This is a genomic window from Geodermatophilus bullaregiensis (assembly GCF_016907675.1).
GTDB lineage: Bacteria > Actinomycetota > Actinomycetes > Mycobacteriales > Geodermatophilaceae > Geodermatophilus > Geodermatophilus bullaregiensis.
In genome coordinates this window covers 287,079-400,441 of sequence record NZ_JAFBCJ010000001.1, presented here as the reverse complement: position 1 = coordinate 400,441, position 113,363 = coordinate 287,079, and the positions used below count along the sequence as shown (strand labels likewise).

General features: G+C 73.2%; 105 protein-coding genes, 1 tRNA gene and 4 pseudogenes (2 of these 110 cut by a window edge). 61 read left to right on the top strand and 49 right to left on the bottom strand.

The genetic code is table 11. The features are described from left to right. The 15 genes and pseudogenes from JOD57_RS01790 to JOD57_RS01720 all read left to right on the top strand — a co-directional run. Positions 1-961, top strand: partial view of an endo-1,4-beta-xylanase gene (locus JOD57_RS01790; protein ID WP_204690341.1) — the 3' portion only. Its footprint begins 311 nt before the window's first position; 961 of the gene's 1,272 nt are visible here — the last part of the coding sequence; the start codon falls outside the window, past its left edge; it ends in the stop codon at positions 959-961. Between the two features lie 81 nt (positions 962-1,042). Beyond that, on the top strand, positions 1,043-3,397 hold the full coding sequence (locus tag JOD57_RS01785; RefSeq protein WP_204690340.1) for a beta-xylosidase/alpha-l-arabinosidase: 2,355 nt from the start codon (positions 1,043-1,045) through the stop codon (positions 3,395-3,397). Next, entirely contained in the window at positions 3,397-4,431 is a 1,035-nt protein-coding gene (locus JOD57_RS01780; RefSeq protein WP_204690339.1) for an acetylxylan esterase, read from the top strand. Before JOD57_RS01785 ends, JOD57_RS01780 begins: the two co-directional genes overlap by 1 nt. Continuing rightward, entirely contained in the window at positions 4,431-5,933 is a 1,503-nt protein-coding gene (gene arfA / locus JOD57_RS01775) for an arabinosylfuranosidase ArfA (protein ID WP_204690338.1), read from the top strand. Before JOD57_RS01780 ends, arfA begins: the two co-directional genes overlap by 1 nt. A 50-nt stretch (positions 5,934-5,983) precedes the next feature. After that, positions 5,984-7,174: a xylose isomerase gene (xylA, locus tag JOD57_RS01770; protein ID WP_204690337.1), complete on the top strand. Its 1,191-nt coding sequence runs from the start codon at positions 5,984-5,986 to the stop codon at positions 7,172-7,174. Position 7,175: 1 nt separating this feature from the next. After that, on the top strand, positions 7,176-8,603 hold the full coding sequence (gene xylB / locus JOD57_RS01765) for a xylulokinase (RefSeq protein ID WP_204690336.1): 1,428 nt from the start codon (positions 7,176-7,178) through the stop codon (positions 8,601-8,603). A gap of 42 nt (positions 8,604-8,645) precedes the next feature. Continuing rightward, positions 8,646-9,716: an ABC transporter ATP-binding protein gene (locus tag JOD57_RS01760; RefSeq protein WP_204690335.1), complete on the top strand. Its 1,071-nt coding sequence runs from the start codon at positions 8,646-8,648 to the stop codon at positions 9,714-9,716. After that, on the top strand, positions 9,713-10,627 hold the full coding sequence (locus JOD57_RS01755; RefSeq protein WP_204690334.1) for an aldose 1-epimerase family protein: 915 nt from the start codon (positions 9,713-9,715) through the stop codon (positions 10,625-10,627). Before JOD57_RS01760 ends, JOD57_RS01755 begins: the two co-directional genes overlap by 4 nt. A 234-nt stretch (positions 10,628-10,861) precedes the next feature. Next, on the top strand, positions 10,862-11,224 hold the full coding sequence (gene aroH, locus JOD57_RS01750; protein WP_204690333.1) for a chorismate mutase: 363 nt from the start codon (positions 10,862-10,864) through the stop codon (positions 11,222-11,224). After that, positions 11,221-11,916, top strand: coding sequence for a (d)CMP kinase (gene cmk, locus JOD57_RS01745; RefSeq protein ID WP_204690332.1), 696 nt, complete (start codon positions 11,221-11,223; stop codon positions 11,914-11,916). The genes aroH and cmk overlap by 4 nt, the downstream gene beginning before the upstream one ends. Beyond that, positions 11,913-13,262, top strand: a complete 1,350-nt coding sequence (gene der, locus JOD57_RS01740; protein ID WP_204690331.1) for a ribosome biogenesis GTPase Der — start codon at positions 11,913-11,915, stop codon at positions 13,260-13,262. Before cmk ends, der begins: the two co-directional genes overlap by 4 nt. Positions 13,263-13,440: 178 nt before the next feature. Next, positions 13,441-14,457, top strand: a complete 1,017-nt coding sequence (locus JOD57_RS01735) for a M1 family metallopeptidase (protein WP_204690330.1) — start codon at positions 13,441-13,443, stop codon at positions 14,455-14,457. A gap of 12 nt (positions 14,458-14,469) precedes the next feature. Beyond that, positions 14,470-14,910, top strand: a pseudogene (locus JOD57_RS01730) (M1 family aminopeptidase); the annotation flags it as partial. Between the two features lie 127 nt (positions 14,911-15,037). Further along, positions 15,038-15,913, top strand: a complete 876-nt coding sequence (locus JOD57_RS01725; protein ID WP_204690329.1) for an alpha/beta fold hydrolase — start codon at positions 15,038-15,040, stop codon at positions 15,911-15,913. A gap of 75 nt (positions 15,914-15,988) precedes the next feature. After that, positions 15,989-16,062, top strand: a tRNA-Pro gene (locus JOD57_RS01720). Between the two features lie 102 nt (positions 16,063-16,164). Here the strand turns inward: JOD57_RS01720 and JOD57_RS25025 are convergent. From JOD57_RS25025 to JOD57_RS01705, 4 genes are all read right to left on the bottom strand, one after another. Further along, complete coding sequence (locus JOD57_RS25025) at positions 16,165-16,770, bottom strand: site-specific integrase (RefSeq protein WP_275582164.1); 606 nt, start codon at positions 16,768-16,770, stop codon at positions 16,165-16,167. Between the two features lie 61 nt (positions 16,771-16,831). Next, positions 16,832-17,491 carry a class I SAM-dependent methyltransferase gene (locus JOD57_RS25020; RefSeq protein WP_239568050.1) on the bottom strand — a complete coding sequence of 220 codons (660 nt, stop codon included), beginning with the start codon at positions 17,489-17,491 and terminating at the stop codon, positions 16,832-16,834. Next, positions 17,488-17,880 (bottom strand): hypothetical protein, encoded by a 393-nt coding sequence (locus JOD57_RS01710; RefSeq protein WP_204690327.1) that lies wholly within the window; start codon positions 17,878-17,880, stop codon positions 17,488-17,490. The genes JOD57_RS25020 and JOD57_RS01710 overlap by 4 nt, the downstream gene beginning before the upstream one ends. A gap of 5 nt (positions 17,881-17,885) precedes the next feature. Next, positions 17,886-18,863 (bottom strand): SDR family oxidoreductase, encoded by a 978-nt coding sequence (locus JOD57_RS01705; RefSeq protein WP_204690326.1) that lies wholly within the window; start codon positions 18,861-18,863, stop codon positions 17,886-17,888. 194 nt (positions 18,864-19,057) lie between these two features. On the opposite strand from JOD57_RS01705, the gene JOD57_RS01700 reads away from it, so the two are divergent. The 4 genes from JOD57_RS01700 to JOD57_RS01685 all read left to right on the top strand — a co-directional run bounded on the left by JOD57_RS01700 (position 19,058) and on the right by JOD57_RS01685 (position 22,285). Continuing rightward, positions 19,058-19,891: a helix-turn-helix transcriptional regulator gene (locus tag JOD57_RS01700; protein WP_307824370.1), complete on the top strand. Its 834-nt coding sequence runs from the start codon at positions 19,058-19,060 to the stop codon at positions 19,889-19,891. Positions 19,892-20,350: 459 nt separating this feature from the next. Then, complete coding sequence (locus tag JOD57_RS01695; protein WP_204690325.1) at positions 20,351-20,758, top strand: hypothetical protein; 408 nt, start codon at positions 20,351-20,353, stop codon at positions 20,756-20,758. 13 nt (positions 20,759-20,771) lie between these two features. Continuing rightward, the gene (locus JOD57_RS01690) at positions 20,772-21,632 is read left to right on the top strand and encodes an alpha/beta fold hydrolase (protein ID WP_204690324.1); all 861 of its coding nucleotides are present in this window, start codon (positions 20,772-20,774) and stop codon (positions 21,630-21,632) included. Positions 21,633-22,051: 419 nt separating this feature from the next. Next, the gene (locus JOD57_RS01685; RefSeq protein WP_012948692.1) at positions 22,052-22,285 is read left to right on the top strand and encodes a dodecin family protein; all 234 of its coding nucleotides are present in this window, start codon (positions 22,052-22,054) and stop codon (positions 22,283-22,285) included. A gap of 540 nt (positions 22,286-22,825) precedes the next feature. Here the strand turns inward: JOD57_RS01685 and JOD57_RS01680 are convergent. The 5 genes from JOD57_RS01680 to JOD57_RS01660 all read right to left on the bottom strand — a co-directional run bounded on the left by JOD57_RS01680 (position 22,826) and on the right by JOD57_RS01660 (position 25,878). Continuing rightward, on the bottom strand, positions 22,826-23,365 hold the full coding sequence (locus JOD57_RS01680) for a transposase (RefSeq protein WP_239568048.1): 540 nt from the start codon (positions 23,363-23,365) through the stop codon (positions 22,826-22,828). Next, positions 23,362-23,634 carry a hypothetical protein gene (locus JOD57_RS01675; RefSeq protein WP_204695054.1) on the bottom strand — a complete coding sequence of 91 codons (273 nt, stop codon included), beginning with the start codon at positions 23,632-23,634 and terminating at the stop codon, positions 23,362-23,364. Before JOD57_RS01675 ends, JOD57_RS01680 begins: the two co-directional genes overlap by 4 nt. Continuing rightward, complete coding sequence (locus tag JOD57_RS27175; RefSeq protein ID WP_204690323.1) at positions 23,534-23,803, bottom strand: helix-turn-helix domain-containing protein; 270 nt, start codon at positions 23,801-23,803, stop codon at positions 23,534-23,536. The genes JOD57_RS01675 and JOD57_RS27175 overlap by 101 nt, the downstream gene beginning before the upstream one ends. Before the next feature lie 271 nt (positions 23,804-24,074). Next, positions 24,075-25,076 carry an alpha/beta hydrolase fold domain-containing protein gene (locus JOD57_RS01665; protein WP_204690322.1) on the bottom strand — a complete coding sequence of 334 codons (1,002 nt, stop codon included), beginning with the start codon at positions 25,074-25,076 and terminating at the stop codon, positions 24,075-24,077. A 481-nt stretch (positions 25,077-25,557) separates the two neighbouring features. Next, entirely contained in the window at positions 25,558-25,878 is a 321-nt protein-coding gene (locus JOD57_RS01660) for a GYD domain-containing protein (protein ID WP_204690321.1), read from the bottom strand. Between the two features lie 1,337 nt (positions 25,879-27,215). Here JOD57_RS01660 and JOD57_RS01655 point away from each other — a divergent pair. Both JOD57_RS01655 and JOD57_RS01650 read left to right on the top strand, forming a co-directional pair. Then, positions 27,216-28,559, top strand: a complete 1,344-nt coding sequence (locus JOD57_RS01655) for an NAD(P)/FAD-dependent oxidoreductase (protein ID WP_307824368.1) — start codon at positions 27,216-27,218, stop codon at positions 28,557-28,559. A 677-nt stretch (positions 28,560-29,236) separates the two neighbouring features. After that, positions 29,237-30,283, top strand: a complete 1,047-nt coding sequence (locus JOD57_RS01650) for a S66 family peptidase (RefSeq protein WP_204690319.1) — start codon at positions 29,237-29,239, stop codon at positions 30,281-30,283. Positions 30,284-30,397: 114 nt separating this feature from the next. Here JOD57_RS01650 and JOD57_RS01645 read toward each other — a convergent pair whose 3' ends face one another. Both JOD57_RS01645 and JOD57_RS01640 read right to left on the bottom strand, forming a co-directional pair. Then, positions 30,398-30,661, bottom strand: a complete 264-nt coding sequence (locus JOD57_RS01645; RefSeq protein WP_204690318.1) for an integrase core domain-containing protein — start codon at positions 30,659-30,661, stop codon at positions 30,398-30,400. Between the two features lie 105 nt (positions 30,662-30,766). Further along, a complete protein-coding gene (locus tag JOD57_RS01640; RefSeq protein ID WP_204690317.1) occupies positions 30,767-30,916 on the bottom strand; it encodes an Ltp family lipoprotein in 150 nt (49 codons plus the stop codon). 1,150 nt (positions 30,917-32,066) lie between these two features. Between JOD57_RS01640 and JOD57_RS26010 the strand changes: the two genes are divergently transcribed. Continuing rightward, entirely contained in the window at positions 32,067-32,606 is a 540-nt protein-coding gene (locus JOD57_RS26010) for an HU family DNA-binding protein (protein ID WP_204690316.1), read from the top strand. Positions 32,607-33,290: 684 nt separating this feature from the next. Here the strand turns inward: JOD57_RS26010 and JOD57_RS01630 are convergent. Further along, positions 33,291-33,536, bottom strand: coding sequence for a hypothetical protein (locus tag JOD57_RS01630; protein WP_204690315.1), 246 nt, complete (start codon positions 33,534-33,536; stop codon positions 33,291-33,293). Between the two features lie 884 nt (positions 33,537-34,420). On the opposite strand from JOD57_RS01630, the gene JOD57_RS01625 reads away from it, so the two are divergent. The 8 genes from JOD57_RS01625 to JOD57_RS26620 all read left to right on the top strand — a co-directional run bounded on the left by JOD57_RS01625 (position 34,421) and on the right by JOD57_RS26620 (position 40,889). Next, positions 34,421-35,941 carry an MFS transporter gene (locus JOD57_RS01625; RefSeq protein WP_204690314.1) on the top strand — a complete coding sequence of 507 codons (1,521 nt, stop codon included), beginning with the start codon at positions 34,421-34,423 and terminating at the stop codon, positions 35,939-35,941. Between the two features lie 212 nt (positions 35,942-36,153). Next, positions 36,154-37,047 carry a LysR family transcriptional regulator gene (locus JOD57_RS01620; protein ID WP_204690313.1) on the top strand — a complete coding sequence of 298 codons (894 nt, stop codon included), beginning with the start codon at positions 36,154-36,156 and terminating at the stop codon, positions 37,045-37,047. Positions 37,048-37,118: 71 nt separating this feature from the next. Beyond that, positions 37,119-37,637: an isocitrate/isopropylmalate family dehydrogenase gene (locus JOD57_RS01615; protein WP_204690312.1), complete on the top strand. Its 519-nt coding sequence runs from the start codon at positions 37,119-37,121 to the stop codon at positions 37,635-37,637. Further along, positions 37,634-37,954 carry an isocitrate/isopropylmalate family dehydrogenase gene (locus JOD57_RS01610; RefSeq protein WP_204690311.1) on the top strand — a complete coding sequence of 107 codons (321 nt, stop codon included), beginning with the start codon at positions 37,634-37,636 and terminating at the stop codon, positions 37,952-37,954. Before JOD57_RS01615 ends, JOD57_RS01610 begins: the two co-directional genes overlap by 4 nt. Before the next feature lie 56 nt (positions 37,955-38,010). Then, positions 38,011-38,232 carry a hypothetical protein gene (locus tag JOD57_RS01605; RefSeq protein ID WP_204690310.1) on the top strand — a complete coding sequence of 74 codons (222 nt, stop codon included), beginning with the start codon at positions 38,011-38,013 and terminating at the stop codon, positions 38,230-38,232. After that, positions 38,229-39,395 carry a mandelate racemase/muconate lactonizing enzyme family protein gene (locus JOD57_RS26625; protein ID WP_204690309.1) on the top strand — a complete coding sequence of 389 codons (1,167 nt, stop codon included), beginning with the start codon at positions 38,229-38,231 and terminating at the stop codon, positions 39,393-39,395. Before JOD57_RS01605 ends, JOD57_RS26625 begins: the two co-directional genes overlap by 4 nt. A gap of 487 nt (positions 39,396-39,882) precedes the next feature. Next, positions 39,883-40,599 (top strand): ANTAR domain-containing protein, encoded by a 717-nt coding sequence (locus JOD57_RS01595; protein ID WP_307824367.1) that lies wholly within the window; start codon positions 39,883-39,885, stop codon positions 40,597-40,599. 134 nt (positions 40,600-40,733) lie between these two features. Continuing rightward, on the top strand, positions 40,734-40,889 hold the full coding sequence (locus tag JOD57_RS26620) for a hypothetical protein (protein ID WP_307824366.1): 156 nt from the start codon (positions 40,734-40,736) through the stop codon (positions 40,887-40,889). A 43-nt stretch (positions 40,890-40,932) separates the two neighbouring features. Here the strand turns inward: JOD57_RS26620 and JOD57_RS26615 are convergent, their stop codons facing one another. Beyond that, on the bottom strand, positions 40,933-41,172 hold the full coding sequence (locus JOD57_RS26615; protein ID WP_307824365.1) for a hypothetical protein: 240 nt from the start codon (positions 41,170-41,172) through the stop codon (positions 40,933-40,935). Positions 41,173-41,262: 90 nt separating this feature from the next. On the opposite strand from JOD57_RS26615, the gene JOD57_RS26610 reads away from it, so the two are divergent. After that, positions 41,263-41,340, top strand: coding sequence for an ANTAR domain-containing protein (locus tag JOD57_RS26610; RefSeq protein WP_307824933.1), 78 nt, complete (start codon positions 41,263-41,265; stop codon positions 41,338-41,340). A 1,076-nt stretch (positions 41,341-42,416) separates the two neighbouring features. On the opposite strand, the gene JOD57_RS01585 is transcribed toward JOD57_RS26610, so the two are convergent. Both JOD57_RS01585 and JOD57_RS01580 read right to left on the bottom strand, forming a co-directional pair. Continuing rightward, positions 42,417-45,047, bottom strand: coding sequence for a M48 family metalloprotease (locus JOD57_RS01585; RefSeq protein ID WP_204690307.1), 2,631 nt, complete (start codon positions 45,045-45,047; stop codon positions 42,417-42,419). 18 nt (positions 45,048-45,065) lie between these two features. Then, on the bottom strand, positions 45,066-45,575 hold the full coding sequence (locus tag JOD57_RS01580; RefSeq protein WP_204690306.1) for a hypothetical protein: 510 nt from the start codon (positions 45,573-45,575) through the stop codon (positions 45,066-45,068). A gap of 348 nt (positions 45,576-45,923) precedes the next feature. Here JOD57_RS01580 and JOD57_RS01575 point away from each other — a divergent pair, with 348 nt between their 5' ends. After that, positions 45,924-46,865: a patatin-like phospholipase family protein gene (locus JOD57_RS01575; RefSeq protein ID WP_204690305.1), complete on the top strand. Its 942-nt coding sequence runs from the start codon at positions 45,924-45,926 to the stop codon at positions 46,863-46,865. Positions 46,866-47,251: 386 nt separating this feature from the next. On the opposite strand, the gene JOD57_RS01570 is transcribed toward JOD57_RS01575, so the two are convergent. Continuing rightward, positions 47,252-48,871, bottom strand: coding sequence for an IclR family transcriptional regulator (locus JOD57_RS01570; RefSeq protein ID WP_204690304.1), 1,620 nt, complete (start codon positions 48,869-48,871; stop codon positions 47,252-47,254). Positions 48,872-48,993: 122 nt separating this feature from the next. On the opposite strand from JOD57_RS01570, the gene JOD57_RS01565 reads away from it, so the two are divergent. The 4 genes from JOD57_RS01565 to JOD57_RS01550 all read left to right on the top strand — a co-directional run bounded on the left by JOD57_RS01565 (position 48,994) and on the right by JOD57_RS01550 (position 52,770). Beyond that, positions 48,994-50,319: an MFS transporter gene (locus JOD57_RS01565; RefSeq protein ID WP_204690303.1), complete on the top strand. Its 1,326-nt coding sequence runs from the start codon at positions 48,994-48,996 to the stop codon at positions 50,317-50,319. A 12-nt stretch (positions 50,320-50,331) separates the two neighbouring features. Next, entirely contained in the window at positions 50,332-51,315 is a 984-nt protein-coding gene (locus JOD57_RS01560; RefSeq protein WP_204690302.1) for an NAD(P)-dependent oxidoreductase, read from the top strand. A 42-nt stretch (positions 51,316-51,357) separates the two neighbouring features. After that, on the top strand, positions 51,358-52,002 hold the full coding sequence (locus JOD57_RS01555) for an RraA family protein (protein WP_204690301.1): 645 nt from the start codon (positions 51,358-51,360) through the stop codon (positions 52,000-52,002). Positions 52,003-52,500: 498 nt separating this feature from the next. Further along, the gene (locus JOD57_RS01550) at positions 52,501-52,770 is read left to right on the top strand and encodes a hypothetical protein (RefSeq protein ID WP_204690300.1); all 270 of its coding nucleotides are present in this window, start codon (positions 52,501-52,503) and stop codon (positions 52,768-52,770) included. A 582-nt stretch (positions 52,771-53,352) separates the two neighbouring features. On the opposite strand, the gene JOD57_RS01545 is transcribed toward JOD57_RS01550, so the two are convergent. Further along, positions 53,353-53,889 carry an alpha/beta hydrolase gene (locus JOD57_RS01545; RefSeq protein ID WP_204690299.1) on the bottom strand — a complete coding sequence of 179 codons (537 nt, stop codon included), beginning with the start codon at positions 53,887-53,889 and terminating at the stop codon, positions 53,353-53,355. 19 nt (positions 53,890-53,908) lie between these two features. After that, on the bottom strand, positions 53,909-54,205 hold the full coding sequence (locus JOD57_RS01540; RefSeq protein ID WP_204690298.1) for a DUF4287 domain-containing protein: 297 nt from the start codon (positions 54,203-54,205) through the stop codon (positions 53,909-53,911). A 99-nt stretch (positions 54,206-54,304) separates the two neighbouring features. Here JOD57_RS01540 and JOD57_RS01535 point away from each other — a divergent pair, with 99 nt between their 5' ends. Further along, entirely contained in the window at positions 54,305-54,445 is a 141-nt protein-coding gene (locus tag JOD57_RS01535) for a hypothetical protein (RefSeq protein WP_204690297.1), read from the top strand. 307 nt (positions 54,446-54,752) lie between these two features. Here JOD57_RS01535 and JOD57_RS01530 read toward each other — a convergent pair whose 3' ends face one another. From JOD57_RS01530 to JOD57_RS01515, 4 genes are all read right to left on the bottom strand, one after another. Continuing rightward, on the bottom strand, positions 54,753-55,694 hold the full coding sequence (locus JOD57_RS01530; RefSeq protein WP_204690296.1) for a quinone oxidoreductase family protein: 942 nt from the start codon (positions 55,692-55,694) through the stop codon (positions 54,753-54,755). 296 nt (positions 55,695-55,990) lie between these two features. Continuing rightward, complete coding sequence (locus JOD57_RS26000; protein WP_204690295.1) at positions 55,991-56,482, bottom strand: isocitrate lyase/phosphoenolpyruvate mutase family protein; 492 nt, start codon at positions 56,480-56,482, stop codon at positions 55,991-55,993. 14 nt (positions 56,483-56,496) lie between these two features. After that, positions 56,497-56,742 carry an isocitrate lyase/phosphoenolpyruvate mutase family protein gene (locus JOD57_RS25995; protein ID WP_204690294.1) on the bottom strand — a complete coding sequence of 82 codons (246 nt, stop codon included), beginning with the start codon at positions 56,740-56,742 and terminating at the stop codon, positions 56,497-56,499. A 197-nt stretch (positions 56,743-56,939) separates the two neighbouring features. Further along, positions 56,940-57,434: a GNAT family N-acetyltransferase gene (locus tag JOD57_RS01515; protein WP_204690293.1), complete on the bottom strand. Its 495-nt coding sequence runs from the start codon at positions 57,432-57,434 to the stop codon at positions 56,940-56,942. 348 nt (positions 57,435-57,782) lie between these two features. Between JOD57_RS01515 and JOD57_RS01510 the strand changes: the two genes are divergently transcribed. Next, positions 57,783-59,501: an NAD-dependent malic enzyme gene (locus JOD57_RS01510; protein ID WP_204690292.1), complete on the top strand. Its 1,719-nt coding sequence runs from the start codon at positions 57,783-57,785 to the stop codon at positions 59,499-59,501. A 63-nt stretch (positions 59,502-59,564) separates the two neighbouring features. Here JOD57_RS01510 and lpdA read toward each other — a convergent pair whose 3' ends face one another. Genes lpdA through aceE form a run of 3 tightly spaced genes read right to left on the bottom strand, consistent with a single transcriptional unit; the run spans position 59,565 to position 65,713 of the window. Further along, complete coding sequence (gene lpdA, locus JOD57_RS01505) at positions 59,565-61,613, bottom strand: dihydrolipoyl dehydrogenase (RefSeq protein ID WP_372440292.1); 2,049 nt, start codon at positions 61,611-61,613, stop codon at positions 59,565-59,567. 43 nt (positions 61,614-61,656) lie between these two features. After that, positions 61,657-62,988, bottom strand: a complete 1,332-nt coding sequence (aceF, locus tag JOD57_RS01500; RefSeq protein ID WP_204690290.1) for a dihydrolipoyllysine-residue acetyltransferase — start codon at positions 62,986-62,988, stop codon at positions 61,657-61,659. A gap of 28 nt (positions 62,989-63,016) precedes the next feature. Beyond that, on the bottom strand, positions 63,017-65,713 hold the full coding sequence (gene aceE / locus JOD57_RS01495) for a pyruvate dehydrogenase (acetyl-transferring), homodimeric type (protein ID WP_204690289.1): 2,697 nt from the start codon (positions 65,711-65,713) through the stop codon (positions 63,017-63,019). 161 nt (positions 65,714-65,874) lie between these two features. Here aceE and JOD57_RS25000 point away from each other — a divergent pair. Both JOD57_RS25000 and JOD57_RS01490 read left to right on the top strand, forming a co-directional pair. Then, a pseudogene (locus JOD57_RS25000) lies at positions 65,875-65,973 on the top strand (IS5-like element ISMra2 family transposase); the annotation flags it as partial. Between the two features lie 285 nt (positions 65,974-66,258). Then, positions 66,259-67,602, top strand: a complete 1,344-nt coding sequence (locus JOD57_RS01490) for a GntP family permease (protein WP_204690288.1) — start codon at positions 66,259-66,261, stop codon at positions 67,600-67,602. 160 nt (positions 67,603-67,762) lie between these two features. Here the strand turns inward: JOD57_RS01490 and JOD57_RS01485 are convergent, their stop codons facing one another. Continuing rightward, positions 67,763-68,239, bottom strand: coding sequence for a nitroreductase/quinone reductase family protein (locus tag JOD57_RS01485; protein WP_204690287.1), 477 nt, complete (start codon positions 68,237-68,239; stop codon positions 67,763-67,765). 791 nt (positions 68,240-69,030) lie between these two features. Here JOD57_RS01485 and JOD57_RS26605 point away from each other — a divergent pair. Together JOD57_RS26605 and JOD57_RS26600 are read left to right on the top strand one after the other, a co-directional pair. Then, positions 69,031-69,141, top strand: coding sequence for a hypothetical protein (locus JOD57_RS26605; protein ID WP_307824364.1), 111 nt, complete (start codon positions 69,031-69,033; stop codon positions 69,139-69,141). Continuing rightward, positions 69,138-69,266, top strand: coding sequence for a type II toxin-antitoxin system PemK/MazF family toxin (locus tag JOD57_RS26600; RefSeq protein WP_307824363.1), 129 nt, complete (start codon positions 69,138-69,140; stop codon positions 69,264-69,266). The genes JOD57_RS26605 and JOD57_RS26600 overlap by 4 nt, the downstream gene beginning before the upstream one ends. A gap of 90 nt (positions 69,267-69,356) precedes the next feature. On the opposite strand, the gene JOD57_RS01475 is transcribed toward JOD57_RS26600, so the two are convergent. The 9 genes and pseudogenes from JOD57_RS01475 to JOD57_RS01440 form a co-directional block, all read right to left on the bottom strand. Then, the gene (locus tag JOD57_RS01475) at positions 69,357-70,049 is read right to left on the bottom strand and encodes an IclR family transcriptional regulator (protein WP_204690286.1); all 693 of its coding nucleotides are present in this window, start codon (positions 70,047-70,049) and stop codon (positions 69,357-69,359) included. An 87-nt stretch (positions 70,050-70,136) separates the two neighbouring features. Next, a pseudogene (locus JOD57_RS24990) lies at positions 70,137-70,274 on the bottom strand (hypothetical protein); the annotation flags it as partial. Between the two features lie 30 nt (positions 70,275-70,304). Further along, positions 70,305-71,504: a fumarylacetoacetase gene (fahA, locus tag JOD57_RS01465; protein WP_204690285.1), complete on the bottom strand. Its 1,200-nt coding sequence runs from the start codon at positions 71,502-71,504 to the stop codon at positions 70,305-70,307. Then, positions 71,501-72,340 carry a hypothetical protein gene (locus JOD57_RS01460; protein WP_204690284.1) on the bottom strand — a complete coding sequence of 280 codons (840 nt, stop codon included), beginning with the start codon at positions 72,338-72,340 and terminating at the stop codon, positions 71,501-71,503. Before JOD57_RS01460 ends, fahA begins: the two co-directional genes overlap by 4 nt. Further along, a complete protein-coding gene (locus JOD57_RS01455) occupies positions 72,337-73,557 on the bottom strand; it encodes a homogentisate 1,2-dioxygenase (protein ID WP_204690283.1) in 1,221 nt (406 codons plus the stop codon). Before JOD57_RS01455 ends, JOD57_RS01460 begins: the two co-directional genes overlap by 4 nt. A 14-nt stretch (positions 73,558-73,571) precedes the next feature. Further along, the gene (locus JOD57_RS01450) at positions 73,572-75,242 is read right to left on the bottom strand and encodes an FAD-dependent monooxygenase (RefSeq protein WP_204690282.1); all 1,671 of its coding nucleotides are present in this window, start codon (positions 75,240-75,242) and stop codon (positions 73,572-73,574) included. A gap of 9 nt (positions 75,243-75,251) precedes the next feature. Beyond that, complete coding sequence (locus JOD57_RS01445) at positions 75,252-76,214, bottom strand: MBL fold metallo-hydrolase (RefSeq protein WP_204690281.1); 963 nt, start codon at positions 76,212-76,214, stop codon at positions 75,252-75,254. 265 nt (positions 76,215-76,479) lie between these two features. Continuing rightward, a complete protein-coding gene (locus JOD57_RS24985) occupies positions 76,480-76,686 on the bottom strand; it encodes a tetratricopeptide repeat protein (protein WP_239568032.1) in 207 nt (68 codons plus the stop codon). Between the two features lie 55 nt (positions 76,687-76,741). Then, entirely contained in the window at positions 76,742-78,427 is a 1,686-nt protein-coding gene (locus JOD57_RS01440; RefSeq protein ID WP_204690280.1) for an MFS transporter, read from the bottom strand. On the opposite strand from JOD57_RS01440, the pseudogene JOD57_RS27170 reads away from it, so the two are divergent. Continuing rightward, positions 78,386-78,850: pseudogene (locus tag JOD57_RS27170) on the top strand (cyclic nucleotide-binding domain-containing protein); the annotation flags it as partial. The gene JOD57_RS01440 and the pseudogene JOD57_RS27170 overlap by 42 nt on opposite strands. A 58-nt stretch (positions 78,851-78,908) precedes the next feature. Here JOD57_RS27170 and JOD57_RS01430 read toward each other — a convergent pair. After that, positions 78,909-79,628, bottom strand: a complete 720-nt coding sequence (locus JOD57_RS01430; RefSeq protein WP_204690279.1) for a DUF2652 domain-containing protein — start codon at positions 79,626-79,628, stop codon at positions 78,909-78,911. A 232-nt stretch (positions 79,629-79,860) separates the two neighbouring features. Further along, entirely contained in the window at positions 79,861-81,654 is a 1,794-nt protein-coding gene (locus JOD57_RS01425) for an alkaline phosphatase (RefSeq protein ID WP_204690278.1), read from the bottom strand. A 421-nt stretch (positions 81,655-82,075) separates the two neighbouring features. Between JOD57_RS01425 and JOD57_RS01420 the strand changes: the two genes are divergently transcribed. Further along, positions 82,076-82,465 carry a hypothetical protein gene (locus JOD57_RS01420; protein WP_204690277.1) on the top strand — a complete coding sequence of 130 codons (390 nt, stop codon included), beginning with the start codon at positions 82,076-82,078 and terminating at the stop codon, positions 82,463-82,465. Positions 82,466-82,646: 181 nt separating this feature from the next. Here the strand turns inward: JOD57_RS01420 and JOD57_RS01415 are convergent, their stop codons facing one another. Further along, positions 82,647-83,075, bottom strand: a complete 429-nt coding sequence (locus tag JOD57_RS01415) for a GlcG/HbpS family heme-binding protein (protein ID WP_204690276.1) — start codon at positions 83,073-83,075, stop codon at positions 82,647-82,649. A 52-nt stretch (positions 83,076-83,127) separates the two neighbouring features. Then, the gene (locus JOD57_RS01410) at positions 83,128-85,356 is read right to left on the bottom strand and encodes a malate synthase G (RefSeq protein WP_204690274.1); all 2,229 of its coding nucleotides are present in this window, start codon (positions 85,354-85,356) and stop codon (positions 83,128-83,130) included. Positions 85,357-85,745: 389 nt separating this feature from the next. On the opposite strand from JOD57_RS01410, the gene JOD57_RS01405 reads away from it, so the two are divergent. Then, entirely contained in the window at positions 85,746-85,958 is a 213-nt protein-coding gene (locus JOD57_RS01405; protein WP_204690272.1) for a hypothetical protein, read from the top strand. Positions 85,959-86,081: 123 nt separating this feature from the next. Here JOD57_RS01405 and JOD57_RS01400 read toward each other — a convergent pair whose 3' ends face one another. Next, a complete protein-coding gene (locus tag JOD57_RS01400; protein WP_204690271.1) occupies positions 86,082-86,402 on the bottom strand; it encodes a GYD domain-containing protein in 321 nt (106 codons plus the stop codon). Between the two features lie 242 nt (positions 86,403-86,644). Further along, positions 86,645-87,271 carry an antibiotic biosynthesis monooxygenase gene (locus JOD57_RS01395; protein ID WP_204690270.1) on the bottom strand — a complete coding sequence of 209 codons (627 nt, stop codon included), beginning with the start codon at positions 87,269-87,271 and terminating at the stop codon, positions 86,645-86,647. 240 nt (positions 87,272-87,511) lie between these two features. On the opposite strand from JOD57_RS01395, the gene JOD57_RS01390 reads away from it, so the two are divergent. Beyond that, positions 87,512-88,084, top strand: a complete 573-nt coding sequence (locus JOD57_RS01390) for a DoxX family protein (protein ID WP_204690269.1) — start codon at positions 87,512-87,514, stop codon at positions 88,082-88,084. Positions 88,085-88,100: 16 nt separating this feature from the next. Here the strand turns inward: JOD57_RS01390 and JOD57_RS01385 are convergent, their stop codons facing one another. Together JOD57_RS01385 and JOD57_RS01380 are read right to left on the bottom strand one after the other, a co-directional pair. Beyond that, positions 88,101-88,793, bottom strand: a complete 693-nt coding sequence (locus JOD57_RS01385) for an IclR family transcriptional regulator (protein ID WP_204690268.1) — start codon at positions 88,791-88,793, stop codon at positions 88,101-88,103. 123 nt (positions 88,794-88,916) lie between these two features. Continuing rightward, positions 88,917-89,894, bottom strand: a complete 978-nt coding sequence (locus JOD57_RS01380; protein WP_204690267.1) for a phosphotransferase family protein — start codon at positions 89,892-89,894, stop codon at positions 88,917-88,919. A 198-nt stretch (positions 89,895-90,092) separates the two neighbouring features. Between JOD57_RS01380 and JOD57_RS01375 the strand changes: the two genes are divergently transcribed. The 5 genes from JOD57_RS01375 (at position 90,093) to JOD57_RS01355 (ending at position 95,388) form a co-directional block, all read left to right on the top strand. Beyond that, a complete protein-coding gene (locus tag JOD57_RS01375; protein WP_204690266.1) occupies positions 90,093-90,980 on the top strand; it encodes an alpha/beta fold hydrolase in 888 nt (295 codons plus the stop codon). Between the two features lie 122 nt (positions 90,981-91,102). Further along, the gene (locus JOD57_RS01370; RefSeq protein WP_307824361.1) at positions 91,103-92,248 is read left to right on the top strand and encodes a Gfo/Idh/MocA family protein; all 1,146 of its coding nucleotides are present in this window, start codon (positions 91,103-91,105) and stop codon (positions 92,246-92,248) included. A gap of 198 nt (positions 92,249-92,446) precedes the next feature. Beyond that, a complete protein-coding gene (locus tag JOD57_RS01365; RefSeq protein ID WP_204690265.1) occupies positions 92,447-93,427 on the top strand; it encodes a substrate-binding domain-containing protein in 981 nt (326 codons plus the stop codon). 70 nt (positions 93,428-93,497) lie between these two features. Then, on the top strand, positions 93,498-94,571 hold the full coding sequence (locus JOD57_RS01360; RefSeq protein ID WP_204690264.1) for an ABC transporter permease: 1,074 nt from the start codon (positions 93,498-93,500) through the stop codon (positions 94,569-94,571). Between the two features lies 1 nt (position 94,572). Continuing rightward, a complete protein-coding gene (locus tag JOD57_RS01355; RefSeq protein WP_204690262.1) occupies positions 94,573-95,388 on the top strand; it encodes an ATP-binding cassette domain-containing protein in 816 nt (271 codons plus the stop codon). A gap of 239 nt (positions 95,389-95,627) precedes the next feature. Here the strand turns inward: JOD57_RS01355 and JOD57_RS01350 are convergent, their stop codons facing one another. Together JOD57_RS01350 and JOD57_RS01345 are read right to left on the bottom strand one after the other, a co-directional pair. Further along, on the bottom strand, positions 95,628-96,827 hold the full coding sequence (locus JOD57_RS01350; protein ID WP_204690260.1) for a phytanoyl-CoA dioxygenase family protein: 1,200 nt from the start codon (positions 96,825-96,827) through the stop codon (positions 95,628-95,630). A gap of 104 nt (positions 96,828-96,931) precedes the next feature. Continuing rightward, positions 96,932-97,768, bottom strand: a complete 837-nt coding sequence (locus JOD57_RS01345) for an aldo/keto reductase (protein WP_204690254.1) — start codon at positions 97,766-97,768, stop codon at positions 96,932-96,934. Positions 97,769-97,840: 72 nt separating this feature from the next. Here JOD57_RS01345 and JOD57_RS01340 point away from each other — a divergent pair, with 72 nt between their 5' ends. The 3 genes from JOD57_RS01340 to JOD57_RS01330 all read left to right on the top strand — a co-directional run bounded on the left by JOD57_RS01340 (position 97,841) and on the right by JOD57_RS01330 (position 101,030). Continuing rightward, on the top strand, positions 97,841-98,881 hold the full coding sequence (locus JOD57_RS01340; protein WP_204690252.1) for a LacI family DNA-binding transcriptional regulator: 1,041 nt from the start codon (positions 97,841-97,843) through the stop codon (positions 98,879-98,881). A 107-nt stretch (positions 98,882-98,988) separates the two neighbouring features. Beyond that, positions 98,989-99,996 (top strand): Gfo/Idh/MocA family protein, encoded by a 1,008-nt coding sequence (locus tag JOD57_RS01335; protein WP_204690251.1) that lies wholly within the window; start codon positions 98,989-98,991, stop codon positions 99,994-99,996. After that, the gene (locus JOD57_RS01330; protein WP_204690249.1) at positions 99,993-101,030 is read left to right on the top strand and encodes a Gfo/Idh/MocA family protein; all 1,038 of its coding nucleotides are present in this window, start codon (positions 99,993-99,995) and stop codon (positions 101,028-101,030) included. Before JOD57_RS01335 ends, JOD57_RS01330 begins: the two co-directional genes overlap by 4 nt. Before the next feature lie 10 nt (positions 101,031-101,040). Here JOD57_RS01330 and JOD57_RS01325 read toward each other — a convergent pair whose 3' ends face one another. Both JOD57_RS01325 and JOD57_RS01320 read right to left on the bottom strand, forming a co-directional pair. Next, complete coding sequence (locus JOD57_RS01325) at positions 101,041-102,039, bottom strand: sugar phosphate isomerase/epimerase family protein (RefSeq protein ID WP_204690247.1); 999 nt, start codon at positions 102,037-102,039, stop codon at positions 101,041-101,043. Between the two features lie 17 nt (positions 102,040-102,056). Then, entirely contained in the window at positions 102,057-103,244 is a 1,188-nt protein-coding gene (locus JOD57_RS01320) for a Gfo/Idh/MocA family protein (protein WP_204690245.1), read from the bottom strand. 139 nt (positions 103,245-103,383) lie between these two features. Here JOD57_RS01320 and JOD57_RS01315 point away from each other — a divergent pair, with 139 nt between their 5' ends. Together JOD57_RS01315 and JOD57_RS01310 are read left to right on the top strand one after the other, a co-directional pair. Further along, positions 103,384-104,427, top strand: coding sequence for a LacI family DNA-binding transcriptional regulator (locus JOD57_RS01315; RefSeq protein ID WP_307824360.1), 1,044 nt, complete (start codon positions 103,384-103,386; stop codon positions 104,425-104,427). A gap of 125 nt (positions 104,428-104,552) precedes the next feature. Further along, positions 104,553-106,826 (top strand): cytochrome P450, encoded by a 2,274-nt coding sequence (locus JOD57_RS01310; protein ID WP_204690243.1) that lies wholly within the window; start codon positions 104,553-104,555, stop codon positions 106,824-106,826. A gap of 120 nt (positions 106,827-106,946) precedes the next feature. On the opposite strand, the gene JOD57_RS01305 is transcribed toward JOD57_RS01310, so the two are convergent. Next, complete coding sequence (locus JOD57_RS01305; RefSeq protein WP_204690242.1) at positions 106,947-107,948, bottom strand: LacI family DNA-binding transcriptional regulator; 1,002 nt, start codon at positions 107,946-107,948, stop codon at positions 106,947-106,949. 110 nt (positions 107,949-108,058) lie between these two features. On the opposite strand from JOD57_RS01305, the gene JOD57_RS01300 reads away from it, so the two are divergent. The 3 genes from JOD57_RS01300 (at position 108,059) to JOD57_RS01290 (ending at position 110,377) form a co-directional block, all read left to right on the top strand. Next, positions 108,059-109,069 (top strand): Gfo/Idh/MocA family oxidoreductase, encoded by a 1,011-nt coding sequence (locus JOD57_RS01300; RefSeq protein ID WP_204690240.1) that lies wholly within the window; start codon positions 108,059-108,061, stop codon positions 109,067-109,069. Then, positions 109,066-109,839 carry a TIM barrel protein gene (locus tag JOD57_RS01295; protein ID WP_307824359.1) on the top strand — a complete coding sequence of 258 codons (774 nt, stop codon included), beginning with the start codon at positions 109,066-109,068 and terminating at the stop codon, positions 109,837-109,839. Before JOD57_RS01300 ends, JOD57_RS01295 begins: the two co-directional genes overlap by 4 nt. Before the next feature lie 112 nt (positions 109,840-109,951). Then, the gene (locus JOD57_RS01290; protein ID WP_307824358.1) at positions 109,952-110,377 is read left to right on the top strand and encodes a tautomerase family protein; all 426 of its coding nucleotides are present in this window, start codon (positions 109,952-109,954) and stop codon (positions 110,375-110,377) included. 77 nt (positions 110,378-110,454) lie between these two features. On the opposite strand, the gene JOD57_RS01285 is transcribed toward JOD57_RS01290, so the two are convergent. Continuing rightward, positions 110,455-111,738 carry an FUSC family protein gene (locus tag JOD57_RS01285; RefSeq protein WP_204690239.1) on the bottom strand — a complete coding sequence of 428 codons (1,284 nt, stop codon included), beginning with the start codon at positions 111,736-111,738 and terminating at the stop codon, positions 110,455-110,457. An 86-nt stretch (positions 111,739-111,824) separates the two neighbouring features. On the opposite strand from JOD57_RS01285, the gene JOD57_RS01280 reads away from it, so the two are divergent. Continuing rightward, a complete protein-coding gene (locus JOD57_RS01280; RefSeq protein ID WP_204690237.1) occupies positions 111,825-112,628 on the top strand; it encodes a DeoR/GlpR family DNA-binding transcription regulator in 804 nt (267 codons plus the stop codon). Positions 112,629-112,881: 253 nt separating this feature from the next. After that, a protein-coding gene (locus JOD57_RS01275) for a sugar porter family MFS transporter (protein ID WP_239568026.1) crosses the window boundary here: on the top strand, positions 112,882-113,363 show its 5' end (the start). It continues 985 nt past the right edge of the window; the window shows 482 of its 1,467 coding nt (coding positions 1-482); it begins with the start codon at positions 112,882-112,884; its stop codon lies beyond the right edge, outside the window.

Sequence of the window (113,363 nt, the reverse complement as noted above, 5' to 3'; positions counted from 1 at the left end):
CGACACCCGCCGCCTGCAGGCCGCGGCAGCGTGGTTCCGCGACCGGGGCGTGTCCGTCAAGGGTCACCCGCTGGTCTGGCACACGCTGGCCCCGGACTGGCTGCGGGAGCACCCCGACGCCGACGTCGAGGAGATCGTGCGGGCGCGGGTCCGGCGGGAGGTCGCGTCCTTCGCGGGGCTGGTCGACACCTGGGACGCGATCAACGAGGTCGTGATCATGCCGGTCTTCGCCAACGAGGACGAGCAGAACGCGATCACCCGGCTGTGCCGCCACATCGGTCGCATCCCGACCGTCCGCCTGGCCTTCGAGGAGGCGCGCGCGGCGAACCCCGCGACCACGCTGGTCCTGAACGACTTCAACCTGTCGACGGCCTACGAGTGCCTCGTCGAGGGCGTCCTCGAGGCCGGGGTGCAGGTCGACGCGATCGGTCTGCAGAGCCACATGCACCAGGGTTACTGGGGCGAGGAGCGGACGGTGGAGGTCCTGGAGCGGTTCGCCCGCTACGGCCTCCCGCTGCACTGGACCGAGACGACCCTGGTGTCCGGGGACCTGATGCCGCCGGAGATCGTGGACCTCAACGACCACCGGGTCGACGAGTGGCCCTCGACGCCCGAGGGCGAGGAGCGGCAGGCCGACGACGTCGTCCGCCACTACCGGACGCTGCTGTCGCACCTCGCGGTGCAGGCCGTGACGTACTGGGGCATCACCGACCGGGGGGCCTGGCTCGGCGCCCCCTCGGGCCTGGTGCGCGCCGACGGCAGTCCCAAGCCGGCCTACGACGCCCTCCGGGGCCTGGTCAAGGGGGAGTGGTGGCTCGCGCCGACCCGGCTGCGGACCGACGGCGAGGGCCGGGTGTCGGTGCGCGGATGGGCCGGCGACTACCTGGTGTCGGCGGGGGACGGCTCCGGGTCCTGGGCGCTGCGGCGCGACCAGCCGCTGCCGGAGGTCACCCTGGCCTGACCGCTGCACCGACTCCCCAGCACCGCCGGCGACGCCGGCCACCGCGATCGCGACGACGAGATGGGACGGACTCCCGAGGGCATGAGCACCAACGACGAGACCGGCAGGGACACCGGACAGGCGCCGTGGCGGGACCCCGCCGTCCCCGCGGAGGACCGGGTCGCAGACCTCGTCTCCCGCATGACGCTGGAGGAGAAGATCGCCCAGCTGTACGGCGTGTGGGTGGGCATCGACGAGACCGAGGGCGAGGTGGCCCCGCACCAGCACGACATGGCCGCGGCGCCGGTGGACTGGGACGAGCTGATCCGCCGCGGGCTGGGGCAGCTGACCCGGCCGTTCGGGACCGCGCCCGTCGACCCGTTCGTGGGAGCCAAGGGCCTGGCGGAGAGCCAGCGGCAGATCGTGGCCGCGGGCCGCTTCGGGATCCCCGCGCTGGTGCACGAGGAGTGCCTCACGGGTCTCGCGGCGTGGACGGCGACCGTCTTCCCCTCGCCCCTGTGCTGGGCGGCCAGCTTCGACCCGGACCTGGTGGAGCGGATGGGCGCGCTCATCGGGGAGGGCATGCGCCGGCTCGGCGTCCACCAGGGGCTCGCCCCGGTCCTCGACGTCGCCCGCGACCTGCGCTGGGGACGGGTCGAGGAGACCATGGGCGAGGACCCGCACCTCGTGGGCACGATCGGCAGCGCCTACGTCCGCGGCCTGGAGTCCAGCGGCGTCGTGGCGACCCTCAAGCACTTCGTCGGCTACTCCGGCTCCCGGGCGGGGCGCAACCTCGCGCCGGTCTCCGCCGGCCCCCGGGAGATCGCCGACGTGTTCCTCCCGCCGTTCGAGATGGCCCTGCGGGCAGGCGCCCGGTCGGTGATGAACTCCTACACCGACGTCGACGGCGTGCCCGCCGCGGCGGACCCGGCGCTGCTCACGTCCCTGCTGCGGGAGACCTACGGGTTCACCGGCACCGTCGTCGCCGACTACTTCTCGATCGCCTTCCTCCAGACCCTGCACGGCGTGGCGGCCTCGCCGGCGGAGGCGGCCGCGCGTGCCCTGCAGGCGGGGATCGACGTGGAGCTGCCGACCGTGAACTGCTACGGCCGGCCGCTGGTCGAGGCGGTGCGCGACGGAGCCGTGGACGAGGGCCTGGTGGACCGGGCGCTGCGCCGGGTCCTGCTGCAGAAGTGCGAGCTCGGCCTGCTCGACCCGGACTGGTCGCCGGACCCGCCGGCGGTCCTCGACGGCGCGGTGAGCCTGGACTCCGAGGAGTCCCGCGCCGTCGCCGGGGAGCTCGCCCGCCGCTCGGTCGTGCTGCTCGCCAACGACGGGACGCTGCCGCTGCGGCCCGGGCTGCGCCTGGCGGTGGTCGGTCCCCGCGCCGACACCGCCCAGGCGATGCTCGGCTGCTACTCGTTCCCGATGCACGTCGGCGTGCACCACCCGGACGTGCCCGTGGGCGTCGACATCCCGACGCTCGCCGACGCGCTCAGGGGAGCCCCGGAGGCGTTCGACGTCGTCGTCGCGGAGGGCTGCCCGGTGCTGGGCGGCGACGACGAGGGGATCGCGGCCGCCGCGCGAGCCGCGGCCGACGCCGACGTGTGCGTCGCCGTCCTCGGCGACATGGCGGGCCTGTTCGGCAACGGCACCTCGGGGGAGGGCTGCGACGCCGTGGACCTCCGGCTCCCCGGCCGCCAGGAGGAGCTGCTCGAGGCCCTGCTCGCGACGGGCACCCCGGTCGTGCTCGTGCTGCTCGCCGGCCGCCCGTACGAGCTCTCCCGGCAGGTCGACCGGCTCGCCGCGGTGGTGTGCGGCTTCTTCCCCGGGGAGGAGGGCGGTCCCGCGATCGCCGACGTCCTCAGCGGGCGGGTGAGCCCGTCGGGCCGGCTGCCGGTGAGCTTCCCCCGCGCGGACAGCAGCCAGCCCGGGACCTACCTCGCGGCGACCCTGGGCCGGCGCAGCGACGTCAGCGTGGTGGACCCGACCCCGCTGTTCCCGTTCGGTCACGGGCTGGGGTACGGCTCGGCGACCTGGGCGGGCGTCCGGTCGGTCAGCGGACCCGAGTGGGGCACCGACGGGACCACCGAGCTGGAGGTCGAGCTCCGCAACGACACCGACCGCGAGGTCACCGAGGTCGTGCAGGTCTACCTGCACGACGTCGCGGCCGAGGTGGTCCGGCCGGTGCAGGCGCTCGTCGCCGCCCGGCGGGTCGACCTCGCGGCGGGGTCCGCCGCCACCGTGCGGTTCACCCTGCACGCCGACCTCACGTCCTTCCCCGGGCGCGACGGCAGGCGGGTCGTCGAGCCGGGTGAGGTGGAGCTGCGGGTGGGTGCCTCCAGCGCCGACGTGCGGGAGGTGCTGCGGTCCACCCTCACGGGCAGCCGCCGCACGGTCGGGTTCGAGCGGGTGCTGCACTCCGGGACCGTCGTCGAGCCGGGGGCCCCCGCCTGATGCCGCAGACCGACCTCCCGCTGGAGGAGCTCCGGCGCTACCGCCCGGAGCTCCCGGCCCCGGACGACCTCTGGGACTTCTGGGCGGCGACCCTGGCCGAGGCGGCCGAGCGGCCGCTGGACGTGTCGTGCGCACCGGTCGACACCGGCCTGGTGACCGTCGAGACCCAGGACGTGTCCTTCGCCGGCTTCGGCGGCTCCCCGGTGCGGGCCTGGCTGCACCTGCCTGCCCGCGCACTGCGGGGCGAGGGCCCGCTGCCCGGGGTCGTCCAGTACCAGGGCTACAACGGCGGACGGGGCCTGCCCCACGAGCACGTCCTCTGGGCGTCGGCGGGCTTCGCGCACCTCGTCGTCGACACCCGCGGGCAGGGCAGCGGCTGGACCGTGGGGGACACCGGCGACCCGGTGGGCTCCGCAGCCGCCCAGCCGGGGTTCCTGACCCGCGGCGTGCTGTCCCCGCAGGAGTACTACTACCGGCGGGTCTACACCGACGCCACGAGAGCCCTCGAGGTGCTGCGCGGCCACCCGGAGGTCGACGGCGACCGGGTCGCGGTGACCGGCGTCAGCCAGGGCGGCGGCATCGCGCTGGCCGTCTCGGCGCTCGCCCCCGGGGTGCGGGCGGTCCTGCCCGACGTGCCGTTCCTGTGCGACTTCCCCCGGGCCACGCGCATCGCCGGCGGCGACCCGTACGCCGAGGTCGTGCGGTACCTCAAGGCGCACCGCGACCGCGTGGACCGCGTCTTCCGGACGCTCGCCTACTTCGACGGCGCGGTCCTCGGCCGCCGGTCGTCCGCGCCGGCGCTGTTCTCCGTCGCCCTCATGGACGAGACCTGCCCGCCGTCGACCGTCTTCGCGGCGTACCACGCGTACGGCGGACCCAAGGAGATCGAGGTCTACCCGTTCAACGACCACGAGGGCGGGGAGGCGCACCAGCAGCGCGCGCAGCTGGCCTGGCTCCGCAGCCGGCTCGGGGCGCCTCCTGCCCTCCCGACCGCGTCCGCCGAGCGGTCCGGACCGCCGGTGCAGGAGGTCTGATGCTGCACGCTTCCCTCACCGTCGACCCGGCACGACCGGTGGGTCCGGTGTCCCGCCGGCTCTTCGGCGCCTTCGTCGAGCACATGGGACGCGGCGTGTACGGCGGCATCTACGAGCCGGGGCATCCCGCGGCGGACGAGGACGGCTTCCGCCGGGACGTCATCGACCTCGTCAGGGAGCTGGGGGTGACGACGGTCCGGTACCCCGGCGGGAACTTCGTCTCCGGCTTCCGGTGGGAGGACGGCGTCGGGCCGCGCGAGGACCGCCCCGTCCGGCTCGACCTCGCCTGGCACAGCACGGAGACCAACGAGGTCGGGCTGCACGAGTTCGCCTCGTGGCTGGAGAAGGTCGGCGCCGAGCTCATGCTGGCGGTGAACCTCGGCACCCGCGGCACGCCGGAAGCGCTCGACCTGCTCGAGTACGCGAACGTGCCCTCCGGCACGACGCTCGCGGACCAGCGGATCCGCAACGGACGGCCGCAGCCGTTCGACGTGCGGATGTGGTGCCTCGGCAACGAGATGGACGGCCCGTGGCAGCTCGGGCAGCTGTCCGCCGAGGACTACGGGAAGCTCGCCGCCCGGACCGCGAAGGCCATGCGCCGGCTCGATCCGGACCTCGAGCTCGTCGCCTGCGGCTCGTCGGGCGCGGCCATGCCGACCTTCGGTGAGTGGGAGCGGGCCGTCCTCACCCACGCCTACGACGACGTCGACTTCATCTCCTGCCACGCCTACTACGAGGAGAAGGACGGCGACCTCGGCTCCTTCCTCGCCTCCGCGACGGACATGGACCGCTCCATCGAGACGGTCGTCGCCACCGCCGACCACGTGAAGGCCGTGCGCAGGAGCCCGAAGACGATCGACGTCTCCTTCGACGAGTGGAACGTCTGGTACGTGTCCCGGGTACCGGCGGGCCTCGCGAAGCGCATCGACGACTGGCCCCTCGCGCCACCCATCAGCGAGGAGCCCTACACCGTGGCGGACGGCGTCGTCGTGGGGAACCTCCTGATGTCGCTGATCCGCCACGCGGACCGGGTGACGAGCGCCTCGATGGCCCAGCTCGTCAACGTGATCGCCCCGATCGCGGCCGAGCCGCAGGGACCGGCGTGGCGCAGGTCGACGTTCTTCCCGTTCGCGACCACCGCCCGCCTGGCGCGCGGCGTCGCCCTCCACGTGGGCGTCGACTGCCCCGGCTACGACACCGCCGAGCACGGCGAGGTGCCCGTCGTCGACGCCGCGGCCACGGTCGACGCCGGCGCGGCCGCGCTGTTCCTCGTGAACCGCTCGCAGACGGAGGAGGCGGAGGTCACCGTCGACGTCGCAGCGCTCGGGATGAGCACCATCGAGGAGGCACTGACACTCTCCGACCCGGACCCGCACGCGGCGAACACGACCGACCGGCCGGACCGGGTCCGGCTGCGGCCGACCACCCGAGCGGCTTTGATCGGGGGCAGGCTCCGGGTCGGCCTGCCCCCGGTCTCCTGGACGGCCGTCTCCCTCCACTGACCCCAGGCTCCCGCTCCACCCGCACCACACCACCCACGAGAGGAACCCCCGTGTCGACACCTCAGCCCACCCGCGAGGACAAGTTCACCTTTGGTCTCTGGACGGTCGGCTGGCCGGGCCGCGACCCGTTCGGCGAGGCGAGCCGCTCGGCCGTCGACGTCGTCGAGTCGGTGCACCGGCTGGCCGAGATGGGCGCCTACGGCGTCACCTTCCACGACGACGACGTGATCCCCTTCGGCAGCGACACCCCCGCGCGGGACGAGCACATCAAGCGCTTCCGCACCGCGCTGGACGAGACCGGCCTGGTCGTGCCGATGGTGACCACCAACCTGTTCACCCACCCGGTGTTCAAGGAGGGCGGGCTCACCGCCAACGACCGCGAGGTCCGCCGGTACGCGATGCGCAAGGTCATGCGCAACATGGACCTCGCCGCGGAGCTCGGCGCGCAGACCTACGTGCTGTGGGGCGGCCGCGAGGGCACCGAGGTCGACACCGCCAAGGACCTCATCGCCGCCCTGGACCGCTACGCCGAGGCGATCGACACCCTGGCCGCCTACTCCGAGGCCCGCGGCTACGGCCTGCGCTTCGCGCTCGAGCCCAAGCCCAACGAGCCCCGCGGCGACATCTTCCTGCCCACCGTCGGGCACGCCATCGCCTTCATCTCCAAGCTCGAGCACGCGCACCTCGTCGGTATCAACCCCGAGGTCGGCCACGAGCAGATGTCGAACCTCAACTTCACCCACGGCATCGCCGAGGCGATCTGGCTGGGCAAGCTGTTCCACATCGACCTCAACGGCCAGCACGGGCCCAAGTTCGACCAGGACCTGGTGTTCGGCCACGGCGACCTGCTGCAGGCCTTCAGCACCGTCGACCTGCTGGAGAACGGCGGCCCGCAGGGCGGCCCGGCCTACGACGGCCCCCGCCACTTCGACTACAAGCCGCTGCGCACCGAGGACATGGACGGCGTGTGGCGCTCAGCGGCGGCGAACATGCGCACCTACCTGCTGCTCAAGGAGCGGGCCGCGGCCTTCCGCGCCGACCCCGAGGTGCAGGAGGCGCTGGCCGCCGCGCGGGTGCCCGAGCTCCGCCAGCCGACCCTGGCCGAGGGCGAGACCTTCGAGGACCTGCTGGCCGACCGCTCGGCGTTCGAGGACTTCGACGCCGAGACCGTCGCCCGGCGCGGCGCCGGCGTCGTGCGCGTCGACCAGCTGGTGCTCGAGCACCTGCTCGGCGCGCGCTGACATGACGCTGGTGGCCGGGGTCGACTCGTCGACCCAGTCGTGCAAGGTCGTGGTGCGGGACGCCGAGACCGGCGCCCTGGTCCGCGAGGGCCGGGCGCCGCACCCCGACGGCACCGAGGTCGACCCGGCCGCCTGGGAGGCGGCGCTGCGGACGGCGGTCGAGGAGGCCGGTGGCCTCGCCGACGTCGCCGCGGTCGCCGTCGGCGGGCAGCAGCACGGGATGGTCTGCCTCGACGAGGACGGCCGCGTCGTGCGCGACGCGCTGCTGTGGAACGACACCCGTTCCGCGCAGGCGGCGACGGACCTGACCGCCGAGCTCGGCGAGGGCGGGGCCGGCCGGCGGGCGTGGGCCGAGGCGGTCGGGCTGGTGCCGGTCGCGTCGTTCACCGTCACCAAGCTGCGCTGGCTGGCCGAGCACGAGCCGGCCAACGCGGAGCGGACGGCGGCGGTCTGCCTCCCGCACGACTGGCTGACCTGGGTGCTGGCCGGGAGTCCCGGCCTCGACGCCCTGGTCACCGACCGCGGCGACGCCAGCGGCACCGGCTACTGGTCGCCGGCGGAGGAGGCCTACCGGCCCGACCTGCTCGAGCGGGCCTTCGGCCGCACCCCGGTCCTGCCCCGCGTGCTCGGCCCCGCGGAGCAGGCCGGGGTGGCCGCCGACGGCGGCGCCGTGCTCGGGCCCGGCACCGGCGACAACGCCGCGGCCGCGCTGGGCATCAACGCCGAGCCCGGCGACGTCGTCCTGTCCATCGGCACCTCCGGGGTGGTGTCCACCGTCTCCACCACACCGAGTGCCGACCCGTCGGGCACCGTCGCCGGGTTCGCCGACGCCACCGGCAACTTCCTGCCGCTGGTCGTCACCCTCAACGCCGCACGCGTCCTCGACGCGACCGCGCGGCTGCTCGGGGTCGACCACGCGGACCTGTCCCGGCTGGCGCTCACCGCGCCGGCCGGGGCCGGCGGCCTGGTGCTGGTGCCCTACCTGGAGGGCGAGCGCACCCCGGACCGGCCGACGTCGACCGGCGCGGTGCACGGGCTGACCCTGGCCACGAGCGACCCCGCGCACCTGGCCCGCGCCGCCGTCGAGGGGCTGCTGTGCGGGCTGGCCGACGGGCTGGAGGCGATCGCCGCCCAGGGCAACCCGGTGCGCCGGGTCCTCCTGGTCGGCGGCGGCGCCCGCTCGGAGGCCGTGCGCCGGCTGGCGCCGGCGGTCCTCGGCGTCCCCGTGCTGGTGCCGCCGCCGGGGGAGTACGTCGCCGACGGCGCGGCCCGGCAGGCCGCGTGGGTGCTCGCCGGCGGTGACACCCCGCCGGTGTGGCCGGCCACCAGCACCGAGACCTACGAGGCCGACCCGACGCCGGCCGTCCGTGAGCGCTACGCCGAGGTCCGCGACCTCACCGCCGGCCGCCTCCGGGCGTCCGGCACCTGACCACCTGCCGGCACCGCCGCCGACACCCCTGAGGAGAAGTCCATGGCCACCGTCACCTACGACTCGGCGACCCGCGTCTACCCCGGCGCCGAGCGGCCCGCCGTCGACGCGCTGGACCTGCAGGTCGAGGACGGCGAGTTCCTCGTCCTCGTCGGCCCGTCCGGGTGCGGCAAGTCCACGTCGCTGCGGATGCTCGCCGGCCTGGAGGACGTCGACGGCGGCCGCATCCTCATCGGCGACCGCGACGTCACCGACGTGGCGGCCAAGGACCGCGACATCGCGATGGTCTTCCAGAACTACGCGCTCTACCCGCACATGACCGTCGCGGACAACATGGGCTTCGCGCTGCGGATGGCCAAGGTCGGCAAGGCCGAGGCCGCCGAGCGGGTGCGCGAGGCCGCCCGGCTGCTCGACCTCGAGCAGTACCTCGACCGCAAGCCGAAGGCGCTCTCGGGCGGTCAGCGGCAGCGGGTGGCGATGGGCCGGGCGATCGTCCGCCAGCCGCAGGTGTTCCTCATGGACGAGCCGCTGTCCAACCTCGACGCCAAGCTGCGCGTGCAGACCCGCACCCAGATCGCCGCCCTGCAGCGCCGGTTGGGCATCACCACCGTCTACGTCACCCACGACCAGGTCGAGGCCATGACCATGGGCGACCGGGTCGCGGTGCTCAAGGACGGGCTGCTCATGCAGGCGGGCCGGCCGCGCGAGCTCTACGACCGGCCGCGCAACGTGTTCGTCGCGGGTTTCATCGGGTCGCCGGCGATGAACCTCGTCGAGCTGCCCGTCGTCGACGGCGGGGTGCGCCTCGGCGACGCCGTCCACCCGGTGGAGCGGGAGCTGCTCGGCCGCGCCGGCGACCGGGTGGTGCTCGGCGTCCGCCCCGAGGACCTGCAGCTCGCCGAGCACGGCCTGCCCGTGGAGGTCGACGTCGTCGAGGAGCTCGGCGCCGACGCCTACGTGTACGGGCACGCCGACCTCGACAGGCAGCGGCACACGGTGACGGTGCGGGTCGACGGCCGCCGTCCGCCGATGAAGGGCGACTCGCTGCACGTCCGCCCGGTGACCGGTCACGTGCACCTGTTCTCCACCGCCGACGGGGAGCGGCTCGGGTGAGCCTGCCGCCCACGGGCGAGCAGCACGTCCTGCGCGCGGGGGACGCCGAGGCCGTCGTCGTCGAGGTCGGCGGCGGGCTGCGCACCTACCGGGCCGGCGGCCGCGACGTGGTCGACGGCTTCGGTCCCGGCGAGATGGCGGCCGACTGCCGCGGGCAGGTGCTCGCCCCCTGGCCGAACCGGCTGCGCGACGGCGTGTGGTCCTGGGACGGCACCGGGCACGTCACACCGGTGACCGAGCCGGAGCGGGGCGCGGCGCTGCACGGGCTGGTCCGGTACGCCGCCTGGCGGGTGCTCGGCCGCAGCGACGACGCCGTCGTCCTCGAGCACCTGCTGCACCCGCAGCCGGGGTACCCGTTCAGCCTGCGGCTGCAGGTCGGGTACGAGCTCTCGACCGGCGGGCTGCGGGTGAGCACGACGGCCACCAACGAGGGCGACGCCGACCTGCCCTACGGCGAGGGCCACCACCCCTACCTGGCCTCGCCCAGCGGGCTGCTCGACGGCGACGAGCTCACCGTGCCGGCGGCCACCCGCATCGTCCCCGACGAGCGGCTGCTGCCCGTGGGCACCGAGCCGGTCGAGGGGACGCCGTACGACCTGCGGGCGGGCCGGCGCCTCGGGGACCTGCGGCTCGACGACTGCTTCACCGACCTGGCGCGCGACGCCGACGGCGTCGCCGAGGTCCGGCTGACCGGCCCGGACGGGCACGGCGCCGCCGTCTGGATGGACGCCTCCTACCGCTACCTGCAGCTGTTCAGCGCCGACGTCGTCGAGCCGGCGTCCCGCCGGCGGCAGGGGCTGGCGGTCGAGCCCATGACCTGCCCGCCGGACGCGTTCCGCAGCGGCGAGGCGGTGCGCCGGCTGGCGCCGGGGGAGTCGACGACGTCCACCTGGGGCATCCGCCCGCTGTGAGCCGGGGCGGTGCCGAGCCGCCACGCCGTGCCGTTATCCCCAAGTTCCTGGATTTCCGGCGGCGCGGTCGTCGTCCTCCGTCCGCGAGGAGCAGTGAGGGGAGACCCGGCCGGCGGCCGTGCAGCGCTCGGGCACCCGGGTGGGCGTCGCGGGCGGCGGAGGGCGGTGGCGGGTGGAACCTAGACTCGACCGGGCGCCCCGATCCGGGAGCCGGGACCGACCGAGGAGGGGTGCATGGCCGTACGGGCCATCCGGGGCGCGACACAGGTGGACGCCGACGACCGCGACCAGGTGCTCGAGGCCACGCGCGAGCTGGTGAACACGGTGGTCGAGCGCAACGGCCTCGACCACGACCACATCATCAGCATCCTGTTCACCGCGACCCCCGACCTCGTCTCGGAGTTCCCGGCGCTCGCCGCGCGCGAGCTGGGCATGGGCGACGTGCCGCTGATGTGCGCGACCGAGATCTCGGTGCCGCACGCGCTGCCCCGGGTCCTGCGGCTGATGGCGCACGTGGAGACCGAGAAGCCGCGGGCGGAGATCCAGCACGTCTACCTGCGGGGTGCCGTGGCGCTGCGACGGGACATCGCGCAGTGAGCGGCTTCGTGGGTCAGGTGACGCTCGACGGGCCGTCGGGGACGGGCAAGTCCAGCGTCGCGCGCGCGGTGGCGACCCGCCTCGGCGCGGCCTACCTCGACACCGGCGCCATGTACCGCGCGGCCACGGTCGCGGTGCTCGACGCCGGGGTCGACCCCGAGGACGCCGAGGCGGTGGCCCGGGTGGTGGCCGGCGCGCGCATCGAGGTGGGGACGGCGGCCGACACCGAGCGGGTGGAGGTCGACGGCACCGACGTCGCGGTGCGCATCCGCGGCGCCGAGGTCACCCGCAACGTCTCCTCGGTGTCGGCGGTACCCGCGGTGCGCCGGCAGCTGGTCGACCAGCAGCGGTCGCTGGTGGCCGCGGCCGACGCCGTCGTCGTCGAGGGCCGTGACATCGGCACCGTGGTGCTGCCCGACGCGACCGTGAAGGTCTACCTGACCGCCGCGCCCGAGGCGCGCGCCGAGCGCCGGGCGGCGCAGCTCGGCCTCACCACCCCCGACGAGGTGGCCGAGCTGGCCGCCGACCTGCGCCGCCGGGACGAGTACGACAGCAGCCGCGCGGACAGCCCGCTGCGGCCGGCCGCGGACGCGGTGATCGTGGACAGCACCGACCTGGACCGGGAGGGCGTCGTCGACCGGGTGGTCGAGCTGGCGCTCACGGCGACCGGGGCGCGAGGGGTGGACGCATGAGCGAGGAGGGCACCGGCGGTCCGCTGCCGGTGGTGGCGGTCGTCGGGCGGCCCAACGTGGGCAAGTCGACGCTGGTCAACCGGGTGCTGGGCCGGCGGGCGGCGGTGGTGCAGGACGTCCCGGGCGTCACCCGCGACCGCATCTCCTACGAGGCGCTGTGGAACGGCCGGCGGTTCACCGTCACCGACACCGGCGGGTGGGACCCCAAGGCCGAGGGCCTGGGCGCGTCGATCAGCCGGCAGGCCGAGTACGCGATGCGCACGGCCGACGTCATCGTGCTGGTCGTCGACAGCCAGGTCGGGGCCACCGACACCGACCTGGCCGCCGCGCGCATCCTGCGCCGCAGCGACCGGCCGGTGATCGTCGTCGCCAACAAGGTCGACGACGAGCGCAGCGAGTCCAACGCCGCCGAGCTGTGGTCGCTGGGCCTGGGGGAGCCGCAGCCGGTCAGCGCGCTGCACGGCCGGGGCTCCGGCGACCTGCTCGACCTCGTCCTGGACGCGCTTCCCGAGGCGCCGCGCGGGGAGCCGGAGGAGGTCGGCCCGCGCCGGGTGGCGCTGGTCGGCCGGCCCAACGTGGGCAAGTCGAGCCTGCTCAACCGGCTGGCCAAGGAAGAGCGCTCCGTCGTCGACTCCGTCGCCGGCACCACCGTCGACCCGGTCGACTCGATCATCACCCTCGGCGGCGAGGAGTGGCGGTTCGTCGACACCGCGGGCCTGCGCCGCAAGGTGAACACCGCCAGCGGCACGGAGTACTACGCCAGCCTGCGCACCGAGGCCGCGATCCAGGCCGCCGAGGTCGCCGTCGTCCTGCTGGCCGCCGACGAGGTGATCAGCGAGCAGGACCAGCGGGTGATCACCCAGGTGATCGAGGCCGGCCGCGCGCTGGTCATCGCGTTCAACAAGTGGGACGCGATCGACGAGGACCGGCACGCCCAGCTGGAGCGGGAGATCGAGCGCGACCTCGCCCGGGTGAGGTGGGCGAGCCGGGTGAACATCTCGGCGACCAGCGGCCGCGGCGTCGGCAAGCTCGCCGACCACCTGCGGGCCGCGCTGGCCTCCTGGGAGACCCGGGTGCCGACGGCGGAGCTCAACGCCTACGTCCGCCAGCTGGTCATGGAGACCCCGCCGCCGGCCCGCGGCGGGCGCGCGCCGAAGATCAAGTACGTGACGCAGGCGGACGTCCGGCCGCCGCGGTTCGTCGTCTTCTCCACCGGCTTCCTCGAGGCCGGCTACCGGCGGTTCCTCGAGCGCAAGCTCCGCGAGCGGTGGGGCTTCGGCGGGACGCCGCTCGACATCTCGGTGAAGGTCCGCGAGGGCCGGGGGAGCGAGCGCAAGCGGGGCTGACGAGCGGCTCCCGGACCGGGCGTAGCCGCCCGCGGCGACTGGCCGGGAGCGGCGGCCGCCGACCCGACCGGTGCTCACAGCAACTTCCCAGCGTGCTCACAGCACCGCTTGACTGCCCGGGTTCTGAAACGGTTCCGACCCACGGACGGGGGCAGCGATGCGCCGAAGGCTGGTAGTGGTGACGACGGCAGGGGTGCTGGTGGCGATGAGCGCCGGCACCGCCGTGGCGGAGGGCGGAGGGCGGGCCGACCCGCAACCGGGGGCGCCGGGCATCGGGGACCCGTACTACCCGCTCGACGGCAACGGCGGCTACGACGTCCGCCACTACCGGCTGGACCTGCGCTACGACCCGGCCACCGACGTCCTCGACGGCACGGCGACCATCACGGCGCAGGCGACCCAGGCCCTGTCGCGCTTCGACCTCGACTTCCAGGGCCTGGAGGTCCGGTCGGTCACCGTGGGCGGGCGCGCGGCGACCTGGACGTGGGAGGGCCAGGAGCTGGTCGTCACGCCGGCCCACCCCCTGCGCGAGGGCCGGCGGTTCACCGTCGAGGTGGTCTACGACGGGGTGCCCCAGACGCTGACGGACGAGCTGGGCGGCTCGGGCTTCTTCCACACCGACGACGGCGCCGTGGTGGCCGGGCAGCCGCACGGCGCGGCGACCTGGTTCCCCGCCAACGACCACCCGAGGGACGCCGCGTCGATCGACGTCTCGGTGACCGTCCCCGAGGGTCTGGAGGGCGTCTCCAACGGGGTGCTGTCCGGCTCGTGGACCGCGGACGGGTGGACGACGTGGTCGTGGTCGGCCGAGGAGCCCATGGCCACCTACCTGGTCACGCTGGCGGTCGGCGAGTTCGACCTGCGCGAGTACGAGGCCGGCGGCATCGCCTTCTGGGACGCCGTCGACCCCGACCTCGCCACCCTCGACCTCGACCCGGAGACGGAGGGACCGTCGGCCGGTGCGGTGGCCGACGCGGCGCTCGCCCGGCAGCCGGAGGTCATCGAGGCGGCCTCGGGCTGGTTCGGGCCGTACCCGTTCACGGCCGCCGGCGCGATCGTCGACGACGCGCCCGACCTGGGGTTCGCCCTGGAGACGCAGACCCGGCCGGTGTACGCGTCGAGCTTCTTCACCGACGCGGTCACCGCGGAGAGCGTCGTCGTCCACGAGCTGGCCCACCAGTGGTACGGCGACTAGGTCCGGCTCGACGCCTGGCGGGACATCTGGCTCAACGAGGGCCTCGCCACCTACGCCGAGTGGTTGTGGCTGGAGCGCGAGGGCCTCAGCACCCCGCAGGAGGTCTTCGACTCCCTCGCCTCGCTGCCCGAGGAGGACCTGGGGGCGGACTTCTGGGAGGTCACCATCGGGGACCCGGGCCCGGCCGCCGACCAGCTGTTCCACCCGGCGGTCTACCAACGCGGCGCGATGACGCTGCAGGCGCTGCGCAACCAGGTGGGCGACGACTCCTTCTTCCGGGTCCTGCGTGCGTGGGCCGCCTCCCAGGCCGGTCAGACGGGCACCACCGAGGAGTTCATCGCGCTCGCCGAGGGGGTGTCCGGCCAGCAGCTCGACGACCTGTTCACCGCCTGGCTGTTCACCCCGGGCCGGCCGGCCGGGCTGCCCGAGCCCGCAGCGGTGCCGGTTCCCTGACGGGAGCCGGTCGCGAGGTCGTCCGCGGGCACCGGTGCGCGTGCACCGGTGCCCGCGGCGGCCCCGATGAGTCCGGGCTGCGGGACCGGTCTGCACCCGTGAGACCCACGACCCCCTGGAGGCCGAGATGACCGCACCGCGGACGCACACCCTGGAGACGGCGGGCGCCGTCGTCACCTACGACGTCCGGCCGGGTGACGGGCCGCCGCTGCTGCTCGTCGGCTCGCCGATGGGCGCCTCGGGCTTCGCCTCGCTGGCCGCGCACTTCCCCGACCGCACGGTGGTCACCTACGACCCGCGCGGCGCCGACCGCAGCCGCCGCACCGACGGTGCTGCCGAGTCGACGCCGGAGGAGCACGCCGACGACCTGTCCCGGCTGATCACGGCGCTGGGCGCCGGGCCGGTCGACGTCTTCGCCAGCAGCGGGGGAGCGGTGAACGCGCTGGTGCTCGTGGCACGGCACCCGGAGCAGGTGCGCACGCTGGTGGCCCACGAGCCGCCGGCGGCCGCGCTGGTGCCCGACCGGGAGACGGCGCTGGCCGCCTCCCGGCGCGTGCGCGAGACCTACCAGCGCTCGGGCTTCGGGGCCGGCATGGCCGAGTTCATCCGGCTCGTGATGCACCGGGGCCCGGTGCCCGCGGACCTCGGGCCGACCCCGGACCCCGCGGCGTTCGGACTGCCCGCCGACGACGACGGCTCCCGCGACGACGTGCTGCTCGCGCAGAACATCGTCTCCTGCACCCACCACGAGCACGACGTCGACGCACTGCGGGCGGCGTCCAGCCGGATCGTGATCGCGGTCGGAGAAGGGTCCGCCGGGGAGCTGGCCCACCGCGGGGGCGAGGCGGTCGCCGAGCGGCTGGGGACGACGCCGGTCGTGTTCCCCGGCGACCACGGCAGCTTCCTCGACTCGGAGTACGGCCAGCCCGCGGACGTGGACGCGGTGGCCCGGAAGCTCCGCGAGGTGCTGGCGGCCGAGGACCGGGTCCCGGCGGGCGGTTGACCACCGGGCGGAGCCGGCAGGCGGGTGCGGTAGCCTGCTCCTGCAGCGATCGGGCGGTGGGAGCCGCCCGGCGCTCGGGCTGTAGCGCAGCTTGGTAGCGCACTTGACTGGGGGTCAAGGGGTCGCAGGTTCAAATCCTGTCAGCCCGACAGTGGAACCGCAGGTCAGAGGCGGGTCGGCCGTGAGGGCCGGCCCGCCTCTTGCACGACTACAGCAACGCGTACAGCAACGCGGCCTGGGGACAGCAACGGTCACCAGCGGAGCGCTTGGTCGAGCCGGTCGGCGGCCTCGCGCTGCTGGGCGGGGCCGACGTGGCTGTAGATGTCCGCCGTGATGGCGTACGACGAGTGGCCCAGGTGTTCCTGGACGACCTTGGTGTAGGTGCCGGCCGCCAGCAGGAAGCTCGCTGCGGAATGCCGAAGGGTGTGCGGGGTGACGCCGCGGAGGCCGCCTTGCTCCGCGAGGACCTCGAAGCGCCGTAGGACGTTGCGGGGTTCGAGCGGTGTCCCGACCTCGGTGGTGAAAACCAGCCCGTGCTCCTGGCAGGCTCCGACGGCCGTGCGCTGTTCCTCCAGTTGCCGGGTTCGGTAGGCCTGGAGCGTCTCGACGGCTGAGCGGGGGAGGGGCACGGTCCTGCGGGACTTGTCGGTCTTTGGTTCGTCGAGCTGCAGTCCCCGGGAGGTCCGGGAGAGGGTCCAGCGGACTCGCAGCAGTCCTGCTTTGAGGTCGACGTCGGACCAGTGCAGGGCGAGTGCTTCCCCGCGGCGCAGCCCGTTGGCGAGCATCAATCGGAACAAGGTCTCCAGCCGGTCGCCTCTGCTCGCCTCGAGGAGCGCATGCGCCTGTTCCGCGGTCAGGTGCGGCGCGTCCTTGCGTCGACGCCGGGCCGTCTCACTGCTGCCGCGGGGTTGCTGCGGATCAGTCCGTCGCGCGAGGCGATGTCCCGTGGGGGCGCAGCCGGGTCGCGCGAGCTGGAGGCAGGTTGGCCCACACCGTGGTGCTGCTGCCCCCGTAGCCGGCCAGGTGCGCGTGGACGGCGCGGTGCCGTGCCGCTTCGGCCGGCCCGGCGGTGAGGGCTCGGGCGGCGCGGCTGGCGCGGTAGCCGAACCAGGTGATGACCCCACCGGGTCCAGTGTGCTGCCGGTACCGGTCGACGATCGCTTGCACGTCGGCGAGGGCGAAGTTGGCGAACGGCAACGCCGAGACGATCACGTCGTGACCGGGGTCCAGGACCGCGTCCTGGATGCGGGCGTGCTGGACGGTCGTCGGCGTGCTGGCTGCGCGAGCCAGGTCGGTCAGGCCGGGGATGAACGCACCGTTGGCCTCCACCACGTCCAGCTGGCTGCCCGGCGTCAGCAGCCCCAGCAACGCCCGGGTGACCGGGCCGCTGCCGGCGCCGACCTCCAGGACGCGCAGGTCGGCGCCGGCCCGTTCGGCGACGGGCGCGCCCAGCGCCCGGGTCAGGGCCCGCCCGCTGGGCGCGATGGCCCCGGTCACCGCCGGTGCCGAGACGGCCTGGGCCAGGAGCACCAGCCGCCTGAGCAGCGCGACCGCCGGTGGGCAGGACAGAACGGTCACGGGTTGCCCTCCCCGGGGCCGGCCGGTGTGGGGCGAGCTAGACGCTGGTCGGTGGGCTGCAGGACCGCGGCGACAAGGGCGCGGGTGCGCAAGTGTGCCCCGGCCAGGTGGGCGAGGTCGCCCATCATGTCGGCGAAGGCCTGCCTGCTGGGGTAGCGGACCAACAGCACGCTGTCCCACACCTGCTCGTCGGCGGCGACCAACGGCGTCCTGCCGTCGCCCCAGCACAGGGGTTCGGTGCCGTAGCGGCCGCTGATGGTCTGGGTGTGGGCGATGTAGGCCAGGTAGTCGGCCCGTCCGGTGTCGGGGACGTACCGGAGCAGGTTGAGCATGATGACGGGGCCGCCGGGGTCCTCGGCGAGGAACTCCTCGAGGGCGTCGTCGGTCATGTCGATCACGACGCGGCCTCGATGTCACGTCCGGCGGCCGGGGTGCCCAGGCCGGTCATGCCGGTCAGCCGCAGGGACAGGTCCCAGATGCGGGCGGCCTGCTCCCGGTCGGCCAGTCGGCCGTACAGGGGCTGCTCGGCCGGTGCGCCCCCGAGGTTGCGGGGGCCGCTGGGGCCGAAGAACCGGCCGCCGTCGGCGGCCGGGTCGGTGGCGGCCAGCAGCGCGGGCAGGCCCGCGGTCTCCACGGTGCCGACCAAGATCCCGCGGGCGGACATGACCCGGATGAGCCGGCGGCCCAGGGTGTCCCGGGACCGGCCGACCTCGGGTCTGGCGGCCAGCAGCGCGGTGGGTGCGATGCCCGGGTGGGACAGGTTGCTGGTGATGCCCCACCCGGCGGCCTTGCTGCGCCGGTCGAGCTCGAGCCCGAACAGCCCGAACGCGATCTTGGAGGAGCTGTAGGCCTTCATGCCGTCGTAGGACCGCTCCCAGTCCAGGTCCTCGTAGTGCACCGCGCCCTGGTTGGCCGCGACGCTGACCTGGGACACCACGCGGGCGCGACCGGCGACCAGCAGCGGGTGCAGCTGCCCGACGAGGGCGACGTGCCCGAGGTGGTTGGTGCCGAACTGCAGCTCGTGCCCGTCGACGGTGGTCTGCCGCTCCGGTGGGGTCATGACGCCGGCGTTGAGGATCAGGATGCCGACCGGGACGCCCTCGGCGCGCAGCGTGGCGCCCAAGGCGGCGACGGACTCCAGCGAGGACAGGTCCATCGTCCGCAGCGACACCTGCGCGTCCGGCACGGCCGCCTCGATCGCGGCGAGGGCGGTGCGGCCCTTGTCGGGGTTGCGGACGGGCAGCACGACCTCGGCGCCCGCCGCCGCGAGACGGGTGGCGATGTGCCGGCCAATGCCGTCGCTGGCGCCGGTGACGACGGCGCGGCTGCCGGTCATGTCGGGGAGGGTGATGTCGATCGGGGTGCGGGCCACGGGGACCTCCAAGGTCGCGGTCGAGCGGGTCACCGACGACACTGCGCGCACTCCGACGCCGCATCCACGGCCTGTTGATCCGTGGCTGCACAGGCCGAGCCTGGCGCCGGAGAGGGGGATCGACAGGTCCTGCCTGTCCGGGTCCACGGCCGGTACGAAGGTCGAGACACCGGGAGCAGGACGAAGGAGAGCGCGTGGACATCGACCGCAGCGGGCTGGCGGAGTTCCTGCGTACCTGCCGAGAGTCGCTGCAGCCCGAGGACGTCGGCTTGCCGCGGGGTCAGCGCCGACGGACCAGCGGGCTGCGCCGGGAGGAGGTCGCGTCGCTGAGCCACATGTCCGCGGACTACTACGCCCGCCTGGAGCGACAGCGCGGCCCGCAGCCCTCGGAGGGCATGGTCGCCGCGATCGCGCAGGGCTTGCACCTGTCGCTGGACCAGCGCGACCACCTGTTCCGGCTGGCCGGGCACCATCCACCGGCTCGGGGCGCGGAGAGCCAGCACGTCGGCCCGGGCATCCTGCGCGTCCTGGACCGGCTCGCCGACACCCCGGCCGAGGTGGTGACCGAGCTGGGGGAGACCCTGCGGCAGACCCGGATGGGCACCGCCCTGCTCGGGGACGCCTCGCTGCGCACCGGCCCGAGTCGGAGCCTGGGCTACCGATGGTTCACCGACCCCGCGGCCCGGAACCTGTACCACCCCGACGACCACGCGTTCCTGTCCCGCACGTGGGCCTCGGGGCTGCGGGAGGTCATCGCGCGCCGAGGCCCGCGCTCCCGGGCCGCCGCGCTGGCCGAGGACCTGCTGACCCGGAGCGAGGAGTTCCGTGAGGTCTGGGCCACCCACGAGGTCGGGCTCCGACCGGGACCGGTCAAGCGGTTCATCCACCCGCAGGTCGGACTGCTGGAGCTGCAGTGCCAGACCCTGTCAGACCCGCAGCAGGCCCACTCGCTACTGGTCTACACCGCGGAACCCGGCAGCGAGACCCACGAGAAGCTGCAGCTGCTCTCAGTCGTCGCTACCCCCTGACCGCCCCCACCCCGTGCTCGAGAAGGCACGGGTGTCCCCGGACGACCTGATCAGCACGGCTCGGGCGGCGTCACGCCCACCGGCGCCTCGCCACCCCCACCCGGCCGGGTCATCCCATGGCATCGTCCGGCTCACTCTGCGCGGCCCAGGAGCCTGGAGTAGCGTCGCCGGGATCCAGCCGGATCGAGGCCGCGATGCCAGCTCCGCCGTCGTGCCCGGAGGGACCGCCGGTGAGCGCGCTCCCGCCGTTCCGGGACAGGGTGCACGCAGTCCGGCCGGGGAGCCCTGCGGCGTCGAGGGCGCCACCGGGCAGGACCGCTGCGTCCGATCCCGTCGGGGGCCCACGGTCGGGCCCCGCAGGAGTACTCCACCCAGGCAGTCGATGCGACCGCGCGCCTGTTGTGACGTCATCGGCGCACCCCGCTTGCGCCACCACCAGCCAGGTCAGGAGATCCGCCAGTGACCGCTGCAACGACGACACCGACCGTCGAGGAATGGGTTCGCTCGTTCACCGACGCCACGGACCGAGACCCCGAGATCCAGGCCCACGGCAAGTACTTCACCTGTGGCTATCTGCTCGACATGGCCGATCACCACTTCGTGGTGCGGATGACGTCGGGGAAGGTGGCTGAGCTCGCCATCGACCCCGGACCGCTGGACGTCGGCTACCAGTTCGCGATTCGTGCCGGCGCCGAGACGTGGCGCGGGTTCGGCACCGAGGTCCCCGCGCCGATGTTCCACGGCATCTGGGCGGCGACGTTCCGCCGGGACATGAAGCTCGAGGGCGACGTGCTCGTCCTGATGCAGAACCTGCGCTGCATCACCCGCCAGATCGAACTCCTGCGCACCGTCGGTGTGCCCGTCTGAGTTGGAGGCCCTCATGCCACGCATCTCGCCGGTCACCGGTCACTACGTGACCGTCGACGTCGACGACGTCCAGTACAAGGTCTTCTACCTCGAGAACGGCACCGGTCAGCCGTTGCTGTGCCAGCACACCGCCGGGTGCCACAACCACCAGTGGCGGGGGCTGCTGGAGGACGAGGAGATCACCGCCGATCACCGGGTGATCGCCTACGACCTGCCCCGGCACGGCAAGTCGGACCCGCCCGAGAACACGGAGTGGTGGAAGGAGGAGTACCGGCTCACTGCCGAGCACTACACGAAGTTCATCGTCGCGCTGTGCGATGAGCTGGAGCTGGAGCAGCCGATCTTCATGGGCTCCTCCTTCGGCGGGAACGTGGCGCTGCAACTGGCGCTGCGGTACCCGGACCGCTTCCGTGCCGTGATTCCGGTCGAGGCCGCCGACTACTCGCCGGGCTTCTACCTCGACTGGTGGCAGCACCCGCACGCCAACGCGGCGCAGGTGTGCGCGAGCGGGGTCTGGGACCTGATGGCTCCGCAGTCGCCGGAGGCCGACCGTTGGAAGACCTGGTTCTACTACTCGCAGGGCTCCGAGGCGTTCAAGGGCGACCTGTACTTCTACTCGGTCGACCACGACCTGCGGGACAAGCTCGACCAGATCGACGGCGACCGGTGTCCGGTGGTCATGCTGACCGGCACGTATGACTACCTGACCACCCCGGAGGACGGACGCCGGACCGCCGGACAGATCAAGAACGGCGAGTTCATCGAGATGGAGGACATCGGCCACTTCCCGATGAGCGAGAACCACGAGGTCTTCCGCCGGTACTTGCTGCAGGCACTGGACCGGATCGGCTCTCGCGCCGGAGCGCAGGCCTGACCCGGGAACCCCCGGCGAGGGCCCGGGCGTTCGCGCCCGGGCCCTCGCGCGCCCGAGCGGCCGGCCAGGCTCCAAACCGGCATAGCCACCCCCGGGATAGCCGGCCCGTCCCGGTGTGTCGAGTGGCTGGGTCCCTCCTGAGATGCCAGTGCGCTGGGGTGCCGCGCCTGCACCGTGCCCGGCATGGCGTACTCGAGCGAACTCACCGAGGAGGGTGGCCGCGCCGGTTGTGAGTCGACGGCCACGCGGTCGCCGCGCTCGCCGTCGCACCGCCCTGCCCTCGGGGCGGGAGCCGCGCGGTGACGCCGGTCAGCCGCTGGGCGCGGCAGGCGCTCGACAAGAAGGGTCGAAAGTCCTGGTGCGGAGCAGTGTCGCTCCACCTACGGTGCGCACTAGCGCCGGTAGCTTCAGGAGGAGACATGTCAGAGAAGCAGGACCACGTCCCCGGAGCTGTCGTCCGGATCAGCGAGATCGTGGGCAGTTCGCCGAACTCCTTCAGCGACGCCGTGCGCAACGCCGTCCAGGCAGCGGCGCAGACCGTCCGCGGCATCCGTGGCGTCGAGGTGATCGGCAGCAACGCCGACGTCGACGAGAACGGCAACCTGTCCCTCTACAAGGTGCACTGCAAGATCGCCTTCGTGGTGGAGCGGTAGATCCCACCGCTTGCAGGCGATCGTGCAGGACCGTCGGCCGGTGCCCGGCGGTGCCATGAAGCCACTGGGAGTGAGTGCCCGTCAGTCCGCCGTCCCGGGGACGAGCCCCGCGTGCACCTCCGAGCCCCCCCGGACGGCACAACCGATCGTGCGTACTGGCGCTCAGTGCACAGTGAGCACATGGCCGAGGACCGCGGCGCGCGCCGACGGGCCAGTGCCGGCGTCACGTCACCGCTCCGCCTGGGCCGGGGCGACTCGGGCGAGGCTCAGGTATGTCCGATGGTGCAGACGCCGCTGGTGGAGCTGCTGACCCTCATGCTTGTGTCACCCTGCTCGCCGACGCCGGCTCTCAGGGCCTGAGCGCGCAGACCGCCGGCGCGGTCATGACCCCGGCGGCCGGCCCGGCGGAAGAACCAGCTGCCGGTCCCGCCCGCCCTCGCCGCGGCGCACCAGGCCGAACGCCAGGCCCCGCGGCGCAGGGGATCCGCGTTGAGCACGGCATCAGCCACCTGAAGAACTGGCGAGCTCTGACAGCGGTGTTCAGGTGACTTGTCGGGTGCGGTAGCCGGCGTGTGAGAACCAGCCGGCGGCATCGGCGGCGGTGACGGCTGCCAGGGCGGCGATCGTGGCGTCCAACGCTGCCCGGGTGCGCGCGGCGGCCGCCTTGACCAACGCCTTGAGCCTGCTGAACGCCTCCTCGACCGGAGACAGGTCCGGCGAGTAGGCCGGCAGGGACACCAGCTCACCCCCGGCGGCGTACACCAGCTCGCGGATTCGCTCCGGCTGGTGCGCTCCGACGTTGTCCACCACGATCACCGTTCCGGCAGGCAGCGCGGGCAGCAGGATGCGTTCGAGGTAGGTGGCGAACACCGCGGTGTCGGTGCCGCCCTCCACCGTCATCGCCGGACTCATCCCGGCCAGGCTCACCCGGGCCAGCAGCGTGGTCACCGGCCCGCGGTTGCGCGGCACCGCCCCGCGGGCCCGCATCCCACGCGCCGCCCGGGCCCCCCGGCGGGTCGTCGAGGTGTGCGGGCCGCACTCATCGACGAACACCAGCCGCGCCGGATTCACCCCGCTCATCTGCTCGCGCCACCGAGCCCGCGCGTCCTCGTCGCGCTCGGTGGCGCTCGGGCCTTCTGCTTCAGCGGCCGCCCCGCCCGCCGCCGACGCCCGCCCGGGGTCAGCTCCGTGCCGGGTTCGGGCGGCAGGCCGGCGATCGCCGGCGACATGCTCGCCAGCGACACCGGCTCACCGCTGGCGGCGAGGAACGCCGCCACGTGCTCGGCCAGCGTGGCATCGGCCGCGGCGTCCAGCCGAGCGGGCAGCCAGGCCAGCAGCCGGCGGCGCACCGTCGGCTCCCGGCCCGTGCCGCTGCTCGCTCGCCGCCAGAATGCCGGTCGCCCGCCGGCGGGCCAGGTACCGCTCCACGCTCCGCAACGACACCCCGAACACCGCCGCCGCCTGCGACTGGGTCAGCCCCGCATCGACCGCGGCCACCACCCGCTCCCGCAGATCCATCGAGTACGCCCGCACACCGGGCGGGATACTCCGTCAGCCGTCAGCCGTCAGCCGTCAGCCGTCAGCCAACCAGCACACCGCTGTGACGCGTCACTTCGGCCGACGCGACCACCTGGACGCCATCCTGCCCGCGAGCGCCGGACTGGTCTCCAGCTAGGAACGAACCATCCAGCCCACGAACTTCGTCGCCAACCGAAAGCTCTGACGGCCGAGTCAGTCGCAAGATGCGAAGCAGGGCCGATTCATCCCCTCGGAGTTGCTCAGGCAGCTTCTACACCGGAGCGGTTGGGGTCTTGGCTGGCCGCACAGCGCGCCGCAGGTAGCTCGTTCGCGCAGCAACGGCTGCACGGGAGACCTCGGCGTCCGGTGCGAAGAGCTCGAAGCCGTGGAATCCGCCCGCCCAGGAGTGAAGCTCGATCGGCACGCCAGCCTGTGCCAGCCGCGTTCCGTAGTCGAGGATCTCGTCCCGGAAGACCTCCGACGAGCCGGTCTCCAGATAGGTGGGCGGCAGTCCGCTGAGGTCTGTTGCTCGGGCCGGGGCAGCGTACGGGCTGACGTCTGGTCCGCCGACGGTGTCGCCGAGAATGGCTGACCAGCCGGTCCGGTTGGTGGCGCGGTCCCACAGGACATCCTCGAACTTGCTCGAGATCGTGGTCTCCCGGTCATCGATCATCGGGTAGATGAGGATCTGGTGGGCCAGGGCGGGACCGTTCCGGTCGCGGGCCATCAGCGCCGTGGCCGCGGCCACGCCACCTCCACCGCTCTTGCCGAAGATGAAGATGCGGTCGGCCTCGATTCCGAGGTCGGCAGCGTGCTCGGCCGTCCAGACCAGGCCGGCGTAGGCATCCTCGACTTGGGCCGGATGCGGATCCTCCGGTCCGACACGAGGCGCCACGCTGATCATCACGACCCCCAGGTCGGCGATCCAGTCCAGCTCGAGGTCGGTGATCGCCAGCCGGGTCGACCGGAGGATCTTGCCGCCGTTGGCCGTGTAGTAGAGGCATGGGAGGGGGCCGGTGCGCCCGGCCGGCCTCAGGATGAGAGCCGGCAGCTCGGGTGCTCCCTCGGGGCCGGGGATGGAGCGCTCCTCGACTTCGATGGTCCCGCCGCGACGGAGGAAGTCGTCGGTCGGCTGATCGGCCAGGAAGAGTTCCCGCAGGTGCGGGATCTGATCCGGTGTCACGTTCGTCCACGTCAGCCCAGCCTCGACCAGCGTCGGCCACACGGCCTCGAGTTCTGGATCGATCGGCGGGTGGGGTTCCACAGCCGTCATCTCAGACGTCCTCTGCTCGACAGTGACTCAGAGATCACCAGGTAGCGACGAGAACCTACTCCTGAGAACTCGCTCCAGGCGCCGTGAGACCCGCGTGCGTAGCCCCAGGTCGCGGCGGAGGTAGCCGCCCATGAGAAGGCGCCGCATCAGCTAAGGGCGGGCCGTGTGCGCCGCCGAACCTCAGGCCGAGGGAGGTGGCCCCCACGACGTCGGCCTCCTGCACCGAATGTCGCTGGTAGTCCGACCTGTGCCGTTCTGTGCGTCTCAGGCGCTGCCGTCTGAATGTGGCCCCCGGCGGGCTGCGGCTGACCTGCTCCGCTCGCCGCTGAGTGGGTGGAGCGGCGCGGCTTCGCCGACCAGCTCCCGACGATCACGAGGTCTGGACGCCGAGCCGTCACCCCTGTCGGGCGGCACGGAGTCGTTCTCCCGTTGCCACGCCCATGACGGTCGCGAGGAACAGGAGTTCCACCCCGGGAGAGCGCTAGGAGGTGGGCGGCTGGTAGTTCGGCTGCACCTGGCCCGCCGCGTCGACCTCCTCGGGGGTCATGAGGACGACGGTGCGCACGCTGGCGGCGCCACTGCCGTTCACCGTGAGCGCGGCGGCGGTCGCCGTCCGGGTGTCGGGCAGCTCGACGATCGAGTAGACGTCGTCGGACCCGAACGCGAAGTCGAAGCTCTCCACCCGACCGCCCAGCTCCGAGACCATCGTCTCGATGGCGGCTCGGCGAGCGGTGCCGCCGGCCGTCAGGAGCGCCTTCGAGCCCTGCGGTGAGTAGTTGCCGATGAACAGGTAGCGAGGCATGGCGCCTCCTCACTCAGCCCCCGCGCGGCGCGATGCTCCCGCCGGTGACGGCCGGCGACAACGGGGGCTGCGGCGGCGGAGCGGTCTGCGGCGTGCCGGCAACGGACGGTCAGATCTCGTTGGCCGGGCGGGGCCGCGCACCCCCAGCTGCCGCCCGTGCCTGACCTCCTCCCGGCTCCGCCGCCCGCCATCCTTCCTGGTGCGGCGTTCCTCGACGAGGGGTTGAGTAGAGACCACCGAAGGTGGCGCCGTGGTGGTGATCGACCATCCCGAAGCTGCTGCTCACTCGCCCGCCGCCCAGGATCAGTGCTCTCAGCTGATCGCCGCGGTGGCCAATCCGCCGCCGGAGCGGCTGATCCGTAACGGCGCCGGGCGAGTTGGTCGCCGCCAACGCCACAGGTGCGGCGGTGTGGACCCTCGATGCGCTGACCGCCGCGGCCCGTGCGGCCGGCATCGACATCGCCGGGTCCCAGGTGCGCCGGATCCTGCTGGCCGAAGGCGTGCGCCAGCGACGTCCCCGCTCGTGGGCCACCAGTCCCGATCCGGGGTTCGGCCCGCAAGGACGCGGGTCGTGGACTCCTACACGCACCCGCCGGCGGACACCACGGTCGTCGCCGCCGACGTACTCGGTCCGGTCATGCCGCGCACCTTCCACCCGCCGCCGAGCTGAACCCGGATGGCCACCGGGTCACAGCGCCGTTGACCTTCAGCCGAACGCCGGTTCCTGGGGCTGTTCACCTCCGGCGCCCACACCGAGAGCGTGCGGCGCGCCCCCGTCGTGTCGAGCAGCAGCCGCAGCACCACCTCATTGCGGCGGCCGAGGAGGACGGCGTGGTCGAACACGCGGGCCGGCCGCGGGGATCGCGCAGATCTTGAGCAGCGCGGCGATCTCCTCGTCGATGAGGATCTGCAGCGGTCCTCCGGTGGTCCGGGGATCTCGAGGCCGTCGGTCAGGGCGACCTCCAGTTCTCCTCCAGCCTCCGACCAGCGGCTGACCGCCCGCACTTCTCGGCTGTCCGGCTGGATCGTCCGCGTCGCCTCCGCGGCGGCCGGCGGCAGGTCATCGGGCTGGTGAGCGCTGTGCCAGCCCCACGAGGACGCCAGGATCAAGCGTCTTCGCTGGTCGGATGCCTGACGCGGCTGGGCTGCACCCGCCTCGGCTCGCCGGGCATCCTCAGGGCGCGAACGTCGACAGCGCTGGTTCACGGTCGCAGAACTGCAGGTGGCGGAAAGCATGGGCGGTGACTTGTCGGGCGAGTCGTTGCCTCTCCACGCCCGCGTACGCGCGCACCCACCGTGCTCTCTGAACCCGGGGACATCGGGACGGCCCTGCAGCGATGCGGCACCACGTCTGCACGCTCTGTCTCCACGTACTGGGTTTCGCTACGTTCGTGGTCTCAGCTCCACCGTCTGGGCGGTGCGACATGCACGAGAACCAACACGACGTCATCGTCGTCGGAGCCCGGTGTGCCGGATCCTCCACCGCGATGCTGCTGGCCCGCTACGGATACAGGGTTCTACTCGTCGACCGTTCGACCTTCCCCAGCGACACCGTCTCCACCCATCTGATCCATCCCCCGGGCGTGGCGGCGCTGCAGCGCTGGGGCCTCCTCGACCGGGTCATCACCACGGGATGTCCACCGATCGACACCTACGCGTTCGACTTCGGGCCCTTCACGCTCTCCGGGTCACCGGGGGACGCGGACTTCCCGGTCGCGTACGCCCCGCGGCGGACAGCGCTGGACGAGCTGCTGGTCGATGCGGCAGCCGAGTCGGGCGCCGAGGTCCGGGAGGGCTTCACGGTCAACGAACTGGTCACCGAGAACGGCGCAGTCGTCGGCATCCGCGGCCACGGCAGGAACGAGCGCCGCACTGTCGACGAGCGCGCCCGAGTGGTGGTCGGCGCGGACGGCCTGCACTCGCTCGTGGCCCGCCTCGTGCGACCGGAGCAGTACCACGAGCACCCGCCGCTGCTGTGCGGGTACTACGCCTACTGGAGCGACCTGCCGATGGACGGCCGCTGGGAGGCGTACGACCGCCCGAATCGTGCCTTCGCCGCATGGGCCACGAACGACGACCTGACGCTGGTCATCGCCGGCTGGCCGTACCGCGAGTTCGAGGCCAACAAGAAGGACCTCGAGGGCAACTACCTGCAGACGCTCGCACTGGCTCGGCCGTTCGCCGAGCGGCTGCGCACGGCCACCCGCCAGACCCGCCTCGTCGGCGCCGTCGTGCCCAACTTCTTCCGCAAGCCCTACGGGCCCGGCTGGGTCCTGGTGGGCGACGCCGGGTACAACAAGGACTTCATCACGGCGCAGGGCATACAGGACGCCTTCCACGACGCGGAACTGTGCGCCACCGCCGTGCACGAGACCTTCTCCGCGGGGCGTCCGTTCGACGCCGCCCTGGGCGAGTACCAGTCCCGACGGGATGAACGGGTCCTCCCGATGTACGAGTTCACCTTGGATCTCGCGGCTCTGGAACCGCCGCCGCCTGAGCTCCGGCGCCTGCTCGCCGCCGTCCACGGCAACCAAGAGGCGATGGACCGGTTCGCACGGGTCAACGCCGGGGTCGAGTCACCAGCGGACTTCTTCGCACCGGACAACGTCGACCGCATCCTGGCCGCAGCCGAGCAGCCACCGGGTCATCGCGCGTCGGACGGCCCGGGCGCGGTCAGCTGACCAGCGGTCAGCTCACTCGAGCACGGTCCGGCGACATCCGCCGAGTGCGCGGGAGCTGCTCGCTCCAGGCTCCACCACAGGCAAGCCGCAGGTCGACAGCCCAGGCATCTCCGCTGGTCCGCGCCCTCGCGCAACTGGGTTGCACCCGCATCGGCTCGCCCGGCGTCTTCGGGCAGCGAGCACCAGAGGCGCTGTTCAGAGCCGCGACACCGCAGTTGGCGCAGGAGCGAGAGCAGATGAGTCATCGGGTGAGTTCTCGCGCCTCGAATCCGCGTGGACACACCGCCCTTGCCGCCACACCCGCCGCTCACGGAGATCGTCATCGGCGGCGGATGGCGCGGGTTGCGGTCGAGCGCGGTGGTGGCCAGCAACCCCGGACCGCAGCCCGAGCGGTGCAGCATCCGCTGGAGGCGGGTCGTCGCCAGCCCGGCCGGCTCCGCGATGGTGCTCGGTCAGTTCTGCGAAGGACTGCTCAGACGCGACCACACCGGTCCACCGGGTCGAGCTCGGGGGCGGGCAGTGATTGAGGTCCCGGCCTCGAGGGAGTGGTCCGATGGGCAGGGGGTGGAACACCATGACGTCTGCGCGGCGCCGGCCAGGCCCCGGTGCGCGGTGACCGCCCCACGTGGCGGCGGCCCCAGCAGCCACATCACGGCTCAAGACGTGGGGAGGGCGTCGTGACCACCCGTCTCACCTATCCGCCCAAGCCCCGGCCGGGTGATCGGGTGGCGGTGCTGTCGCCGTCGGCTGCGCTACCGGCGGTCTTTCCGATCCCGTTCGAGCTGGGTCTGCGCCGGTTGCGGACGGAGTTCGCGCTGGACCCGGTGGAGTTCGCGACCACCCGCATGCTGGGAGCGTCTCCGCAGCAGCGAGCGGAGGACCTGCACGCCGCCTTCGCCGATCCCCAGATCGCCGCGGTGCTGATCAGCATCGGTGGAGACGATCAGCTCAAGGTGTTGCGCCATCTCGATGCGCAGCTGCTGGCCGCGCATCCCAAGCCGGTGTTCGGCTACAGCGACGCCACCAACCTGCTGCACTACCTGTGGCGGCTGGGGATCGTCGGGTACCACGGCGGCGCGGTCATGGTCCAGTGGGGCCGACCGGGGGCGATGCACCCGCTGACCCGGGAGTCGCTGCGCCGGGCGCTGTTCGAGCCGGGGGAGTGGGAGCTGCCGGAGCCGGACGCCTTCACGGACGCGGATCCGGACTGGGCCGAGCCGGCCGCCCTGACGACCGCGCCCGTGCTGGAGCCCGCCCCGGCCTGGTCCTGGTATGGCCCCGCACGGCGGGTCAGCGGTCCGGGCTGGGGAGGCTGCCTGGAGATCATCGACTTCCAGCTGCGCACCGGCCGCTGGATGCAACCGGATGAGGAGTACGCCGGCGCGGTGCTGCTGTTGGAGACCTCCGAGGAGTTGCCCTCGGCGAGCTTCGTGGCCCGGGTGCTGATGTGCCTGGGCGAACGGGGCCTGCTCGGCCAGTTCGCCGCCGTGCTGGTCGGCCGGGCGAAGGCCCGCTTCCTCGGGACGCCGCACCCTCCTGAGCAGCGGCAGGCCTACCGGGAGCAACAGCACCAGGCCGTGCTGGCAGCGCTGACCGAGTACGCGCCGGATGCGGTTGTGGTGCTCGACGTGGACTTCGGCCACACAGACCCCCAGCTCGTTCTTCCGCACGGCGGCGAGATCACCGTCGACGGCCGGGCCCGGAAGATCACCGTCCGGTACTGACGCTTCCCCACGGACTCAACCGCCGGGGCCGAAGCCGCCTGTCGCGTCCGGAGACGAGCGACCTCGTGCATGGTTGGGACTGCTGCAGCTCCGGTTGACGGCGGTTGGGACTGATCATGCCGCGACGGCGGCGTCTTGGTCGATGACGGCGAGTTCGTACTCGACCGGAGTGAGCGTGCCGAGCCCGCGCTGGCGCCGTCGGCGGTTGTAGGTGTGCTCGATCCAGAACACGACCGCGTTGTGGAGCGCGTCGCGGGTGCGCCAGCGCCGCCAGTCGAGGATGGTCTTCTGCAGCAGCGCCCAGAACGACTCCACTGCGGCGTTGTCTCCGGCGGCGGCGACGCGACCCATCGAGCCCTGCAGCCCGGCGGCGGCCAAGACCGCGCGAAAGGTCCGGGCACGGAACTGGACGGATTCAAGTGGTCCTCGCAACACCTTGAGCGTGGAGGTGCGTGTGGGGAGACCGGCTGGGTGAATGGAGGATCAGCCGTCGTACGCCTGGCTCGCCCCGAATTCAGCCTCCGCAGGGGTGAAGCCCTCGAAGACCAGCTGGTCAACGAGGCCTTGGCGGGAGAACGAGGTGTATTCGAGGTACTGCGCAGCCTTCAAGGCGGCCTGCTGGTTCCAGTCCACACTCAGCTGGTCGACGGCCCAGGTGGCGTCCGCGTCGATGTTGCGACGGGGGTGCTCACCGTCGGCGGCGCCTCATCGGGGACTCCTCGGGGAGCACTACACCGAGGTCCTCTCGTCTGGCGGGCACCCGAGCTGACCGCGGATCAGTGGCGCCCTCCTGACCACCATCATCCCTCCGGCGCGGTTGTCCACCGCGATGCGCCACGGTTCCATACAGCGCTTCACCTGCGCAGATGTACCAAGGCGGACCGTGGTGGATCCGCTTCGCACGTCTGGGATCCATGAAGTTGGCGCCCTTCCTTGGGGGCCCTGTGTTGTCTGGCGCTCCGAGGTCAGTAGTCCAATCCGGAACAGGCGCTGGGCGCTGCGCAGCTCGGCCTTCAGCTCTGCCATCAGCCGCGCAGATCGCCTGAAGCTGCGCGGCGATGCGTGGCTCGGCCGAGCGCAGGAGGCGGATGTCGTCGAGGTCGAGACCCGCAGCTCCGAGGGGAACGCGCGGTCCATCGAGATGTCGCTACCGGGCTCGGGCGTGTCCCGGGGCTCGCCGTAGCGGATCTGGCGCCCCCACTGGTCGGCCATGCGTTCGAAGACGTCAGCCCGCAAGGCCTACGCCGATCAGGCCGGCGACGGTAGGTGAGCCGGCCGGCGCAGGTCACACCCTCGGTGTGACCTCGCCCACCCACGCCGGCGTCCTGCGGTGCACCCATCGGTCCCGGACCGCCCACCACGCGCACCCGGCGCCGATCAGCACCGGCGGCAAGCCCAGTAGCTGCCACCAGGTCACCGCGCCATCCCGTCCTGCCCGCGGTCATGGTGCCGTCGGTGTCGGCCGCTTTCCCCGTGGCGGTCGGCACCGCCTCACGCCGCGGTCGGACGACAGGTCCTCGACCTCGCCGATGCCGGCCGCGGCGCGTGATCCGGCCGGGTGCCGCGTCGCGCCTCGCCTACCGATGCGCCGCGTAGCGGTTGTCCACCGGCGCTCCCGCGGACGTCCGGCGGAGAGACAGTCGTCGACTCGTCACCTGGCACCCGCGCGGCTCTGTGCCGAGCGATGCCCGTCTTGTGCCTGGCGGGTGTTGCGGTTTGGGTGAAGGCGCTGTCCGCTCCACCGGATTGCTCCTTGCGTGCCACAAGATGAAGGAGAGCGCCTGTGAACAAGTCCGACCTCATCGCCAAGATGACCGAGCGGCTCAACGGGGATCGCACGACGGCCGTGGCTGCCGTCAACGGAGTGCTGGAGGAGATCGAGGGCAGCGTCGCCCGCGGTGAGCGGGTGTCGTTGAGCGGGTTCGGGACCTTCGACCGCCGCGAGCGGGCGCCACGTCTGGGACGCAACCCGCGAACCGGGGAGGCGATCCGGGTGGGCGCGTCCGTGATCCCGGTCTTCCGCGCCGGCACCGGGTTCAAGACCATGCTCACCCAAGCCGACGGCGTGGCGATGTCGCCCGGGTCGGCGGCCGCCGAGGGCGGCGTTGCGAAGGCCGCGGACGAGAGATCGCAGGCCACCACATCCGGATCCCCTGTGGGAACGGTCGTGGTTGCCACGGACGCAGCTGCGGACGGCAGGAAGAAGGCCGGCAAGAAGGCAGCCAAGAAGGCACGGGACCAGGCTGCGGAGAAGGGCAGCAAGAGCGCGCGCAAGGCGGCGAAGAAGAAGGCACGAAAGAAGGCGGCCAAGAGTCTTCACTGACTCCAATGGCGCATCCACTGCCGTGGCTCGGCTAGGGCAGCGCATCGGCGGTCGGTGTGGGCCCGTGGCTGCGGGACCGTGTGCCGGTGCATGTTGACGGGGTGCTCCTCTCGATCAGGAGCGGACCTCGAACGGCCCGCGGCGCGGGCGGTCGCCGGTGAGCGTCCGCGTCGTGGCCGCCAGCGGCGGTTGGCTCGCCGACGTCGTCGACGTCGCCGATGCCGCAGTCGAAAGTCCGCCGGTGCCAGCCGACGACCGCGACCCGGCCGAGGGGGCCTGGGCCCGCACCGCGCTCCCCGGCTGGGCCGGGCGCGCACGGTTGGATGGTCGACGACGGCCGCGAGCACGTCTGGACGTGCGTCGAGGCAGCCCGAGCGTTGACCAATCCACCCACTCGCCCAGCAGGGCGGTCAGCCGGCATCGCGTGGTCACGGGCCCGTGTCAACGCTGATGCGGGCTGCGGCCGCCGGAACCCACTCGTGACCTGCATCGAGTCCCTCAGCGGTAGCCGCAGCACGCCAGGTGGCTGCCGCGGTCCCGAGCGGCTGGCCCATCGCTCGATCCCTCGCCAGCTCGTGCACCGCGAGCGCCTACAGCCGCAGCTCAAGCGGTAGGTCCGCCAGCAGGGACCTCCAGTCGTCCTCCACCCATGCGGTCGCGCCCCTGATAGGCGACCCGTGCCGCTCAATCAGTCAGGATCACCCGCACGAGGAGCCGAAGCGGGACCATCGTCTCCGTCTCGGGAGCACTGACGGCCTTCACCATCGATCGGGTCAGCACGCCGGCCGCGACGGCCGCGGCGGCTGCGATTGCCGAGCGGAGCAGACGGTGGCTGCGATTCACGGCGGCCTCCTGGGGGAGGGGTGTGCCCGATTCCTGCTCCGACGGCTGGTTCGCCTCCATGGCGTCACAGGTCCACACGTCGTGCACGCGGTGTGTAACACGTGGTCCTGGGGCTCCCGCAGCGACGACGACGCTCGACCTGGTCCGGGACTGCTGCACGAGCAGGTGAACATCCTTCCAGCGGCGCCTCTCGGCACCACAGATCAGCTGTCACCTGCTCGTGCAGCAGTCCCGTTCGAGTCCTCTCAGCTCTACCCGGGGTGCTCCGGCGCTGTAGGGGACGCCTGCCCCGTGCGCTCGGTCGCGGGAGCTGGCTGCCGAAGCCGCGGAACCGCAACCGGAACCGCAACGCGACTCGGACTCTTACGGACGGTCGCGTATTCCACCGGACGCCGCGCCCCTTGCCACCTGGGCAAATAGGACGCAGGCGAACTTCCATGGACGGGGAGAAGTTGCCTGGGGGTCAGGGGGTCGCAGGTTCAAACCCTGTCAGCCCGACAGAGCAGGTCAGGGGCCGTTCCGGAGGGATCTGGAACGGCCCTGGGCGGCCCTTCGATCAACGCTGTGACCACCATCGTTGCCATCGGCGGCCCGCACCCGGGCCTGACGACTGTGCCGCCCGGTGGCGCCTTCGGCGAGCCGTGCGCCGTGTCCGGCACCGCCCCGGCCTCCATGATCCCCAGCATCGCCTCCCAGAGACCTGGTCGGCGAGCACCAGCAGGACGGCGTCACCTCTGCTGACGCCCTGGGTGGCGAGGTGTCGATCGTGTCGCCGGATGCGGACCGGGCCCCTCGCCGCGAGGCGACGCAAGCCCCTCCCTCGTGTGGTCAGGGCAGGGCTCGGGGGCGGCGCCCAGCGGTCGTGACGCCGATCACTGCTGCTTGCGAAAATACCCCCCGGGGGTATATCTATGGGCACTGATACCGCACGGAAGTAACTGGCATGACCTACGAGCAGCAGGAGTCGTCCCATGTCAGCCGAATCGCCCGACCGGTCGCGGACCTCCGCGGCTTCCCCCGCCGGCCGACGGCTGGGCCTGTCTCTGCTCGTGATCGCCACGGCTCAGCTGATGCTGGTCCTCGACGACAGCATCGCCAACATCGCGCTGCCGAGCATCCAGGCCGATCTGGGTGTCTCCGCGGCCGACCTGCCGTGGGTGATCAACGCCTACGTGCTCGTCTTCGGCGCGCTGCTGCTGTTCGGGGGGCGCGTCGGTGACCTGTTCGGCCGGCGGCGGGTGCTGCGGATCAGCCTCGCTGTCTTCGTCGCCGCGTCGCTGCTCGGCGGCCTCGCGCCGAACACGGGACTGCTGATCGCCGCCCGCGCCCTGCAGGGACTGGGAGCGGCGCTGGCCGCGCCGAACGCGCTGGCACTGATCGTCACCACCTTCCCGATCGGCAAGGCCCGCAACTCCGCGATGGCCGTCTACGGCGCCATGTCCGCGGTCGGCATCGTCGCCGGCGTGCTCCTCGGCGGGGCGCTCACCGGGTTGCTCGACTGGCGGTGGGTGTTCTTCATCAACATCCCCATCGGGCTGGCGGTGCTCGCCGGCACCGGCGCCCTGCCCGCGGGCGGCCGCGGCCGCGGCCGGCTGGACACCTCAGGTGCGGTGAGCGGCACCGGCGCGATGGTCGGGCTGGTCTACGGCATCACCCGCGCCGGCGAGCACGGCTGGACCGACGCGGTGACCCTGGTCGCGTTCGCCGTCGCCGCCGTGCTGCTGGCCGTGTTCCTGGTGCTGCAGGGGCGCACCGCGCAGCCGCTGCTGCCGCTGGGCCTGTTCGCCGACCGCAACCGGGCCGGCTCCTACGCCACGATCCTGTTCATCGGCGCCGGCCTGATGGGCTCGTTCTACCTGCTGGCGCTGTTCCTGCAGCAGGTGCTGCAGTTCGGGGCGTTGACGACCGGCCTGGCCTCCCTGCCCTTCGCCGCCGGCATCATCCTGGCCTCGGGTGTCAGCTCCGAGCTGGTCGAGCGCCTCGCGCCGCGGGTCGTGGCCGCGCCCGGTCTGGTGCTGGCCGCCGGCGGCATGTTCTGGCTGTCGACGCTGACCGTGGACTCCTCCTATGCCGGCCACGTCATGCCGGCGCTGTTCCTCACCTCGTTCGGTCTCGGGCTGGCGTTCGTGCCGCTGACCCTGACCGCCGTGCACCGGGTCGCCGAGGACCGGGCCGGCGTCGCCTCGGCGCTGGTCAACACCGCCCAGCAGATCGGCGCCGCGCTCGGCCTGGCTGTGCTGACCACCGTCTCCACCGCCGCAGCCGACGAGCAGCTGCCCGGTGCCGCCCAGGTGCTGCATCAGGGCCTGGCTGTCGACGATCCCGGCGCCGTGGCCCGGGCCGGCGAGGCGCTGGCGCTGGGTTACACCACCGGCTTCCTCACCGGAGCCGGCCTGCTGCTGGCCGCCGCCGTCCTCGTGGCCGCGACCGTGGCCACCCGGGGCACCCAGCGCGCCGCCGAGACCGCCGACGCGGTCAGGGCCGCCGCCTGACGGCCGGGCACCCGCTCACACTCCACCTGACCACGCGTCGGCTTCCTCGAGGCCAGGCATCGGACACGGCGCCCCCCTCGGGGACTGGGCGCGCGGACGACGCTTCGTGCCGCCCGTCACATCGGCAGCCGCTGAGACCGCCCAAGCGCGCATCGGTCAAGGATCAGGTTGCTGGCAAGGTGATGGGCGTCCCCTGTCAGCGGAGGTGGACCGTGGACACCCGGCAGCTGCGGTACTTCCTCGCCGTGGTCGACGCCGGCAGCGTGCACCGGGCGGCCGAGCAGCTCTACGTCGCCCAGCCCTCGGTCTCCCAGGCGCTGCGGGTGCTGGAGCGGGACCTCGGCAGTCAGCTGTTCCACCGCACCGGACGGCGTCTGGTGCTCACCGCTGCCGGACGGGCACTGATCGGTCCTGCCCGCGAGGTGATGCGCGGACTGGACCTGGCCCGGGCGACCGTGGAGGCCGTCGAGGGACTGCTGGGCGGTGAGTTGATCATCGCGACGATGCCCTCGCAGTCGGTCAGCCCGCTCACCGGCATGATCGCCGCCTTCGCTGGCCGGCATCCGTTGGTGCAGCTCACCGTCCGCGGAGCGAGCACGCCCACCGACGTGCAGGAGATGCTCGCCACCGGCGCCGCCGAACTCGGGTTGGTGGCCACCGCTCCCTCCGCGCCGGCGTCGCCGGAGCTGATGGTCCTGCACCTGGAGACCCAGCGCTTCGCCCTCCTGGCGAAGGACGCGGCGGCGCTGCCGGCCGGGGACCCCGTGCGCCCGGCCGATCTCGCCGGCCGCGCGCTCATCGTCGGCCAGCAGGGGACCGGGATGCGCCGGGTGGCTGACACGGTGCGCCGGCAGACCCCCGACATCCGGTTCGCGGTCGAGGTGGAGCACCGGGAGGCGGTGTTGCCGCTCGTGCTGACAGGGGTCGGGATCGCCATCGTCCCTGACTCGTGGCAGGCACTCGCCCGGTCGGCCGGTGCAGCCGTCCGCGCGCTGGACTGCCCTGACGTCCTTCAGGTGTCTCTGGTGTACCGGTCAGGCCGGCTCAGCCCGGCCGCCGCGGCCTTCCTCGAGCTGACGCAGGCGGTCGGGGACCCGTCCGGCTGATAGGCGCAACCTGTCGAGAGACGAGGATCTACGTCTTGGACCTGCGAGGCGGAGCCCGGTCCACTGGACCCATGACGCGCCACCGCATCGCCCTCGTCCCCGGTGATGGCATCGGCGCCGAGGTGCTGCCTCCCGCTCAGGCGCTGCTCGACGCCGTCGGCCGCCGCCACGGCATGAAGTTCGCCGACGACTCCTTCGACTGGTCCTGCGAGCGGTACCTGGTCGAAGGCGCGATGATGCCCGACGACGGCCTGGACCGGATCCGCCACCACGACGCGGTGCTGTGGGGTGCGGTCGGCTGGCCTGGCGTGCCCGACCACGTGTCCCTGTGGGGGCTGCTCATCCCGATCCGGCGCACCTTTCAGCAGTACGTCGACCTGCGCCCGGTCACAGTGCTCGCCGGCGTACCCAACTCGCTGCGCTCCACCGGCGCGGGGGGCGTCGACCTCGTCGTGGTCCGGGAGAACGTCGAGGGCGAGTACTCCGAGACCGGCGGCCGGCTGGGCCGCGGCACCGCCGACGAACTGGCGGTGCAGGAGGCGGTCTTCACCCCGCACGGGCGTCACCCGCGTCGTCCACCTACGCGGTGACCGGCAGCATCGGCGTCGCGCCGGCGGCCGACCTCGACCCCGAGCGCGAGTTCCCGTCGATGTTCGAGCCGGTCCACGGCTCGGATCCCGACGTCGCCGGGCGGGGCGAGGCCGACCCGCTGGGCGCCATCCGGTCGGCGGTCATGATGCTCGACCACCTGGGACACCCCGACGCCAGCGCCGAGCTGCCCGCCGCCGCCTTCGGCGCGCTGGCCGACGCCGTTGGCACCGCCGACCTCGGCGGAACGGCGGACACCGCCGGCTCCACGCGCGCGGTTCTCGACCGGGCGGGCACCCCGGCCGGCGTGGGCGCATGAGCGGGGGAGCCGGACACCCGGGCGCTGGTCGTCACCGCCGACCGGGGTTGCAGCAGGTGCTCGCCCCGGCCGACGTGGACGACGCCCACCCCAGCCGGAACCTCATCCTCTCGCGTCGTCTCGCTGAGGAGGCCGGTGCACTCATCGGCCACCAGATGCTCGTCGAGACCCTGCGCGACCGCGAGGCTCACGAGTTGCGGGAGACGGTGGAGTGCCTCGCCGCCGAGCGGCCCACCGCAGCGCCCAGATCCCATTCCCGAACGGAGGACGTGCAGTGAGGATCCAGTCAGTCCACGAAGGGGTCGTCCCGATCAGCTCCTCGATCCGCAACGCGTGGATCGACTTCAGCTCGATGGACTGCTCGATCGTGGCGATCGTCAGCGACGTGGTGCGCGACGGGGAGCCGGTGGTCGGCTACGGCTTCAACTCCAACGGCCGCTACAGCGCCGGGGAGATCCTCCGTCGGCGGATCCTGCCGCGGCTCACGGCGGCCGAACCGGAGGCTCTGCTGGACGAGGCCGGGGAACTGGACCCCACCAGGGCCTGGTCGATCATGATGAACAACGAGAAGCCCGGTGGGCACGGTGAGCGTTCCGTCGCCGTCGGCGTCGTCGACATGGCTCTGTTCGACCTGGCCGCGAAGATCGCCGGCCAGCCGTTGTACCGGTACCTGTCGGACCGGTACGGCGACGGGCAGCCCGACGACGAGGTGTTCGTGTACGCCGCCGGCGGCTACTACGCCCCCGGGAAGGGTCTGAGCGACCTGCAGGACGAGATGCGCGCGTTCCTCGACCAGGGCTACCGCGTCGTGAAGATGAAGATCGGCGGCGCGGACCTGTCGGAGGACCTCGAGCGCATCGAGGCCGTCCTGGACGTCCTCGACGGTGATGGCTCCCGGCTGGCGGTCGACGTCAACGGCCGCTTCGACCTGGACACCGCGTTGCGCTACGGCCGCGCGATCGAGCCCTACGGCCTCTTCTGGTACGAGGAGGTCGGCGACCCGCTGGACTACCGACTGAACGCGGTGTTGTCCGAGCACTACAGCGGCTCCATCGCGACGGGCGAGAACCTGTTCTCCGTCCAGGACGCCCGCAACCTCATCCGCTACGGCGGCATGCGCCCGGACCGGGACTACCTGCAGTTCGACCCTGCCCTCAGCTACGGCCTCACCGAGTACCTGCGCACCCAGCAGATGCTCGCCGAGCACGGCTGGTCCTCCCGCCGGTGCATCCCGCACGGCGGCCACCAGTTCTCCCTGCACATCGCCGCCGCCCTCAAGCTCGGCGGTAACGAGTCCTACCCCGGGGAGTTCCAGCCGACCGGCGGCTTCGCCGACGATGCCGTGGTCCGCGACAGTCGAGTCGGACTCACCGAGATCCCGGGCATCGGCTTCGAGGGCAAGAAGGCCTTCCATGCCGTGTTGCGCAGGCTCCACGAGTGACCGAGCCCTGTCCGCGGGTGCTGCCGCGCCTCGCCAGGTGGGGGCGAGGCGCCCGCGGACAGGGCAGCGTGCCGTGGCGAGGTCCCCCGCCGGGGGGGTCGCCGCGCTCGTGCCGCACCGTGCCTGCCGGTCGGATGACGTGGGGCCTGCGCCTTCCGGGTCACCGCATCGTTGCTGGCTGCACCCCGGCGCGGTGACCCGCTCTCGGCGGTGCCCGGCGACCTGGTCACGCCGACGCCACGGATCGCCGACCAGGGCCCCGAAGCCCGGTGAGCATGTGCCTGGTGAGGTCCGACGTCTCACGAGGCGACATCCGCGGGAGGACGTGTCCGTAGGCGGTCCTGCGGTTCTGGCGTTGGGTCCGTGGCGGTCCTGGTCCGTGGCGCGGTGGTGTGCGTGAGCGGTCATGCTGTGCAGCGCGGGCTGACGGAGCTCGCCGTCGGTGTCGTGCGCCGACGGTGGTCGGTCCTGGGAGGGTAGGAGGGCTGTGACGGTCGTCGAGGAGTTCCGGGCGGCGGTCGCCGAGGCGGCGGTCGAGCTGGCCGGTCCGGAGCTGCTGCCCGAGCGGCTGGCGCGGGCGTGTGCCCGGGTGCTGCCGGTCGATGGCGCGGGCATCAGCCTGTTCTTCGCCGAGGACCGGCGGCTGCCGTTGGGTGCCAGTGATCCTGTGGCGGCCACCGCGGAGCGGCTGCAGTTCACCGCGGGTGCGGGGCCGTGTCTGTCCGCGCACGCCGAGGGCCGTGCCCAGGTGGCGGACGAGGCGACCATCCGGTCCCGGTGGCCGGCGTTCTACGACGGGCTGGTGACCCGGACGCCGATCCGCGGGGTCATCTCACTGCCGCTGGAGGACGAGCTGCGCGGCGTCGGGGCGCTGGACCTCTACACGGTCCCACCGGGGGGCGTCACCGCGCTCAGCCTCGCGGACGCGCTGGAGATCGGCGCCGAGGTGACCGCGGTGCTCCGGGCGCACAGCCGGGCGGCTCGTCCGCACAGCGACGGGCCGGTGTGGTTGGACGCACCGGCCGCCGAGCGGCGATCGGTGGTCTGGATGGCCATGGGTGTCCTCAACGCCGCTCTCGACGTCAGCAGCACCGACGCGCTGGCGCTCCTGAGGGCCCACGCCTATGCGCACGGCGAGGACCTCGACGAACTCGCCCGACGCGTGGTCGAACGCGAGATCCCCCTCGACACCCTCGCGGCGTAGCCCTCGGACAGGCGCGGGGACGACCCGGCGCCGACCGTGGGTCCAGATCACGGCGTACCGCGCCAGCACGGACGCCGGATCGGGGTCCGCGGCCGAGTTCACCCGCCCCGGTGCATCAGACCGGAGGCCGTGCCATGGCCAGCAGCCAGGACCCGCAACCGGCGAACGCCGACGAGGCGCTGGAGCGGCTGGCCCGGTTCTCGCCGCGGGAGCTGACGATGGAGGACCTGCTGCAAACGGTGGCCGACCTGACCAAGACGGTGATGCCTGCCACACCGAAACGTCGGTGACCCTGCTGGTCGAGGACCAGCCCAGAACGGCGGTGTAGACCAGTCAGCTGGCTCTGACCTCGACGCGCGCCAGTTCGATCGCGTCCACGGATTCTGCCTGTACGCCGCCCGTACCGGTGAGCTCACCGCGGTCACCGACACCCGGTGGCTGCGCTACCTGCCACGCGCGGTCGAGCGCGGCTGCCTCAGCTCGCTGAGGCTCACGCTGGCCGTCGACGAGGAGCACCAGGTCAGCGGCGCGCTGAACATCTACGCCCGGCAGGCCGACGCCTTCGACGCTCACAGCCGGGCGACGGCCACCCGGTTCGCCCCTACGCCGCGGTCGCGGTCGCGGTCGGAAACCAGCTTTTAGCTCGCGCTCAAGTCGCGTGCAGTGATCGACCAGGCCAAGGGCGTGCTCATCGAGCGCTACGAGCTCACCCCCGACCAGGCCTTCCAGCGGATCGTCTAGGCGTCGACGAACACCAACCGTAGGGTCCGCGACATCGCCGACCACCTCGTGACCACCGGCGAACTCCTCGGCGCGCAGCCCCCGGCGACAGCCGGCACCCCGAGACGGGGCGCGGCGGCTCCTGACGGAGAGCCTCAGCACGTCCCCGACCAGCCGCTGCGTCCTCCAGGGGACTGCCGCGGTCGGGCCCCCGCCACTCCAGATGAGCGGGCGGCGGGGTCGCCTCACGAGGGTGGGGGCTTCCGGGTCCGCGAGGACCGCACCCCGCCTGGGTGGACGACATCACGCCAGCCGTCGTCGTCGATGGGCTCTACCGACCCGGGGTGCCCGTGCTGTACACGCCCGACGGTCGTAGCTGGCCAGTCTACGGTCCGACACCCGCACGCCGAGAGCGGGTGTCGGACTCCTGTTTCGGTGCCGGGTCCACAGCCCCTCTCGACACATCCCAGGCGAGGGAGGAGCTGGCGGTCGAGGCGGTCGCGGTAGGCCTGCAGGGTGTTGGGGGAGAGGTCGGTCAGTCCGGCGTACCAGGCATCGGCCAGCACGGTCACCCGGCTGTCGGCGGTGACTCGCCGCGGGCCTGGATTGGGGTGCGGTCGCGCAAGGCCAGCTTCAGTGCCTGCTCGGCGGCGGTCTTGCTCGCCGCGCGCCGCTCCACGCCCGAACCCGGTCGTCGTAATCCCGGACGAGCACGCGGGCGCGGAAGCCGGTGGCGGTCTTGTAGTAGCGGATGGCGCCGACGGTGCCCAGAGCCAGCGGCGGACGTCCCGTGGCGCCTCACTTCAGCTCCGTTTTCCCCCATCGATTCAGGGTGAACAGGGGTGTGGACGGGTTTGCAACGGCGTGATCGGCTGTGAAAGACCTCTTGGTAAGAGGGCTACATTGGCCACGAAGGAGTAGCAGCGGTGAGGTGCGACCGGCCAATCGCGCTTATTGGTTCGAGTCCAATCCGGGGAGCGACACCGCAGGACCTCCTTGTCGCCCGGTTGTGTTCAGCCATGGTTTTACGTGTGACGCCGACGCCGACTCTGACCGACGGAACTAGCGCTGCTGGGGTTCTCCCGTCGCAGGAGCGATCAGTCGCCCGCTACGTCGGCCGACAGTTGGTTCAATGCCGTCGCCCAGGCGCTGTGCCGCTCGACCGCCTGCTGGTACTCCTCGTCGCTGCGGGTTTTGGCGGCAAGGTCGCCGGTACGCAGATACTCAATGAACGACTCGACGGCTCGCAGCTCCAGTTCCACGGCGGCCACGACGTCCTGGTGGAGAGCGCTGAGCCGAGGATCCTGCGGCGTCTGCCGTCGTACGTCCTCCAGCAGGGACCTCAGGTCCTCGGCCGGCTCCGCGCTGAGTCGATCAGCCATGGCGGCGGACCCCAGCGACCGGTCCGCCGAGATCTGTGCCGCTTGCTCGCTCGCGGCGATCAGACGCTGCTCCGCGTCCGGAGCCACGGAGTCGAGATAGGCCAATACCTCGACGGCCCCCGGGTCGTCCACCCCGAGTTCGACCGGGGTCGCCTCGACGAAGCCCGTGAGCGCGGGATAGGCGGCGGCCGTGCCGACCGCCAGCGCAACGGCCACGATTCCGCCGCCCACCAGCGTCGGCCTGACTCCAGCGGCAGCGCGGTGCCGACTGTCCAGCAGGGCGAGCCCCGCTGTACCAGCCACCAGCGCCAGCCCCATGCCCAGCGGAGGCAGCACGGCCACCGCGGCCATGCCCAGGGACACGTCCACGCCTCGCGCCATCCCGACGGCCAGCAGCCCGGACGCCGACACCAGCGACGCCAGGGGCGCCGCCGACAGCGCCAGCGCCGGTCCGCGACGTGGCACCGCTGCCGTCAGTGCGAGTGCCGCCGCGAGGCCTGCTACGGCGGCGACCCACAGCGAGCCGTAGAAGCGGCGCTCCACATCGCTCGCGTTCCCGGAGGGGAACAGCACGACGAGACCCACGACGGTGAGGGCGCCGACGGCACCGCACAGCAGGGCGACCAAGACGACCGTGGAGCCGAGGCGGCGTCCGTCCCGCGGCCACGGTGGCCGGTTCGTCTGCTCGATCAGCCAGCCGGGAGTGGTACCGGCGCGCCTTCGAAGCGCGAGCAGCAGGGCCACCCCGATCCCCAGCAGCAGAGCGACCACGCCGGGGAGCCGGGCACCGATGGTTCCGGCCACCGTCCCGCTGGCCAGCAACCACCCGCCCAGCGAGTACGACGTCCGTAGGACATCGGCCATCCACAGGACCGTCGCGAAGACGACGCTACCTAGCCCGACGGCGATGAGCCAGGCACTCCGTGGACGGCGGAACACGCAGGCCACGTCCGCCCAGAGCTCACTGACTGCCGCAACGAGCACCGTGGCCCCCAGCCCGAGCGCCGCACTGCTCAGCAGCCAGGCCGGGCGCTCCAGAGACCGTGCGGGCCCCAAGGCGGCTTCGGCCAAGGACGCCAGCTGCCCCAGCACCAACCCGACCGCAACTCCCGACGCAACGGGAAACACACGGACCCGGACGTCGGAGGTGCGCGCGATCAGGGCTTGGCGAGCCAGGGCCAGACCGATGGTGGCCCCCAGCAGCGAACCGACGGCGACATGTGCCAGGGCCACGGCTATTTGGGTCAGGCCGACGGGCGCCAGGAAGGTGATCAGCAGGGTCTTCAGCAGAGGTGCGCTCAGTGCGGTCAGGAAGGCCGCGGCAAGCCCGTCGAGGAAGGGGACGCCGGCGCGCAGCTCGGGCCGCTCCAGCACCGCGGCACGGTCGACCGGATCCGGGTGGTTGGCCAGGGCGCGTCCCCATGCCCTTCGTGTTCCCGGCGCTGGACGGGCGGAGCGCAGGAGGGCCTGCAGAGGAGCCGGCCCACCCGCCGTACCGGCGGCACGCAGGTCCGCGTCGTACTCACGCGACCGCAGGATCGCTCGTGCGATCAGTATCGCCACGCCCGCCAGCAGTGCGGCCCGCACCGCGAACTCGAGCACGAGAGAGATCTCGCCGACAATCAGGCCAATCAACACGGGCGCGGCGAGAAGAGGCACCAGGGCGTAGAGGAGGGAGCGGGACAACCACGCGATCGGCACGTCGTGGTGGGCGATGTGGGCGAGCTCGTGCCGGATCAGCGGGTCGAAACTCGTGGGGTCGCGCCAGCTCGCCGCCACCTTCTTGGGGAGCGCGACGACGTACTGGCCGGGAGCGCCGAAGCTGAAGGCGTCCACTTGGCTCGAGTGGCCTGTGACCAGCCGCGGTGGTGGGTCCAGTCCGGCTTCGGCAGAGAGTTCGATGAATCGCCGGTGCGTCCCCGCTAGTCGGTTAGGACCGACATCCCGCATCCGGCGCCGCCGCCGGAGCGTGGGCGGGATGGCGTAGAGAAGCACCAGACCCCCCGTCCCGGCCAGGAGCAGGCCGCCAGCCGACCACGCTGCCCGGACCCACTCGACGGGACCGGTGCAGGCGGCCAGCTCACGCTGCCGGTCGACACTGTCTTCTAAGCTGGCGGCGTCGGTTGAGACCCCCGCCTCCTGCTCGCACGCGGCGACGGTCCGAACCCACGTGTCACCGACTGGCAGTGCGTTGTGCAGCCACGTGCCCACGAATAGACCGGCGGTCAGCAGAGCAGTCACGAGGAGGAATGACCGGGTCGTCGTGGGTGAGGGGAGGGCCAGGACGTTGATGCGCGGCGCCTCGGGGGGCCGTGCTGTGGTCTGGTCGAACTCGGACGCCGACATGTCGACTCACCTGCCGGATCAGGACGGGACGACGACCCCACCGGCGACCGAGTCGGCGAGCAGGCGAGCTCGGTCTTCGGCGAGGCCCAGGCTGCGGGCTCGCTGCAACGCAACGTCGTGCACCTTCTGCACCTGAGCCTGTGTGAGGGCCAGGGGGGTCTCCGCGGCGGCCCCTGCATCCGATCGAATCCGCAGGATGCGTTGCAACGTCCTGACGATCACCGGCTTCGCGACCTCCCTGGTGGCCTCGGTGACGAGTCCCGCGAGGAACTGCACGACCGGTGTGGCCACTGCCAGCACCACCGGAGTGATCATGGCCGCCTCGAGTCCGAAGCCGACGGCCTCGTCCCGGCGATCCGGGTCCAGGACTCCCTCCGGATCCTCGAAGTACTCCTCGGCCGTCTCGTCGAAGAGGTCGAGTTCGTCGGGCGAGAGGGCACTGACGATTGACACTGCAAACGCCCGCACGAGGTCCTGCTCGTCCGCCGGCGGCAACACGCGGGACGGGTTGCTCGGTAGCGACGTCATCAGTCCTCCGCATCGGGCCGGCACCGACACGCCGACCGGCTGTTGTCGCTAGCGTCGGCGTCACCGGGTGGAGTCCACCAGGTCTTCCGTCACCACCGCGTCACGGAGAAGCCACGCCGCTCTTCGGGCCCGGGATGCTCGATCCACCGCGGTAGCGCCGGGATCCCTCGGTGACCGCCACTGCTCGCATTTGCCTGCCACCCATACGAGTGTCAGACGAGCCATGCCCCTCCACCACTGATTGGGGCGCAACGGTGGAGGAGATGGCGGCCGGCGCTGGCCGCCACCTCCCCGGGAAGCGGCCGGGCACGAGATGGTGGGCACCTCGATGCGGGGGAGGGGTCACCGATGAGAACGGTCGCGATCGCCTGTCAGGGCGGCGGCAGCCACACCGCGTTCACCGGCGGAGCGCTGCAGCGTCTGCTGGCCGACCCCGATCACCGGGTCGTGGGCCTGTCCGGCACCTCGGGTGGCGCGGTCTGCGCTCTGCTGGCCTGGTACGGCCTGCTGACCGGTGGCGCGGCCGAGGCCGGCCGACTGCTGGAGCGCTTCTGGGCAGCCAACGCGGCCACCACGCTGAGCGCGAGGGCGGCGAACGCGTGGCTGGTCGGTCTGGCCCGGCTGGAGGGGCGGGTGTCGCTGCCGACGGTCAGCCCCTACGCCTATCCGGACATCGCCGGCGGCGCCTTCACCGACCTGCTGACCCGTCACGTGGACGTCGATCGGCTGGCCCGGCTGCAGGAGTCCCCGCCGCAGGACCAGCCGCTGCTGCTCGTCGGCGCCGCCGACGTCCTCACCGGCGACTTCCAGGCCTTCTCCAGCCGACGCCGGGAGATCACCGTGAACGCCGTGCTCGCCTCGGCCGCCGTTCCGCTGCTCTTCCGCGCCGTCGAGGAGCAGGGCCGCTACTACTGGGACGGGCTGTTCAGCCAGAACCCGCCGGTGCGCGAGCTGTCCGATGCCCGCCCGGAGGAGCTCTGGGTGATCCGCATCAACCCGCGCAGCCGGGCCACCGTGCCGACGACGGTGGGCGACATCGCCGACCGGCGCAACGAGCTGGCCGGCAACCAGTCGCTGGAGCAGGAGCTCTACCTCATCCGCAAGGTCAACGAGTGGGCCGATCGGCTCGGGGACCCCTATCGGCGCATCGAGATCCGGGAGCTCACGCTCGATCTCGGCGTCGACCTCGACCTGGCCAGCAAGCTGGACCGCCGGCCGGCGTTCATCCGCCAGCTGTTCGACGGGGGGCGCAAGCAGGCAGAGGAGTTCCTGGCCGGGCTGCCCGACTGACGGCCGGGGCCAACGCCTCTGCGGTCCTGCGGAGGCCGCTCGACCTCTCCGCTCGAGCGGATCTCCAGCCGTGCCGATCGAGCCGGGTGAAGAGCGTCTCGTCCCCGAGGCACCCCACCTGCGAGAGGCACGAGATGCGCCTGGCGACTGTCGGCACCTCGGCGGCCGGTGTCCTTCTGTTGTCCGCCTGTACCGAGCCGGCTTCGCCAGTGAGCTCGGAAGCAACCCCCAACACGCCCGCGTGGGCGGTCCATGAGGGGCCGTCGGGGCCGCGATCACCGTCGACGAGACCGTGGCACGCCGTCTGGGCCGGGCGTCCGCCTGGGCGGCGGCGTCGCAAGACTCCGGCTGAGAAGCTGACCAATCGATTCCGCGTGCGAGGCGAATCACAACGAGAGCAGGGCCGTCAACTCCCGGGCTGTCTCACTGAGCATCGTCGTCAGTGAGGGGACGTCGACCTCGTCGACGTGGAAGCGGGGGATCGTGAACGTGAGCGAGCCTGCGACGGCCCCGTCGGCGAAGAACGGCACCGCGAGACCGAATGCGTCGGGGATGCGCTCGCCCTCGGCGCGGGCCCATCCGGTGTCGCGGATCCGCCGAAGGTCTCTCCTGAGTTGTTCCATGGTCGTCGGTGAGCGCGGGGTGAGTGGCTGGAGGGGCTGGTTCTGCACGGTCTCTGCGGGGCAGTGCGCCAGGATCGCCTTACCGGCAGCCCCGGCGTAGAGCGGGATCGGTGATCCGACGCCGAGGCTGTACTCGACGGGTCGGGTGCCGCCGGCCTCGGCCGCCAGGGTCGCGGTGGCGGTCCCGGGGTCGAAGACGGCGAGGCCGACGGTCTCTCCGCTGGCGCGGGCGAGGGCCTGCAGCGCGTCGCCGGCCAGATCGGCGATGTCCCAGGCCGGTCCGATCCGGGCCGCCCACCGCAGCAGGAGCGGGCCGGCCGCCATGCGGCGGCCCGCGGTAGGCACTGCCAGTCCCGACGCCAGTGCCGTGGCCCGTAGTCGGGCGGCTGTCGCCTCGTTGGCGCCCAGGCGTCGGGCCAGCTCCGTGCCGGTCGGGGCGCCGGAAGGCTCGGCGACGAGGATCTCCAGGAGCCGCTGCACCCGCCCGAGAGCAGTGCCGTCGCCACCGGAGGGTCGGGCGGGCCGTTCCGAGCCGACCCTGGGGTGGGCCGCGTCCTCGATGGCATCGGCGGCCTTGCGCACCATCGGGCCGAGGCGTTCGAGGTCGGCGTCGGTGGTGCTGTGGCGGAGCCGGGTGGCTGACACCGCGGCCACCAGGTCCGGTCCGAACCGCAGCGGGGCGGCGACTCCGGCGGCGAGCGGGATGTGCTGGCCCACGCTGATCGCATAGCCGGCCTCCCGGGTGACGCGCAGGTCATCGGCGAGTCGTGCGGTGTCGATGACGGTGTCCTCGCTGTACCGCGCGAGGGGGGGCTGGAGCACGTCGACGCCGACCTCGGACAGGATCGCGCGGCCGGCGGCGCCGGCGTGCAGCGGCAGCTCCATCCCCGGTTCGAGGTGGTATCGGACCGGGCCCGGTTGCTGGCGCAGCAGGGCGATGAACGCGGCACCGGGCCGGGGGCCGTGTACTGCGAGCATGACCGTGGCGTCCGCGGTCTGGCTGAGCTCCTCGATCAAGGGCAGTGCCCCGTGGAGCAGCGGGTGCCGGTCGTGCAGGACCTTCGCGAGGACCCGCAGCCGGGGTCCCACCGAGTAGGTGGCGTTCGCGTCGACGCGCGCGAGTCCGCGCTCGGCCAGGCCCTGCAGGATCCGGTTCACCGTGCTGCGGCTGGCAGCGACGGCGTCGGCCAGCTCGCGCACGCCCCATCCGTCGCCGATCGGGCGGGTGATGAGGGCGTCCAGGACGGCGATGATCCGATCGTTGCCGGCAACCGCGCCGTCGGCGTGCTCCTGTGCGCTCACGCGATCGTCGTCCTCCCTGCTCCGCTTCGGCCGTGCAGCAAGCGGCCTGACCCGGACGAGCCTAGGCGTCCGGATGATCACCAGGGACGGCCTCGGCTCTGCATGGGGTCTTGACACCGCTGTGGCGCTCCTTACACACTCGACCTCATCAGATAGGACAGTGTCCCAAAATATAAGGTCCTACAGTTCGCGAGGGAACCGTCATGTCAGCGACCGATCTCACGTCCGCCCCACCGGTGACGCCGGAGCGGCGGGCGAAGGCGAAGAAGGCGACCGGTGTCGCCGTCTTCGGCACGTTCATCGAGTACTACGACTTCAGCGTCTACGGCTACGTGGCCGCGACGCTGGCCGTCGTCTTCTTCCCCAGCGACGATCCGGCGATCGGCTTGCTCAACACCCTGCTGGTGTTCGGCTCGGCTTTCCTGGTCCGGCCGCTGGGAGCCATGTTCTTCGGCTGGCTCGGTGACCGACACGGGCGGCGGACCAGCCTGATCGCCAGCATCATCTTGATGGGTGCCGCGGCCGGGCTGACCGGGCTGCTGCCCGGCTACGCCCAGATCGGCGTCCTCGCGCCCATCCTGCTGATCGTCCTGCGGATGATGCAGGGCTTCTCCACCGGCGGAGAGATCGGCGGAGCCGCCAGCTACATCCGCGAGTGGGCGTCTCCCGACCGGCGGCCGCTCTACATCTCCTTCGTTCCGAGCTTCGGCAACCTGGGCAAGGGCGCGGCAGCCGGCGTCGCCGCCATCGTCGCGTTGCTGCTGCCGGGTCCGGCCATGGAGTCCTGGGGCTGGCGGATCCCGTTCCTGCTCGCCATCCCGCTCGCCGCGCTGGTGCTGTACCTGCGGCTGCAGGTCGAGGACAGCCCGGAGTACGTCGCCAGCAAGGCTGAGCACCGCACCACCGAGAAGCCCATCGCCGAGGTGTTCCGGAGCTACCGGGCCCCGCTGGCGAAGGTCATCTCCATCTCGCTGGTGCAGAACATCGGCACCTACGTCGGCACCGTGTTCGTCGCGGTCTACTTCTCCAACGTCCTGGGCTTCTCCAAGGCCGCCGCCTCGACGATCGTGCTGGTCGCCGTCCTGCTCGCCGCCGTGCTGATCCCGGTGTGCGGACTGCTGGGCACGCGCATCGGCGCGAAGCGGCTGCTGACCTACTCCTACCTGGCCTACCTCGTCATCACGATCCCGTCGTTCTGGCTGATGAACCAGCACTCGGTCGGTCTGGCGATGCTCGGCCTCGCGCTCGGCATGATCCCCTACGCGCTGTGCCAGGCCGGCACCTACTCGATCATCCCCGAGTTCTACCCGGTCAAGGTCCGGCACACCGGGGTCGCGTTCGGGCACAGCGTCGGTGCCGTGGTCGGCGGGGGAGGTGGCCCGTACCTGGCCACCTGGCTGAGCGACGCGACGGGCAGCACCTTCATCCCCGCCTACATCCTCGTCCTCGCCGGCGCCCTGGGCCTGGCCGTGATCTCACTGGCCGTCCGCCGCAACACCGCCCCCGCCGCCAGCCACCTCTACCGCTGACGAGGACCCACCATGACCACCATCTACGTCTCCGACCCCGTCCACGACGACGTGCTCACCGAACTCCGCGACCTCGGTGAGATCCACCTCGGCTACGGTCCGGCCGCCGTCACCTACCAGCAGGTCCAGCACACCGTCGAGGCGGTGCTCCTGCGCGGCGAGGTCTTCGACCGCGACAAGATCATCAACTCGCCTCGGCTGAAGATCATCGCCCGGCACGGGGTCGGCTACGACAACGTCGACCTCGACGCCGCCTCCGACGCCGACGTCTGGGTCACCATCACGCCGGGCCGCAACAGCCGCGCCGTCGCCGAGCACGTCTTCGCCCTCACCCTCGCCCTCGCCCGGAGGATCCCGACCGCGGCCGGGCAGACCCGCGCCGGCCGCTGGTCCGAGGGCAAGGCCGACCTGACCGGCTTCGAGCTGCACGGCCGGACGCTGGGTCTGCTGGGCCTGGGCAGCATCGGGTCGCTGGTCCTGCAGATCGCCCGTGGGTTCGGCATGCAGGTCCTGGTCACCGACCCGGTCCTGGACAGCGCGCAGGTCGCCGCACTGGGCGCCCGCAAGGTCGAGTTCGACGACCTGATCGCCGGATCCGACGTGCTCAGCCTGCACGTGCCGCTGACCGACACGACCCGGCACGTCGTCGGCGCCGCGGCACTGGCCGCGCTCCGCCCAGGCGCCGTGCTGGTCAACACGTCACGCGGCGGGCTCGTCGACGAAGCGGCGCTGGTCGCCGCCCTGCGCAGCGGCCACCTCGCGGGAGCGGCACTCGACGTCCTCGAGGCCGAGGCCGTCGACATGAAGAACCCCCTGTCGCACACCACCGTGCCGATCGCCGCCCTGGGCAACCTCATCGTCACCCCGCACGTGGCCGGCCAGACCGAGGAGTCCCTCCGCGAGGTCGGCCGCGCCGCGCTCGCCTGCATCCGCCAGGCACTCGCCGGCGACGTCCCCGACAACCACCTCAACACCGTGCGCGTGCCCGCCGCCTGAAGCGCGCACGGCACTCACCCGACGCGGACCGGAGGAACCCCGATGTTCATCGACGCCCCCACCGACAGCCTCACCCTCGCCGACCCCTGGGAGCGGCTCGCTCCCGAACTGCTCGACCGCTTCGCCAAGGCGCCCGCAGCCAACATCGGCGACGTCTTCGACCGGCTGCTCGTCATGGACGGCGGCATCCGGCCGTTCACCAGCACGACCCGGCTCGTCGGCACCGCCCTGCCGATCCTCACCCGCGCCGGCGACAACCTCGCCATCCACCGCGCCCTCGACGACGCCCGGCGCGGCGACGTGCTGGTGATCAATGGGCAGGGCGACCTCAGCCGCGCCCTGATCGGTGACCTGATCGGCGAGATCATGGTCTCCAAGGGCGTGGTCGGCGCCGTCATCGACGGCGCTGTCCGGGACGCGGAGACCCTGGCCGCTCAGGGCCTGGTCGTCTTCGCCCGTGCGGCGACACCCGCCGGCCCGTTCAAGAACGGCCCGGGCGTGATCGGCTCGCCCGTCGCGGTCGGCGGGGTCGTCGTCTCTCCGGGCGACCTGATCGTCACCGACCCCGACGGTGTCGTGGTCGTACCCCACGACCGGGCCGACTGGGCTGCCGATCGGGTGGACCGCGTCATCGAGAATGAGGAGGTCCTTCGCCGCCGCATCCTGGCCGCCCGCGGACGAGCCTGACGCTCAAGAGTCCTGCGCGGGCGCCGGAGTGCCCGACGAGACCGCACCTGCCCGGACCGAGCCCCGCTGTCCGACATCCGCACGGCGACACGTCGCCCCACGACCCGGCGGCACCGCAGCCTCGATCCCACGTCCTGCGCGGGAACGCCATGTTCATCGAGGTGCTGGCCGCCGACCGTGGTGAGACCGCCGTCCGGACGTCCCCGCGCCGCCTACGAGCTGGGCGCGGGGACGGTAGCGGCGTCTCCGCGGGAGTACCGCACCCCGGTGCACCGGCTGGAGGCCGACGAGAGCTACCGGATCGGCGAGGTCGGGCACCCGGTCCAGGCCTCCCCGCACGCTGGCGTGGCGACCACCGCACGTCGTACGGTTCGTCCGTGGCAGTTGAGCAGATTCCCTGCGGGCCCGCCGGCTCCTGACTTTCGGCCGGCGGGTCCGAGGCTCGGCCGTCGAGAGCACCCCGCCGACCTCGAGCCGCCTGGGCTCGTCGAGGACGCCATGTCCCCCCTCCCGCTGTCACCCGTCAAGCTGCACGTCACCGTCGAGGACCTGGCCTGCGTCCAGCGGGTGCTCACCCTGCTGACCGGTCGCGCGTACTCACTCACTCGCTTCCAGGCCGAGGAGGCCGGCGCCGGGCGCTGGCGCCTGAGCATCGACACCATGGCCGACGCCGACGGCGCCGAGTTGCTGGAGGCGCGGCTGCTGCGCCTGCCGAGTGTGCTCACCGTCGACCTCCACCGCAGCGCCGCCCTCGCCGTCGCCGGCTGACCGCAGGACGTCGGTCGGGCGGATGCCGGCGCACGGGTGGGGTCTTTCCCCGGCCCTCCCGGGCTGGCCGGAGTCGTCGGCGTGAGCACCGTCGCTCCCCGCCCCGTCCACGACGCCGTTCCTGGTCGACCGGCACCGCGACGTCAGCGGAGATCGCACACCGCGATGCGGCTCGGGCGGGCACCCGGCTGGCTCGTTCGACGTCCCTGGCGGCGCTGCCCGAAGAGGAGCGGACCCGGTCGAGCGTGGCCCTGTCGCCCGCCGACGCGGGTGCGATTCCGCTGGCCGATAGCCCTGGTCCCTGGATCGGACCGGTCCGCGTCGTGGGCGCCGGACATGGCGATCGGCATCGTCGCAGCGCCGCGCGGACCCGGTCGCCGTCGGATCGGGCGGTCCGCACGAGCAGGATGACGACACGGCGCCGACACGCCCGATCGCGTGGCAGAAGTACAGCAACGGGTACAGCGACGCCGTCCGCATGGCAGCGGATCGGGGCGGACGACGGCGGACACCATGAAGCCGTCGACCTGCGAGGAAGGCACCATCGCAGACGGCGACGACCTCCTCAGACGCAACTGGAGGTCAAGGGGTCGCAGGGTCGAACCCTGTCGGCCGCGAGTCCCGCAGGCCCTCGAGCACCTCGAGCGGAATGTCCTTCATGTAGTGCGAGACGGCTCCGGGAGCGTCGCCCGCGTCTAGCAGCCGGTACAGCTCCGCGGTCCACTCCTCGACGCCTCCTGCGGCGGGGTCGAGCGGCGCCTCGAACAGGACGAGCCGGTCGACCGGCAGGCCCTCGACCGCGGCCCGGAGCGCGATGGCGCCGCCGGAGGAGTGGCCGCACAGCACCGCCCGGCCTCTGGCGACGTCGATCAGGGCGCGCACGGCGGCCAGCTCGTCGGTCAGGTCCACCCGGCCTTCGCGGAAGCTGTCCGCCCGGCCCACGCGATCGTGGACGACCGTCATGAACCCCCGCTGGGCGAGGAGCTCGGCGGTCTCGGTCGTCTGCGGGTCGATGGCGCGGAACGGCCCGGCCCCGGCGACGAAGACCACGGCGGGACCCTCGCCCCGCCGGACGTAGCCGATCGTGTCGCCGCGGGACGTGGTGACGCACTCGGTCACGGATGCCGCTCCTCCGGGATCATCGAGCGTCGCCCGCCCGGGCGGCAATGCCGTCCAGCCGCAGCACCGCGGACTCGTCGCGGTGGGAGCCCGTCGACCCGACGTGGGCGCCGCCGATCGCCGGGCCCTTGGTGATGACGTGGACGAGCGCCATGCCGTGCCCCCGGCCCAGGCCGTGGTCCTCCTTCAGCCAGTCGAGGATCGGGCCGGCACTGGTGCCGGGGCCGAAGCCACGCGCCGTGGCGAGATCGACGAGCTCCTGCGGGGTCCTGCCGGTCTTCTGCTCGGCTGCGTCGAGGTAGGCCTGGAACGACATGATCCGCCTCCGGGATCTCCGTGGGGTCCGTGTGCACGCTAGGACCGCGTGTCCTCACTGGACTCATCGGTGAACCGGCCGGGGTCTGACCCCCATCGGGTGCCACACCATCCTCGTCCCCAGGTACGGCGTCATGCGTATGAGCCGGCGCCGGACGCGCTCCCGGTACTGCGCGGCTACGCCTACGCGGCCGGCCGGGCGGCCGACGACGTCGCCATCGCCCTGGTCGAGCGGCCCTGACCGCCCCGACCTCCGGAGTCGACCGGACGTCATCCGCCATGTGGCCGGCTGCCGTCTGTGTCCCTGCACTGCTCACTCAGGGCACCGTTCGTCACTGCCACGGCGGTCCCGCCGGCGGTCACTCGTCGACGCGCTACGGGACCGGCGCGCATCGGCGTCACCGTGCACGCCCAGCCAGACCGGTGATCCACCGCACGTGCGTCACACCGCGGGCTGCGTCGAGAAGGGCTCGGACGTCGACCGAGTCCGTGCGAGGCGGTGTGTGCAGGCACCGGCGGACTGCCGGCGTGCCGTGCGCGGCACCCGCTCAGCGGAGGTGCGGCTCGAGGACGAGCTTCCCGCCCGGGTGCTGGCTCATCAGCAGTTCGGTGGCCTCGAGGGCGTCGGCGAGTGGAAAGGTCCGGGCGACGGGGACGACGAGCCGCCCCTCACCGGCCAACCGCACCAGGTCGGCTCGCACGGAGTCGCGGTAGGCCTGGCTGGCCGGCATCGATCCGGCGATCGCGGTGAAGCTCTCGGCCTTGGCCCGCTCGGCCGCGGCGATGGTGACGACCCGGTCGCGGTCGGCCACCAGCGCGAGCGAGACGTCGACCGCCTCGTCGGTGCCCACACAGTCCAGTGCAGCCACCACTCCCTGCGGCGCCGCCTCGCGCACCCGCTCCTCGAGCCCGTCGCCGTACCTGACCGGCACCCCGCCGTACCGGGTCACCACGTCGAACCTGGCCTCACTCGCCGTCCCGATCACCCGGGCCCCCCGCAGCGCAGCCTGCTGGAGCACGCTGACCCCGACCGACCCCGAGGCACCGTGCACCAGGATCGTGTCGCCCTGGCCGACGTCGGTCACGTGCAGCATCTCCGAGGCGGTGCACCCGGCGAGCAGCAGGTTGGCGGCCTCGCCGAACGACAGCGACGAGGGCTTGGCGAACACGTCCCGCGCCGCCACGGTCACCTCGGTCGCCCATCCGCCGCTGATCCGGAACGCCAGGACCTCGTCGCCCACGGCCACCGGCCCCGACCCGATCCCGGTGTCCTCGCCGACCGCGCTCACCACGCCGGCGACCTCGTAGCCGATCGCCTTCGGGAAGCCGGCCGGGTCGCCACGGGCCACGTGCTTGGCGTCGGCGGGGTTCATGCCGGCCGCCCGGACCGCGATCGTGACCTCCCCGTGCCGCGGCGGAGGCACGTCGTACTCCTCGAACGAGAAGACGTCCAGGCCCCCGGGGCGGGTCGCGACCCAGTGCTGTGCCATCCCTCGAACCTAGCGATCTCGGGGTTGCTGGACACCGGGAGAGTCTCGAGCTCCCGGACCGCGTCCGCTTCGGACGCGGATCGTGCGGTCCTGGACGTGGTTCGTCGGTGGTGGTCGAGGCGGCCCGGAGTGTCAGTGGTGCGGATGACCCGTCGGCCGCACGCAGTGGTCGTCGGAGCCGGACGTCCTCGTGACCACGACCGGAGGCGAGAACCCTCGAGGCCTCCTGCGCGAACTGCGGATCCACCCGAGGGGATCACCGGGATCGCCGACGAGCGTGGCCCGGTCCGGGGAGGTCAGTCCGCGGAGAGCCCGTCGACCTCGGCGCAGGACACCACGGCCGGGGCCACCTCGCCGTCGCTCACGGCGATCGCCGTCTGCAGGCACTGCTGCAGAGCAGCCCGGCACAGCAGTGGTCCCGTGGAGACGCGCCGTACGCCGACCTCCGCCAGCGCCGGGACCGGATGACGGGTGGAGGCGAGTGCGTGGACCGGGGCCGGGACCTCGGCGCAGATCGTCGCGAGGTCCTCGAGTCCGAGGTCGCCCGGCACGAAGACACCGTCGGCGCCTGCCTCCACGTACCCCAGCGCGCGGGTCACCGTCTCGCGCACGGTGGCGCGCTGTCCCAGCCAACAGGTGTCGACGCGCGCGTCGACGAACAGGTCCGGGCACTCCTCCTTGACGGCGGCCACCTCCGCCGCGTGCAGTGCGGCTTCGACCAGCGCTCCGCGGGAGCTGTCCTCCAGGTCGATCCCGGCGACGCCCAGCTCCGCCGCGTAGCCGGCCACGTCGCTCGGCTGCTTCAGTAGCCGTCCTCGATGTCCACGGAGATCGGGCACGGCAGTCGTCGTGACGAGGCGGCCAGGCTCCGCGTCGCCTCTCGAGCGGCTCCACCCGCGTCGGGGACCCCGCGGGCGGCCGCGACACCGAGACTCGTGGTCCCGATGGCGGGGAACCCGGCGCGCAGCAGGACCACGGCCGATGCGTGGTCCCACGCATCGGGCAGGATCAGGGGCGCATCGCGGTGGTGCAGGTCCAGGAACCCCATGGGGTCATCGTCGTCCGCCGATCCTCAGGTGCGGAGCGCGCCGGCGAGGCAGACCCCCCGCGCAGTGCGGTCCGCTGGTCGGCGCCCCGAGCGCCGGGCGAGCAGCCCTCGAAGGCGCGGTCCTCGCACAGGCCGGACGCGGACGCGGTGGCGCCGGTGTCGGGGTGCGCAGGCGGGACACGGCGGGTCTGCTCGGGTCAGGCGGCGGCGGCCACCGGTGCCCTGGTCAGTGGACTCTGCACGGCGTAGACGCCGTGGGCAGGCGTGAGGACCGCGCCGGGGAGCAGTCGACGCACCAGTCCGACCATGCGGCCGTTGTCGGCTTGGACGTCGGCCGTGAGCGTGCGCACGCCGCGCCTGGCGGCCAGTTCGGCGAGCTCGGCGAGCAGGTGGCGGCCGACGCCGACGCCCTGCCAGGCGTCCTCGACGACCACGGCGACGTCGGCGGTGGCGGGGTCGACGGGGGAGCGGTCGTAGCGCGCGACCCCGACCACCTCGCCGCCGACGACCGCGACGAGCGCCTCCCGCAGGTCGTGGTCGACCTCGACGAGCCGGCGTGCGTCGGCCGGCGGGTGGCGCAGCGGCGCGTGGAAGCGCCGGTAGACCGTCTCGGGGGAGAGCCGGTCCCACAGCCGGCAGAAGAGCGGGCCGTCGTCCGGTCGTACCGGCCTGGTGTCCACGGGGATGTCCATCCCGACCTCCTGGGTTTGATTGGTGAACCCTGCTCCTCCACGTCGAGTTCGTCAAGTGAACTCAGCATGCTGCGCCGGCTCCACGAGCGACGGCCCGTGGGACCGGTCACGGTGCTCGGTCGCGGGCACGCCGGCCGTCGTCGGCGAGGAGTGGAGCCTGCCCGTGCTGCGGGAGGCGTCTCCCGGCGTGCGCCGGTTCGCCGACCTCCAGCGGGCGCCCGGGGCGCCGGGCGGGCCGGCCACCCGGCGGGAGGCGTCGGGTGTGCGATCCCGGGCTCCACCCGGTCCCGCCCACTAGGGTTCGGCACGCAGCACCACCCCGTCGGCGAGGTCCACGGAGAGTGCACGATGGAGCGTCCGTACCAGATCGTCGAGACCGACTCCGGGCCCGTGTACCGGGTCCGGGCGCGTGGCACGCAGGTGATGCGGGAGCCGCACATCTTCCGCGGAACGGCGTTCACCCACGAGGAGCGCGCCGCGCTGGGCCTCGTGGGCCTGCTGCCCCACGGGGTGTCGACGATCGATGCGCAGACGAAGCGGGTCTACGCGCAGTACCTGCGCACACAGGACGACCTGGCCAAGAACGTGTACCTGACCTCGTTGCGGGACCGCAACGAGGTGCTGTTCTACCGGCTGCTCAGCGAGCACGTCGACGAGATGCTGCCGATCATCTACACCCCCACGATCGGTCAGGCGATCGAGCGCTACAGCCACGAGTACCGCCGTCCTCGGGGCGTCTTCCTGTCCATCGACCACCAGGACCAGATCGAGCGGTCGTTGGCGAACTTCGGCCGCGTCGCCGACGAGGTCGACCTCATCGTCGCGACCGACTCCGAGGGGATCCTCGGCATCGGGGACCAGGGCATCGGCGGGATCGAGATCGCCATCGGCAAGCTGACCGTGTACATCGCCGCGGCCGGCATCCACCCGCGGCGGGTCATCCCGGTCGTCCTCGACGTCGGCACGGACAACCAGGCGCTGCTGACCGACCCCATGTACCTGGGCAACCGGCACGCGCGGGTCCGCGGCGAGCGGTACGACGAGTTCATCGACGCCTACGTCCGGACGGCGGGCCGGATGTTCCCGAACGCGCTGCTGCACTGGGAGGACTTCGGCGTCGACAACGCCCGGCGCATCCTCGACCGCTACGCCGACGAGGTCTGCACGTTCAACGACGACATGCAGGGGACCGCGGCCGTGGCCCTGGCCGCCGCGGTGGCCGCCGTCCGCGCCGCCGGCTCCCGGATGCGCGATCAGCGCGTGGTCGTCCACGGACCCGGTACCGCAGGCGTGGGCATCGCCGACTTCCTCCGCGAGGCGATGGCTCGTGACGGGCTGGGGATGGACGAGGCCGCGCGGCGAATCTGGCTGGTCGGCCGCCGGGGTGTGCTCACCGACGACATGGGCGGGGAGCTGCGCGACTTCCAGGTGCCCTACGCCCGACCGGCGGGCGAGATGGCGCCCGATCCGGCAGGTGGCCCGCGCGGCGGCTCCGCCGGCCTGGCCGCGACGGTGGCGCAGGTGCGCCCCACCATGCTCATCGGGACGTCCACCCAGTCCGGTGCCTTCACCGAGGCGGTGGTCCGCGAGATGGCCGGGCACGTGGAGCGGCCGATCATCTTCCCGCTGTCCAACCCGACGGCGCGGATCGAGGCGCAGCCGGCCGACCTGCTGGCCTGGACCGACGGCCGTGCTCTGGTGTCGACCGGCAGCCCGTTCCCGCCGGTCGTCCACGACGGGGTGACCCACCACGTCGCGCAGGCCAACAACGCGCTGGTGTTCCCCGGCCTGGGGCTGGGCGTCACGGTCGCCCGGGCGCGGCGGATCAGTCAGGGCATGATCCAGGCCTGTGCGGACGCCGTCGCCGGCCTGGCCGACGTCAGCGTGCCGGGCGCGCCGCTGCTGCCGGCCGTCTCCGACCTGCGTCGGGTGTCGGCCGCCGTCGCCGTCGCCGTCGCCACCGCCGCGGCCGACGAAGGGCTGGCGCAGGTGGAGCTGGACAACCCGGTCCAGCAGGTGCACGAGGCGATGTGGCAGCCGGTCTACCCGACGATCGAGGCGGTCTGACCCCCTGAGCTGCACCGGGACGGAGTCTGCGAGCCGCGTCGCGAGGCGGCTCCCGGAACGGGGCTACCTCCGCTTCGGCAGGTACAGGTCGGTGAGGGTCCCCTCGAACGCCTCGGCGGCCATCCCGACGGTCTCCGACAGCGTCGGGTGCGCGTGGATGGTCAGCCCGATGTCGGCGGCGTCGGCGCCCATCTCGATCGCCAGGCCCAGCTCGGCGATGAGCTCGCCGGCGGACGGGCCGACGACCCCGGCTCCGATCACCCGGTGGCTGGCCTCGTCGAACAGCAGCTTGGTGAACCCCTCGTCGCGGCCGATGGACAGCGCCCGACCGCTGGCCGCCCACGGGAAGACGCCCTTGCCGTAGGCGATCCCCGCGGCCCTGGCCTCGTTCTCGGTGACGCCGACCCAGGCGACCTCGGGGTCGGTGTAGGCGACCGAGGGGATGACCCGCGCGTCGAAGTAGCTGTTCTGTCCGGCGGTGACCTCGGCGGCGACCTTGCCCTCGTGCGTGGCCTTGTGCGCGAGCATCGGCTGCCCGACGACATCGCCGATCGCGAAGACGTGCGGGACGTTGGTGCGCATCTGCTTGTCGACCGGGACGAAGCCGCGCTCGTCGACGACCACCCCGGCCTCCTCCGCGCCGACGGCCGGACCGTTGGGACGGCGGCCGACGGCCACGAGCATGCGGTCGAACGTCGCGGTGGTGGACGTGTCGCCCTCCAGCGTGGCGACCAGACCCTCCGGCCGTGCCTCCACAGCGGTCACCTTGGTCTTCAGGTGGACGCCGGCGTAGGCCTTCGAGATCTGCTGGTGCAGCGGCTGCACCAGGTCCCTGTCCGCGCCCGGGATGATCTGGTCCATCAGCTCGACGACCGTGACCTCGGCGCCGAGCTGGTGGTAGACGGTCGCCATCTCCAGGCCGATGATCCCGCCGCCGAGGACGAGCAGCCGCTGCGGCACGTCCACCAGCTCGAGCGCGCCGGTCGAGTCCATGACCCGCGGGTCGTCGTGGGGGATGAACGGCAGCCGGACCGGCTCGGACCCGGCGGCGATGATCGCCTGCTCGAAGTCGACCGTGGTGGTCCCACCGTCGGCCAGCTCGACCTGCACCTGGTTCGGCGAGGTGAACCGGCCCGAGCCACGGACGACGGTGACCTTGCGCTGCCTGGCCAGGCCGGTGAGCCCGCCGGTGAGCCGGCCGACGACCGTGTCCTTCCAGCGGCGCAGCGCGTCGACGTCGACCGACGGCTCCCCGAACGACAGCCCGTGCTCGGCCATCTCCCGGGTCTCGGCGATCACCTTGGCCGCGTGCAGCAGCGCCTTGGACGGGATGCAGCCGACGTTCAGGCACACCCCGCCCAGCGCCGGCCACCGGTCGACCAGGACGACCGCCTTGCCCAGGTCCGCGGCGCGGAACGCCGCGGTGTACCCGCCGGGGCCGGCGCCCAGGACCAGGACGTCGGCGCGGACGTCCCCGGGCCGGGACGCGGTCGCCGGCGCGGGGGCGGGCGTCCCGGCCGTGGCGCCGGATCGGGGCGGCGCCACGGCGGCCGCGTCCTCGGTCCGGAGGAACAGCAGGATGCTGCCGGCGCGGACGCGATCGCCGACCCGCACCGCCACCTCCTCGACGGTGCCGGGCTGCGAGGCGGGGATCTCCATCACCGCCTTGTCCGACTCCAGGGTCACCACGGGGTCGTGCGGACCCACCCGGTCGCCCGGTCCGACGAGCACCTCGGTCACCGGCACGTCGGTGAAGTCCCCGAGGTCGGGCACGGTCACCTCGACCCGGTCGTAGACGCCGGCGGCCGAGCCGTAGCCGGGGCGGTCCACCGGGGCGGGGACGGCGTCCTCGTGGGTCACCGGATGGGTGGGGGACGGGGCGCCGGCGCCGGTCGTGGCCAGGCGGAGCACCAGGTCGCCGGTCGCCACCCGGCTGCCGACCTGGACCAGCACCTCCTCGACGGTCCCGGCGGCCGGCGCGGGGATGTCCATCGTCGCCTTGTCCGACTCGAGGGTCAGGACGGGGTCCTCGGCGGCGACCACGTCACCAGGAGCCACGTGCACCTCGATGACGGGCACGTCCGCGAAGTCGCCGATGTCGGGGATGCACATGTCCACGGGAGGCTCCAGGTGCTGCGGGTCGGGTCGGACGGGGTCAGAGCACGAGGCGGCGGACGTCCTCGAGCACGTGGCACAGGTACCGGGTGAAGCGCGCGGCGAGCGCGCCGTCGATCACGCGGTGGTCGTAGGAGAGGGACAGCGGCAGCACCAGGCGCGGCACGAACGCGGCCCCGTCCCACACCGGAGCGGTCTTCGACCGCACGACGCCCAGGATGGCCACCTCGGGGGCGTTGACCAGCGGGGTGAACGACGTCCCGCCGATGCCGCCGAGGCTGGAGATGGTGAAGCAGCCGCCCTGCAGGTCGGTGGCGGACAGCTTGCCGTCCCGTGCCCGCGCGGACACGTCACCGAGCTCGCGGCTGAGCTCCCGGATGCCCTTGCGGTCGACGTCGCGGAGAACCGGGACGACCAGGCCGTCGGGCGTGTCGACGGCGACCCCGACGTGGAAGTAGCGCTTGTAGACCAGCGCGTCCTTCTCCGGCGTCAGGCTGCTGTTGAACCGCGGGAACTCGCGCAGCGCGGACACCGACGCCTTGAGCAGGAACGACAGCAGGGTGACCCGGTAGCCCTCGGCCCGGGCCTCGGTGTCGAGTTCCTTGCGGTAGGCGTCGAGCTCGGTGATGTCCCCGTCGTCGTCGTGCGTGACGTGCGGGACGTTGAGCCAGGAGCGGTGCAGGTGCGGCCCGGACAGCCGCTGGATGCGGGAGAGCGGCTGCACCTCGACGGGGCCGAACCTGGAGAAGTCCTGCGGCGGGATCTCCGGGATGCCGCCGCCGGCCGCCGCGGCGGGAGCCGGCGCGCTGGGCGCCGGGCCGCGGACCTCCCGGAGCAGGTCGTCCTTGGTGACCCGGCCCTTCGGCCCGGAGCCGGCGACCCCGGTGAGGTCCACGGCGAGTTCGCGGGCCAGCCGGCGGACGCTGGGCCCGGCGTGGACGCCGGCGAAGTCCGGCGGCGCCGCGGTCGCCGTCACCGGGGCGCCGCCGGGTGCGGTCTGCGGGGCCGCGGCCTCGGCCGAGCGGCGCGCCGACTCCTCGACGGTCGAGGCCGCGCTGGTGGACGCCTCGGTCGGCGGCTCGACCTGGTCGACGGTCGCCGCGGCGAGCTGCTCGGGCGGGGTCGCCCCGTCTCCCTGGTCGAGCAGCAGGATGGGTGTCCCGACGTTCACCAGGTCGCCGAGTGAGACGCGCAGCTCACGGACGGTGCCGGCCGCCGGCGACGGGACGTCCATCGTCGCCTTGTCGGACTCCAGCGTGATCAGCGGGTCCTCGGCCGCGACCGCGTCACCGGGCGAGACGTGGATCTCGATCACCGGGATGTCGGAGAAGTCACCGATGTCGGGGACCGTCACTTCGGCGGGTGAGGTCATGTCATGCCTTCCGGACGAGGGGATGCGGTCAGACCGTCCACGGTGGCGGCGCCTCGGGGTCGATGCCGTAGCGACGGATCGCGTCGGCGACCGTCGTGGCCGGGACGGCACCCTCGGCGGCGAGCGAGGCCAGTGCCGCCACGGTCACCGCACAGCGGTCGACCTCGAAGAACCGGCGCAGGTTGCGGCGGTAGTCCGAGCGCCCGTAGCCGTCGGTGCCCAGCACCCGGTAGCGGCCGGGCACGAAGGGGCGGATCTGGTCGGCGAAGGTCCGCATGTAGTCGGTGGCGGCCACCACCGGGCCCTGCCGGTCGGCCAGGCACCGCTCGACCCAGCTGCGGCGCGGCTGCTCGGTCGGGTGCAGCAGGTTCCACCGCTCCGCCTCGAGGCCGTCGCGCCGCAGCTCGGTGAAGCTGGGCGCGCTCCACACGTCGGCGTCCACCCCGAAGTCGGTGGCGAGCAGGTCGGCGGCGGCCAGGACCTCGCGCAGGATCGTGCCGCTGCCGAGCAGCTGCACCCGCGGCGGAGCGGCCTTGCGGCGGGACGGCGCGGCCGGCCCCTCCCGCAGCAGGTACAGCCCGCGAAGGATCCCTTCCCTGGAGCCCTCCGGCATGCCGGGGTGCTCGTAGTTCTCGTTCATCAGGGTGACGTAGTAGAAGACGTCCTCCTGCTCGGCGTACATCCGGCGCAGACCGTCCTGGACGATCACCGCGACCTCGTAGTGGAAGGTCGGGTCGTAGGAGACGCAGTTGGGGATCGCCGAGGACAGCAGGTGGCTGTGGCCGTCCTCGTGCTGCAACCCCTCGCCGTTGAGCGTGGTGCGCCCGGCGGTGGCGCCGAGCAGGAAGCCGCGCGCCCGGGAGTCCCCGGCCGCCCACGCCAGGTCCATGACCCGCTGGAAGCCGAACATCGAGTAGTAGATGTAGAAGGGGATCATCGGGGTGTCGCTGAGGCTGTAGGACGTCGCCGCGGCGATCCACGAGGACATCGCCCCGGCCTCGTTGATGCCCTCCTGGAGCATCTGCCCGTCCGGCGCCTCGCGGTAGTACATGAGCTGGTCGGCGTCCTCGGGCCGGTAGAGCTGGCCGACCTGGCTGAAGATGCCGTACTGCCGGAACATGCCCTCCATCCCGAACGTGCGTGACTCGTCCGGGACGATCGGGACGACCCGCCTGCCGATCGACTTGTCGCGCAGCAGCGTGTTGAGGACGCGGACGAAGGCCATGGTGGTGGAGATCTGCCGGCCCTCGGTCGGTACCAGCTGCGCTCCGAAGGCGTTGAGGTTGGGGACCTGCAGGCTCTCGGTGGAGCGGCGGCGGCGCACCGGCATGGAGCCGCCCAGCGCCGCCCGGCGCTCGCGCAGGTAGCGCAGCTCCTCGCTGTCCGCGGGGAGTCGCAGGAAGGGCACCTCGTCGAGCTGCTCGTCGGAGACGGGGATGTCGAACCGGTCGCGGAACCGGGCCAGCGCCGCGCCCCCGACCTTCTTCTGCTGGTGGGTGATGTTCTGGCCCTCGCCCGCCTCGCCCATCCCGTACCCCTTGACCGTCTTGGCCAGGATCACGGTCGGTCGGCCCACGGTCTTCACCGCGGCGCTGTAGGCGGCGTAGACCTTGCCGGGGTCGTGGCCGGCGCGGGTCAGCGCCCAGATCTCGTCGTCGCTCATGTCGGCGACCAGCTCGAGCAGCTCGGGGTACTTGCCGAAGAAGTGCTCGCGGACGTAGGCGCCGTTCTTGGACTTGAAGTCCTGGTACTCCCCGTCGACGGCCTCCTCCATCCTCTTGAGCAGCAGGCCGGAGGTGTCGCGGGCGATCAGCGGATCCCAGCTGCTACCCCAGATGGTCTTGATGACGTTCCACCCGGCGCCGCGGAAGATGCCCTCGAGCTCCTGGATGATCTTGCCGTTGCCGCGCACCGGCCCGTCGAGCCGCTGCAGGTTGCAGTTGACGACGAAGACGAGGTTGTCGAGCTTCTCCCGCGCAGCCAGCGCGATGGCGCCCAGCGACTCCGGCTCGTCGGTCTCGCCGTCGCCGAGGAAGGCCCAGACCTTGCGCCCGGCGGTGTCGGCCACCCCGCGGCAGTGCAGGTACTTCAGGAACCGCGCCTGGTAGATCGCCATGATCGGGCCGAGGCCCATCGACACGGTCGGCAGCTGCCAGTAGTCCGGCATGAGCCACGGGTGCGGGTAGGACGGCAGGCCGCCACCGCCGACCTCCTGACGGAACGCGAGCAGCTGCTCCTCGCTGAGCCGCTCCTCCAGGAACGAGCGGGCGTAGATGCCGGGCGCCGAGTGACCCTGGATGAAGAGCAGGTCGCCGCCGTGGGTGTCGGTCGGTGCGTGGAAGAAGTGCTGGAACCCGACGTCGTAGAGCGTTGCCGCCGACTGGAAGCTGGCGATGTGGCCCCCGAGCTCGGAGGACTCCTTGTTGGCCCGGAGCACGATGGCCATGGCGTTCCAGCGGATGAACGAGCGGATCCGGTGCTCGATGGCCCGGTCGCCCGGGTGCCGGTCCTCCTTCTCCACCGGGATGGTGTTCAGGTACGGCGTGGTGGCGCTGTACGGCACCGCCGCCCCCTTGCGGCGGGCCTCGGCGACCACCTGGTCGAGCAGGTGGAACGCCCGCTCCGCGCCCTCGAACGCCAGGACCGAGTCCAGCGCGTCGATCCACTCCCGGGTCTCGGCCGGGTCCAGGTCCCCGCTGACGTCTCGGCTGAGGTCCTCGCTCACGTCGTCCTCCTCCGTGGAGCCGCACCACTGCGACAGCGGGCGATGCCGGGCATCCTGCCGCAGTTGCCGACGCCACGGGTGCCGACCGGGGCCTGGAGGCTCAGCTCGACCCAGGGACCGGAGCCCGGGGGACCGGCCGGTGGGCGGCGACTCCGACCGGGCTGCAGGCGCTGGCCGACGGATCCGGGCCGATCGGGTGGGTGGTGTCGGTGGACTCCACGATCGACCGGGCTCACCAGCACGCCGCCGGCGCCCGCCGCCGTCCCGAAGCCCCGCGCGCCTGGCGGGGAGGCGGCCGCGGTCGGAGGCGAGGGCTCACGGTCACATCGAGTTCCCGCTCGGCAACACTCCCGCCACGCCCGTGTCGCCCTCGTCGGGGAGTTCGCCCTGCTGACGGTGGTCGTGGCGCTCCTCGTCGGGCTCGCCGGCCGCCGACCGCATCGACGTGCACCCGGCCGACGGCGCCCGATCAGTGCCAAGGTGTGGGGTCGACGTGGCGATGGTGCCGGTGACCTCGCCACTCCCCGCACCGGGAGGAGCAGGTCATGGTCGTGCTTCACACCGCGATAGCCATCGCCGTCATCGTCTTGCTCATCATCAGAGTCAGGGTCGACCCGGTGATCTCGCTGATCGTCGGGTCGCTCTACCTGGGCCTCGCGACCGGTGTCGGTTTCACGGCGACGCTGACGGCGATCGCCACCGGCTTCGGCGAGATCATGGCCGAGGTCGGCCTGCTCATCGGCTTCGGGGTGCTCATCGGCGCGATGCTCCATGCGATCGGCGCCTTCCGGAAGATGGTGACGATGCTCGTCGACCGGGTCGGCGCGGACCGGCTCCCGTATGCGATGACGGCGGCGATGTCGACGATCTTCCCCTCGATCTACGTGGACGTGCAGGTCGTGCTGGCCTCCCCGGTGGCGCGGTCGACCGCGCCGTTCATCGGCCGGACCGGCTTGCCGCACATGTCCGGTGCGCTCGGGACCGGGATCTTCGCCGGCTACGTCTTCGTGATCCCGGGACTGGCCGCGGTCTCCATCGCGGGGCTGCTCGAGATCCCACTCGGCACCTGGCTGATCTACGGCTTCGTGCTGGGGCCGTTGACCGCGATCGTGACGACGTTGATCTTCCGGTTGCTCCTGCGCGGCCGCTACTGGAACCTGGCCAGGGACGAGCACGTCGACGAGGCGATGGTCGAGCAGGAGACCACCGAACTGGTCGAGGACGACAGCGCGACGCCCCCGCTGCTCGTCTGCCTCCTGCCCATCCTGGTGCCTCTGGTGATGATCGCGTTCGGTGCCTTCGCTGAGCTGCTGGAGTTCTCCAACGACTTCATCGCCTTCCTCGGCGACGCCAACTTCGCACTCTTCGTCGGCCTGATCGGTGCCTACGTGCTCTGCCGGCGCACCCTGGGCTCGGAGGGCACGGATGCGGCGATGAGCGAGGGCTTCCACACCACCGGCGCGATCCTCCTCATCACCGGCATCGGCGGGTCCCTGGGTGCCGTCATCGGGGAGACCGGGCTCGACACGATCCTGGCGGACCTCTTCACGGCCGAGGCAGGGGCGCCGGTGATCCTCAGCATCCTGCTCGCCTGGCTCGTCGCGGCGGTGCTGCACCTGGCGATCGGGTCGGTGTCGGTCGCGGCCATCACAGCCGCCGGGATCATCGGCCCGGTGCTCGGGTCGATCAACGTCTCGCCGATCGTCATCGGTCTCGCCATCGCCTCGGGCGCGATGTTCGCACTCCAGGTCAACAGCAACTTCTTCTGGATGTTCAAGTCGCTGCTGGGACTGTCGACCCAGGGCACCTTCAAGACCCTGACGATGGTCACCTCCATCGCCTCGGTCGTCTCGCTGCCGATGGTCATGGCGGTGGCGCTGGTCGCGTAGGGCGTCGGTCAGCAGGGTCTGACGTCGAGACGCTCGCGCAGGCGGCTCACGGAGCCTGATCGCCTCGACCCCGACCGGGTCGGCCGAGGTCTGGGCACCCTCCAGCGCCCTACGGGCGGCCCGCACCCTCGCCGCGCCGGGCGTCGGCCGCCGACCGTGGTCACGGTCGCAGGCTGATCACGACCAAGGGTCCCGTCACGCGCCGCGCCATCCGCGGCCAGCGCGCGGCGTAGGTCTGCCGCGCTGATCGCCACTGCGGATCGTCAGGATCCACCACTCGCGCCGTGCCCTCGTGCAGTCGACCGGTGAGGCGCACGGTCACCGGCTGTGGTGTGCGGAAGTTGCGCCACCACGTGGAGCGCTGCCAGTGCTGAGGCCAGACCACGAGGTGGCCACCGGCGCGGGCGTACTGCACCGGCACCGCGTACTGCCGCCCACTGCGCCGCCCGAGGTAACGCAGTTCGATCGCGGAGGCGCTCAGCAGACGGTGCGCGCGTGACCGCAACACGGCCAGCACCACGGCGTTGCCCTGCGGCAGCTCCAGGCGCATCCGCACGCGGTGTACCCACTGCCGGCGCACCTCGTCCAGAGCCGCGATCACGTCGTGCACCTTGGTGGTGTCCAGCTTCCCGGTCATGCTGTCCTCCCTCAGCCGTTCGTCTCCCGCGACCGCGTTCCCTCGGCCGGCTCCGGCGCTGCCGCTGCACCCGGGCCGGAGAGCCCCCGGTGCCGCAGCGCAGCCGCGGCGTCCGGGACTGCGCCTGCACGGCATCGACGATGCAGATCGACCTGCTCACCCGGGACGCCCTGTCCGTCGGGCAGCGGGCCGATGACCACCGCGCCTCCAGAAGGACGTTCTCCCACGATCACGGGCGGATCGGAGCCTGCCCGTCCCGTGGCCCCGTGCAGTCCGCCGATCAAGAAGAGTGGCCAGTCCCCGGCTTGATACGCGTCGCCGGGGCGTGAACCGACTCCAGGTCCGCGACACCGCCGCAGAGCGTGCAACAGCGCTCACCGGCAGGCGTTCCCCGCCCGGCTGGAGCCGGCCGATCCGACCGGGACGAGGTGCCCGGCCATCCGGTCGAGGTCCGGAACGGCGTAGGACGGCCGGCAGCGGACGCGTCACCGGTCCCGATGCAGCACGCGTCCTGGGGCCTCTCCCGGTGGCCGTCCGGGCCCCAGCCCGGTGGGAGGTCGCGGGTCCCGGTCAGGGGAACGTGGGCGGACCGACCTGTCTCACCGAACGTGCCTCGATGGCTCCATGGCGGACACCCTCACCTTCCGGCCCGACGAGGACGCCTTGCGCGCGCTGGCCGTGCTGACCCAGGACGGCACTCCTGTCTCAGCGGCCGTGCGCGACGCGCCCATTGGGCCGCCCACGCGCCTCGCGACGTCCGAGGCCACGAGCAGTCCGGCCGGCGGTTCGCCGTGGTGGTCCGGTCGGACCTGCTGCCGTTGTCCACCTGCCTGGTCGCCCCGACGTCGACGTCGGCCCGGGCGGCGACCTTCCGGCCGGAGGTGGAGATCGACGGCAGGTGACTCGCGTCCTCGCCGAGCGGACCGCCGCGGTCGATCCGCAACGTCTGGGCGCGAGCGTCGGCCACCTCAGCTCGACGGAGATGCGTCGAGTGGACGCGGCGCTGCGGCTGGTGCTCGGTCCCTGAGCGGCGGGTCGGGGTCGACGGGTGCAGACCCGTGCGGCCGGAGCTCCTGCGAGTGCGGACGCGGTCGCCGCGCCGACGTCGAGCCAGGGCTCAGCGGAGCCGCAGACCGACCTGAGCGGCTGCTGCCACCACGGCTGGACCGATCTCCGTGGGGTCGACCGCGTCGTCGACGAACACGACGGCGAGTGCGCCGCGGACGCCGCCGTCGGGACCGAGAACGGGTGCAGCCACCGACCGGAACCCGGGGACGACCTCACCGTGGGAGGTGGCCCACCCCAGCGATCGGGCCTCGGTCAGCTCCCGTCGGTCCTCGGAGCGGGCGGGCTCGGGGATCAGCAGGGCCAACCCCGGTGCCCCCCGCCCCACCGGGTGACGGATGCCGGGCCGGTAGGCCACGTGAGCCGACGAGGTCTGCGGTTCGATGCTGGTGACCGTGACGGCCTCGTCGCCCGCCCGGACGACGAGGAACGCGGTCATCCCGAGGTCGGCGGCGAGCGCGTCGAGCTGGGGGAGTGCCGCGGTCTGCAGGTCGGTGCGCACGCCGCGGGCCAGCGCGGCCATGCCCAGGCCGAGGCGGTAGTGCCCGGCGGGGTCCCGCTCGACGAGCTGGTGGTCCTCCAGGGTGCGCAGCAGGCGGTAGGCGATCGAGCGGTGCAGGCCCACGGACTGGGCGACCTCGGCGACCGGCTGGGCGGCGGCGACCGTGGCCAGGTGCTCGAGGATGCGCAGCCCGCGGTCGAGCGTCTGGGACTGCGGCGCGCCCGTGCCGTCGTCGGCCGCCATCCCCTGTCGCCTCCTCGGTCCGAGGGTCGCAGCCTACGGTCGGTCGCTCCGGGGTCGGGTCCACCGAGCGGCGTGGGTGGACGGCGGTCAGCCGTTGATGACCTGGGGGACGGCGACGGCGTGGTCGACCTCGTCGTAGCGGACGACGGGCAGCTCGGGGCCGAACTGCTCCTCGGCGACGAGCGGTCTGTCGTCGTCGACGTCGGCCGCGAGCGTGGTCGGCCAGAAGAAGCCCGGGACGTGGTGCGGGGGTGCTCACGGCGCGGGTGCCGGCTCGACCCGGCCGGTGACCTCGCCGAGGGAGATGCGGCCGCCGGCGGTGCCGGGTGCGCTGGCGGTGAGGGTGACGACGTCGCCGTCCTCGAGGAACGTGCGGGTCGTCCCGTCGGGGAGGGTCAGGGGCTCCGTGCCGCCCCAGGACAGCTCGATGAACGAGCCGCGCTGGTCGGCCGCCGGGCCGGAGACGGTCCCGGAGGCGAACAGGTCGCCGGTGCGCAGGCTCGCCCCGTTGACCGTCGTGTGCGCGAGCTGCTGTGCCGGGGTCCAGTACACGAGCCGGAAGGGCGGGCAGGAGACGAGCTCTCCGTTGAGCCGCACCTCGATGGCGACGTCGAGACCCCACGGCTCGGCGTCGGTGTCGTCGAGGTAGGGCAGCAGCGGCACGTCCCGCGCCGGAGGTCGGACGCGGGCGGCCTCCAGCGCGGCGAGCGGGACGACCCAGGGCGAGATCGAGGTGAGGAAGGACTTGCCGAGGAAGGGACCCAGCGGCACGTACTCCCAGGACTGCAGGTCCCGTGCCGACCAGTCGTTGACCAGGCAGACGCCGAACACGTGCTCGGCGAAGCCGCCCAGCGGCACCGGCGTACCCAGCTCCGACCCCACGCCGACGACGAAGCCGACCTCGGCCTCGATGTCGAGGCGCTGGGAGGGGCCGAACGTGGGGGCGTCCTCGGCGGGGGTTTTGCGCTGGCCGTTCGGCCGCACCACGGGCGTCCCCGACACCTGCACGGTGCCCGCACGTCCGTGGTAGCCGATGGGCAGGTGCTTCCAGTTCGGCGTCAGCGGTGCCGAGTCCGGCCGGAACATCCGCCCGAGGTTCTCGGCGTGGTGCTGCGAGCTGTAGAAGTCGACGTAGTCGGCGACCTCGACCGGTAGGTGCAGCGTCACCTCCGATCGTGGCAGGAGGTGTGGCTCGACACGGCCTCGGTGCGCCTCGTCGGTGAGCCATGCGGTCAGTCGGGCGCGCAGGTCCGCCCACGCCCGCGGACCGCGGGCCAGGAACGCGTTGAGCGTGCCGGTGGCGTGCACGTCCTCGCCGGTGGCGGCGGCGAGGTCGAGCACGGAGTCACCGATCGCGATGCCGGTGCGCCGGCGGCCCGAGGCGTCGGAGAAGACGCCGTGGGGGAGGTTGTCCGGACCGAAGCCGCTGTCGGCGGGGAGGTCGAGCCACGTCATGCGGGGATCCGATCCGGTGCGGGCAGCAGGCCGAGCGCGACGAGGTCGTCGACCGGCTCGAGCACGCTGCAGGTGCCGAAGGAGGTGAAGGCCGCGCGGCCTCGCGCCCACCGGTCGGCCGGCCAGGTCCGCAGGGCAGACACCAGCACCCCGGCGTCGGACTCGGCGAGCCGGTCGAGCGCCACGACCGCCGGTGCGCCGGCGGTGAGCGCGCCGACCGCCAGGAGCACGTTGAGGAAGCCGTGGTGGGCGAAGCCGGTGGCCGGGTCGGTGTGCCGGACGGCGGAGTGGAGCCCGGCCGTGCACTTGACGGCCACGTCCCGCGAGGTGCAGGCGACCAGGGTGTCAGCCAGCTCCTGCACGGACGGGAAGAGGTCGGCGCGCAGGCCACCGGTGCGCAGCTTGGCGCGGACCGCCGTGCCGGCCAGGACGTCGAGGACCTCGTCACGGGCGGCGGTGCGCGGGAGCTCCACCGCGGCCGGCACCCCGCGGGGGAGGACCGACCCGAGGACCCGCACCGCCCCGGCGGCGACCGCGGCGTCGGCCACGACCGGCACCTCGACGGCGGCCAGCCGCAGCCGGGGGTCGGCGGTGACCCGGGCCGCGGCGGCCGGCAGGTCGCCGGCCGCCGCGATGAGGGAGACGCCGAACGGGTCGCCGTCGCCCAGGTGCTCGGCGAGCTCGTCGAGCCGGTCCGCCGGGACGACGAACGGTCCGACCAGGTCGCCCAGCCGCGCTCGCAGCTCCCGGTGCGCCGGGACGGCGGCGGCCATCGGCGCGTCGCCTGGCGGGAACAGCGACGCGTCGTCGAACAGGCCGGAGAGGTGCTCCCTCATGGCTGCGTCGGTCGTGCCGAGGGACCCCGTCCCGACCAGGTCCAGGCGTACTTCCCGTCGTCGACGGCGAGCCCGCCCTCGCCGAGGTCCAGCGGCCGGAAGGTGTCGACCATGACGGCCAGCTCGTCGAAGTACTCCGCACCGAGGGAGCGCTCGACCGCGCCGGGCTGCGGGCCATGGCTGTGCCCGCCGGGGTGCACCGAGATCGAGCCCTTGCCGATGCCCGAGCCCTTGCGGGCCTCGTAGTCGCCGTCGACGTAGAACATGATCTCGTCGCTGTCGACGTTGGAGTGGTAGTAGGGCACCGGTACCGCGAGCGGGTGGTAGTCGACCTTCCGCGGGACGAAGTTGCAGATGACGAAGTTGTGGCCCTCGAACACCTGGTGCACCGGCGGCGGCTGGTGGACCCGGCCGGTGATCGGCTCGTAGTCGGCGACGTTGAAGGCGTAGGGGTAGAGGTGCCCGTCCCAGCCGACGACGTCGAAGGGGTGCTCGGGGACGACGTGGACGGTGCCGGCCAGCCCGCCGGGACCGCTGCCGCGGTGCTTGACGTAGACCTCGACGTCGGTGCCCTCGGCCACCAGCGGCTCGCTCGGCCCGCGCAGGTCCCGCTCGCAGTACGGGGCGTGCTCGAGGAACTGCCCGTACCTGGACAGGTACCGCTTCGGGGGTGCGATGTGGGAGTTGGCCTCGATCGCGTAGGTGCGCAGCGGCTGGCTGCCGGTGGGGATCCAGCGGTGGGTGGTGGTGCGCGGGATGACCACGTAGTCGCCCTGGCCGACCTGCAGGGCGCCGAAGGTGGTCTCCACCGTGGCGGTGCCGCGCTCCACGTAGACGCACTCGTCGCCGGTGGCGTTGCGGTAGTAGGGGCTGGTCAGCGAGGAGACGGCGTAGGAGATGCGCACGTCGGCGTTGCCGAGCACCAGGCGCCGGCCGGTGACCGGGTCGACCCCCTTGTGCTCCTCGCCGGGGAACAGGTCGTGCAGCTTCAGGTGCCGGGGCACCAGCGGCGCGTTGGGGGTGAGGCTCTGGTCGGGCAGCTCCCACGGGCGGGCGTCGACGATCGCCGAGGGGACGCCGCGGTGGTAGAGCAGCGAGGAGTCCGAGCTGAACCCCTCCTCGCCGACGAGCTCCTCGGAGTAGAGGCCCCCGTCGGGACGGCGGAACTGGGTGTGCCGCTTGGGCGGGACCTCGCCCACCTGCCGGTAGAACGCCATCGGGATCCTCTCCTTCAGTTCGTGGACACCGGGATCGGCCCCCGTGCAGGGGCCCGCTGCGAGCGTGCGAGCGGTGCGGGGCACGGGAGTCCTTCGAGGGCGAGCAGCCGGGCCACCGCGGGGGCGACGTCGGCAGTGCGGGTGAGGACGGCGGCGACGTGGGCGTCCGGGCGGAGCACCCAGGTCTCCTCGGGGCGCGCGCCGAGCGCCTCGCGCAGCGTGGGACCTGCGTCGAGGTCGCGGATGCGGTGCACGGCGACGTGCAGGCCGCCGGGACCCGGCAGCCCCGGCGCCGGGACGTCGTCCCCGAGCAGGACGGTGACGCCCTCGCGGGCGAGCTGGCGCAGCCGGACGACGTCGGGCCGGCCGGGCACGGTCACCGGGCAGTCGGGCACCAGGACGCCCGGTGCCGGGACGGGGACGTCACCGCGGGCCGGCCGGCCGGGGAACGGACGGGCCGGGTCAGGGGTGGTCAGCGGGGAGTCGACGTACCAGAACGGCTCGGCGAGCCGGCCGGAGTCGACCTGGGCGCGGGCCTGCGGATCGGTGGCGGCCCGCTCCAGGACCTCGCGGCGGTGCCGCGCCTCGTCCTCGCTGCCCGGCACGAGGAACCGCATGGTCGCCCCGGTGACGTCGAGGTTCTCCAGCGCCGCGGCGTGCCGCTCGTCGTGGTAGCTGTCGAGCAGCGACTCCGGCGCCCAGCCGCGCAGGACGAAGGCGATCTTCCAGGCGGCGTTCTCGGCGTCCAGCACACCGGAGTTCAGGCCCCGGGCGCCGAAGGGGGAGACCAGGTGGGCGGCGTCCCCGGCGATCAGCACGCGGCCCACCCGCATCCGGTCGACGACCCGGGAGTGGAACCGGTAGACCGACTTCCACACGATCTCGTAGTGCTGGTCGCCGATCACCTGCCGGATGCGCCGGTCGAGCCCGCCGGAGGCCTCCTCCGCCGCGAGGTCGAAGTCCGGCGGCACCTGCCAGTCGATGCGGAACGTCGAGTCCGGGCACGGGTGGATGAGCACCTGGCGGCCGGGGTTCCACTGCGGGTCGAAGTAGAACCGCCGCTCGGTCTCCCAGCCGGGCATGTCCGTGCGGATGTCGCAGATGAGGAACTGGTCGCCGAAGGTCTGGCCGTCGAAGGTGAGCCCGAGCGCGCGGCGGACGACGTCGGCGCGCGGTCCGGCACAGGCCACCGCGTAGCTGCCGGAGACCGTCGCCCCGTCGACGCAGGAGACCGACACCCCGGCAGCGTCCTGGTCGATGCCGGTGACCGCGTGGCCCCAGCGGACGTCGATGAGTGGCTGGGCGGCGATCGCCTGGTCGAGCAGTTCCTCGGTGAGGCACTGCGAGACGTTGACGAACGGCGGGAACGGCGACCGCCCGCGGTCGGCGAACTCGAAGCTGAACACCTCGGTGTCGCGGTGGAACGTGCGGGCGGTGGTCCAGGTGACACCGCGGCGGGCGATCTCGGCGCCGACACCGACGGAGTCCCAGACGTCGAGGACGTCGCGCTGCTGGCAGATCGCCCTGCTGCCGACGAGGTCGCGCGCGGGACGGCCGTCGAGCACGACGACGCGCAGTCCCCAGCGGGCCAGCAGGAGTGCCGTGGTCTGTCCCACCGGGCCGCAGCCGATGACGACGACCGGCGCTGTCGTCGAGCCCCCGGGAGTGGACGGCGTGGTGGCCATCGTCGCGCCTCAGCCCTGCAGCTGGTCCCACACGGCGCGGTCGCGCTCGGCGGTCCAGATGACGGGGCGCTCGGTGCCGGAGAACTCGTCCCACAGCCGGGAGACGTCGAAGGGCAGGCAGTGCTCGAAGATCGGCCACGCGCCGTACTGGGGGGCCAGGGCCGCGTGGGTGGCCTCGAAGGCCTGCTTGAGGGTGCCGCCGGCGCGGTGCACGTCGCCGACGGTCCGCTGCATGGTGAGCAGGAAGTCGCGGGTCTGCTCGACGGCGGCGTCGACCTCCTCGCGGCCGCGCGCGATCCTGCCGCGGCCGCCGACCAGCTGTTGTGCACCGAGCGCCTTGACCCGGTCGAGGGTCCCGGCGGCCCAGTCGAAGTGGAACGCGTCGCCGGTGTACAGCGCGGCCTGGGACTCCACCAGGTCGCCGGCGAAGAGGATCTCGTGCTTCGGCAGCCAGGCGACGATGTCGCCCTCGGTGTGGCCGCGGCCGAGGAACTCCAGCACCAGCTCGCCGCGGTCCCCGCCCAGCTCGATGGTCAGCCGGTCGCGGAAGGTCATCGTCGGCCAGGTGAGGCCGGGGATGGACTCCGGCTCCTCGAACAGCCGCGGCATGCGGCCGTGCTCGCTCTCCCAGTCCTGCTGGCCGCGCTCGGCGATGAGGTGCCTGGTCTGCTCGGAGCTGACGATCACCTCGGCGTCGAAGGCGCTGGCGCCGAGCACGCGGACGGCGTGGTAGTGGCTGAGCACCAGGTAGCGGACCGGCTTGTCGGTGTGCTCGCGCAGCTTGGCCAGCCAGCGGCGGGCGGCGACCGGCGTGGCCAGCGCCTCGAAGCAGACGAGGAAGTCCTCGCCCTCGACGGCGCCGAGGTTGGGGTCGCCCTCGGCGGTCAGCGCGTACACGCCGTCGGCGAGCACCTCGAGGGTCTGTTCCTTCACGCCGAGATCGGCAGAAGAGGCGAAGGGCTTGGCTGCCATGAGGGGATCCCCCGATCTGCTGCTGCTCGATAAGCGAACAGAACGTTCATTTACCGGGTCCACGGTACGGAGGAGTGGTGCGCGGCACAAGAGGTGGGCGCGGTGACATCGACGGGCGACGACCTCGCTGACGGCCGCCATTCGGCCGGACTCCGGCATGTCGGCGGCCTTCGCGTCAGCCGCTCCGGCCTGCTCGACGCTGTCGTGGGTCCAGACGTCGGTCCACTGGCCGTCCTCGCCTCGGCGTGCACCGGGAGAGCGAGGGTCACCGAGGACGGCTCGTGCGGTCCACGGCCGCAGGGTCACCGGTGGCCGGCATGACGTCGCTGGTCACCCGCGCGACCTGGTGCGTGATCGGGTGGTCGGGCCCGAGCGCTCGACGACAGCGCTCCAGCGTGTCCTGTGCGAGGGCGTCCGCCGCCTCCGCCTCGCCGAGCCGGGTCAGGGCGACGGTCAGGGAGGTCGCCGCCAACAGGGTGACCGGGCGGTCCGGGCCGAACCTCCGGCCGCAGCGCTGCAGGGTGTCCTCACCGAGGGCCTGGTCCGCGGTCGGAGTCGGCTCGCGGTGGACCCGCGTGCCGCTGCCGGTCCTCCGAGAGGTAGCCGCTGACGAGTTGCTCGGCGGTCGAGGAGGTGGCGGAGAAGCTGGTGATCGCCGACACGAACTCAGGACCGCTGAGGGTGGCGAGCTCGGTGTCCTCGAGGGCACGGACGGTCGCCGTTCGCGGAACCGCGCGGAGCAGCGCGATCTCGCCGAACGCGTCGCCGGGGCCCAGCCGGCGGATCTCGCGCCCGTCGTCGATCACGGCCACGCGGCCGGACTCGATGACGTAGAACCCGTCGCCGGGGTCACCCTTCCGGAAAACGTCGGTCTGCGCCGGGACACGCGTCCTGCGCAGGCGCAGCGCCAGGCTCTCGATGACCGGGACGGGCAGGAGGCGGAGCATGGCGACCCGGCGCAGCAGCACGATCCGGTCCTTCCGAGCGTCGATGTCCGCATCGATCGCCCGGAGCCCTGCCCAGCGCACCACGACCGCCAGCGGCAGGACGCACCCGGTGGCGACGAGCGCACCGGTGTCGCCGAGCGCGGAGATGACGAACGGGATCGTCAGGGAGCCGAGCGCCATGGCCAGCGAGAACACGGCCTCGGTCAGGGCGAGCACGCGCGCCAGCGTCCGATCGGGGACGAGTCGCTGCAGCAGCGTGAAGCCGGTGACGTCGACCAGTGCGTTGGCGGCGCCGATGACCACGAACGCCGCGACCGCCACGGAACTGCCCGTCAGCAGGCCGATGAGGACGATCGGCACACCCCACCCCGCGATCCCGGCACCGAACAGCGTGCCGAGCCGGGCGCTCCCGGCGGCGCCGATCGACGCCATGGCCGCCGCGAGTCCGCCGACCCCGAACGCCGCCCAGAGGACCCCGACCCCGGGGCGGCCCAGGTCGGTGACCTGCACGGCCACCACCACCGCCAGCACGGTGAGCGCGCCGCGGACCAGGCACTGCCCGCCGCCCAACACGATCACGTCCAGCGCCCGAGGGCGTCGACGCAGCTCGCGCAGGCCCTCGACCACGTCCGCGAGCACACCGGCCCGGTCGGCAGGCCGCTCGGCTGCCGCAGGGCGGAGCGACTCGTAGCGCAGCCCGGCGGCGAGCACGCCGGCGACGCCGGCGAGCACGGCCACCGCGGCGAACGCGGCGGCCGCGTCGTACGCCGCGAGGAGTGCGGCCGCGGCGAGCGGACCGGCCAGCGCGGCCACCCCGTCGAGGATGGCCCGGACCGCGTTCACGCCGGCCAGTTCTCCCGGCGTGGTGCACAGCGTGGGGAACAGGGCGGCGAGCACCGGCCGGTACGCGGCGTGACAGACCGTCGAGAGGGTCAGCAGCGTGTACACGACGGCCGGCTGGCCGGTGAGGACCGCAGCCCCTGCCGCGGTGGCCCCGCGGAGCGCGCAGGCGACGACGAGCAGCCGGCGGCGCGAGACCCGGTCGGCCAGCGCGCCCAGCCAGGGGAGCGCGACCGTCGCCGGCAGCACCCGCAGGAACCCGACCAGGCCCACGCCGGCCGCGCCGTCCTCGTCGAACGCGTACACGGTCATCGCCGAGAGGAACAGGAACTCACCGGTCCAGGCCGACAGCGACGACAGCTGAGCGAGCCGGACGTTGCGGTTGTGGGCCACCGATGCCCAGGCCTCGCGGTAGGAGCCGGGCACGCGCGCACGCTAACAGCGGGATCGCGCGAGGGGGGCTGCGCCGGCACCGTCGCACGGGTGAGCGCGTGCCACCGACGTCACGCGGTTCGTCGGCCACGAGATCCGGGCCTGCTCCGTCCAGGTCCTGCCGGAGCGGGAGCTGGACCTGCCCCTCCCCGAGCACCAGAGCTCGGCCGTCACGTCGTCGAACATCGCCGTCGAGAAGTACCGCTCCATGCGGTCGGGCAGGACCGTGCGGAGGAGGGCGACCCGGCGGACGGCGTCGCCGCCGTGCTGGAGGGCAGTGTCGAGGTCGTCAAGGCCGGCCGGGTCATCGCGACGCTCGGTCCGGGGTCGCTGCTCGGTGAGCTCTCGGTGTTCGTGGCCTCCGGCTCGCGCACCGCGACGGCCCGGGCGAGCTCCCCGGTGCGGATGGTGACGCGGCGTGCGGCCGACGTCCGGGCCCGTCGAGTAGCGGCCGCCGTCCGGGACCGCCGGGACCTCAGCCCGCGGGAGCGACGGCCCGGGGGCGTCGGCGGGGGAGGACGTGCGGCAGGCCCCGGCCGACCATGTCGAAGGTGGCGCCGATGCGCAGCCGCCAGGAGGGATCGGCCGGCGGCTCGAGCGGTGCGGCCATGTCCTCGACGTCGACGTAGAACGTCTGCACCCGTCCGATGCCCTCCAGGTCCTGGGCGATCTCCCGGATCACCAGGTCTGCGGACGCGGCGCCACCGTTGCGGAAGAGGTCGTCGGAGACGAGGAGGTACTCCGGCACCGTGATGGGGTTCTTGAGCAGCCGGTGGACGTAGATCACGTCCACGCCGACCAGCTTCTTCCGGCGCCGGATCGTCTGGGTGGCGACGTCCCCGACGTGCGCGACGAACTTCAGCTTCAACGCGCTGGTCCGCGTGCAGCTGCGGCAGGGACACATGTTGAGCTCGATGAGCCGGCGTTGCGCGTGAAAGGCGCGGTGCATGGCGACGGCTGCGCGGGTGACGGCGGAGAGCGTGGCGGCTCCGTCCGACCCCTGGGCGTCGCGCGACAGGAAGGCCGCGTCGCCCTCGATCTCGACCAGGTCGAAGTCGCGCGCGGCGTCGACGACCTTGTCGAGCAGGCGTCTCGTGGCCGCCTCCGCGTGCCCGAGCATGCTGCGGTGGAACTGCATGTACTCCGTGTAGCCGCCGATGTCGGCGATCAGGAGCAGCGCACGCCGGGTCGCCATGACGGACACTAACGCGGCGCGACAGGCCGTGGCGGTCCTCCGGCCCGGGCGCCGGCCGTAGCGAATCAGGGACCGGGGCGTCGAGGACGGCCTCGCCGGGTCCCGCAGCTCTGCCGCCACCCGCCGCGCGGCCCGACCGACCGCCTGGAGCGCCGTGTGGCCGGGACCCCGGTGGGTCCCGGCCACACGGTCCGGTGTCTCAGGGCACCTCGGTCACGGGGTGCCGGCGGGGTCAGCCGCGTCCGTCCTCCCCGGCGGTGAGGGCGTCGACGACGACCTCGGGGTCGGGTCGGCCCGGCTCGGTGCCCTGCGGGGCGGGCCGGGTCGGGGCGACCTGCCCGTCGGGGTAGGCCAGTGCCTCGCCGAAGAGCGTCAGGTAGGCGACCCGGTAGACGTCGACGTTGTCGAAGCGGGCCGACAGGGCCTCGCCCACGACGTCGGCGTGCAGACCCTCCGCGCGGGTGACCACGCCACCGGTGAGGTCGGCCGTGCTGGTCCAGGCCACCGCGAAGGGCAGCCGCTGGCCGAACTGGTCGGGCTCGGAGAGGAAGGGCTCGGTGCCGCGCCCGTACCGGCCGTCCAGGGGGTTCTGCGGGACCGCCGGCTCCTCGGCGTCCGTGAGCAGTTCCTCGCCCGGGTTGAGGTCGATCGACTCGACGGTCGCGGGGACCTCCTCGTCGACGTCGTAGGTCTGCGCCTGGATGCCGCCGGCGGTGCCGTCGGCGGCGGTGAGGATGGTCGTCGCCGGGTCGCGGTCGAGGAAGTCGCGGGCGACGCCGATCATCTCGTCGGCGTAGCGGGCCTCGAGCAGCGTGCCGGGAGCGTTGTCGATGTTGGACATGTTGTCGGTGCCCTCGACCTCCCACACCGCGGCGAAGGGCTTGCCGGCCTGCTCGCTGTGCGCGTCGAGGATGGTGGTGGCCACCTCGGCCATCTCCGGTGCCGTCGGGGGCTGGTGGCCCGGGGTGCCCGGCTCGGAGCCGTAGAGGACCAGGTTGGTCTCCTTGGCCCCGGCCGGGACGCCGTCGTCGACCAGGCCGGCGTCGATCAGCTCCTCCTCGGCCACGGCGTTGAAGACGTCCTGGCTGGCGAACAGGGCCAGCACCTTGGTCTCGGCTGGGTCGACCGCACCGGAGTCGATGGCGTCGGTCAGTGCCTCGAACTCCGCGCGGGTGCGGATGACCAGGTAGCCCTCGTCGGCGGCCGCCTGGGCGAGGTCGACCCCGTCGGTGCGCAGTCCGCCCGTGGCCGAGGGGCCGTCGTCGTCGAGGGTGTCGCCGGGCGCGCGGTGCACCACGCAGTCGAGCGGGATGGTGGCCACCGGGTTCCCGTCACCGGCCGTGGCCTCGTCGATGTCCTCCTGCGTGCAGACCGGCGTGCCCACCGGGAAGAACAGGTCCTCGCCACCGCCCATGATCACCGCTGGGTCGGCGTCGTCGTCGTCGAAGCCGGGGCGGCCCTGGATCAGCTGTCGGGCGATCTCCAGCGCCGATGCGTCGGTGCGCTCGGTCACCTCGGTGAGGAAGGCGGCGGTGCCCGGCTCGGCGACGTCGCCGTCGTTGACCACGCCGATGGGCAGGCCGGCGTTGCCGGCCTCGCGCAGCCAGCTGCCCGCGTACCCGGACAGCGCGTCGATGGTGCGCGGCTCGGTGGCGTCGCCGGCCAGCACGTCCGCCGCCCCGGAGTCGGTGCCGAAGGAGTCCGGGGCGTCGACCTTGACACCGAAGGCGTGGGTGGTGGCGCCGCCGTTGGACGACGTGGTCAGGACGTCGGCCGCGTGCCCGCGGTAGGGCACCGCCACGTCGAGCTGGTCCCAGTTGCTGACCGAGTCCGGCCCGTGCCAGTAGATGCGGGCCAGCTCCCACAGCGCGACGTCCGAGCCGTCGGGGTGGATGAAGATCATGTTGCCGGTCTGGTGCCGACCGGACGTGCCGGCGTCGTCGTTGCCCTGTGCTGCCGTCGGGACGACGGCGAGCGCGCCGGCCAGGGGGATGACGACGGCAGCAGTCCAGTGCCTACCGCGCATGCGGGGGGTCCTCCGTTGCTCGGCCGGGGGGCCACAGCCGCCCCCGGTCCCGCGGACCCTGACGGCGCGACGAGCACGTCCGGCGGCGCGGGGAGGGCCGAGCGGTGGCACCGGGGTGAACAGCCGGAGGCGGCCGGCCGCGTCGTCACCCTGACCGCAGACGTCCACCACTCCCCGTCATCGACGAGCACACCGGTCCCGCTCGTCCCTCGGCGCAGCCGATGTGGTCCGGGCGGCCAGCTCGCCCTCGCGGCGAGTCCCCGCTGCCGCCGCTGGGGCCACGTCGTGGATCGGTGACGGGCAGGGCGACTCGTCCGTGACGGCGTCGTGATGCCGGCCACCCACCATCGAGTCCCGCGACGACTCCACCGAGCCGACCGGGCACCCACCCGGGACCACGACCCCGAAGGGGATCCACACCATGACCCAGCCCGAGCAGCTGCACGTCGAGGAGCAGCCACCGGCGAGCGCGGACGTCACGGCAGCGCTGGTCCCTGCCACGGTCGTCGGGATGCCACCGACGGCGCAGACCTTCTTCGCCGTCGTGGAGGCGAACGGTTCACTGACTCGTGGGTTCCACGCCGTGTCGTCTCAACGCCTGTTCGCGGGCGGGTACGAGGTGGTCTTCTCCCATGACGTGACCGGGTCCGCCTACGTGGCCACCACCGGGTTCACCGCCCCCTTCGTCCCACCGGGAGGAGGGATCGCGCTGGCACCCCGCGCCGGCATCCCCAACGGTGTGTTCGTCACGACGCGGGACGACGCCGGCAACTTCGCGGACCGCGCGTTCTACCTGGCGGTCCACTCCTGACGCCCGTGGTCTCCCAGGCGGACGGCTCCGACCACCAGAGGTGACCGGCGCACGGGACCCAGGTCGGACCCGGCGCCGAGACCGAGGGTGTCACTCCACCGGTGCGGTCAGCCGCGTCGTCGCCCGGGACGTGCGGGGGCTCCGGCCGGGGACGGGTGGTCCCCGACCGGAGCCCGGGCGCTCAGTCCGGCTGCGCCTGCAGACCGGCCGCCTCGATGCCGGCGACGGCGGCGGCCTCGTCGTTGTCCGAGGTGTCCCCGGAGACGCCCACGGCGCCGAGCAGCGTCCCGGACGGGTCCCGGACGAGCACGCCGCCCGGGACCGGGATCAGCGAGCCCCCGACGGCCGCCGTCGCGGCGGCGATGAAGTAGGGCTGCTGCTCGGCCCGCGCCATGAGGGCCCGGGACCCCAGGCCGAGCGCGATCGCTCCGTGGGCCTTGCCGAACGCGATCTCGAACCGCTTGGTGGACGAGCCGTCCTCGCGCTCGACGGCCACCACGTGTCCACCGGCGTCGAGGACGACGACGGTCAGCGGCTTGAGGCCCTCGTCGCGGGCGGCTGCCCGCGCTCCCTCGATGACGGTGCGGGCGGTCTGCAGGTCGATGGCCATGGCGGCTCCTCCTGGTCGGGTGCGGACGGTGGCGACGGCGGACGGGACCGGTTCAGGGCGCCGGGCTCGGTGCACCGTCGGCGACGACGGCCTCGCGGGCCCGTGACTCGCCGTCGCCCTCGCCCGCCTTGGCCCGCTGCCGCCACGTGGTCAGTGCCCGCTCGGTGTAGCCGTTCGGTTCCCGCCGTCCGGAGAAGACGAGGTCGAGTGCGGCCTGGAACGACGGGCTGCCGTCCAGGTCGGCGCACATCGGCTGGTACCCCGGCTCGTCGGCGTTCTGCTCGTCGACCACCGCGGCCATCCGGGCGAAGGTCTCGCGCACCTGGCCCTCCTCGACGAGCCCGTGGTGCAGCCAGTTCGCGATCTGCTGGCTGGAGATCCGCAGCGTCGCACGGTCCTCCATCAGGCCGACCCCCTCGAGGGTCGGGACGGTCGAGCAGCCGATCCCCAGCCCGACCCAGCGGACGACGTAGCCCAGGATGGACTGCGCGTTGGTCTCCAGCTCGTGGCGCTTCTCCTCCTCGGGCAGGTCGGCGCCGCCGTTCGGGAGCACGGGCGGCACGAGCAGGCCGCGCCGGTCGGCCAGCGGGCGGTTCCGGAGCTCCTGCTGCACCGCGAGCACGTCCGTCTCGAGGTAGTGCAGCGCGTGCAGCGTCGCCGCGGTCGGCGAGGGCACCCACGCGGTGTTCGCGCCGGCCCTGGGGTGCCCACCCTTGGTGTCGAGCATCTCGCGCATGGCCGCGGGCTTGGCCCACATGCCCTTGCCGATCTGCGCCTGCCCGGCGAACCCGGCGCGCAGCGCCACGTCGACGTTGCGGTCCTCGTAGGTCGTCAGCCAGGCCTGCGACCGCTGGTCGTCCTTGCGGACCACCGGGCCGGCCTCGAAGTCGGTGTGGATCTCGTCGCCGGTGCGGTCGAGGAAGCCGGTGTTGACGAAGATCACCCGGTCGGCCGCCCGGGCGATGCAGGCCTCCAGGTTGACCGACGTCCGCTTCTCCTCGTCCATGATCCCGATCTTGAGGGTGGTCGGCTCGAGGCCGAGCGCCTGCTCCACGGCGGCGAGCAGTTCGACCGACAGGGACACCTCGTCCGGGCCGTGCATCTTCGGCTTGACGACGTAGACGCTGCCGGTCCGGGTGTTGGTGAACCGGGACTGCCCGCGCAGGTCGTACAGCGCGGCGGTCGCGGAGACGAGGGCGTCGAGGACCTCCTCGAGGATCGGCTCGCCGTCCGCGGTGCGGACCGCGTCCAGGCGCATGTGGTGTCCCACGTTGCGCACCAGCAGCAGCGACCGGCCGGGCAGGGTCAGCTCCTCGCCGTCGGCCCCGACGTAGGTGCGGTCGCCGTGGACCTCGCGGGTCACGGTCCGCCCGGCCTTGCCGAACGTCGCCGTCAGCTCGCCGGTGCGCAGCCCCAGCCACGTCCGGTAGGCGCCGACCTTGTCCGGGCCGTCCACCGTGGCGACCGAGTCCTCCAGGTCCACGATGGTGCTCACCGCGGACTCCAGCACGGCGTCGGACACCCCGGCGTGGTGCTGGCCCCCCACCCGCGTCGACGGGTCGATCGTCAGCTCCAGGTGCAGGCCGTTCCGGCGCAGCAGCACCGCGGCCGGACGGTCGCCGTCCCCGGGCCGGTGCCCGGCGAACTGCGCCGGGTCGCCCAGCCCGGTCCTCCCCGCGGACGTCTCGACGGCGAGCTCACCGGGCGAGGGCACCCGGTAGGCGACGACGTCGGCGTGGCTGCCCTCGGCCAGCGGGAAGAAGCGGTCGAGCAGGCGGTCGGCCTCGGCGATGACCTGCGCGCCGCGGCGCTCGTCGTAGCCGGGTGCCGGCTCGTGGTCCGACGGGAGGGCGTCGGTGCCGTAGAGGGCGTCGAACAGCGAGCCCCAGCGGGCGTTCGCGGCGTTCAGGGCGTAGCGCGGAACGGTCGCCGGCACCACCAGCTGGGGGCCGGGCACCTCGGCGATCTCCCGGTCCACGCGCGTCACCCGGACCGTCGGGTCCTCCACCGGCAGCAGGTACCCGATCTCGGTGAGGAACGCCTCCAGTGCCTCGACGTCACCGGCCCCGTGCTCCCGGTGCCAGTCGTCGATCTGCTGCTGCAGCTCGTCGCGGCGGCGCAGCAGCTGCCCGACCCGCCCCGCGAACCGCTCGTCCAGCTCGGCGAGGGTCGACCAGAACCACGCGGGCTCCAGGTCCAGCCCGGCCAGCAGCTCGTCGGCCACGAAGTCGCGCAGCGCGGGGTCCACCTGCAGTCCACCGGTACCGGTTGCGTCACTCACGATCTCCACCCTCGTCTCTGTCGTGTGCCGGGCGTCCGTCCCGCTGTCGACGTCTCCTTCCCGGCGCAGGGCGCGCTTGCACCTCCACCGGGACGTCAACCCCTGGACGACGACGATGAGACCTCGCCGCCGTGGCTCGGTGTCCACCGGGTGTCCCCACCGGCGCACCGGACGGGAAGGGAGCTGTGTGCAAAGTCACGACATGGACACGCACAGGTGTGGCGCGCGCTGTTACGGGAGTGACTGGCGGGATTCTCGTGCTCCGGCCCATCACGGACGGCGTAGGGGCCAGGCTCAGTGAGGAGTTGAGTTCGACGATGTTCGAACCAGGCACGTGCTCCGGCGGAAACCACCTGGCCCCGAGGAGCGGGGGGGCCTGCCCCTGCGGGATGGTCACCCGCATCCCCGCCCCCCGGCGGCCGGCTGCGGGACCCCCGCCCGAGATCCTGGCCCTGCTCGCACGGTGCCTGGACGACGGATCCGAGGTCCTCGACGCGGCGGCCTCCGGACTGCTCCGCGAGCGGGCCGACCGGCTGCTGGCCGCGCTCACCACGGCCGGACTGATGCTCAGCACGGGAGCGGTGGACCGGCTGTCGGCCTGAGCCGTCGGCTCGTGCCGGACGATCGGGCACGCGGCGGCCGACAGCCGCTCGCGTGCCCGATCGAGCCCGTGTCGCCGGCCGGTCCCGGGCCTGCTCGCAGGTCGTCGGCTCCGTCGGGAGCGCTCAGGCGGTCGGCGGCTGGTAGTCCGGGTGCACCTGGCCCGCCGCGTCGACCTCCTCGGGGGTCGTGAGGACGACGGTGCGCAGGCTGATGGCGCCACTGCCGTTCACCGCGAGCGCGATGGCGGTCGCCGTCCGGGTGTCGGGCAGGTCGACGATCGTGTAGACGTCGTCGGACCCGAACGCGAAGTCGAAGCTCTCCACCCGCCCGCCGAGGTCCGAGACCATCTTCTCGATGGCGGCGCGGCGAGCGGTGCCACCGGCCGCGAGGACCGCCTTCGAGCCCTGCGCTGAGTACCTGCCGATGAAGAGGTAACGGGGCACGGCGCCTCCCGAGCTCGGCCCCCGTGCGGGTGTCATGGTCCCGTCGGTGACCGCCGGCGGCAACGACAGCCGCCGCGGTGGAGCGGTCACCGGCGTGCCGTCGACGGACGGTCAGGTCCCGTTGGCCGGGCGGTGCCGCGCACCCGGGGCTGCGCCGGTGTGCCGGCTCCGGGGGGCGCCGCGCCCCAGGCGCTCCGCGGGGCCCGGCGCGGGCCGGGCCCCGCGGAGCGCGCGTGCCCGGGTCAGACGGTCTCGGGCACCCGGAGGTGGGCGAGGACGAGGTCCATCTCGGCGACGTCGAGGACGTCGATGCCGAGGATCTGCACGCCCTCCTCCCGCAGCATCCGGGCCTGTTCCCGCGTCTGCTCCAGGTGGGCGCGGCCGTCGAAGACGACCGTGCCGACGGCGTGGCCGCTGTCCCGGTCGACGAGCAGGCTGAGGCTGCAGAAACCGGGCATCTCCTGGATCCGCGGCATCAGGCTGGTGCGGTACATGTCCAGCACCTGATCGGCCTTGCCGGGGTCGCCGCGGCTCCAGGTGATCCGCGCGCAGGCGCCGTCCCCGGCGGGGTGCTCGCGGTGGAGGACGGCGATCTCCCACTCCCGCACCTCGAGGTCCTCGCCTGCGCCGAAGCGGTCCATCAGGTGCCGGCGCATCGGGTCCACGCGCTCGGCGCTGGCCTGCATCGCCGGCCGGTCCTCCCAGGCCGACGTGGCGATGCACCGGCCGGTCTCGCGGTCGCACACCATCGACAGGCCGACGCAGCCGTCCATGTCCTGCACGGCCGGCCAGACCTCGTCCCGCACGTAGGCGATGGCGTCGTCGAGCGAGCCGGGGTTGCCGCGGATGGTGGTGGATCGGGCGTACATGCCGCCCTCCTCTCGGACCGGCGGCGGTGCCCCTGCGGCATCGCCGCGCCGCCGAGCGTCCTCCCTCGCGGGGCGCCGGACAACGGTCCTCCGCGCGGGCCGCCGTCCCGGTGGGTCGGTCGCTCGCGGTAACGGGACGGCATCCCCACCGACCGGCGCACCTGCCCTCCATCATGGGAGCCCCGGATGCCGACACGGCCGGGGCGTGGTCACCTGGTCATCCGGACACGAGGAGGAGACATGAGCGTTGGACGCCTGGGAGTGCGGCTCCTCATCGGCGGGCTGTTCGTCGGCCACGGCACGCAGAAGCTCTTCGGCTGGTTCGGCGGCCCGGGACGCGCCGGCACCGAGGGCATGATGGAGGCCCTGGAGATGCGGCCGGCGAAGGTGCACGCCGCCCTGGCCGGGGCCACCGAGACCGCCGGTGGCGCGCTGCTGGCCGCCGGGCTCGCCACGCCGCTCGCCGCCTCGGCGATCACCGGCGTGATGACGACCGCCATCCGCAAGGTGCACCTGCCCAACGGCCCGTGGAACGCCAACGGCGGGTGGGAGTACAACGCCGTCCTCATCGGTGCGGTGACGGCGCTGGCCGAGACCGGCCCCGGCGACCTCTCGCTGGACCGCGTGCTGGGCATCGAGCGCACGGGTCCGGCCTGGGCGCTCGGCGCGCTGGCCACCGGCGTGGCCACGTCCTTCCTCACCGTCGCGGTCGCGCGCCGCGGCCGCCCGGGCGTCGTGTCGGCCGGCGGCCAGGACGCCCTGCAGGCCCCACCCCAGGGCACCGCCGGGGACCCGACCACGGCGGGTGCCTGACCGCACGGCGCACCGGTCAGGACAGGGCGGCGGTCACCGTCGCCGCGGCCTCGGCCACGGCCCGGCCGATCCGCTGGACGTCCGCGCGGTCGTCCACGTGGACCACGGCCAGGGCGGCCCGGGCGCCGCCGTCGGGCCCGAGGACGGGCGCCGCGATCGACCGCAGGCCCGGGATCACCTCACCGTGCGAGCTCGCCCAGCCCACCCGCCGCGCCTCCCGCAGCGCGGCACGGTCGTCGGCCGACGGCGGCTCGGGCATGAGCAGCGCCAGCCCGGGAGCGCCCTGCCCGACCGGGTGGCGGGTGCCCGGGCGGTAGGCCACGTGCGCGGCCGTGTCGTGCGGCTCGACGCTGGCCACCGTGACGGCCTCGTCCCCGGCGCGGACGACGAGGAACGCGGTCATCCCGAGGTCGGCGGCGAGCGCGTCGAGCTGGGGGAGTGCCGCGGTCTGCAGGTCGGTGCGCACGCCGCGGGCCAGCGCGGCCATGCCCAGGCCGAGGCGGTAGTGCCCGGCGGGGTCCCGCTCGACGAGCTGGTGGTCCTCCAGGGTGCGCAGCAGGCGGTAGGCGATCGAGCGGTGCAGGCCCACGGACTGGGCGACCTCGGCGACCGGCTGGGCGGCGGCGACCGTGGCCAGGTGCTCGAGGATGCGCAGCCCGCGGTCGAGCGTCTGGGACTGCGGCGCGTCCGCGCCGTCGTCGGCCGCCATCCCCTGTCGCCTCCTCGGTCCGGTGATCCCAGCCTACGGTCGCCGCGTGAGCGCGCCCGGCGGTCGGCCGCTGCGGCAGGGCGGGGCCTCCTCGCCGTCCCCCGAGGCCGCGCCGGGCAGGTGTCACCGGGACACGGGCGGTGAGGACCAGCCGGAGGCCCGTGCCCGCAGCCACCGGACGGCGCCGTCGGCGGCGAGCCGCTGTTCGCGGCGCAGCAGCGGGGCGTGGTCGGGGGCGGGCAGCAGGGAGCCGGCCCGCCAGTAGCCGGCGAGAGCGACCAGGAAGGCGTCGACCGCCGCCGGCGGTGCCGCCCGGCCCGCGGCGCGGGAGGAGAGGACGGCGTCGAGGTCGTGGCGGGCGGTCGTCGCGGCCACGGTCGGCAGGAAGCACACCAGGTCCAGCCAGGCCGCCCCGACGGCCGGCCACGCCCAGTCCACGAACACCGCCTCGGTCGGCGTGAGCAGGATGTTGTCCCGGCGCAGGTCCAGGTGCAGCAGCGTCGGACCGTCGACGCCGTCGGCCCAGTGCGGTTCCCGGGCGACCAGGGCCGGGAGGTGCGCGGCGGCCCAGGGATCGGCGTCCGGGAGCCCGGGGTCCTCCCCGAGCCGTTCCCAGGCGCCACCGAGGACCGCGGCGAAGGCGTCCCGGACCGGAGCGGCGGCCGGCACCGGGTTGGGCGTCAGGGCCCGGGCGCTGCGGTCGAGGGCGTCCAGGACGCGGGTCAGGTCCCCGCCGTCCCACGACGGCGACGGGAAGCGCCCGGCCACGTCGTCGAAGACCAGGCACACCCAGTCCCCGTCCTCGAGGTGCGTCCACATCCGCGGCGCCGGGACCGCGGGTGGCAGGTGCACGTTGACCGCGGCCTCGTGCCGGTAGGCCGTCGGCACCCAGTCCCCGTACGAGGCGCAGGCGGCCTTGACGAAGCAGCGCCGTCCGTCGGCCAGCAGCAGCCGGGCGGCGACGCCGGGGGTGAAGCCACCCGGCGGCGACTGGGCGGACACGACGGGCGCCCCGACCGAGTCGGTGATCGCCTCGCGCACCGGCCCGGGCACGTCCGCCCAGCCCAGCGCCCGGGAGCGCGGCGGGTCCGGGAGCGGCATGCCGGCACCTCCCTCCCCACACCGGGGCGCGGAGTCCAGCGTGACAGCCGCGTCGCCGGGCGGGTGCCGGTCCTCGCCGGCCCGGTGGCCGCGTCCTCAGCGGGCGATTGACCGGTGACGGGCGCGGGACCACGATGACCAGGGCCACCACGGCTGCGGCCGGCCCGCGGTCCGCCGGTCCCTGACGACGGGGAGATCATGAGCGGCGTCGACACGATCACGGTGCCCCATCTCGGCACCTCGACCATCGGCTACCGGCTCGGCGGGCCCTACGACGCCTCGCTCCCGACGCTGGTCATGGTCAACTCGTTCAGCACCTCCGCCGAGCTGTACCGGCCCCAGTTCGCCGACGAGCAGCTCGGCGCCGCCGCCAACCTGCTCGCCCTCGAGCCCTACGGCCACGGCCGGACCCGGGCCTCGTACGAGCAGTTCACCTACTGGGACTCGGCCATCGCCGGCCTGCAGGTCCTCGACGCGCTGGGCATCCCCGAGGCGTTCGTCCTGGGCACGTCGCAGGGCGGGTGGGTGGCGGCCCGCATGGCGGTGCTCGCCCCCCAGCGGGTGACGGGCATCATCCTGCTCGGCACGTCGATGGACTACGAGAGCCAGCGCAGCCGCGACCTGGGGTGCTGGGACGGGATCGGCTTCAACACGCCGGCCATCGACGCCCTCGCCGAGGAGGTCGGCGAGGACTGGGTGGTCCCGGCCGGGCTCGTCGACGCCGTCCTGACCGAGGGCCTCGGCGAGGACGTGCCGCCCGAGGAGCGCGCGTTCTGGCACGCGACCCACCGGCAGAACTACGCCGGCGACGCGGGGCGGCAGCGCCTCCGGCTCTGCGCGGTCAACCTGCGGGACCGCGACGGCCTGCACGGCCGGCTGGACGGCGTGCGGTGCCCGGTCCTGTGGATGCACGGCACCGCCGACCCGGTCTACTCCGTCGCCAACGCCGAGGAGGAGATCGGGCTCTTCGTCAACAGCCCCGACGCCGAGCTGCGCGTCGTCGACGGCGGCCGGCACTTCCTCAGCGCCTCGCACCCCGCCGAGGTCGACACCGCGACGATCGGGTTCATCGACCGCTGGAGGTAGCGCGGGAGTCGGTCGCGCGGGCTGGCCGAGGAGAGGGGCGGAACCAGACTCCGCCCGCACGGGCCGAGGAGGCTGATGTGGGCGGTAGCGGGTCAGGACCGGGCAGCGCGCGTCCCGTCGGGGTGGGCGTCGTCGGTTTCGGCTGGATGGGCCGGGTGCACGCCCAGGCCTACGCGCGGGTGCGTCACCACTTCCCGGATCTCGGCGTCGTCCCGCAGCTGGTGGCGGTCGCCGACGACGTGCCCGGCCGGGCCGAGCAGGCCGCCGAGCAGTTCGGGTTCGCCTCGGCGACGACGGACTGGCGTCGGCTGCTCGCCGATCCCCGGGTGGAGCTCGTGTCGGTCACCGCCCCGAACTGGCTGCACCGGGAACTCGGCGTCGCCGTCGCCGAGGCCGGCCGCCACCTGTGGATCGAGAAGCCGGTGGGGACCACCGCCGAGGACGCCCGGGCGGTGGCGGCCGCCGTCGCCACGGCCGGGGTCCAGGGCACCGTGGGGTTCAACTACCGCCACGTGCCCGCGGTCGCCCTGGCCCGCCGGCTGGTCGCGGCCGGGGAGGTCGGGCGCGTCACCCACGCCCGGTTCGCCTTCCTCAGCGACTACGCCGCAGCGCCGGGAGGCGCGTTCACCTGGCGGTACGAACGGGCCCGCGGTGGCAGCGGCGTCCTCGGGGACCTGGCCTCGCACGCGGTGGACCTGGTCCGGCACGTGCTGGGCGCGGAGGTCACCTCCGTGCTCGCCGACACGGCCGTCTTCGTCCCCGAGCGGCTGCGGCCGACCGGACCCACGTCCGGGCACGAGCTGGTGACCGCCGGGGTCCCCGCGCAGGTCGAGAACGACGACTACGTGTCCGCGCTCCTGCGGCTGTCCTCCGGGGCGCGGGTGGTGCTCGAGGCCAGCCGGGTGGCGGTCGGGGAGCAGAACGCCTACGGGTTCGAGGTGCACGGCAGCGCAGGGCGCCTGGCGTGGGACTTCCGCCGGATGGGGGAGCTGCAGGTCAGCTCCGGGTCGGCTCCGCAGGACCAGGCGGTCAGCACCGTCCTGGTCGGGCCAGGGGCCGGGGACTACGCCGCCTTCCAGCCCGGCCCCGGCAACGCGATGAGCTACGACGACCTCAAGGTCGTGGAGGCCCGCGACGCGCTGATCTCGGTCGCGACGGGCGAGCGGCACGGCGCCGGCCTGCTCGATGCCGTGCGCGCGGCGACGGTCCTCGACGCGCTGGAGGCATCCCGGACCGCCGGGGTCCGGGTCGACGTCCCGGCCGGCTGAACAGGCGTCCCACCTGGGTTCCTCCCGGGGCTGGGCGCCACGGCGGACGAGGAGGACCCTTGACGACCATGGTGGGCCGTGTCACATTCCTCATGTTCATATGTCCAGACATGAGGATCGCGCCGTCGGGGTCGGCGTCCGGTGACTGGGCAGGCCCGCGGCCGCCGGCGGGGTGGCCACCCGGACGAGGAGACGCTGATGAGGACCACCCGTAGATCGCTCCAGGTGGTGGTGGCCGTGACCGCCGCCGCCACGGCGCTCGCCGCGTGCAGCAGTGGGGGAGGTGCTCAGGACGAGGGGAGCGAGGGTGCCGCCGCGGGCGAGGAGTACACCATCGCGATGATCACCCACGAGGCCCCCGGCGACACGTTCTGGGACAAGATCCGCAACGGCGCGGAAGCGGCCGCGGCGAACCACAACATCACGCTGAACTACTCGCAGGACCCCGACGCCGGCAACCAGGCGACCCTGATCCAGAACCAGGTGAGCAGCGAGGTCGACGGCCTGGCGGTGACCATGCCCAACCCCGACGCCATCGGGCCGGCCGCCCAGGCCGCGGTCGAGGCAGGCATCCCGACCGTGGCGTTCAACGCCGGCGGCGACGCGTACCTCGACTACGGCCTGCTCATGTACTTCGGCTCGAACGAGGACCTCGCCGGCCAGGCCGTGGGCGCGAAGATCAGCCAGGACAACCCCGGTAAGACCGTGTGCGTCATCCAGGAGCAGGGGCAGGTCCAGCTGGAGACGCGCTGCGCCGGGGTGGCGAAGACCAGCCCCGGCACCGAGGTCCTCTACGTCAACGGCCGCGACCTGCCGTCGGTGCAGCAGACCATCGGCGCCAAGCTGCAGCAGGACCCGTCGGTGGCCAACGTCGTGGCCCTGGGTGCCGACATCGCCCTGGCCGCGCAGCAGTCCATCGCCGACGCCGGCAGCCAGGCCCAGGTGGCCACGTTCGACCTGAACGCCGACGTCGCCCAGCAGATCGCCGACGGCGGCATCGCGTTCTCGGTCGACCAGCAGCCCTACGTGCAGGGCTACATGGCCGTCACCTCGCTGTGGCTGAACCTGACCAACGGCAACGACATCGGCGGTGGCGGTCCGGTCCTGACCGGTCCGTCGATCGTCGACTCGAGCAACATCGACGCGATCCAGCCCTACACCGAGAACAACACCCGGTAGTCCCGCTCGCGGGGGAGCCGGGTCAGTGCCCGGCTCCCCCTCCTCCCCTCACGCCCCCTGGAGCAGGCACATGAGCTCGTCCGTGGCGACACAGCCCTCCGCACCGTCCGCCCCACCGCCGGGCTCGGCCGGCCCGGCGCGGGTCCAGAAGTCATTGCTCTCCCGCGTCCTCGCCCGACCCGAGGTCGGCGCCCTTGCCGCCGCCGTCGCGATCTTCGCCTTCTTCTACGCGGTCGCGCCCACGTTCCGGACCCTCCCGGCGGCGTCGACCTACCTCTACGCCAGCTCCACGATCGGGATCGTGGCGGTCGGGGTGGCACTGCTGATGATCGGCGGCGAGTTCGACCTCTCCTCCGGTGTGGCAGTGACGACCGCGGCGTTGACCGCGGCGATGTTCTGCTACCAGTTGAGTCTCAACGTGTGGGTCGGCGTGATCGTCAGCCTCGTCGTGGCGCTGGCGATCGGCTTCCTCAACGGGTACCTGGTGGTGCGCACCGGGATCCCGAGCTTCCTGGTCACACTCAGCACGTTCTTCGTCCTGCAGGGGATCAACCTGGGCGTGACCAAGCTGATCACCGGAGCGGTCGCCTCCCCGAACGTGAGCCGGCTCGACGGCTTCTCCTCGGCCCGGGCGGTCTTCGCCTCCGACGTGGACCTCGGCATCATCACGCTGAAGATCACGGTGCTGTGGTGGGTGCTGTTCGTGGCCATCGGCACCTGGGTGCTCCTGCGCACCCGCGTCGGCAACTGGATCTTCGCCTCCGGCGGGAACGAGGCCAGCGCCCGGGCGGTCGGTGTACCGGTCAAGAAGGTGAAGATCGGCCTGTTCATGGCCGTCGGCTTCCTCGCCTGGTTCCTCGGGATGCACCTGCTGATGAACTTCAGCTCCGTCCAGGCCGGCATCGGCGTCGGGAACGAGTTCGTCTACATCATCGCCGCGGTCGTCGGCGGCGCGCTGCTCACCGGCGGGTACGGCTCGGCGGTCGGCTCGGCCCTCGGCGCGGTCATCTTCGGCATGACCACCCAGGGGATCGTCTTCGCCGGCTGGGACCCGAACTGGTTCCGCACCTTCCTGGGCGTGATGTTGCTGCTCGCCGTCCTGGTCAACCTGTACATCAAGAACTACGCGGCACAGAGGAAGTGACATGACCGACACCATCGCCGAGCACGCTGCGTCCGATCTGACGAAGGGCACACCCCTCGTCGAGATGCAGGGCGTGGGCAAGGCCTACGGCGCGATCCGCGCGCTGGAGGGCGTCAACCTGACGGTCAACGCCGGCGAGGTCACCTGCGTCCTGGGGGACAACGGCGCCGGCAAGTCCACCCTGATCAAGATCATCTCAGGCCTGCACCCGCACAGCGAGGGCACCCTGAAGGTCCACGGGGAGGACCGGCACTTCTCCTCGCCCCGCGAGTCCCTCGACACCGGGATCGCCACGGTCTACCAGGACCTCGCCGTCGTCGGGCTCATGGAGGTGTGGCGGAACTTCTTCCTCGGCTCGGAGCTCCGGAAGGGCAGGTACCCCCTGGCCCCGCTGGACATCAAGTCGATGCGCGAGATCGCCGACACCGAGCTCAAGAAGATGGGCATCACGGTCAAGGACATCAACCAGCCGATCGGGACCCTCTCCGGCGGTCAGCGGCAGTGCGTCGCGATCGCCCGCGCGGTCTACTTCGGTGCCCGGGTGCTGATCCTCGACGAGCCGACCGCCGCGCTGGGTGTCAAGCAGTCCGGTGTGGTGCTCAAGTACACGGCCGCGGCCCGTGACGCCGGCCTCGGCGTCGTGTTCATCACCCACAACCCGCACCACGCCTACCTGGTGGGCGACCACTTCATCATCCTGAAGCTCGGTCGCCGGGTGCTGGACAAGAAGCGCTCGGAGGTCACGCTCGAGGAGCTCACCGCCGAGATGGCCGGTGGCCAGGAGCTCGCCGAGCTCCAGCACGAGCTGAAGCGCTGAGTCCTCCAGCGCCCTCGGACTCCGCCTCCCGTCACCGGCTCCGCCGGCCGGGTCCCCGTGGACCCGGCCGGCGGAGCCGTGTCCGGGGCTCCGGCCGCACCCCGTGCGCGTGGGTCACGGGACCCCGTCCGCGACGGCCACGGAGCCGGCGTGGTGACACGCCGCGGCCGGCCCGCGTGTCGCCGCCGCCGTGGCGTGGTCGGCCGGGAGTGCCGCCCGGGATCCCCCGGGGCGCGGTGTCAGTCGTCCGGGCCGAGCCCGCTGGCGTGCCGTCCGGCCTGGGCGGTGAGTTCGGCGTCCAGGGCGTCGGGCGTCCACTCCTCCTGCAGGGCTCGCCAGACCAGCTCGGCCTGGGTCTCCGGGGCCAGGCCGCCGATCGGCTGGTCGCGGTCGAGGTTGGTCGGGAAGGCGTAGCCCTCGGCCGAGGCGGCGAGGACGGTGCGCAGCGTGCGCTCGTCGACGCCGGCGGCCCGCTGCGCGAGCAGGACCGGGTACAGGGCGCGGCACATCGCGTCGCGGTCGACGGTCTCCATCGCCCGGCCGAAGGCGGAGGAGACCTGCAGCAGGTTGGCCATGCGCCGGACGCCGGACGACCGGTTGGTGCCGGCGCCGTGGAACAGCGCCGGGTTGAAGAAGGCGGCGTCGCCCGTGCGCAGCGGCAGCTGGACGAAGTGCTCGTCGAAGTACGCGGTGAACTCCGACCGGTGGAAGGCGACGTAGCCAGGGGCGTACTTCTGCGAGTGCGGCAGGTACATCGTCGGCCCGGTCTCCACCGGCATGTCGCAGTGGGCCACCGCCCCCTGCAGGGTCATGACGGGGGAGAGCTGGTGCACGTGGGCCGGGTAGGCCAGGGCCTGCTCCTCGGACATGAAGCCGAGGTGGTAGTCGCGGTGGGCGACCTGGGCCTGGCCGCCGGGGTTGACCACGTTGACCTGGCTGGTGAGCTGGTAGCCGCGGCCCAGCCACGCCTCCGAGACCAGCGCGGTCACGTCGTTGCCGTAGTAGGCGGCGAAGGCCTCCGGGTCCCGGACGGCGAACTTGTCCAGCGCGCCCCACACCCGGTCGTTCGCGCCCGGCTTGGCGAAGTGGTCCCCGGCCGTCACACCGGCGGCCTGCTGCTCGGCGATCAGCGCCTCGAAGACGGCCGTGGCCCGGTCGACGACGCCGGTGTCGGGGAAGGCGCCGGCGAAGACGACGATCCCCGGCCCGTCGGCGAGCGCGCGGGCCAGCTCGGTCTGCACGTCCCGGCGCCCCTCGGGGGTGGCGACGGAGTCGCGCAGCCGCGAGCCGTAGACCAGGACGTTCTCCCGCACCTCGTCGGCGTGCGGATAGGCGGCGAGGTCGGTGGTCGTCTCGACGACCGCGCGGAAGTCCTCCAGGCGGCAGTCGTCCGCGGTGAACCAGCCGGGGGTGGTCCGGGCGGTGACGGGTGCGGTCATGGCCTCGTCCTGTCTGTGCGGGGTGGAGTGCCGTCGAGCCTGCCGGGCCGGTGCGAGGCCGACAAGGCCGCCGACCCGTCAAGAACCCGTCATCCCGACGGGCCTCAGAACTCCTCCCAGACGTCGGGGTACTGGCCGTTGACGCGGGTGCCGTCGGCGAGCGTGGCGATGCCGGCCAGGTCCTCGTCGGTCAGCCCGAAGTCGAAGACGTCGAGGTTCTCGACCAGCCGGCCGCGGGACGACGCCTTCGGGAAGGTCACCAGCTGCTGCTGCACGTGCCAACGCAGGACCACCTGCGCCGGCGTCCGGCCGTGCCGTTCGCCGATCCCGGCGAGCACCGGCTGCCGCAGCAGCTGCCCGCCGTTGGCCAGCGGCGACCACGACTCGGTGACGATCCCGCGGCGGGCGTCATCAGCGCGCTGATCGAGCTGCGGGTCGCGCGGGTGGCACTCGATCTGGTTGACCGCCGGCACCGTCGAGGAGGCGGCGGCGAGCCGGTCGAGGTGCTCGGGCAGGAAGTTGGAGACGCCGATGGCGCGGGTGAGCCCCTCCGCGAGGAGCTCCTCCATCGCCAGCCACGACTCGACGTAGCGGTCGAGCCGGGGGAGCGGCCAGTGGATGAGGTAGAGGTCCACGTACTCCAGTCCGAGCCGGTCGAGGCTGGCCCGCAGTGCCTGCTTCGCCGAGTCGAACCCCTGCTCCCTGCCGCGCAGCTTGGTGGAGACGAACACCTCCTCGCGCGGGAGTCCCGAGTCGGCGACGGCCTGCCCGACACCGCGCTCGTTCTCGTAGCTGGCGGCGGTGTCGACGAACCGGTAGCCGACCTCGAGCGCCTCGCGGACGATCCGCCGCGTCTCCTCGTCGGGGAGCCGGGCGGTGCCCAGACCGAGCTGGGGGATCGCTACACCGTCGGCGAGCTGGACGTCCGGGACCGTGGTCATCCCGCCAGCCTCGTGAGCCCACGGGTACCCGGCAACCTCGGCGATCCCTCAGGGACCCCTCAGACTGGTCCCGTGCCGCACCCCTACCCGATCCGCGAGATCGCCCGCCAGGCCGGCCTGTCCGAGGCGACCGTCGACCGCGTCCTCAACCGACGCGGCGGGGTACGGCAGAGCACCGTGCACGAGGTGCACCGCGCCATCGCGGATCTGGACCGTCAGCGCTCGCAGGTGCGGCTGACCGGGCGGACGTTCTTCCTCGACCTGGTGGTCGACGCGCCCGACCGCTTCTCCTCCGCGGTGCGCGCGGCCCTGGAGTCGCAGCTGCCGCTGGTCCGGCCGGCGACGTTCCGGGCGCGGTTCCACCTCGCCGAGGCCCCTGCGGTGACCGAGCTGGCGGCCACCCTCGACGGCATCGCCCGGCGCGGGTCGCAGGGTGTCGTGCTCAAGGCCCCCGACCACCCGCTGGTCGTCGGTGCGGTCGAGCGGCTGGCCGAGGCCGGGATCCCCGTCATCACGCTCGCGACCGACCTGCCGACCAGCCGCCGGATCGCCTACGTCGGCCTGGACAACCGGGCGGCCGGTGCGACCGCGGCCTACCTGCTCGACCAGTGGCTGCCGGACGACGCCGCCGTCCTCGTCACCCGCGGCACCGGCACCTTCCGGGGCGAGGACGACCGGGAGATGGGCTTCCGGGCGACGACCCGCGCGCTGCGTCCGGGCCGGCGGCAGGTCGACCTGGTGGACGCGACCGGGGACGACGACGTGCTGCGCGGGCTCGTCCGGGACGCCCTCGCCGCCGACCCGGGCATCGCGGCGGTCTACTCGATGTACGCCGCCGGCGGCAACGCCGCGACCGTCGCGGCCTTCGCCGACGCCGGGCACACCTGCCGCGCGTTCGTCGCCCACGACCTGGACGCCGAGAACCTCGCGCTGCTGCGGGAGGGGCGGCTGTCCGCGGTGCTGCACCACGACCTCGCGCTGGACCTGCGCCGCGCCTGCCACGTGGTGATGCAGGCACACGGCGCACTGCCGGGCACACCGCGCTCCTGGCACTCGCGGGTGCAGGTCGTCACCCCGTACAACCTCCCCCCCGAGGCCCTGTCCGCGTCCTGACGGCTTTTTGAGGGTCCCCCGGCGTTGACCCCGCTGTGGTGCCGACCACAGCCTCGGTCCCGGCGCGACCCGCACCCGGCGGGCTGCACGGAGCCGAGGAGGACGTCGTGGCGCTGGACGTGGGGGTCGTCGGGGTCGGCACGATCGGCCAGGAGCACGTCCGCCGGCTGGACGGCGGGCCCGGGGGCAGCCGGGTGGTCGCGGTGGCCGACGCCGACGCCGAGCGCGCCGCGACCGTGGCCGGGCAGCTGCCCGCCGCGAAGGTCATGCCCAGCGGTGAGGAGCTGATCGCGTCGGACGCGGTGGACGCCGTCGTCGTCACCTCCTGGGGGGCGACGCACGAGCCCTACGTGCTGGCCTGCATCGCGGCGGGCAAGCCGGTGTTCTGCGAGAAGCCGCTGGCTCCCACGCAGGAGGCGTGCCGCCGGATCGTCGATGCCGAGGTCGCGGCCGGCCGGCGGCTGGTGCAGGTCGGGTTCAACCGCCGCTACGACCCCGCGCACCGGGCCCTCAAGCAGGCGGTCGGCGGCGGCGCCGTCGGCGCCCCGCTGCTCGTGCACTGCGCGCACCGCAACGCCTCGGTGCCGCCGCACTACACCCGCGACATGTCCATCGCCGACACCGCGATCCACGAGATCGACGAGCTGCGCTGGCTGTTCGGCCAGGAGATCGTCGCCGTCCAGGTCCTCACCCCGCGGAAGAGCAGTCGCGGGGGTGAGCTGCAGGACCCGCTGCTCGTGCTCTTCGAGATGGCCGACGGCGTCCTCGTCGACCTCGAGGTGTCGGTCAACGTCCACTACGGCTACGAGATCCGCTGCGAGGTGTCCGGCGAGACCGGCACCGTCGAGCTGGCCGACCCCGCCCCGGTGACCATCCGCCGCGCGGGCACCGTCGCCGGTCTCGTCCCGGCCGACTGGCGGGAGCGGTTCGCGCTCTCCTACGACGTCGAGCTGCGGGAGTGGGTCGACACGGTCGTCGCCGGGCGGCCGCCGCAGGGCCCCAGCGCCTGGGACGGCCACGTCGCGCAGGTGGTCTCCGACGCGGCGCTGCGCTCCCTGCACTCCGGCGGACGGGTGTCCGTCGAGCTCCCCGCGCAGCCCGAGCTGTACCGGTGACGACAGGCCCGGTCGAGCCCCTGCGGATCGGGGTCCTGGGCGCCGCCCGCATCGCCGAGCGGGCCATCGCCGTCCCCGCGCGGGACACCGGCAGCCGGCTGGTCGCGGTCGCCGCCCGGGACCGGGCCCGGGCCGAGGACTTCGCCCGCACGCACGGCGTCGAGCGCGTGCTGGCCTCCTACGCGGACGTCGTCACCGACCCCGAGGTGGAGGTCGTCTACAACCCGCTGCCCAACGCGCTGCACGGTCCGTGGAACCTGGCCGCCGTCGCGGCCGGCAAGCACGTGCTGTCCGAGAAGCCGTTCGCCTCGAACGCCGCGGAGGCCGCCGACGTCCGCGACGCCGCACGACGGGCAGGCGTCACGGTGGTGGAGGGGTTCCACCACCTCCACCACCCGGTCGTGCGCCGCGTGCTGGAGATGGTGGGCTCGGGCGAGCTCGGCGACGTCGTCCGCGTCGAGGCGACGATCGCCATGCCCCCGCCCGACGCGGGTGACCCGCGGTGGTCCCTCGACCTGTCCGGCGGGGCGCTCATGGACCTCGGCTGCTACGGGCTGCACGTGCTGCGCACCCTGGCGCCGTGGACCGGCGGGGAGCCGGAGCCGGTCACCGCCCGGGCCGGGGAGCGCGCGGGATCCCCGGGCGTCGACGAGTGGCTCGACGCCGAGCTGCACTTCCCGTCCGGGGCCACGGCCACGGTGCGCTGCAGCATGGTGCACCGGGACAGGGACTTCTCGCTGCGGATCGTGGGCACGCGCGGCGAGGCCACGGCGCCGGCGTTCGTCGAGCCGAACCGGGACGACCGCGTGCTGGTGCGCACCCCGGCCGGCGAGCGGACCGAGCACTGCGGTACCCGGACGTCGTACACGTACCAGCTGGAGGCGCTGATCGCGGCGCTGCGGCACGGGTCCCCGGTCCCCACCGGCCCGGACGACGCGGTCGCGACCATGACGCTGATCGACCGGTGCTACCGGCTCGCCGGGCTGCCGCCCCGGCCGCGGGCGGCGGTCGAGCCGCGCCGGGCCGGGGCCTGACCCGCCGGCGCTACAGCTTCTCGGCCGCGGCGCGCAGGTTCTCGGCGGCGAGGGTGAGGCCGTCGAGGCGGTCGTAGGCGGCGTCCTCGTGCTCGATGTTCACCGCCATGTCCGGGTCGACCTCGGCGAGGGCGCGCAGGAACTCGGTCCAGTACCCGACGTCGTGGCCGACGCCCACGGCCACGAACCGCCACGCCGGGTCCTCCGGCCACGCGGCGCACCAGGAGCCGTAGCCGGTGGGGACCTTGTCCGGCGCGTCGGCCGGCACCCGGGTGAACGAGGTGTCGAGCACGCCCCGGATGTCGACCCCCGGGGTGATCGCCGCGTCCTTCGCCGCCGCGTGGAACACCAGCGGGCCGAGGTCGCGGATGCAGGCGACGACGTCCATGCCCTGCCACATCAGGTGCGAGGGGTCCATCTCGGCACCGACGTTGGTCGCGTCGATCAGGTCGACCAGCCTGCGCAGGGTCACCGGGGAGAACACCAGGTTGTGCGGGTGCATCTCGATGGCCACCCGGACGTCGTGGGCGCGGGCCAGGGCGTCGATCTCGGTCCAGAACTCCGCCGCGATGCCCCACTGGTAGTCCAGGACGTCCAGGTAGACGCCGTCCCAGGGGTTGACGACCCAGGACGGGTACCTGGCGTCGGGGTCCGAGCCGGGCGTGCCCGACATCGTCACGACGTTGCGCACCCCGAGCAGACCGGCGAGCTCGATGGTGCGCCGGAGGTCGTCGGCGTGCTTGGGGCCGACGCCGGGCAGCGGGTTGAGCGGGTTGCCGTTGCAGTTGAGCCCGGTCAGCTCCATCCCGCGGGAGGAGAACGTCTCCAGGTAGTCCCGCCGGGCCTGCTCGGAGGAGAGCAGCAGGTCGACGTGGCAGTGCGGGGAGGGGATGAAGCCGCCGGTGTTGACCTCGACGGAGGTCAGGCCGTTGGCCTGCAGCACGTCGAGGGCCTCGGTCAGCGGGCGGTCGTGCAGGCAGGCGGTGTAGGCGCCCAGCTTGAGGGACATCGGGGATCGGCTCCCGTTCAGTGGGTGGGTACGGCGACGGCGGCGCCGTCGGACTGCGCGGACTCGACGACGGCCTGGATGACCTGCATGGTGTGCAGCCCGTCGACGAAGGTGGCGTTCGGCGGCAGCGGGTCGGGGGTGCCGACGATCTGGTCGAGGAACGCGCGGCACTGGTAGACGAACATCTCGGCGTTCCCGCCGCCCACGCCCGGGGCCTCCATCGGGTACCCGCCGGCGAAGTACGGCATCTGCGGGCCGACGATGACCTGCCGCGCGCCGCGGGTGCGGGCCTCGGGCTGGGGGTCGTCGAAGAGGTACTCCGAGGGCCGGTGCCAGTCGAAGGAGGCGCGGCCGCCCAGCCCGTACACGTCGAAGGCCAGCCCGTTCGGCATGCCGAAGGCGGTCCGGGACACCGAGAACGACGCGGACAGCCCCGACTCGAACCGGGCCGAGAACACGGCGGTGTCCTCGTTCTGCACCTCGCCCACCTCCTCGCTCACCGGCGCGGCGTCGTGGCCCACCGTGGGGCCGAGGGGCAGCGGCCGCTTGGCGATCTGGGTGGTGAGCACCGCCCCGGACACCGACACGACCGGCCCGCAGACGAACTGCCCGGCGTCGATGACGTGCGCGCCGATGTCGCCGAGGGCACCACTGCCGGGTCCACCCTCGTACCGCCAGGTGAGCGGGCCGCGGGGGTCGCAGGCGTAGTCGCACCAGTAGCGGCCGTCGAACAGGGTCAGCTCGCCCAGCTCGCGGTCCTGCACGTGGCCGCGGATCGCGGCGATGGCGGGGGAGCGGCGGTACGTGTAGCCGACCGCGGTGACGACGTCCGTGGCCCGCTCGGCGGCGACCATGGCCTGGGCGTCCTCCAGCGAGCCGGCCAGCGGCTTCTCGCACAGCACGTGCTTGCCGGCGGCGATGGCGGCCTCGGCGATCGGCCGGTGCAGGGCGTTGCCGACGACGATGCTGATCGCGTCGATCGTGCGGTCCTCGACGACCTCCTCCCAGCTGAACACCGCCTTCTCGAAGCCGTAGCGGCGGGCCGTGTCGCGGGCCAGCTGCTCGTTGGCGTCGGCGATCGCCGCGAGCCGGACGGGCGGGAGCCCCTCCCCGAAGACGGTGTCCACCGAGCGGTAGCCGGCGGCGTGGCTGCGGCCGGCCATCCCGGCCCCGATCACCGCCACGGACAGTGGTCGCTGCGACATGGCTGTTCCCCTCTCCTGGGGTGGACGGGGTCCCGGCGGTGCGCGGGCGTCGCTGCGGACGTGACCCGCTCCCCGCGGGTGGCACCGGTGGGTCCCGAGGCGCTTAAAGCGCTTTAATGGTGATGCCGCTCTCGGCTCGGTGTCAAGGCAGGAGGTGGTCGTCCTGAGTGCAGAGGAGTCGCTGCGTCGTCCGCGACTGCAGGACGTCGCGGCCGAGGCCGGCGTCTCGACGGCGTCGGTGTCGCTGGTGCTGCGCGGCGTCGCCGGACCCAGCAGCGCCACCCGCGAGCGGGTGCTCGACGCCGCCGCCCGGCTCGGGTACCGGCCCGACCGCGCCGCCAGCCTGCTGGCCCGCCGGCGCAGCAGGCTGATCGGCGTCGTGATGGACGTCCGCAGCAGCTTCCACGCCCAGCTCGTCGAGGACGTCCACGAGGCGGCCGAGGAGCACGGGTACGACCTGGTGCTCAGCACGGTGACCCGCACCCGGGACGAGGGGCGGGCGGTCGAGACGCTGCTCGACTCGCGCTGCGAGGCGCTGGTCCTCCTCGGCCCGGAGGCCCCCGCCTCCCGGTTGAGCGCGCTGGACCGGCAGCTGCCCGTGGTGGCCGTCGGCCGCCCGGTGCCGTCGGCCGGTGTGGACGTCGTCCGCGCGGCCGACGACGAGGGCGTCGGGCAGGCCGTCGACCACCTGGTCGGCCTCGGCCACCGCCGGATCGCCTACGTCGACGGCGGCCCCGGGGTCATCCCCGCCGGCCGGCACCGGGGATACCAGCGGGCGATGCGCCGGCACCGGCTCGGCGGGCACCTGCAGGTCGTCGCCGGGGACCACGGCGAGGAGTCGGGGGCGCGCGCCGCGCGGGAGCTGTTCGCGTCCGACCTGCCCCCGACGGCCGTGATCACCTACAACGACCGCTCGGCGGTGGGGGTGCTCGACACCCTGCTGCGCGGCGGGGTCGACGTCCCGGGGGCGGTCTCCGTCGTCGGCTACGACGACAGCCCGCTGTCCCGGCTGGCGCACATCGACCTGACCACGGTCAGCCAGGACTCCGGACAGCTGATGCGGCACGCGGTGGCCGCCGTGGTCGAGCGGCTCGAGGGCGGCCGCACCGCGCACCGCGAGGTCGTCGTCCCGCCGCGCCTCGTGGTGCGGGGGACGACCGGTCCGGCGCCCGCAGGGGTCTGAGGTCGGCACCGCCGCACGGTCAGGGAACCGGACTTTGTCCTGACAACCGGTTGACAGTGGCGTGAGTCACCCGCGACTCTTCGAGCGCTTCACGACACGAGTCGTCCCTGAGCACGGAGACGCACATGGCCCAGACCGCCACCGCTGCCCCCGCCACCGCCGAGGACTACGACCCGTTCCGGCCGGACTTCTACACGTCCGACCCGTTCGGCGTGTACCGCCGGCTGCGCAACGAGGCGCCCGTCGCCTACAACGAGCGGTGGGGCTGGTGGGTCCTGACCCGCTTCGAGGACGTGCGGGCGGCCGCGCTGGACGCGGACACGTTCCGCAGCTTCGAGGGGATGGACATCGACGACAGCCGCCTGGAGCAGGTCCCGCCCGGCTCCATCGGCAGCATGGACAACCCCCGGCACGACCAGGTCCGCTCGGTGGTGCAGCCGTACTTCCTGCCGCGCCGGATCGCCCAGCTCGAGGACGGCATCCGCGCCGTCGTGCGCGACCTGGTCGGCACCTGGCGGGACCGCGCCACGGGGGGCCGTGCGACGGTGGACCTGGCCCAGGAGCTGGCCTGGCCGATGCCGTTCGACGTCTTCTTCCACCTGATGGGCCTGCCCAGCCGGCACGCCGACGACCCGCTGGACCGCGCGCGGCGCGAGCAGCTGGAGCACTGGACCCACGAGCTCAAGGACCGGGTGCCCGGCACCCCGCACCTGACCCCGGTGGCGCGGGCGGCGACGGCCGGCGTCCAGCAGTTCTTCATCGACCTGCTCGAGGACCGTCGTCGGGCCGCGCGGGACGACCTGGTCACGGCGTTCGTGGAGGCCGACATCGACGGGGTGCCGTTCGTCGATGCGCAGGTCACCCCTGACTCCGAGGTCAGCGGCCTGATGATGATCCTCTTCCTCGGCGGGGTGGAGTCCACCGCCGGGCTGACCGGCACGCTGTTCAGGCTCCTCGCCGAGAACCCCGACCAGCGGGCCCTGCTGCAGGCCGATCCCTCGCTCATCCCGGCCGCCGTCGAGGAGGCCATGCGCCTCATCACGCCCCTGCAGCTCACCGCCCGGACGACGTCGCGCGAGGTCACGCTGCACGGGGTGACGATCCCGGCCGGCGGCCGCGTGGTGCTGGTGATGGGGGCCGCCAACCGGGACGAGCGCCAGTTCCCCGACCCCGACCGCTTCGACGTCACCCGGCCCCGGGGCCGGCACCTGGGCTTCGGCGAGGGCGTGCACGGGTGCCTGGGTGCACCGCTGGCCCGCCTGGAGGCGCGGATCGCCCTCGAGGAGGCCCTGCCCGTGCTGGGCGACTACGAGCCGGCCGGCCCACCGACCTTCTACCCCAGCTCGCCCAACATGTACGTCTGGAAGAACCTGCCGGTCACCTTCGGCCGGTCCACGCGACGTCCGCACGTCGAGGCCGTCTCCCACCGGACGACGACCGTCACCCTCGCCACCTCGGAGTTCGAGGCGGAGGCCCGGGTGGCCGCCAAGCAGGAGGTCGCCGACGGCGTCGTCGCCCTGACCCTGCGCGAGGCCGGTGACCGCCCGCTGCCCGCCTGGGAGCCGGGGGCGCACGTCGACCTCGTCCTCGACGGGACGCCGACCCGGCAGTACTCGCTCTGTGGTGACCCCACCGACCACTCCGAGTACCGCCTGGGCGTCCTGCGCGACCCGGACGGCCGCGGCAGCTCCCTCTTCGTCCACCACCGGCTGCAGGCCGGCGACACCGTGCGCGTGCGCGGCCCGCGCAACAACTTCCCCCTGGTCGACTCGCCCCGGTACCTGTTCATCGCCGGGGGCATCGGCATCACTCCGATCCTGGCCATGATCCGGGCCGCCGAGGCCGCGGGCGCCGACTGGCGGCTGGTCTACGGCGGCCGGCACCGGGCGTCGATGGCGTTCCTCGACGAGCTCGCGGTGTACGGCGACCGGGTGTCGGTGCGCCCGCAGGACGAGACGGGACTGCTGGACCTCGAGGCCCTGCTCGGCACCCCGCAGCCGGACACGCTGGTCTACTGCTGCGGCCCCGAGCCGCTGCTGGCGGCGGTCGAGGAGCACTGCGCCGGCTGGCCGCGCGGGGCGCTGCACGTGGAGCGGTTCGCGCCCCGTCCCCAGGGCGAGCCGGCGCGCACGGAGTCGTTCGAGGTCGAGCTGGCGCGCAGCGAGCTCACCCTGACCGTCCCGCCGGACCGGTCGATCCTGTCGGTGGTCGAGGAGGCGGGGGTCGGCGTCCTCTCCTCGTGCGCCGAGGGCACCTGTGGCACCTGCGAGACCGGCGTCCTCGGCGGCGTGCCGGACCACCGGGACTCGGTCCTCGGCCCGGACGAGAGAGAGGCGAACGACTGCATGATGATCTGCGTGTCCCGTGCCAGCACGGACCGACTGGTGCTCGACCTCTGAAGAAGGGCGACCCTTCCCCCCACGCCTCGTCGAAGGACCCCGTCCTCCCCACGCCTCGCAGGCTCGGAGCGGGACCCGGGACGGGGCCGGCGGGCCCTGGAGGGTGGCCGTTCCATCACGTCACGAGGGCGGGGCGGTGCTGCTCCGCACGACCAGACGGGGCGGGACGACGAGCTCGCGCCGGTCGACGGGGGTGCCGTCGAGCCGGGCGAGGGCGCGCCCGACGGCGAGCGTGGTCAGCTGTTCGACGTCCTGGGCGACGGACGTGAGGTCGACCGAGGAGAGCCGGGCGATCCGGCTGTCGTCGTAGCCCACGACGCTCACCTCCCCGGGCACGGTCCGGCCCGCCCGGCGGAGGACGTCGAGCACGCCCAGAGCGCAGCGGTCGTTGAACACGGTGACGGCGCTCGGCAGCGGCCCCTCGAGCAGCCTCCGTGCAGCGGCGGCACCGTCGTCCTCGGTGAGCCCGCCGGCGAGGACCCGCGCCGGGAGCCCGTGCCGCTGCAGCGCCTCCCGGTACCCCCGGCGCCGTTCCGCCGCGCCGGGAGCCCGTCCGCCGTCGACGTGGACGACGTCGCGGTGCCCGAGCGCCACCAGGTGGTCGACGGCCAGGCGCATGCCCTCGTCGTCGGCGGTGCGGACGACGTCCACCGTGGCGGACCGCACCGGGCGGGCGAGGACGACGACCGGCAGACGCGTCGCCAGGTCGGTGAGGGTGGCCGCGGGGGACTGGGGGCCGAGCAGGACCAGCGCTTCGCAGCGGTCCCGCAGCAGACTGTCGACCGCCGGCTGCTCGCCGCGTCCCGGCGTGACGGCGCTCAGCGCCAGCTCGTACCCGGCCCGCTCGGCCGCGTCGTAGAGCCCGGTCAGCAGGTCGCCGTGGAAGGCGTGCTGCACGCCGAAGACCACGCCGAGCAGCCGGCTGCGGGAGCTGCGCAGGAGACGGGCGCGGCTGTCCGGCCGGTAGCCGATCTCGTCGGCGGCTCGGCGCACCCGCTCCCGGGTCGCCGCGCTGGCCCCGGGTGCCTCGCGCATGACGATCGACACGAGGGCGGTGGAGACCCCGGCACGGGCGGCGACGTCGGCCAGGGTCGGCCTCCGCTCGGGGCCCGTCCGCGTCACCGGGCGAGCGTAGCCCGATGGCCTAGAACGTTATAGCCGGATCCCCTTGACGGGTCAGGGTCACCAGCGTCACCCTGGTCTGACTAGAACGTTCTAGACGAGGAGTCGGCATGACGAACGGGACCGTCGGAGTGGCCCTCATCGGGGCGGGGCGGATGGGCGCCTTCCACGCCGAGACGCTGGCGCGGCGGGTCCCCGGTGCGCGGTTGGCCGCGGTGGCCGACGCGGCCCCAGGAGCCGCGGAACGGCTGGCCGGCGCACTGGGTGCGGACCGGGCGCACACCGACGCGGCGCAGCTGTGGGACGACTCCGCGGTCGACGCGGTCGTGATCGCGGCGCCGGCCCGGTCGCACGCCGACCTGGTGGTCGCCGCCGCGGCCGCCGGGAAGCACGTGTTCTGCGAGAAGCCGATGGCGGTCACGCTCCCGGACGCCGACCGGGCCGTCGACGCCGCCCGCGCCGCGGGCGTCGTCCTGCAGGTCGGGTTCAACCGGCGGTTCGCGGCCGACTGGCGGGCCGCCCGTGCCCTGCTCGACGCCGGGATGCTGGGCACCCCGCGGCTGCTGCGCTCGCTGACCCGCGACCCGGGCGGCTTCGATCCCTCCCGCGTCCTGCCGGACACGATCTTCCTCGAGACGCTGATCCACGACTTCGACACCCTGCGTTTCCTCAACCCCGGCGCGGAGGCCGTGGAGGTGCACGCCGTCGCCGACGCGCTCGTCGAGCCGGCGTGGCGGGACCGCGGGCTGATGGACACCGCGGTGGTCACCGTGCGGTTCGACAACGGCGCGATGGCGGTGGCCGAGGCGTGCTTCGAGGCGGCCTACGGCTACGACGTCCGCGGCGAGGTGCTCGGCTCCGCCGGCATGGCGACGATGGGCGACGGCCGCCGCAACGGGATGGCCTTCTCCGGCCCGGCCGGTCGGCTCGTCGAGACCGTCCGCGGGGACCAGGAGCTGTTCCCCGACGCCTACACCGCCGAGCTGGCCGCCTTCGTCGAGGCGGTCCGGGAGGGGCGCCCGGCCCCGGTGACCGGCGAGGACGCCCGCGCGGCGCTGGCCATCGCGCTGGCCGCGGCGGAGTCGGTGCGCACCGGCGGCCCGGTGCGGGTCGGGAAGTGAGCTACCGCCTGGCCGCCTCGGCCGAGATGCTCTTCCTCGACCTGCCGTTCGCCGAGCGCGTGCGGCGCCTCGCCGGCCTCGGGTTCGAGGTGGAGATCTGGGACTGGACGGCGAAGGACGTCGACGAGCTCGTCGGGACCGGCGCGACGTTCTCGTCGATGACCGGCTACGTCACCGGCACGCTGGCCGACCCCGACGGCGCCGGAGAGCTGCTGCGGACCGCCGAGCGGTCCCTGGCCGTCGCCGAGCGGCTGGACTGCCCGCGGCTCAACGTGCACGGGACCGGGCTCGACGGCCGCGGACTGCCCGTCGTCCCCACCGAGACGGTGACCCCCGCGATGTGGCTCACCGCCGCCCGGACGCTGGAGCGGCTGGCGGCACTGGGGGAGCGGGCCGGGCGGGTCTTCACGCTGGAGAACCTCAACACCGCCGTCGACCACCCCGGCACGCCCTTCGCCCGCGCCGCCGACACGATCGCGCTGGTCGAGACCGTGGACAGCCCGCACCTGCGGCTCAACCTGGACCTCTACCACGCGCAGATCGGCGAGGGGAACCTCGTCGCGCTGGTGGAGCGGGCTCTGCCGCTGGTGGGCGAGATCCAGGTGGCCGACGTCCCCGGCCGGTGCGAGCCGGGCACGGGGGAGATCCACCACCCGGCGATCGCCGCCGCACTCCACCGGCTCGGCTACACCGGCGTCGTCGCCCTGGAGGGCTGGGCCTCCGGCGACCCCGAGCAGGCCCTCGAGGGGTTCCGCACCGCCTACTCCTGACCCAGCACGCCGGACAGCCCCGCGGTCGACGACCGCGGGGCCTCTCGGCGTGCGCCGGCCGGGAGTTCGCCCATGGCTCTCGACTAAGTCCTAATGTCCTGACATAGTTGGCGTGACCGAGGCCACCCTGCACCGGAGGTCCGCCATGCCGCTCGTCCGCATCGACGTCGTCGAGGCACGACGCACCCCCGAGGAGCTGCGCCTGCTGGCCGACACCGTCCAGGAGGTCATGCTCGACGTCTTCGCAGCACCCCCCGGGGACCGGTACCAGGTGGTCACCGAGCACCGTCCGGGGCAGCTGATCTGCGAGGACACCGGCCTGGGCATCGAGCGCACCGACGACCTCGTGGTCCTCCAGGTGTTCCAGCAGGGGCGCTCGGAAGAGCAGAAGCGGGCCCTCTACGCCGGCCTGGCGCGACGACTGGAGCAGGCCACCGGCCTGTCGCCCAGCGACCTGATCGTCTCCGTCGCCGCCAACACCCGCGAGGACTGGTCCTTCGGCCTGGGGCGCGCCCAGTTCCTCGAGGGCGATCTCTGAGCACCCTCGTCCGTCACCGCCGTCCCGTCCCACTGGAGGAGCACGTGTCCGCACGGGCGCCGTCGAGCGACCTGACGTCAGGCGTCCTCTCCGGCCGGGCGCCCGGGAACGGCCCCGCTGCCGTGGCGGGTCGGCGACCGGCGCGCCGCGCGCAGCCGCTGTCCCGCCGTGGTGGCGGCCCAGCGCGTCCGGGACGGGTCGCCGGCGGGTCGCTGCGCCGGCGGGTCGCCGACCGTGTCGAACTCGTCCAGCACCCGGTCGATGGTCGCCAGCAGGGTCGAGTTGACCTCCCAGAGGCCGGAGTGGCTGCGCGGATCGCCGATCAGGAGGTCCTGCACCAGGGCCCGGCCACTGCGGAGCGCCTGGAGCGCCCCGGCCATCCGGCCCTGCCCGGTCCCGGCGGCGGCCCGGGCGTCGGCGACGAGCACGCGACCGAACTCGAGGACGACGGTGCCCATCCGTTCGAGGAGACTCGCGACGGTCCGCCGGACGACGTCGGCGTAGCCGGCGTCCTCCTGGACGCCGGTCCGTTCACGGGTGGCGTCGTCGACGGCCCGGAACAGGGTGCGCAGCGACACCGAGGCGTGCTCCAGGGCGTCCAGGCCGGTCCGCGCCGTCCTGCCGACCGGCGGGACCCGCAGGGCCCTGAGGTTGAGCCGGCGGCTCTCCTCGGCGTGGGCCAACGCGCGGTCGACCCGCGGGGCGTGTCGGTTGAGGCGACGGGCGTCCTCCAGCCACCGGGTCGACTGCTCCACGGTGACGGGACCGGCGCGCAGGGCCGACGCCGCGTCGTGCAGGAGGCAGGCGATCTCGTCGGCGAACCTCTCCAGCGCCTGCGTCGCGAACCGGGTCTGCACCGCCGGTGGGAAGGCGACGTTGACCAGCACGCCGACCGCCGCACCGATGAGCGTCTCGACGACGCGCCCACCCCCGACGTCCTCGGCGCCCGACGCGCCCAGCACGAGCATGGCGCTGATCGGGACCTCCACCAGGTGCGGACCGAGCCGGAGCAGCTGACCGGCCAGGATCGACGCGGCGACCAGCGCCGCGAGGCTCCACCAGGTGAGCCCGACCACGGCGGTGAACAGCACGGCCAGGGCCACTCCCGCCACGACGCTGAGCACCCGCTGGACGCCGTTGAGGAGGGTGCTGCTGAGGGTCGCCTGCACCACGAGCAGGGCGGTGAGTGCGGCGATCAGGGGCGGCGGGGTGTGCAGCCCCACGCCCTGGGCGACGAGGAAGGCGGCGACCGTCGCCCCCGTCATGCGGGCCGCGCGGAAGGCCGCCGATCGGCCCCGCTGGCGCACGAGGAGCACCCACGCGGCGGCGTGGACGCCGATCCGCCGGCGGCGTGCAGTCACCCCGTCATCCTCGGCGATCCCCGGCGCCGCCGGTGCCCGGCTCGCCGCGCGGGGACCGCTCCGCACCCGCACCGGGAGGCTCGGCCGTGACCGCACCGCGGGGCCAGGCCGTGACCGGCCCGCGACCGGGCGGCGGAGCGGCGGGCCGGCAGGCCTGGATCCTGTCCACGCTGTGCGCCGTCGGTTTCCTGTCCGTCACCGACCTGGCCCGCCAGCTGGCGGTCTCGCAGATGACCATCCGGCGCGACCTGCACACCCTGCGGGCGACCGGCAGGGTGCGACTGGTCCACGGCGGAGCGAGCCTCGTCCCGCGGGAACTGCGGCGGACCGCCTTCCCGGACGGGGAGGACACCGAGGCCCAGCAGCGGGTCGCGCAGCACGCGGCGGAGCTGGTCGGTTCCCGGGACACCGTCGCCATCGACGCCGGCGCGACCGGCCTCGCGATCGCCCGCGCACTGCCGGCGTCCTTCACCGGCTGCGTGATCACCCACTCGATGCCCGCGTTGGCATTCCTCACGCGGGAGCGCGCGGGCCGGGTCGTCGCGCTGGGCGGTGAGTTCCTCCCGTCCCGCGCCGCCTTCGTCGGGCCGACGACGGAGGGGGCGATCGCCCAGCTCCGGACGCGGACCTTCTTCGTGTCGCCGCCCGCCGTCGACTCCCGCGGCCTGTACGCGCAGTCGCCGGCCGAGGCCAGCGTCCAGCGCCGGCTCATGGACATCGCCGACGACGTCGTCCTCGTCGGCACGCACGAGGCGTTCGAGACGTCGGCAACGGCCCTGGTCGGACCAGTGGACCGGGTGACGGCGGTGGTCTGCGACCGGCGGCCACCTGCCGGGCTCGCGGCTGCCCTGGACCGGGCGGGGGTGGCTCTCCGTGTCGTCGGTCCCTGAGCCCGGCCGCGTGGTGTCCCTCCGCCCCCGGCTCCCCATCCGTCGTCGTGGGCCCTGACCTCGGGATGTGCGGAAATGATCCGCAGATGTGCGGTGCCGAACACGACTCCACCTTGCTCCTGCCATTCAGCCCACCTAGCGTCCCGTCCCGAGAAACGGACGAGAGTCGCGGGCCAGACCGCTCCGCCCAGTCCATTCCCGCATTCCAGGCCCGGACACGGCCTGTCCCCGAGAAGAGGCGCCAATGTCGGCGATGCACTCCTCCCACGGCGGCCACTCCGGCGGGACGTCCGCCGGCGCGCGGCGTTCCCCCGCGCACAACCGCTTCCTCGTCAAACTCACGGTGATCTCCACGCTCGGAGGTCTGCTGTTCGGCTACGACACCGGTGTCATCTCCGGTGCGCTGCTGTACATGCGCGACGACCTCGCCCTGACCTCGCTGACCGAGGCGGTGGTGGTCAGCTCGCTGCTCTTCCCCGGCGCGGCGTTCGGTGCTCTCCTCGGCGGCAAGCTCGCCGACGTCCTCGGCCGGAAGGGCAGCCTCCTCGTCTGCGCGGGGCTGTTCCTCTTCGGGGCGCTGATCTGTGCGGTCGCGCCCAACGTGGCCATCATGACGGCCGGCCGGATCCTGCTCGGCTTCGGCGTCGGCGCGGCCGCGGTGACGTGCCCGCTCTACCTCGCCGAGATGGCACCCGCGGACCGGCGCGGGCGCATGGTCACCATCAACGAGCTGAT

Coding starts and splice junctions, on each gene's coding strand:
- JOD57_RS01785 (WP_204690340.1), top strand. CDS start 1,043: ATGAGCACCAACGACGAGACCGGCAGGGACACCGGACAGGCGCCGTGG.
- JOD57_RS01780 (WP_204690339.1), top strand. CDS start 3,397: ATGCCGCAGACCGACCTCCCGCTGGAGGAGCTCCGGCGCTACCGCCCG.
- arfA (WP_204690338.1), top strand. CDS start 4,431: ATGCTGCACGCTTCCCTCACCGTCGACCCGGCACGACCGGTGGGTCCG.
- xylB (WP_204690336.1), top strand. CDS start 7,176: ATGACGCTGGTGGCCGGGGTCGACTCGTCGACCCAGTCGTGCAAGGTC.
- JOD57_RS01760 (WP_204690335.1), top strand. CDS start 8,646: ATGGCCACCGTCACCTACGACTCGGCGACCCGCGTCTACCCCGGCGCC.
- aroH (WP_204690333.1), top strand. CDS start 10,862: ATGGCCGTACGGGCCATCCGGGGCGCGACACAGGTGGACGCCGACGAC.
- der (WP_204690331.1), top strand. CDS start 11,913: ATGAGCGAGGAGGGCACCGGCGGTCCGCTGCCGGTGGTGGCGGTCGTC.
- JOD57_RS01725 (WP_204690329.1), top strand. CDS start 15,038: ATGACCGCACCGCGGACGCACACCCTGGAGACGGCGGGCGCCGTCGTC.
- JOD57_RS01710 (WP_204690327.1), bottom strand. CDS start 17,880: ATGACCGACGACGCCCTCGAGGAGTTCCTCGCCGAGGACCCCGGCGGC.
- JOD57_RS01690 (WP_204690324.1), top strand. CDS start 20,772: ATGCCACGCATCTCGCCGGTCACCGGTCACTACGTGACCGTCGACGTC.
- JOD57_RS01685 (WP_012948692.1), top strand. CDS start 22,052: ATGTCAGAGAAGCAGGACCACGTCCCCGGAGCTGTCGTCCGGATCAGC.
- JOD57_RS01680 (WP_239568048.1), bottom strand. CDS start 23,365: ATGAGCGGGGTGAATCCGGCGCGGCTGGTGTTCGTCGATGAGTGCGGC.
- JOD57_RS27175 (WP_204690323.1), bottom strand. CDS start 23,803: ATGGATCTGCGGGAGCGGGTGGTGGCCGCGGTCGATGCGGGGCTGACC.
- JOD57_RS01665 (WP_204690322.1), bottom strand. CDS start 25,076: ATGACGGCTGTGGAACCCCACCCGCCGATCGATCCAGAACTCGAGGCC.
- JOD57_RS01660 (WP_204690321.1), bottom strand. CDS start 25,878: ATGCCTCGCTACCTGTTCATCGGCAACTACTCACCGCAGGGCTCGAAG.
- JOD57_RS01655 (WP_307824368.1), top strand. CDS start 27,216: ATGCGGCACCACGTCTGCACGCTCTGTCTCCACGTACTGGGTTTCGCT.
- JOD57_RS01625 (WP_204690314.1), top strand. CDS start 34,421: ATGTCAGCCGAATCGCCCGACCGGTCGCGGACCTCCGCGGCTTCCCCC.
- JOD57_RS01615 (WP_204690312.1), top strand. CDS start 37,119: ATGACGCGCCACCGCATCGCCCTCGTCCCCGGTGATGGCATCGGCGCC.
- JOD57_RS26620 (WP_307824366.1), top strand. CDS start 40,734: ATGGCCAGCAGCCAGGACCCGCAACCGGCGAACGCCGACGAGGCGCTG.
- JOD57_RS01585 (WP_204690307.1), bottom strand. CDS start 45,047: ATGTCGGCGTCCGAGTTCGACCAGACCACAGCACGGCCCCCCGAGGCG.
- JOD57_RS01580 (WP_204690306.1), bottom strand. CDS start 45,575: ATGACGTCGCTACCGAGCAACCCGTCCCGCGTGTTGCCGCCGGCGGAC.
- JOD57_RS01575 (WP_204690305.1), top strand. CDS start 45,924: ATGAGAACGGTCGCGATCGCCTGTCAGGGCGGCGGCAGCCACACCGCG.
- JOD57_RS01565 (WP_204690303.1), top strand. CDS start 48,994: ATGTCAGCGACCGATCTCACGTCCGCCCCACCGGTGACGCCGGAGCGG.
- JOD57_RS01560 (WP_204690302.1), top strand. CDS start 50,332: ATGACCACCATCTACGTCTCCGACCCCGTCCACGACGACGTGCTCACC.
- JOD57_RS01555 (WP_204690301.1), top strand. CDS start 51,358: ATGTTCATCGACGCCCCCACCGACAGCCTCACCCTCGCCGACCCCTGG.
- JOD57_RS01550 (WP_204690300.1), top strand. CDS start 52,501: ATGTCCCCCCTCCCGCTGTCACCCGTCAAGCTGCACGTCACCGTCGAG.
- JOD57_RS01540 (WP_204690298.1), bottom strand. CDS start 54,205: ATGTCGTTCCAGGCCTACCTCGACGCAGCCGAGCAGAAGACCGGCAGG.
- JOD57_RS01530 (WP_204690296.1), bottom strand. CDS start 55,694: ATGGCACAGCACTGGGTCGCGACCCGCCCCGGGGGCCTGGACGTCTTC.
- JOD57_RS25995 (WP_204690294.1), bottom strand. CDS start 56,742: ATGGGGTTCCTGGACCTGCACCACCGCGATGCGCCCCTGATCCTGCCC.
- JOD57_RS01515 (WP_204690293.1), bottom strand. CDS start 57,434: ATGGACATCCCCGTGGACACCAGGCCGGTACGACCGGACGACGGCCCG.
- JOD57_RS01510 (WP_204690292.1), top strand. CDS start 57,783: ATGGAGCGTCCGTACCAGATCGTCGAGACCGACTCCGGGCCCGTGTAC.
- lpdA (WP_372440292.1), bottom strand. CDS start 61,613: ATGTGCATCCCCGACATCGGCGACTTCGCGGACGTGCCCGTCATCGAG.
- aceF (WP_204690290.1), bottom strand. CDS start 62,988: ATGACCTCACCCGCCGAAGTGACGGTCCCCGACATCGGTGACTTCTCC.
- JOD57_RS01490 (WP_204690288.1), top strand. CDS start 66,259: ATGGTCGTGCTTCACACCGCGATAGCCATCGCCGTCATCGTCTTGCTC.
- JOD57_RS01485 (WP_204690287.1), bottom strand. CDS start 68,239: ATGACCGGGAAGCTGGACACCACCAAGGTGCACGACGTGATCGCGGCT.
- JOD57_RS01475 (WP_204690286.1), bottom strand. CDS start 70,049: ATGGCGGCCGACGACGGCACGGGCGCGCCGCAGTCCCAGACGCTCGAC.
- fahA (WP_204690285.1), bottom strand. CDS start 71,504: ATGACGTGGCTCGACCTCCCCGCCGACAGCGGCTTCGGTCCGGACAAC.
- JOD57_RS01460 (WP_204690284.1), bottom strand. CDS start 72,340: ATGAGGGAGCACCTCTCCGGCCTGTTCGACGACGCGTCGCTGTTCCCG.
- JOD57_RS01455 (WP_204690283.1), bottom strand. CDS start 73,557: ATGGCGTTCTACCGGCAGGTGGGCGAGGTCCCGCCCAAGCGGCACACC.
- JOD57_RS01450 (WP_204690282.1), bottom strand. CDS start 75,242: ATGGCCACCACGCCGTCCACTCCCGGGGGCTCGACGACAGCGCCGGTC.
- JOD57_RS01445 (WP_204690281.1), bottom strand. CDS start 76,214: ATGGCAGCCAAGCCCTTCGCCTCTTCTGCCGATCTCGGCGTGAAGGAA.
- JOD57_RS01430 (WP_204690279.1), bottom strand. CDS start 79,628: ATGGCGACCCGGCGTGCGCTGCTCCTGATCGCCGACATCGGCGGCTAC.
- JOD57_RS01425 (WP_204690278.1), bottom strand. CDS start 81,654: ATGCGCGGTAGGCACTGGACTGCTGCCGTCGTCATCCCCCTGGCCGGC.
- JOD57_RS01420 (WP_204690277.1), top strand. CDS start 82,076: ATGACCCAGCCCGAGCAGCTGCACGTCGAGGAGCAGCCACCGGCGAGC.
- JOD57_RS01415 (WP_204690276.1), bottom strand. CDS start 83,075: ATGGCCATCGACCTGCAGACCGCCCGCACCGTCATCGAGGGAGCGCGG.
- JOD57_RS01405 (WP_204690272.1), top strand. CDS start 85,746: ATGGTCACCCGCATCCCCGCCCCCCGGCGGCCGGCTGCGGGACCCCCG.
- JOD57_RS01395 (WP_204690270.1), bottom strand. CDS start 87,271: ATGTACGCCCGATCCACCACCATCCGCGGCAACCCCGGCTCGCTCGAC.
- JOD57_RS01390 (WP_204690269.1), top strand. CDS start 87,512: ATGAGCGTTGGACGCCTGGGAGTGCGGCTCCTCATCGGCGGGCTGTTC.
- JOD57_RS01385 (WP_204690268.1), bottom strand. CDS start 88,793: ATGGCGGCCGACGACGGCGCGGACGCGCCGCAGTCCCAGACGCTCGAC.
- JOD57_RS01380 (WP_204690267.1), bottom strand. CDS start 89,894: ATGCCGCTCCCGGACCCGCCGCGCTCCCGGGCGCTGGGCTGGGCGGAC.
- JOD57_RS01375 (WP_204690266.1), top strand. CDS start 90,093: ATGAGCGGCGTCGACACGATCACGGTGCCCCATCTCGGCACCTCGACC.
- JOD57_RS01365 (WP_204690265.1), top strand. CDS start 92,447: ATGAGGACCACCCGTAGATCGCTCCAGGTGGTGGTGGCCGTGACCGCC.
- JOD57_RS01360 (WP_204690264.1), top strand. CDS start 93,498: ATGAGCTCGTCCGTGGCGACACAGCCCTCCGCACCGTCCGCCCCACCG.
- JOD57_RS01355 (WP_204690262.1), top strand. CDS start 94,573: ATGACCGACACCATCGCCGAGCACGCTGCGTCCGATCTGACGAAGGGC.
- JOD57_RS01350 (WP_204690260.1), bottom strand. CDS start 96,827: ATGACCGCACCCGTCACCGCCCGGACCACCCCCGGCTGGTTCACCGCG.
- JOD57_RS01345 (WP_204690254.1), bottom strand. CDS start 97,768: ATGACCACGGTCCCGGACGTCCAGCTCGCCGACGGTGTAGCGATCCCC.
- JOD57_RS01325 (WP_204690247.1), bottom strand. CDS start 102,039: ATGTCCCTCAAGCTGGGCGCCTACACCGCCTGCCTGCACGACCGCCCG.
- JOD57_RS01320 (WP_204690245.1), bottom strand. CDS start 103,244: ATGTCGCAGCGACCACTGTCCGTGGCGGTGATCGGGGCCGGGATGGCC.
- JOD57_RS01310 (WP_204690243.1), top strand. CDS start 104,553: ATGGCCCAGACCGCCACCGCTGCCCCCGCCACCGCCGAGGACTACGAC.
- JOD57_RS01300 (WP_204690240.1), top strand. CDS start 108,059: ATGACGAACGGGACCGTCGGAGTGGCCCTCATCGGGGCGGGGCGGATG.